Source organism: Gilliamella sp. Pra-s52 (assembly GCF_009795805.1).
In the GTDB taxonomy this organism is placed as follows: domain Bacteria; phylum Pseudomonadota; class Gammaproteobacteria; order Enterobacterales; family Orbaceae; genus Gilliamella.
The window spans coordinates 1-115,343 of the sequence record NZ_WTEY01000003.1 but is presented as its reverse complement, the minus strand read 5'-3'; the positions used below and the strand labels follow the sequence as shown (position 1 = coordinate 115,343).

Sequence of the window (115,343 nt, the reverse complement as noted above, 5' to 3'; positions counted from 1 at the left end):
TGATCCTAGTTTGAATGTGACTTATTGATGGGTGGCATGACGTGAATCAATCGAAACAAAAAAGAGGTTAGTGGGTGCAAAATAATGATCATCGTTCCAATCGCCATCGTTCGTTGTTATGGGGATTAATCGGTCTACTTTTGGTACTTGTTTTGTTTTCTGCCAATTTAGGTGCTTTGAAGTTGTCTATCACACATTTAATAAGTAAGCCATTTGATGATCCTTTGTGGAATATTTGGCTTAATGTTCGTATGCCACGCATTATGTTAGCAGTTATTGTTGGTATGGCGTTAGCCAGCTCTGGGGCGGTGATGCAAGGTTTGTTTAGAAACCCATTGGCCGATTCAGGTTTATTGGGTATTAGTAGTGGTGCATCTTTAATGGTTGGATTATCGATTTTGTTTCCTACGGTCTTTCCTCCTATTATGATGCTTTACGGTAAGATGGTTGCTGCGTTTACTGGTAGTTTGTTTATTTGTCTGTTGATTTATGTTTATAGCTTAAATGCGCAATGTAATTTGGCCAAAATGGTTTTGTTAGGCGTGGCGATTAATGCCATTATTGGTGCGATTATGGGATGCTTAAGTTATATTGGTGATGAAATCCAATTACGGCAAATTTCGTTGTGGTCGATGGGTAACTTGGGTAAAGGGTCGTGGGATCTGGTTTTAGTTGCAGTATCATTGATTATTCCTGCTCTGTTTTGTGTTTTTAAATTGTCTCATGAGCTTAATATTCTTCAACTTGGTGATGAAGATGCGCATTATTTAGGTATTAATGTACAGCGAATAAAACGTTATCTGTTATTACTGTGTGCAGTGTTAATAGGAACTTCGGTCGCAGTTAGTGGTATTATTGCTTTTGTTGGTTTAGTTGTTCCGCATATGATTCGCTTGCAAGTAGGGGCAAATCATCGTTGGTTATTACCTGCCTCTACACTGGGTGGTGCTTGTTTGTTGCTACTTGCAGATACTTTTGCACGAACGTTAGTCGCTCCTACCGAAATCCCTGTTGGGCTTTTTACAAGTTTGATTGGTGGTCCTTATTTTCTATGGTTAATCTTAAAACATAAATAATAGATGGAATCTGATTATGTTAACTGCTGAACATTTGACTTTTAGTTATGCAAATCGCACTTTAATTAATGATGTGTCTTTAACGATAAAAGCTGGTGAAATTATAATTATAATTGGACCAAATGGTGCAGGTAAATCAACACTGTTGCGTTTGTTAACTGGGTACCAAAAACCATCATCGGGAGAGTGCTATTTATTTGATAAGCCGTTATCACAATGGTCAGAAAAGCAGTTATCTAAGGTCAGAACGGTGATGTTACAACAAAGCCACTTGACCTTTCCTTTCAAAGTGAAGGAAGTGGTTGCAATGGGGCGTTCTCCTTATGGCAAGGCCGATTTTAATCAAGCTGTTCAGGAAACAATGTCACAAACTGATTGCCTAAAGCTAGCTGAGCGTGATTACCGTAGTTTGTCAGGGGGGGAACAGCAACGTGTACAGTTAGCTAGAGTTTTGGCACAATTGTGGCAACCGAAGCCAACCGAAAAATTGCTGTTTTTAGATGAACCGACCTCTGCACTTGATTTATATCACCAGCAACAGACTTTAAGATTATTAAAACAACTTGCGTGCAAACAAAAATTAGCAGTGTGTTGTGTTTTGCATGATCTTAATTTAGCAGCATTATATGCCGACAAAATCCTATTAATTAATCAAGGAAAAATTGTTGAGGAAGGCTCTCCTAAAGACGTTTTAACCGCTGATAATGTTGAGCGTTGGTATGGTGTGGAATTGGGTATTTATCATCATCCTGACAATTCTTGTATTCCACAAATTTATTTAATGCCTTAGGGTAGAATATAAACACTAATTAGTAGCTCCATTTTAATCTAAATTCAGTATATAATTTAAAAAAACCATAACAAATGGGGTTATAATGACGAATCAAAATAGTGAAAGTGTTATTTCTGTTTCTCATCTTTTAGAGGCTAATCCAGCATTTTGTTGTCAATTAGATGGTAAAGGCAAAGCTATACCGCTTAATGAACATAGCATTCCTTCTGTTTCACAACCCTTTTGGATTCATTTAGACTTTGCTAAACAAGAAACGGTCAATTGGATAAACACCACTCCCCTAATTCCTGATTTAATTAAAATTGAGTTAGTAAAGCCAAATCAAATATCCAAAGAAATCCGTTTTGATTCGGGGGTTTTAGTAGTATTAAAAGGCGTTAATTTTATTCCCAATGAGCTTCCTGATCCTATTGTTACCTTCCGTTTTTTTATTACCGATAACATGATCATTTCAACTCGACATCAACAAATTTCTGCTATTGCTGAATTAAAAGATCATCTAGAAAAGGGTATTGGTCCTGTGGATGTGGCGGATTGGTTGATTCAAATGTCTGATTTAATAAGTGATCAAGTTAACTTATCTTTTGATAGTGTCCACAATAAAATTATTAAGCTAGAGGATTCTGTATTAAATCAACGTATCTTTTCTTATAAAGAGATCGGTCGAGTTCGTAAACAATTGATCGTTTTACGCCGATTATTGTCGCCACAACGTGATATTTTTGTAAAAATTTCGACTGAAAGAATATCATGGATTGACGATAATGATCGTCAAAGGTTGCATGATATTTCTTATCAACAAAATCATTATGTATCAGATATTGATAGCTGTTTGTTGCGGTTAGCTTCAATTATGGAGCAGATTAATAGCTTTTTGGCCGAATCAACCAATAAACGAATTTACTTAATGTCACTATTTACCATTATTTTCACACCAATTACGTTTTTAACCAGTTTACTTGGGGTCAATTTAGCAGGTATTCCTTTTAGTGGTGAAGGTTGGTCTTTTGTTGGATTAATATTGTTACTTGTTATTATTTGTATTATTTCGGTTATTTGGCTTAAATATAAAAAATGGTGGTAATTAGGCTAATCTTTTTTGTAAAAAACGAATAAGCGTTTATAATTTTTAGTATTTTTAATGAATAATTGTTGTTATGCAGTCTAATCAGCCCTATCGTTTATTTATTGCTGAAAAACCCAGTTTAGCTCGGGCCATTGCTGATGTGTTACCAAAACCTCATCAAAAAGGTAATGGTTTTATTAAAGCAAGTAATGGTGATGTCGTTAGCTGGTGTATTGGGCACTTGCTTGAACAAGCCACCCCAGAAGTTTATGATCAGCGATATAAAAAGTGGGTAATTAACGATTTACCCATTGTGCCTGAAAAGTGGATATTGACGCCAAAAAATACGACAGAAAAACAATTTAATATTTTGGTGGATCTCATTAAATCGGCCGATCAAATTGTGCATGCTGGTGATCCGGATAGGGAAGGGCAGTTGTTGGTTGATGAAGTTTTAAATTATTGCCAATTACCACTAGATAAACGCAAATCAATAAAGCGCTGTTTGATTAGTGATTTAAATGCTAGCGCTGTTGAAAAGTCATTACAGCAATTACGCAGTAACCAAGATTTTATCCCTTTGTCTACATCAGCCTTGGCAAGAGCACGAGCCGATTGGCTTTATGGTATCAATATGAGCCGACTTTGTACTATTGTTGGGCAAAAAAACGGTTATCGGGGTGTATTGTCAATAGGGCGAGTACAAACGCCTATTTTAGGGCTAGTTGTTAGGCGTGATTTGGAAATAGCACAATTTGTACCAAAGCCATTTTATGATGTGTTCGCTGTTCTGCAAACCAAAGATAATGAAATTTTCAAAGCCAAATGGCAACCAAGCGAAGCTTGTGCCCCTTATCAAGATGAAGAAGGGCGAGTATTAGTCAAAAAATTAGCCGAAAACGTTTGTCAGCGTATTAACCACCAACCTGGAACTATTGATAAAGTCAGCAATAAAAAGAAAGAGCTTGCCCCGCCAATGCCATTTAATTTATCGGCACTGCAAATTGAGATGGCTAAAAAAAATGGACTGAGTGCTCAAGATGTGCTTGATGTTTGTCAATCGTTATATGAAAAACACAAATTAATTACTTATCCAAGATCAGATTGTCGATTTTTGCCTGAAGAGCATTTAAAGCAGATTGCTGGTATAAGATCTTCCATTGAAAATAATTGTCCAGAACTGCAAACCGCAATTAGTAATGCCGATTATACTTTACGCACTAAAGCGTGGAATGACAAAAAAGTAGAGGTGCACCACGCTATTATTCCAACTTTACGTAAAGCAAAAATGGATAACCTAACTGTTAACGAAAAAGCTGTTTATCAAGCCATTGCAACGCAATATTTAGCGCAATTTTACCCCGCTTACAAGTACGCTGAATTACAAATTGATGTTGATATCAAAGGTGGTAAATTTGTTTCTAAAGCTAACCAAATGCTTGATGAAGGTTGGAAAGTTTTGTTTCGAAGTAAAAACAACCAAATAGAAGCTAATAACGAGGATAATGAAAGTAATGGTTTATTAACTAAATTAGTTAAAAAAGGCGAAACAGTGCAATGTATTGATACTGAACTGGTTAGCAAAGAAACGCAACCACCAAGGCCGTTTACCGATGCAACACTATTGTCGGCAATGACGGGAATTGCTCGATTTGTTAAAGATCCCGAAATAAAAAAAATACTGCGTGAAACTGATGGACTAGGCACAGAAGCAACTAGGGCAGGGATTATTGAATTGTTATTCAAACGACAGTTTTTAACCCGTCAAGGTAAAACAATACGCTCAACCGAGGTAGGTAAAAACCTAATTTTATCGCTACCCGATATAATGTCCATGCCCGATATGACAGCCCATTGGGAATTACAATTGGATGAAATTAGTAAAAAAGCATTTTCGTATCAGCAATTCATGCATCAACTCAATTCATCACTATTAGATCTTGTTAATCAGTTAAAAAACACAAGATTAAACATTCGTGCTTAGTTGTTATCTATTAGTTGTTATCTAAAAAACAGGATGAAAAGTCATGACTATAATTCACCCTGTCGATTGAATTGTTATGGATTGGTTATTTTTCTGATTCTGTTGTTTCTTCTAACATTGAGGTGTTATTTTTATCTTTTATTACTTTAGCCAATTCATTATTTGCTCTTTGTAAAAAGCTGTTATCTTTTAAAATTAAAAGATAAATTTTGAATCGTTTTATTGGTGCTAATGCAAAGCGAAACAATGCTATGATGATGATAAAAATAGTTAAAATAGCAACCATAACATTGATTATCCAAGAAGAACTAAAGATCGTAATTATATTAGATAACAACACAATAAAGGCAAATGTAAATGCTGCACCGCTAAGTATAACTTCTTTAATTAAATAAGGTTTTATTGGTATTATGCTATTATTTTTAATACTAAAATATTGTGTTAATAAATCCAATTGAGTTAGTTCTATAAGGTTATGAACGTCAGCATTAATTAACGAAATAGCAATATTTTCTTTATCAACATTACCCGCTTTATAAAAGCAAACCTTGTTCCAAATAAGTTTCTTTTTGATATTATTTAAATAATCTGTTTGATATTGGGGATGGGGTGTTTTTGCTAAAATATCAGCATATTTAATAATATTGTCAAAAACATCATTTTGTGGACGTTTTTTATAAATAAACGTGACTAAAGAAAGCACAAAAATAGTGATTAAATTGAACCAATTTTCATGGAGTAATTCAGAAATATCCATTTTAAATATTCTCATTAATTAATTGTGTTACGATTTTATCTTATATTGGATAAAATCGGTATTAATTGCGCATCAAAATGAGTATGAAAAAGACGAAAAGTGCTGTTTTCCAACAATCACTACTTTCTTTTTTCTTTATGAGTTGACTTTTTTCTCTTAAAAGCGTATAAATTGCCCGCCTTTTGAGCTTTTCTTCCTTTTTTAGCTATTATGGAAGTTAAAAACGAGGGTGAAGGGAAGTTGAAATATAAAGTGAAGAGTTCAATTTACAGGAGAAATATGGACACTCAATCGGGTCACCCCAAATGTGGGGGAGATAAATTTAAACACATCATTATCGGTTAATGAACCTGTCTAAATCATCATTTTTTCAGTTCACAAACCGAAATTGATAAAACGGTAATGGTGAACGATATGCATTTTTTTACACGCTATCACACAAATTCAAAACATCAATGCGCACACAGCTTTATGCAGTGTATTTTGCACCTTTCAGAAAAACATTTAGAACCACCGAGTTGTATCTAAATTCTTAATTAACACTTTTGCTAATTAAATTTAATGCTTAGGGCTAGCTATACAAAGTAGCTTTATAGGCTAGTTTTGCTATGCAATAAAATTTTAGCTTATCACAAAATTTAATCACTTATCGTTATTTGATAACAATGAGTTGGCATGCTTTTGCCGAAATTATGAATATAGGTACTAAAGATGACAAAAAATGTATCAAAAAATAAAGCACAAAATAGTGCAGATATCAAAGCTATCAACGAAGCGCAAAGCAGCCTTGATAGTATTTTATCTAAATTTCAATCTAGCCTTTCTGGTTTAACGCAAGAGAGTGCAAAATCACGAATTGAACAATATGGTAAAAATGAAGTTGCTCGCGAAAAGGCGCCGTCAATTTTAGTGCAATTATTAATGGCATTTAATAATCCATTTATATTTGTATTATTAGCGTTAGCTATTGTTAGTTTTGTGACTGACTATTGGTTACCTTTGCAAAATGGTGAAGAGACCGATTTAACGGGGATTATTATTATTCTAACGATGGTCTCACTCAGTGGGTTATTGCGTTTTTGGCAAGAGTTTCGCTCGAACAAAGCGGCTGAAGCCTTAAAATCAATGATTCGCACAACAGCAACCGTATTGCGTCGTGCGCATAAAGATATGACCCCAGAGCGCATTGAAATTCCATTAAGTGAAATTGTTCCGGGGGATATTGTTTATTTATCAGCGGGGGACATGATTCCAGCAGATATCCGATTGATTGAATCTAGGGATTTATTTGTTAGCCAAGCGGTGTTAACAGGGGAATCAATTCCTGTTGAAAAGTATGACACTTTAGGTGCTGTAACGCAAAAAACGACAGATAACATTGAACAATCAAACATCGACAAAGATAATGCTCTTGATGTCAATAATATCTGTTTTATGGGCACCAATGTGGTTAGTGGTACTGCTACTGCCATTGTAGTTGCCACAGGTGCTGATACGCATTTTGGTTCGTTGGCAAAGTCAATTGTTGGTTCCCGTGCTGAAACTTCGTTTGATCGTGGTGTTAACAGTGTGAGTTGGTTGCTTATTCGCTTTATGTTAATTATGGTACCAATTGTCTTTTTTATTAACGGTTTTTCAAAAAATGATTGGGGTGATGCGGCACTGTTTGCACTAGCGGTTGCTGTTGGTTTAACACCAGAAATGTTACCAATGATTGTAAGTGCCAACCTAGCCAAAGGCGCGGTTGGTATGGCAAAACGTAAAGTGGTTGTTAAACGCCTTAACGCTATCCAAAATTTTGGCGCAATGGATATTTTATGTACCGACAAAACAGGCACTTTAACGCAAGATAAAATTATTTTAGAGCATCATCTTGATATTAATGGACAAGTTGATTCATCCGTTTTAGAGCTAGCTTGGCTTAACAGCTATTATCAAAGCGGTATGAAAAACTTAATGGATAAAGCCATAATCCGTTTTACCGAAGAAAAGACCCGTATGAAAAAGGTAGGTACCGGCCTATACAAAAAAATTGACGAATTACCGTTTGATTTTGTACGTCGTCGTTTATCAGTAGTAGTACAAAATGGAAGTGATAATCATTTGATGATTTGCAAAGGTGCCGTTGAGGAAATGTTATCTATTGCAAGTCATGTTTATGAAAATGGCGAATATTTACCATTAGATGATAAACGTAAACAAGCATTAATTGCTTTAGCGCATGACTATAACAAAGATGGTTTTAGGGTATTAGCCGTTGGTATAAAAGACATTCCCGCTAGCGAAACAAAAGCACAATACACTGTACAAGACGAAACAGCCCTTGCGATTCGTGGTTTTTTGACCTTTCTAGATCCACCAAAAGAAAGCGCATTTGAAGCTATTTCGGCATTGAGTGAACATGGTGTTGGCGTTAAAGTGTTAACAGGTGATAACGAAATCATCACTATCAAAGTGTGCCGAGAAGTCGGTTTAGAACCAGGTACACCATTACTCGGTACTGAAATTGAAAAGATGGATGATGCTGAACTTAAAATACAAATCGAACAACGTACTATTTTTGCTAAGTTAACGCCATTGCAAAAATCACGAATTATTCGATTATTGCAAGATAATGGTCATACCGTTGGATTTTTAGGGGATGGTATTAATGATGCGCCAGCCCTTCGTGATGCCGATGTTGGAATATCAGTTGATACCGCAACTGACATCGCTAAAGAGTCGGCCGATATTATTTTGCTTGAAAAGAGCTTAATGGTGTTAGAAGAAGGTGTAATATGTGGACGTGAAACCTTTGGTAATATCATGAAATACTTAAACATGACAGCAAGCTCAAATTTTGGCAATATTTTTTCAGTATTGGTGGCTAGTGCGTTTCTACCATTTTTACCTATGCTAGCGATACATTTACTCATTCAAAATTTGCTGTATGATATTTCACAACTATCATTACCATGGGACAAAATGGATGATGAGTTTTTACAAAAACCACGTAAATGGGATGCGTTAAATATTAAACGATTTATGATCTGGATTGGACCTACGTCGTCTATTTTCGACATCTCAACGTATGCTTTAATGTGGTTTGTTTTCAGTGCTAATAGTATTGAAATGCAATCATTATTCCATTCGGGGTGGTTTATTGAAGGGTTACTATCACAAACGTTAGTGGTACACATGCTTAGAACACAAAAAATTCCATTTGTGCAAAGCACTGCGGCATTCCCCGTAATTGTGATGACATTGCTAATTATGGCTGTGGGTATTTATATTCCGTTTTCTCCACTTGGTGGGGTAATTGGATTAGAACCATTACCTTGGTCATACTTTCCATGGCTTTTAGCAACCCTATTTAGTTATTGCTGTGTTGCACAATTGATGAAACGGATTTATATTAAACGCTTCGGACAATGGTTTTAATGCACCAATGACAACTGATTAACAATAACGGCTAAGCGATATCAATATCGCTTAGCGATTCTAAAATTTATATAGTAAAAATTATTAAAAAATCAATTTATTAACCATATAATTATAACAAAAGGAAATAATCTATGAAAAAACCACATAAAAATTTAATTATGTTGCTTAAAAGCCGAAAACAAAAAAAAGCACAAGCGCAGCTAAACAATTAAAACCAAAAGGTTAGTATAAACAATTAGGTTTAAAGATAATAAAAAACCCCAGCTATTGGGGTTTTTATTTGCTCTTTTTATAATAAATTAATTAAAATATTGGATTATATGGCTCAATCCGTATTAGACACCTTTTTCAAAATTTCATAAATTTCATCTTTAATTTTTAGTTTTTGTTTTTTTAATGCTTCTATCGTTTCAGTTGTATTGATAATAATGCCAGATTCAATATTTTTGATTTTTTGATCAAGCTCATTATGTTGATCAAACAATTTTTGAAAACGTAAATCGGTATTTTTTAATTTAGAAATGATTTCTCGATATTCTGGAAACATAACGCCTCCTTATATAGGCAAGATGGAATAATAACAATAGCGACTGTCGCTAATTCAGAATACAATATTATTAGCTGTTTTCATAGAGAAATTGTTTTTGTGACAGATTTAACAGTATAACGATATCTTTTAAACACAAATTAATAAGGGGTAAACCCATGAGTGAATCGATTGTAATTGCCAAAAGCCAAGGCAAAAATTTATCTATTATAGCGGCGTTAGCTAATCGTCATGGATTAATTACTGGCGCAACAGGTACGGGTAAAACAGTAACATTGCAAAAAATGGCTGAAGGTTTTTCGAAAATTGGTGTACCCGTCTTTCTTGCCGATGTAAAAGGTGATCTGACCGGCATTGGTGAACAGGGCATATTATCTGAAAAGTTAAGAGCTCGCTTAGCTAGCATTGAAGTAAATGATTGGCAACCCGATTCATCACCGATTGAATTATGGGATGTGTTTGCTGAAAAGGGAATCCCCGTTCACAGTACAGTGTCAGATATAGGACCTATTTTACTTAGTCGATTACTCGATTTAAATAATGTTCAATCAGGTGTATTACAGCTGATATTTAAAATTGCTGATGACAACAACTTATTATTAATTGATTTTAAAGATCTTCGTACATTAATTCAATTTGTGGGAGATAACGCAAAAACTTTCACAAACCAATACGGCAATATTTCGTCATCATCAATTGGTGCAATCCAACGAGGATTATTAACATTTGAACAACAAGGTGCTGAATTTTTTCTTGGGGAACCGATGTTAGATATTCAAGACCTAATACAAGTCAATGATCAAGGTCGTGGTGTCGTTAACATACTATCGGCAGAAAAATTATATAATTCACCAAAATTATATTCTATCTTTTTATTATGGCTATTGTCCGAAATTTTTGAACACTTGCCTGAAGTAGGCGATCTTGATAAGCCTAAACTTGTTTTCTTCTTTGACGAAGCTCATCTTCTTTTTAACGATATTTCCCCTGCATTATTACAAAAAATAGAACAAGTTGTACGCTTAATTCGTTCTAAAGGTGTTGGTGTTTATTTTGCCTCTCAAAATCCGACCGATATCCCTGATACAATCTTAGGACAATTAGGCAATCGTGTGCAACATGCCTTACGAGCATTTACCCCTAAAGATCAAAAAGCAGTCAAAACAGCCGCTCAAACTATGCGAGCTAACCCAAATTTTGACACCGAAAAAGCAATTATGGAACTTGGTGTTGGTGAAGCGCTTATTTCATTTCTAGACGAAAAAGGCCGCCCAAACATGGTTGAGCGTGGTTATATTATTGCACCCAGTTCCAAAATGGGGGCAATGTCACCAGATAACCAATCATTGATTATGCACCAATCTTATTTTTATAAGAAATATGAACAAACTTTAGACAGGAAATCGGCCTATGAAGTATTAAAAGCGGGATTTTCGTTAAATAATATGTCTAATCAAAATACTGATAAGAGTGATAAAAAAGACGATGAAGATACCAACAATAAACAAAATAATGGCGGGTTGCTTAACTTTTTAAGCACGCTTCTTTTTGGCTCAAAAGGACCAAAAGGTGAACAACATGATGGCATAACCCAACAAATTGCCAAAAGCGCAACAAGACAAGTCGTTAATCAAATTGGCAAGCAGATTACTCGTGGTATATTAGGCAGTTTTAAAAAATAATTGTGCTGAATTTATAACCTTTAAAAGTTAGCAAAATAGGAGTGTTTTAATGTTAAAAATGTTTATTGAATGGTATAAAAAGCGCTTTAGCGATCCGCATGTCGTATCACTAATGGCGGTTATTATTGGTTTATTTATTATCATCTATTTTTTCAATAAAATTCTTTTGCCTGTTTTTATTGCTATTGTGCTTTCCTATTTGCTTGATAGTCCTGTTAACTTTCTACACAAAAAAAATATCCCAAGAACGCTGGCTGTTGTAATTGTATTGTTGCTTTTTATTCTTGTAGTATTGGTAGGATTTATGATCTTATTACCACTAATTTGGCAACAAAGTATTAGTTTGATCACCAATATTCCAAACATGCTAAATTTTGCTAACAATTTTTTAACTACTTTGCCTGAACATTATCCAGAGTTGATTGATGTAGGCTTGTTTGATTCTATTATTCAAGGTATTACCAGTAAAGTAGTACAAACAGGTAATTCATTGTTGCAGTTTTCAATTGTCTCTTTATTAGGATTAGTTTCGATTGCGATTAATGCGGTATTGGTACCAATTATGATGTTCTTTTTATTAAAAGACAAAGCCCAAATATGGGGGTATTGCTCAAAAATCCTACCTAAAAACCGCTCAATTTTAGACAAAGTTGCCACTGAAATGGATATGCAAATAGCCAATTATATTGTTGGTAATGTGCTGCATATTATTATTTTAACCATTTGCGTTTACATTCCTTTTTGGTATTTTGGTTTAGATTATGGGCTTTTATTAGCGGTGATTGTTGGCCTGTCAGTATTGGTACCTTATGTTGGCATTATTATTTCAAGTATCCCTGTTGTGCTTATTGCACTCTTTCAATGGGGATTAACCGCTCAATTTGGCTATTTATTATTTTTCTATATTTTAATACAGTCATTAGATGGTAACTTATTGGTACCGTGCTTGTTTTCTGAAAAGCTCAACTTACATCCACTTGTTATTATTTTAGCTGTGATTGTTTTTGGCGGGTTATGGGGATTTTGGGGGATATTTTTTGCAATACCATTAGCCACATTAGTCAAAGCTATTATCAATGCTTGGCCAAAACTCGACGAATTGAATAACGCAAATAGTGAAGTAAAAGCAGATTAATGGCTAATCTGCTTTTATTCAACAGGGTTATTTAGTGTGGTTTTTCAGATACTCTAAAACCACTTCATGATGGTTAGCAGTTTTAAAATCATTAAACACTTTTTCGATTTTACCGTCTTTACCAATTAAAAAGCTAATACGGTGAATACCATCATAGGTTTTACCCATAAATTCTTTTTCACCCCAAGTACCAAATGCTTGGGCGACTTCGTGATTTTCGTCAGAAAGCAATGTAAAATTTAATAACTCTTTTTCAACAAAACGAGATAATTTTTCTGGTTTATCAGTACTAATACCAAGAATTGCTACATTGTACTTTTTAAACTCATCAGCACAATCTCGTAAATTACAAGCTTGCACAGTACAACCTGGCGTCATGGCTTTTGGGTAAAAATAAATTAAAACACGGTGACCTTTAAAGTCTTTTAAACCCATTAGCTCTCCGTCTTGGTCTGGTAACGAAAATTGAGGCGCTTGTGCACCTTCTTTAAGTGGATTAACCATATAATTATTACCTATTTAAGTTAAGTCGTTTAATTTGTTATTTCTTTGGGTATACTAAAAACAGCATCATCTTTTTAAATTACTAAAAAAACGGTTTGCAGCATCAATTGTGTGATTGATCTCTTTATCTGTATGTTTAAGTGACATGAAGCCTGCTTCAAATGCAGACGGTGCAAAATAGACACCTTCTGTAAGCATATGATGATAGAATTTTTTGAATAATTCAACATCACACTGCATCACATCTTGATAACTGGTTACTTCAGTAGCAGTTGTAAAAAACAACCCAAACATCGCACCCACATAATTCACCACTAATGGCACATTATGCTGTTTAGCTACTGCCAATAAACCATTGGCAAGCGATGCGCTTTTATTTTCTAACTCCTGATATATACCAACTTCCATCAACTTTGTTAACGTCGCATATCCTGCTGCCATTGCAACAGGATTACCTGAAAGCGTACCTGCTTGATAGATTGGTCCAGTTGGTGCTAATTGTTTCATAATATCTGCACGACCACCAAATGCACCAACAGGCATACCACCACCAATAATCTTACCTAAACAAGTCAAATCGGGTACAACATCATAATAATCTTGGGCACCACCTAGCGCGACTCTAAAGCCTGTCATCACTTCATCAATAATCAACAACGCACCATATTCATCACAAAGCGCACGCAAGCCTTGTAAGAACGCTTTCTTGGTTGGCACACAATTCATATTGCCAGCAACTGGCTCAATAATAATGGCAGCGATATCGTTAGGATATTGTGCAAATTGTTTTTTGACTGATTCTAAATTGTTATAGTCACAAACTAAGGTATGTTTAACAAAATCACTAGGTACTCCGGGCGATGTTGGGTGACCAAACGTAAGGGCGCCAGAACCGGCTTTAACTAATAAATAATCGGCATGCCCATGGTAACAACCTTCGAATTTAATAATCTTATCTCGCCCTGTAAAGCCACGCGCAACACGAATAGCACTCATGGTTGCTTCGGTTCCTGAATTTACCATTCGCACCATTTCAATGGACGGCATTAATTGTGAAACCAAATTAGCCACTTTTATTTCAATCTCGGTTGGTGCGCCATAACTCAGCCCATTATGCACTGCATTAATGACCGCATTGGCAACATCGGGATCGTTATGTCCAAGAATCATTGGTCCCCAAGAACCGACATAATCAATATAGGCTTTATTATCTACATCATAAAGATATGCACCGTTTGCACGCTCAATAAACAAAGGTGTACCGCCTACACCATTAAAAGCACGAACAGGTGAATTAACACCACCGGGCATAACGGATAAGGCTTGATGGTAAAGCGCTTCTGATTTAAAAGTATTTAGCATAGTTGAGATAATCTCTCTAAAAAAATTTGTTGTATTTATTCATAAAATCAAAACAAATTCAAGCTAGCTAACAAAAATTTATTTAATAGAAGTTTTCTATTTTGTATTTTCATTTAGCAAAGGTATATAATACGAAGATCACTATATTAGGAGAAGAACATGAGCGATGCCTTACCAATCAACTTTACTGATGCAGCCGCCAATAAAGTTAAGTCACTTGTCACCGAAGAAGAAAACCCGAACCTTAAATTAAGAGTTTACATTACAGGTGGGGGATGTAGTGGATTTCAGTATGGATTTACGTTTGATGAAAAAGTAAACGAAGATGACTTGGCAATCGAAAAAAACGGCGTATCACTCGTTATCGACCCAATGAGTTTGCAATATCTTGTTGGTGGTACAATCGATTATATTGAAGGTTTACAAGGCTCTCGCTTTGTGGTTGACAACCCTAACGCAACAACCACTTGTGGTTGCGGTTCATCATTTAGTGTTTAATTTATAAAATTAGACTTTAGCCTTTTATTAAAGGCTAACCATTTTTATAGTTAACAATAAATTCTATTTTTTTAACTTTTAAAGCAAAAGGTTAACAAACCACACAAAATGTGACAAACATTGAGCAGTTAAACAATAATTTGAATTTTTTTGTTGACGATAAATTTAAGATGAGTAAAATGCACAGCATTCAAAACGCAATTACTTCTTTGTAATTAGTTTTGGGCCCGGGTGGTGAAATCGGTAGACACAAGGGATTTAAAATCCCTCGGCCTTTTTGGCCGTGCGAGTTCAAGTCTCGCCCCGGGCACCACTTCTTACCTATGCGGGAATAGCTCAGTTGGTAGAGCACGACCTTGCCAAGGTCGGGGTCGCGAGTTCGAACCTCGTTTCCCGCTCCAGATATTTATCTACAGACGTCCAGTAACGTTTGTAAGTTACATGGAATCAAGGCATTTGAATGTACTAAAATGTCAGATTAAATAAAGACTATTACAACTCATTGAAATTAATTCAATATTATTATGATAATTTTTATGCTGATAAAAAGGAAAAATAATGTTGAAGTGGCCTAAAAAATATGCACGTAAAGGTGATTATATTAGGGAACAAGCAATAAAAGAATATAAAATAACACCTGTATTTCATGGTGTTCTTCTGCCGAATCAACAAAAAACAGGCTACTTTAATCAAAAAATAACAACAAATTATTATTGCTTTGAATTTAGACTTGTTAACTCTAAAGACAAGATTGGATTCTTTTATTGTGGTGATGATGCTGCTAAAAAATGGCTTACTCTTATAAATGAAGCTCCTTTACCTTTATTTAATCCATTAAGTACCAATTATGATAGTACGACACAGAGTAATAGAGAAAATAGAACAAATAATAACGAAGGCAAAAAAATACTCCATCCTATTAGAAAAGATCTATTAGTGATTTTAAATACTTTAATGGCATTATTTGATATCACTGATTATTCATCTGCAATTCCCGCTATATTACAAAGAATATCAAAAGATAAGAATCTAGATCTATTACCTAAAGATAGAGATATTAAGGCCGTTAATACAAATGTATACAAAAGAATTAGAATTAAATTGTTCTTTTAAGAAAATTAATTACGAGAGATTGAATGAATTGATCAATTCATTTGAAAGTAATAGTCCTGCGAGTTTTTAAGTTTTATATTTAATTATTTGATTTATATTGTTTTTAATGTCAAATTGGTTTCTACATCTCAGATGATTAAATTTACTTAATATATAATTCCGCCTCAAAAATAACAAAAGATCCTCATTATTTTCTTTCATTTTTGTTATTGCAGAGTTTTTTATATAAGCGCTATTATTTTCTATAACTAGATCATTCTTATAATGTTCAGATAACATTAAATCTGTTAAATTCAAGCTAAAACCATTTTTTTAAAAGTAATTTTTACTGAATTATCTGTACCATATTTTATTTTTAAAAAAAAGACTCATCTAACAATTCATATTTCATATAAAATATCAACAAATTTAAACAGATTATTTTCTAAAAAATTATCTTCTTCTTTTATTCTTAATATAGCTAAATTGATTTTTTCTTTCTCTGTTTTACCAATTAAATTAGTATAATTCTTTATATGTAGGTAGGTTTCATTTAATGATAAATCTCCCCACTTTTTACCGACGTAAACAATAGTTTGATCTTCTGGTAAATTCTTCCAATAGAAAAATATTCTTTGTATTATTTTTTTCATTGATAACCGTTCTATTTTCCATGATCCTCGCCAAAATCACGGTCTATGTAGCGACTCGTTTGCCTAGCAATCACTTTTCGTCCATATAAATCGATAATCACCGACAAATATAACCACTTTCACCCGTTTTAATATAAGTAATCTCGGTTATCCATGTCGTATTAAGCTTATCAGGATTAAATTGCCTATCTAACGGGTTGGGTTCAATGTTACGATGAGTCGTGTCTATTTTATACTTGAATTTACGAGCTGATTTACTCCGTAATCCCAATTGTTGCAAAACACGGCTAATTGTCCTTTCTGACACTTGATAGCCCGTTTTCCTTACATCATGAAGCAGGTTTGGTGTATGGGTCTTATATTGCCAATACTGCTTTTGGATATACTCGCTAAGTTTGGCCGATTTGTTTGCTCTTTTTAACCAGGCATAATAACCCGATCAACTGACACCAAGTAATGAGCATATCCTAGTAACGGGATAGCAGATTAAATGGTTTTTCATATAAGCGTACTTCACCGATTTGGATTGTTGATGAAGTACACATGCACCTTTTTAATATGTCATTGGCCATTTTCAGTTCTTTAATCTCTTTTTCTAACGCCATAATCCGTTGTTGCTCAGCCGTTAACTCTTGACGGCTGGTTTTATTGGGGGGGAACGTTGCCTAATCCATTTATCTAGGCTTGATTTACCCGCACCGAGATAGTCGGCAAGTTCGCTGATAGAAAGGTGTGCATTAGATAACGCATAATTTACTGATTGTTGTTTGAATTCGATACTAAATTTTTTGACCATGATATTTGCCACCTATGATTTTTATTTATATCATAGAGGCGACTTTTGTCCATTTTTTTGGCGAGGATTATCTATTGAATATGAGAAACCAGAGGAAGAAGATGACGAATGGGAATTTTCCTTGTATTCACTTTATATAGATCAACTTATAAGACCAGTAATAGATGAAGAAGAGGAGTTTTTTCTATATAAGCTCCGTACATATTATGCATATCCTACATTAACTGATAATGATAGTGGATTCAATCAATAACTTCATTTGAACAATATGTTTTTTCTAATTTCGATGAGTTATTAGAATATGTTGAACAACGGTGGAGAATAAAATTAAGTGATTTTGTTACAATTAATTAAACACATATACCTTATTGAAAAATAAATTGAAAATACTTATAAGTAATACAAACTAATTATAAATAACAATATTATCAAAACTACAAAATAATAGCGGCAGGCATTTAATTGACGAAAATAAATCTTGTTGAATTGTTTTAGCTATTTCTATTACCTTATCAATATAAAATATTTGAGATAACTTTTAATTTATTATATATTTACTAAAATTTTAATACATAGGGAGTATTAAGTGTTAAGTAAAGCAATTAATTCATGGTTTGATGGCTATAGAAAAATGTTTTGTTATAAAGGACGTTCGACTCGTAGCGAGTTTGGATTTTTTATTCTTATTCAAATTATAATACTATGGCTCTCTTTTGCACTGCTATTCAGTATGGACAAAATATTACCAGATGCTATATTAGGAATCTGCGTAATGTTAATTTTTATCGTTACTTTTCTTACAATGTTGTCTTACAATATTAGACGATTACATGATATAGGTACAAGCGGTCTGTGGTGTTTTGTTTATCTTCTCTGTCCAGGAGCTATAATAGGTGCATCTTTAATAATAAAACCAACTTCAGGAGACAACCAATACGGGTCTAACCCAAGAATATTGTCAAAATAGTAAAATACGTCTTCACTCCGCATGGTGAAGGGCGTCTAGTTTCCTCTATATTCAGCTCCTTGTTCTTAACTATTTTATCTAACCCTCTATTCTCAGTTTTAAAATAACTTTCAACTAACATTTTAATGATTATAAATATCCTATTTTTAGTACAAAACTAACGTAGATAATGATATTGTTTATTTTCGTGTTTTATATTCAATATGTAACTATCCCCTAAAATTGCACAGCAAAAAAGTAGAAAATTCTCTATGATAAAAGTAAAGGGGATTTAATTATGAAAAAAATGACTGAACATCAAATCGTAGCTATTTTAAAAGAAGCTGAAGCTGGTATTTACACGACAACAACCAAGAACAATATATCCGCTACTACCACACCGACCTGAACGGCTGTCCGGAAGAACTGACCGATGAAAACGGCGAAATACTGTGGGAATGCAGCTACCAGCTATGGGGTAAACACATTCATGAAATCGAGCACCAACCCATAGAACAAAACCTCAGGTAGCAGGGACAGTATCTAGACAGAGAAACCGGCTTGCATTACAACACCTTCAGGTACTATGATCCAGATATTGGTAGATTTACCCAGCCAGATCCAATAGGCTTAGCTGGTGGTTTTAATCTGTATCAGTATGCACCTGATGGGTTGACTTGGATTGATCCGTGGGAGCTATCTGACAATCCACTCGTTGGATTGGATCTTGCAAATATGACAAGAGAATAGATTAGCGATATTTTATCAAAATCTGAAAACATTTCATGGAAAGGAGGATCTCCTGATGGGGCGTTTGCACAGTGGAAATATACAGATACTGGAACAACAGCCGTTAGATTAGATCCGCCTGATAAAGTGACTTTATACCATCATGCTCATCTGTATGATAAGGCAGGAAACTCTTTAAATATTAACGGTAACATTGTTGATTGAAAGTCACTGGCTGCTCATAACAAAATAGGTTGTTAAAAATGAATATACAACATATAGAAACAGCAGATTGTAATATTTTGGATACTAAAATATTTTCTAATGAAATTAAGATATATTTTGATTCAGTTTACGATCTAGAGAAAAAACAGTACATCAGTAATATTAGTTTGACAGTTTTTAATTGGTCATTTTTTGAAGCGAAAGTTTTTATTGTCAATGATTTAAATAATAGTTTTGTACAAAAAAAGTTATTCGGACATGAATTAGAGTTTTTTGAATATATTCAGAAAATATCTATTGAAAGTAATAATCTTATATTACAGGGATACAGTAAAGAATCTGGATATTGGCTAGAGTATTGTTTCATAGATAGTGACTTTTACTTAGAACCATTTTAACATAAATACAGCAACAGATGTATTAGAAATAAAGCCGGAAGAACTGACCGATGAAAATGGCGAAATACTGTGGGAATGCAGCTACCAACTATGGGGTAAACACATTCATGGAATCGAACACCAACCCATAGAGCAGAACCTCAGATATCAGGGACAATACTTCGACAGAGAAACTGGCTTGCATTACAACACCTTTAGGTATTATGATTCAGATATAGGACGCTTTACCCAGCCTGACCTGATTGGTTTAGCTGGCGGGTTTAATTTGTATCAGTATGCGCCTAATGGGTTGATTTGGGTCGATCCACTTGGGTTGCATGTATCACACGGAATTGATGTTCTCGCTGATGACTGGGCAACTAAAGGTGCATATGCTCATATTGACAAAATGGAGATTGCAATAAAACCTCGAAAAAATGGCGACATAATTTACAAACCTGTATTTAGCAATACGAATGAAGAATCAATTGCTTGGAAAAAAGCTACTAATAAATTAGATGATTATTTATCCAACCCTAGAAATAAAGCAAAAGTTGTCGACTATTTGGAAAATGCCAAGATCAGGTGGTCACGTAAGGGGGCTGAATGGAACCATTTACAAAAAGCATTGAAAAAACATGACATAGTAAAGGGAAAACTTGGCAAAATGAAAAAGATAGGGTGTTAAATATGGAAATATTAAATATAGATATTATTGATATTATTAACAATGGCGGGTTTTTAAAGTGTCTACCGTCTTTAAAGAGAGACTATTTTTTTCATTGTTGTCAAATAGAACCGATGAAATCAGCAACTTTGTATACTGTTAAAATAGGATCCTTTGATATAGAAATAGGTATTTATAAAAAGGAGTATAATAACTACGAAATAATTAATTTATCTGACAATAGAAAGGATTATAATAATATAGCTATTAATGATATGTATGGAATAATGACAATGAATTTTAATAATATATTACAGTCCAATATCATCCAATTATTACCAGAGTATAAAATAAATCATATAAATAATATAGAACAAATAGAAATATGTTTCTGTAGTGGAAGTACTATAATTTATCAGGATACCGATTTACCACCAGCAATTATATTAAATAAGTTAAAGACTCCAACTTTATAAATTTTAATTAGATTTAAACATTCAGTTTATTCTAGAAATAAAATTACACTTATTTAATTGCCTAAATCAAGTAAATATTTTCGTTTTGACTGTTTATGCCATTAATATATTTAAAGAATATTTAGTAGGGAAAAATGATATTGCCCTACGAATACGACAACCTCGACCGCCTAGTCAGCAAATATCACAGCAGACACGAACAAAGCCACAACCACAACCTTATCCGCTTTAACCAACTGCTCAACTTCAGAAACCACCACTACCACTACGATCAGCATGGCAGAGTCCAGAACAAACAAACCACAGGCGGTACCCAGTACTACCACTACGATGCCGAACACCGCCTGAGCGAAGTACACATCGAACGATTCAACACAACCGAACGATACCGCTACCTCTACGACGCCCTCGGTCGACGTATCGAAAAACATCAACTCGACCGCGACGGTAACCCCTGCAACCGCACCCGCTTCCTGTGGGACGGACTCAGACTATTGCAGGAAATCCACTACGATAAACAGCAAAGTGTCTATATCTACACCGACCTGAACGGCTGTCCAGAAGAGCTGACTGATGAAAACGGTAAAATACTGTGGGAATGCAGCTATCAGCTATGGGGAAAACGGATTCATGAAATCGAACACCAACCCATAGAGCAGAACCTCAGATATCAGGGACAATATTTAGACAGGGAAACCGGCTTGCATTACAACATCTTTAGGTATTATGATTCAGATATAGGACGCTTTACCCAGCCGGATCCGATTGGGCTGCTAGGTGGTTTGAATCTGTATCAGTATGCGCCTGATGGGTTCACTTGGGTGGATCCGTGGGGATTGAGTTGTTTCAAAATTCATTCGCGAATAAAAGAAAGTAATAAACTTGTTAAAGAAGCCGAGATTACAGGAAAATCGCATCAATCAAGTATCGATCATTTAACAAAACAACTTTCTTTGAATAATAAAAATTCGGGTATTGGAACCAAACCCATAGGTCATGGAATTTCTGAAGTTAGAGCTCGAGATGGGGCACGTGTTCATTTCAGGGAAATAAATGATAGTATAATTGTAATATTAGGTAAATCTGATAAGGCTAACCAGCAAACAGTTATCAATGAAGTTTTAAAAGTATTTGGTAGAGGTGCTTAAATATTATGAATATTAAAATTTTAAAATATGATCAAGATCTTAATCAGGTAACTGACAATGTTGATGTTGAAGTTTTTTTAGACAATGGAAAGCGGTATGCTGCAACATTTTTCACTATCGAAAATATAATTTCTATTTTAAATAAGTATAAAGAGACAAAAGAGTGTTGTAATGGCTTATATTTTGGGGCATCAGATATGATTATTGTTGAAAATTTAAATGACAAAGTGATAAACAAAACGATACAGGATTTGATAAAAAACGAAGAATTTCATCATGCTTTCTCATTATTAGAGTAATTAATAAATGTAAAAAAGATCGTATATCTAAATCTTCATAGCTTTTATTTCTTTGCTAACTATATTAAGGTAAATAAACTAATTAGGTGACATATTATGAAAGATAGCAGTTGGGTATGGGTTTTTAAGAAAGATGGTATTCCAATGGTTTCTGCTGTATTTTCTTCTCTTGAAAATGCGGACAATTAGTTGAAACTTAATAAATTAACTGGGGTATTAACAAAAATGCCCATAGATATTGGCGGTTATGAGTGGTGCATTCAAAATAAAGAACAAATGCTTGAACACTATCATTACGAAAATGGCGTCAGATAATGTTACAGTCAAATTTTGTCATAGAGATAGCAATTCTAAGAGCAATACATTGACTGTAACCTAGTTTACATTACAACACATTTAGGCTTATTGACGCTAAATTTGGGCGCAGATGTTAATGCTTTTGGTAAACAAGCAAAAAATGGAGCTTTATATGTTGAATTTGATATTTCTAAAAAATCTATAATTCCCACAAATGAAGGATGGGCAAAAATAGTAGGACAAAATTCTTTAGAAGGTCGCTTAGCGCAACGTAAAGGACTCTCCGTGCCTGAGATGCCTAAAGCAAGCAACATTCGTGTTAAGGCAGAAAAAATTAATGAGGAAATACAATCAAAATGTTAAATAAATTTAAATTTTGGATATCCAAAAATACTAACTACTCTTATATTTATAATAAAAATGATTCATCAGAAAGTATCGTTATCGATTTTGAAAATGATATTTATATTGGCCGATTTACTGTTTGGGATGATCTAAGTTGCATGTCTGAAATAATAGATTTAAATACTAATCAATATAAAATTAATAAAAGGGAAGAATTTACTTCGTTTAATGAATTACTATCTATATTTAGAATTTTTTTAGATTATTTAAATATAAAAAATTAAAATAAAAAATATATTTTTACATATTTATATTATTTACGACGCCCTCGGCCGACGTATCGAAAAACACCAACTCGACCGCAATGGTAACCCCTGCAACCGCACCCGCTTCCTGTGGGACGGACTCAGACTATTGCAGGAAACCCACTACGACAAACAGCAAAGTGTCTATCTCTACACCGACCAGAAGAGCTAAGAACCGCTGGCGCGCATAGACACCGACAACAACCAAGAACAACATATCCGCTACTACCACACCGACCTGAACGGCTGTCCGGAAGAACTGACCAACGAAAACGGTGACATACTGTGGGAATGCAGCTACCAGCTATGGGGTAAACATATTCATGAAATTGAGCACCAACCCATAGAATAGAACCTCAGATATCAGGGATAATACTTAGACAGAGAAACTGGCTTGCATTACAATACCTTTAGGTATTATGATCCGGATATAGGACGCTTTATCCAGCCTGACCCAATTGGGTTGCTGGGTGGGTTTAATCTGTATCAGTATGCGTCTGATGCGATGACACATATAGACCCATTTGGTTTATGGACTGTTAAAATTGGTGGCTATATCATTCGTGTTCATGCTAATGATGTAGATCCTTGGCAAAGTACACCACATGGTCATATTTATGATAAAAATCTTATCCTTGATAAGGATGGTAATATTTTTAAAGCTCATAATGGTTCTCAAGTTGATTCCTTATCTAAAAAGATACCAAATTATGGAAAAAGGAGTTAAAGAAACGTGGTTGCTAAAATAATACTTAGAGAAAACATGGATGAACAAGATTTTGTTATATTTTCAAAGAGATGGGAAGAAAATTCATCTATTATAATAGAGTCAAAATTGAAACATTTAAAAGTAAAAAGTAATATATTTAATATGGCATTGAGTAGAATTCCAAATTCATTTGCTGAAGCGGTTGTTGATATTTTCCTTGAAGATAATGATTTTCCGATTGATGATAGCGATTTAATTATATGCATTAAGAATGGATCTTTAGGATTAAAAAAAAGCGTTTTCTATAGAAAAAACATTTCTAAAAAAATTATTAACTTATGCAAAATTAGTTTAAAAAATTCTTAGGACAATATCTTTACTGTAACGGTCAACAAAACTTGGAGACAATCTTAGGCCGTTTTTAGTAATTTGTATTCAAATTCTGCAGGTGAAATAAATTCCCGTTTATAATGTCTTCTTTTTTGATTATAAATAGGTTCGATATAATCAATAATATCAGCTATTGCTTGCTCTCTGGTTACATAATCTCGATAGTTGCTCCTTTCTGATTTTAATGATCTAAAAAATCGCTCAGTCACGGCATTGTCTAAGCAATTTCCTGCTCGGCTCATGCTAAAGGTAATTTGATAAGATGCTAATATCCGTTGGGACTGTTCACTGCGATATTGAATTCCCTGATCGCAATGAAATAAAGTTGGGCTTTCTCCTTTACGCCGCTGTATTGCCATATTTAATGCTTTAACCGTAAGGTTACTATTAGGCTTGTCAGAAAAGGCCCATCCAATAATACGCCGAGAGCATAAATCCATGACAACAGCCAGATAGAGCTAGCCTTGCCTTGTTCGAATATAGGTAATATCACCAGTCCAATATCGATTAATTGTCGCAGGATTAAATTGTCGATTTAAATGGTTTGGTGCAAGTATCGATGATTTATCACCGCTAGGATAGACATGTTGTTTCGGTCTTTTTGCAACGAGACCTAATGTCTTCATTAAGCGTCTGACCTTATCTAAACCAAGCTTAACCCCTTTTTTAATCAGTTCAACGAGCATTCTTCTTTTTCCATATATGCCATCCATTTCGTTATGAATTGATTTCATGGCTATTTCAAGCCTAGTATTAATCAATTTAAATGCACGATGTTTAGTTCAATAATAAAAAGTACTGGGCGACACTAATAAACATCGGCAGATTTGAGATGGTTTATTTCCTGCCTTCTTCAACATTAACGCTATTTGTTGCCGCTTGTCATTTCCATTGCGAAGAAGGCTGAAGCTTTTTTTAATAATTGATTATCACTTTGCAGCTGTTTAACTTGTTTCTCTAAAGCTTGTATTCGTTTTTGCTCAGGTGTCAGCGCACTACTTTTAGGCGTAATACCTTGTCGTTCTTTTCTATATTGCGTTACCCAACGCTGGATTGATGAAATACTAACATTCATTGTTTTTGCGGCATCTTTATGTGCATAACCATAATTCAGAACTAATTCTGCACACTCTCGTTTAAATTCACTACTTAGTTGTCTTGTCATCAGATAATCTCCTTTGTTGAGGATTTATCATACCGCTAAGAATGTCTACAAGAAAAGTATACCGTTACAGTGTTTTTTAGCCAATTATTCTAATTATGAAGTGTAAACAATTCGACGTTTTCCTACATGTTATTATTTGCGCTTTGCAGCATTGTGCCTATCGTGTAATATAGATGGCATTCTAAAAAATAAAAAAATTGTGAATATTTTATGAAATTAATTATAAAATTACTCTTTGTCTTTTTTGTCATATTGGCATTAGAGGGATGTGGATTAAAAGGTCCACTTTATCGTCCAGATGAAAAAGCGGCAACTCAACAAAACAAGCTAACAATAACTGCCTCAATTCAATCTGATTTATTTATTAAAATTGCATAATGGAATAAAACGATGGATTTTTTAGATTATCAACATGATCGCTTATTTGCTAACCAAATAGCGATTGCTGATCTTGCTAAGCAGTATGGTACCCCTTTATATGTCTATTCAGCCGAGCATATTCGTGAGCAGTTTTTAGCCTATGAACAGGCTTTGGTTAATACAAATCACTTAATCTGTTATGCCGTTAAAGCGAATAGTAATTTGGCTGTTTTAAGTTTGCTTGCAAAACTCGGCGCAGGTTTTGATATTGTTTCACAAGGTGAATTAGAACGAGTATTAAAAGCCGGTGCGGATCCTAAAAAAATAGTCTTTTCTGGTGTTGCTAAATCAATCATTGAAATTGAGCGGGCACTTGAAGTGGGTATTAAATGCTTTAATGTTGAATCTGAGGCTGAATTGTATCGAATTGATGAAGTTGCTAAAAGATTAGGTAAAATTGCACCGATTTCATTAAGAATTAACCCTGATGTCGATGCTAAAACACACCCATATATCTCAACTGGTCTACGCGAAAACAAATTTGGGATTAGCTATCCGTTAGCATTATCAGTTTATCAAAAGGCGCGCGCATTAATAAATATAAATATTGTTGGTATTGATTGTCATATTGGTTCGCAGTTAACACAGTTATCGCCGTTTATTGATGCTACTGATCGTATACTTACTTTAGTGGACCAACTGCAAGCTGATAATATTGCAATTGAACATATTGATCTTGGGGGCGGTTTAGGTGTTTGTTATGATAACGAACAACCACCAACGCCATCGCAACTTGTGACAGAATTGAAAAACAAATTGGCCAACTACCCTGATATTGAAATTTTGTTTGAACCAGGGCGATCTATTGTAGCTAATTCTGGTGTGTTAATTACTAAAGTTGAGTATACCAAACATCAAGAGGGTAACCATTTTGCGATCGTTGATGCTGGTATGAACGACTTAATTCGACCTGCACTTTACGATGCTTGGATGAATGTTTTACCTGAAAGACAACCAAAATCTGACGATGAACTTTTTGTATATAACGTCGTTGGTCCGATTTGTGAATCGAGCGATGTTTTGGCTTATCAGCGAGAACTTTCAGTTAAGCAAGATGATTTACTTGTTATCTGTAGCGCAGGCGCTTATGGTTTTAGTATGGCATCAAATTACAATAGTCACCCAAGACCAGCGGAAGTGATGCTTGTAGGCGAACAACAACATAAATTAATTCGTCAGCGAGAATCCTTTGATGATTTATGGCGTGGTGAGGCTGTTTTATAATATTGGTAAATTGTATCGGGAATGCTTAATGATAATAGTATTTCCGATTTAAGTGGATGCTGGTTGACAGTCAAAACTAAAAGTAACGAAATAAAAATGTTCGACAATAGAAGGTAAATTAACGATGAACTTTTCAAAAATGCATGGGCTCGGGAATGATTTTATGGTTATTGATGCCGTAACGCAAAATGTTCATCTTTCTACTGAAATGATTAAACGTATGGCGGACAGATATACGGGTATTGGCTTTGATCAACTGCTTATTGTTGAGCCACCTTATGTGCCAGATAGCGATTTTCATTATCGTATTTTTAATTCTGATGGTTCTGAAGTTGAGCAATGCGGTAATGGTGCTCGTTGTTTTGCACGCTTTGTCCGTTTAAAAGGATTGACCCGAAAACGGGTATTAAAAGTTAGCACAATGAAAGGTAATATTGTTTTAACAGTAAATGATGACGAAACCGTACGTGTTAATATGGGTGAACCTATTTTTGAACCCAGTAAAATCCCCTTCAAAGCTATTAAAGAAGAAAAGACCTATATCATCCGTGCACAAGAACAGACAGTCTTATGTGGTGTAGCCTCAATGGGGAATCCGCATTGTGTAATTCAAGTTGATAATATTGTAACAGCAGAAGTTGCAACACTAGGACCACTATTAGAGCAGCATGAACGCTTTCCTGAACGAGCTAATATCGGGTTTATGCATATTATTGATCGCGATAATATTAACTTACGGGTATTTGAACGAGGCGTTGGCGAAACACAAGCTTGTGGTACAGGAGCCTGTGCAGCAGTTGCCGTTGGCATCAAACAAGGATTATTAAATGAAGGCGTTAATGTTAATTTACCAGGTGGTAAATTATTGATTGAATGGAAAGGCAACAATCAGCCACTTTATATGACAGGACCTGCAACACATGTTTATGATGGTTTTATTGCAATTTAAATTCCATATTCATTGATAAGCACTTGCATTTGTTGGTTAAATTGGTAGAAATAACAACGCAAAAATCGTTCAGGAAAGATATTGATTTTATTGAAGTTTTTATTTGTGTTTTTAGCGTTTTAATTAAAGCAAAAAAGCAGTAGAAACATAACGTAATGTGATAATACGATAATATAATAGACGTTAATTATGGTTGGTAAAAATACACGAAGTTTAAGCGCTAAAAAAGCTCGGAAAAAGCCTTCATCAGCAAAATTAAATGACGAAATTGTGGCGCAATATCTTATTGATAACCCAGATTTTTTTATACGAAATGCTAGACATGTTGAATACATGCGAGTCCCTCATCCAGTGCGGGGGATTATTTCGTTACCTGAATGGAATATGGCTCGTCAGCGTAACAAAATTAATCAGTTAGAGTGTGAAATCTCATTATTAATGGAACATGCCAGCGCCAACGAATTGCTGTTTAACCAACTAATGGATCTACAAATTGAGTTGATTAAATCTCAGGATCTAAATCAATTGATAGCGTTATTAAACACATGGGCAAAATCGTTAGGTCTTAGCGGTGCTTATCTGTATCTTTTTGACGATAAATGGTTGCTTAGTGCGCCATCAAATTATCATCACTTAGCGTTAAATTCATCACAGTTTGATTTTATTCGTGTTAGGCATTTGCAGTATAACCAACAATATTTAGGATCATTAAATTCAACTGAACTCGATTTTTTATTACCTCAACACGGTTATGTTGGTTCGGTCGCTTTATCTTTATTGGGGCAATTTGGTGATTTAGGATTGCTAATGTTTACTAGCACTAATCCACAACATTACCAAGCTGGGCAAGGTACATTATTACTTGAAAAAATGAGTGAAATTTTGCCTATTTTAATTAGCAGATGGATTATGCGGAAAAAATAAGGAAACGCGATGGAACAGCCTAATCAAACTGACAATACTGCATTAACATTACCCGTTGATCAGTTTTTAAATTATTTAAAGTCAGAACGACAGCTCAGCTTAAATACTCAAATTAATTATCAAAGACAACTGTATGCGCTCATTTCGTTAGCGAAAGAAATAGAACTTTCAACATGGCAAGATTTAGACTCATCAGCGGTAAGATTATTGATTAGTCGCAGTAAACGCACCGGTTTACAGGCAAGAAGTTTATCATTAAGACTATCGGCATTGCGGAGCTTTTGCGATTGGATGGTTAAAAATGATCTTATTAATGCAAACCCAGCGCGTGGGGTTTTGAATCCTAAATTGGGGCAACATCTTCCTAAAAATATTGATATTGATGAAATCAACCAGCTTCTTGATATTGAATATAATGATCCGCTTTCTGTTCGTGACAGAACGATGCTTGAAGTGATGTATGGTTCAGGATTGCGTCTTTCCGAATTAGTGGGATTGAATTGTCGTGAATTAAACCTTACCGATGGCGAAATTCGCGTAATGGGTAAGGGTAATAAAGAACGAAAATTACCATTAGGTCGAGAGTCAATTAAATGGATTAAGCATTGGCTGTCAATGCGAAATTTGTTTGTTCCTCAAGATGATGCGCTGTTTATTTCAAAATTGGGTAAACGAATTTCACCGCGTAATGTCGAAAAACGATTTGCACAATGGGGTATTAAACAAGGGTTAAGCAGTCATGTTCATCCCCATAAATTACGCCATTCATTTGCAACTCATATGCTTGAATCAAGCGGAGATTTGCGAGCAGTACAAGAGCTGCTTGGTCATGCTGATTTATCAACGACGCAAGTTTATACGCACTTGGATTTTTCACATCTATCTGAAGTTTACGATTCAGCTCATCCACGAGCTAAAAGGAGAAAATAACGATGCACTTTTATCGAACGATGAATACGATTAAAGCATTGACTTTCGATCTTGATGACACGTTATACGATAACAGCATGATCGTTGAAAAAGCAGAAGAAGAAATGCTCAAAACACTTCAAAGTTATGAACAATTGCACACACTTACAATATCCGAGTATTTGTCCGAAAAGCACACTGTACTTGTATCGGAGCCAGAAATTTATCACGATGTTAATGTCTGGCGATCTCAAACTATCAAATCGCTGTTAAATAAAACTGATATTCCAGTACAAAAATTTGCAGATGTTATTGATGAATCAATGACATGTTTTAATTTTTGGCGGCACAAAATGCAAGTCCTAGAGTCAACACATATGTTATTGACAAAACTAGCCACTAAATACCCTTTAGCTGTAATTACTAATGGTAATGTAGATGTTCATCAAATAGGTTTAGGGGATTATTTTCAATTTTCACTACGAGGTGGTGAAGACGGGCGCTCAAAACCCTTTCCTGAGATTTTTGAGTTGGCTTCTGACAAGTTGTCTATCTCACCGCATCATATTTTACATGTAGGTGATAATTTATTGACTGATGTTAATGGTGCTATCAATAATGGCTTCTTGGCTTGTTTTATTAATATCTATAAACATGATATTTTTCAACTTGATGATACAAGATGTTTACCTCACATTGAAATAACGCAATTGCTAGAATTGGATAATCTGCTATAATCTTACTTTTACCTGTATAGATGGACAGTAAACCTGTATAACAATAAATTGTGCTAAGTGTAATGCTGTATTGCGCTTAATAGCTTTGTTTTTATATTCCTGTTTGATTACAGTCAACAAAATATCTTTAAATATGATAAAAATCTTAACATTTTCAACATTAATGCTGGTTAGTGTTTTTGGTTATCAAAATAGGTTTGGATATAATGGAAATTAATCAATCATTATTAGAAGATCTAAACACCGAACAACGAAATGCTACTACCACTGATAATCAATATACTATTGTTCTTGCTGGTGCAGGGAGTGGTAAAACTCGGGTTTTAGTTCATCGTATTGCTTGGCTTTGTATTGAAAAGCAATATTCCCCGGGTTCTATTTTTGCGGTTACTTTTACCAATAAAGCCGCTGCCGAAATGCAAGAACGTATTCAAGCATTAGTTGGTGAAGGGTATTTTAATGGTATGTGGGTGGGCACTTTTCATGGTTTGGCTCATCGCTTATTGCGTATGTTTTCAGAGCAGGCTAAATTGCCACCTAATTTTCAACTGATTGATACAGAAGACCAAGTTCGCCTCATTAAAAGAATTTTTCGTGAGCTGAAAATCGATGAAAAACAGTGGTCAGCTAAGCAGTGTGCCGCTTTTATTTCTGCTCAGAAAGAAAAGGGATTTCGTGCCGATGATATTGTTCCTGAAGATCCTAAACAAGTTATGTGGCAAAGAATTTATCACGACTATCAAGTTATTTGTGATAAGCTTGGTTATCTCGATTTTTCGGAGTTAATTCTAAGAACCTATGAACTCCTTTGTCAAAATGAAGAAGTTTTAAATTACTGTCACCGCCGTTTTTGTAATATTTTAATTGATGAATTTCAAGATACTAACAAAATCCAGTACCGATTGGTAAAAAAATTGGCAGGTAATACCGCTAATGTGATGATTGTGGGGGATGATGACCAATCTATCTATAGTTGGCGTGGAGCGAATGCAGATAATCTTCAATTGTTTATCAATGATTACCCTGAAACTGAAATTATTCGATTAGAACAAAATTACCGTTCAACCAATAATATTTTAGATGCTGCAAATAAGTTGATAGCACAAAATACCAAACGGTTGGGTAAAAATTTATGGACAGATAGAGGCGATGGCGAACAGATTTTGCTTTATATTGGTTATAATGATATTGATGAAGCAAGGTTTGTTACAGGTCAAATTAAAAAGCGTCATCAAGAAGGTGATAATTACTCAAGCTGTGCTATTTTGTACCGAAGTAATGCACAATCACGTATATTTGAAGATACATTATTACAAGCTGGATTACCTTACCAAATTTATGGCTCAATTCGCTTTTATGAACGTCAAGAAGTTAAATTAGCGCTTGCTTATTTACGATTATTGTATGATCACAATAATGATATGGCATTTGAAGCGACGGTTAATACTCCAACGCGTGGAATTGGTAGTATTACGCTAGATAGAGTTAGAACTGTCGCTAAGCAACATGGTATTTCATTGTGGGATGCTTGTTTAATGTTGATCCAAACCAATGCATTGAGCGAAAGGCAATGCTCTGGTTTAAGTCGTTTTTTGGATTTGATGGAATTTATCTTTGATAAAGTGGAATCGCAACCAATTTATAAGCAACTTGATATGATTATTAAATTATCGGGTATATTGCAAATGTATGAACAAGAACCCGGTATAAAAGGACAATCAAGGCTAGAAAATCTTGAAGAATTAGTATCAGCGGCTGAGCAATTTTATCATTCTAATGAAAATACGGTTATTCAAGATAGTGAAACAGGTAAGCCATTGACTATTCTAGAATCATTTTTGGCATACACTTCGCTAGAAAGCGGAGATGTAATTAATGAACAAGATTCAATTCAATTAATGACATTACATTCAGCGAAAGGTCTTGAGTTTGATAATGTGTTTATTGTTGGACTAGAAGAGGGGTTATTCCCAGACCAACGCTCAGCACAAGATACTGAAAAAATGGAAGAAGAACGGCGTCTTGCTTATGTCGGCATTACTCGAGCACGTCAACGCCTAACACTATCATTAGCTCAGATAAGGCGTCTATATGGACGTGAAGAACGCAATTTACCTTCACGTTTTTTAAATGAATTACCGGTTGATGTATTAAACGAAATCAGTCATCAAAACTTTATCAGAGCATCCGATCGAAAAGAATATAATGACAGTAAAAAGGTTTACTCTAAAAAATCAAATCAAAATGATGATGGTTATAGATTAGGTCGTAAAGTATTACATAGCCGTTTTGGTGAAGGAGCTATTGTTAATATTGATGGTGAAGGTGATCATAAGCGAGCACAAATTGCTTTCGTTAATGAAGGAATTAAATGGTTAGTTATTAAATTAGCAAATTTAACTTTATTGTAGACGCTATTAAGCTATTGTACTATTAAGTGATTAAACGGGAATTGGTAGTTAAATTCCCATTTTTATCTGTTTTATTGATCTGCTTGATCTTTTACTGATTCAGAAAAAATCAGGTCGAATGATTGATCGGTTCGGTTACAAAGCCAATTATCATTTATATAATCAAAATGATAACCTTGCTTTCGTGTAGCTAACCAAATTTGGAATAGGGGTTCTTGAGTGTTAACAATGATTTTGCTGCCATTAGGAAAACTAACAGTAATGACATTACCATTGGTTTCATAGTCCAAATCAATATCATGTTCATCTGCATAATTATCTAAAAATAGCTCAATTTTATTAAATAATTGGTCGGTCAGGGTATGGAATTGTGTAATGTTCATAAAAGTATAATCATTCTAATAAATAATGGTGTGATGTTAGTATAAATGGATATACTCTGCCACAGCAAGGTGGCTAGAGTAAAATAAGTGTAGATTTAATTGTTATTAATTAGCAAGAGGTAAAGAACAGGCAATAACAAGCAACTTACGTTGTTCATTATCTTGTGTTATTGATCTCCAGCGATTTGGTATTTCAATTGTATTAACTAATTCGCCGTCACCAAAGTTATTTTTGATAGTACTTAATTTACCTTTTGCCAACTCCATTTTGTCGCAGTTAGCATAATAATCAATTTTGATAGAATTATAGAGTGTTTCAGTACCATCATCATTTTTTTGTCTGAGTTCAGGGCTGTAATTGGTCACTTCACTAAATACACGAATTCGGTTATTAAAAGGATGAAATTTAATTGATTGTCTATCTAAAAACGAATAACCAATAATGTTATCTTCTTTCGATTTGGAGGTAGGAATAAATTGTTTACCTACTCTAGGATCTTTTAAACTTTCAACTGCTGTATTTGTTTGGGTATCCGTACTGTTTTTTTCTTCAACTGCATGACTGAATGTTGCAAAAGAAAAGAGAATTAAAAATAAACTGATCTTTTTCATTTAAATATTATCTCCATCTTTTGAAGTCGTTTCTGTCGTATTAGTTTGTGGTTGAGATTGTTGATTTTCTTTTTCTTTTTGCATTTTTTCTTTATATGTTTTAATACGTTCTTGTTGTTCAGCTTCTTGTTTTTCTATGATTATTTTTAAATCTGGGCGATCCTCAAGAAGGATTTCTTTTTTTAAATCGCCTTGAATAGAACAAAAAACACTACTTTGATTAGTAGCAAACTTTTCTAGATAAAGTGCTTTATTAATTGTTCCAAATCTTGGTGCAACTCCATCAATAGCATAAGGATCGTCTTTCCATTCTGATGATTTTGCATTTAAGTCATAAATTTTAGCGTTTGCTATATAAGTATTAGTATTGTAGGCTAACCAGTTAATATTATTTAAAGTGTTTTTAACTTCATCTTCTTGATTATCAAAAATAAAACCCCAGTAAAGGTAATGACCAGATAATGCAGTTGGAACATAGATGTTTTGATAACCAATAATTTTCAAACCTTGATACTCTAATGGCTTTTTAAACATAATTTTGTTCTTATCGGCCTGATGAATCGATTCGACGGGGATATAAGTGACATTATCAGTTGTGGTTGCTAAATCGACATATTGTTTTATCGACTTTTGATGTTTATCAAGTTGCGTGTAAAACTGATTATCACATTGTAGAAAGGTGTCTATTACCTGATCTGTTTCAATATACTCATTATTAGTTTGTGCAAAAGATACACAAGAAAAAAGTGAAGCACAAACAAGCACAGAAATTTTTTTTAAAAACATGGTTAGTCCTTTTGACCATAATTAAACTAATTATTTAGACGGCTATTGTAAAGTAATGTAAATATTAATGTCAACGTAGGTCATAATTGCGTAAATTTTCAATGAAAACCATGAGATAACCTTCTTCAAAAGATATTTTAACCGAGTCATTAATTGCCTTATTTCGTAAACTAACTATTCCTCCTAATGATAGTGTTTGATTAATTAAAGGATATTGAAAACCAGTGATGGTTAATTGAGTTACTTTAGAAAATGGTATTAATGAAATAGTATGATCTTTTACGTTATCAATTTTTTGCTCATGTTTGGCAAGAAAAAAACGGCAATAATTATCATAAAAAGTGATTTGATTCTGACAGTAATATTTAATTGCGACAGAAATATTTCCCAAAAAATGATCGCTAGCATGACCACTCGCACCATAAATATCAAATTTTGTTATTTCTTTACTAGCTAAAAATAAAATAGCTTTTTCAAAATCAGTCTTACTTTGATCGGGGGTATGGATGATTTTGGTTTTAGAGGGAATTGTGCTATTAGGGTTATAACTGTCCAAATCACCAATAATAAAATCAGGTTCGATTGACGATGTTGATAAATAGTTATGGTAAGCACCATCGGTTGCGGCAATATAGGTATAGTCATCTATATCTGTTGGATAAAACTTGGGTGGTTCACCATTGACAAATAACAGTGCGGTATTGCTTTTCATGACTATTTCCTTTTATCTGTTTATGAAGCGAGTGTATAAGCCATGATGATAGCATCTTCTTGATGGCCATCGATTGTTGGGTAATAGTTTTTTCGAACCGTTATTTGGTTAAAACCTAGTGTATGATACAGTTCAATTGCAGGGCTATTTGATTGCCTAACTTCAAGCCAAAGCGTTGAAATCGGGCAGGGTGATTTTATAGTGAGTAACGCTTCAATTAAATGATTGAGCAAAGCCTTTGCCAATCCCTGCTTTCTAAAATCGGGGTGGATGGCAATATTAAATAGATTAGCTTCATCAAAAGCCTGTTGGCAGATACAAAATCCAACAATTTGCTTATTAACCGTTATTTTAAAATTTAAATAACGATCACCTTGGTTTGAAAAGAATGTCTGTTTTGACCAAGGAATAGCATGACAAATTTGCTCTAATTCAAAAGCTTTTGTTAAATCATGCTCAGTTAGGGTGGAAATAGTTTTCATATTGACATAATTGTTGCCAAAGTTGGCGTTTTTGTTGTGGTGTTTTAGCAAGCTGATCTAAGCTAGCGGTTTGAATGGTTAATGGATTTTGCCAAGACTCTTCTGGTTTTATATCAATAAACCAAACTACGGTTTTAATATCACTTGCTGGTACAATAAGCTGAGATGGTGTTAATACTAACACCTGATCTTGAGTAAGACGAATCGCATTTAATATATCCAAATAGATTTTTTGAGTTGGCTGCGCTTTGGCAACAACAATCAAACGGATTTTATTGCTAATCTGGGTGGCAATTTCGCCTTTAAAGGCATTTGTATTACGCAAAACATATTGTGTAATATTACACTGCTTTAGATACCAATCTTGTTGCGTCATTATCGACTTACTGTTTTTTATTAGAGATTAAAGATAGTTAATTGTATAATCAACGCATCAATTTATAAAGGTTTTTCATTGAGGAAATATGTCCACATCCGCTTTTACTCCAGCAAGTCAAGTACTTGAGCGTCATCAAGAATTTTTTTACGATAAAAATGTGATCATCGCTGGTGACATTCAAGACAGTTATCCGGCTATGATGTCGGCAAATCAAGTTAAGATTCATTGCACACAATTTCATACTTATTTACGTTTAAAAAATAGTGCTCGTGGCAAGTATACCTATTTTTCATTGTTGCCAGAAGCTGAACTATATGCCGGCATGGATACACTGATTTACTATTGGCCAAAAACAAAAAGTGAAGCACAGTTTCAACTCTCTTATTTATTAAACAATATGCCAAAAGGCAGTGATATTTTTATTATTGGTGAAAATAGAACGGGCGTAAAAAGTGTTGAAGCGTTATTAAATGAATTTGGCACAATCCAAAAAATAGATAGTGCAAGGCGTTGTGGTTTATACCATTTTCAAGCTGAAGATCGTTTGGCATTTGATCTTAATGAATGGTGGTTAAGCTATCATTTAACGATCGAAAATCAAGATATCGAAATTAAAAGTTTACCAGGCGTGTTTAGTCAAAAAAGCTTGGATACTGGTAGTGAACTGCTTTTAAATGCATTAATCGAACATTCAGACATTATAAAAGGTAATGTATTAGATGTGGGATGTGGTTCTGGTATACTATCAACGGTTATTGGTAAATTATATCCCGAAATTACATTAACTTTATCAGATGTTAGCAGTGCAGCAATTGCTTCAAGTCAAGCGACACTAAATAATAACAACGTAAAAGCAACCGTTGTGGCGAGTGATGTTTTTTCTAACTTAAATGATAAATATCATTTAATTGTTTCTAATCCACCTTTTCATGATGGAAAACAGACCGATTACACGGCAGTCAATACGTTAATCAAAGAAGCAAAAAAACATCTAAAATTAAATGGCTATTTGTGCATTGTGGCAAATTCATTTTTACCGTATCAAACCATTTTAGATGAAACATTCAAAAGCGTTGAAGTGATTGCACAAACGACTAAATTTAAGGTTTATTTAGCAAGCCATTAATTAAGTGCAGTTTGTTTATTTTGTTTAAAAAAATAGGGCGATGGTATCGCCCTATTTATAAAATGTAAATATTTAGACTTAAACTGATTTCACTACTATTGATATAGTATCTGGATTAAGAAAGCGCCTCTTTTAATGCCTGTATTTCATAATCGGTAAAATCACAGCGTGTAAAGTTTTGATTAAGAATAATAGGAACGGGATTATTTTCTCCTATTACGGCCAAAGCATTACATTTATTTTTAATCACATCACCTATAATGATTGGTCCATCATTTGAGTTTTTATCAAAATTGGCTACATATTTAACATTGACGCCTTGCAAATTTTTCACATTATATAAAGCTGCTACTATTTTACCGTAAGATTTTAATTTAATTGGAACAACGACAGGTGTTAATTTTTGCCCATTAATTTCATCGATAACTTTTAACATTTTATATATTCTTAAAATACTTACTAACCCCATCCATATAAGTGATGTAAAAAAAAGAATAATAATAGTCGTAATCACAAATTGAGTCCGCATATTCTCAATGGCTAAATTGATGGTTACTAGTGATGGGTTATTAGCTGAAGCCACAGTTACAACTCGGTAATTTGCTTTTTTTCCGCCAATGAGAATGTAATCACGCTTAATAACTTTTCCTGTTTTAGTGGTAATTTTTACTGAACAATTATCAATCATACTCTTTACACGACATTTCCCTTCTACATGGTAGTTAACCACAACGGGGTTACGTGATATTCTATAAGTATCAATTAATCCAGGATAATATGTCAGGGCTGTAAACATAGCTAATACAAAGAACAACATTGCCGCAAACATTAATTTTAATTGCTGCAATTTTCCTTCTTGCTTTAGTTTCATAACCTTTAAAGGGCGAGTAGGAAATACTTCTACTAATTTATTTCTCAATTCCATTTTATATTCCTTATTTATTATAATTGAAACTTAATGATTAAATACTAAGTTGCTAACTTAAAAGTTAATCTTTAATAGTAATAAATTATTAATTTTATTGTATTTATCTAGAATAAATTATTGTAATGTTTAATGATAATCAAATAACTCTAGAAAACTGCTGTTGCCGTGCCATTTTCCGCATATAAATATCAAAGCACATGCAAATGTTACGTATTAGCAAATGTCCTTTAGGTTGGACTGCAATCACTTGCTTATTCATTGCGACTAAGCCATCTTTTTGCAATGGCGCTAGTAATTTTAAATCTTCAGCAAAATAATCATCAAATTGAATTTGGTATTGCTGTTCAATAACATTTTTATCTAAATGAAAATGGCAGATAAGTTGTTTAATTACATCACGACGGATCTTATCGTCTAAACTTAAATTAAACCCTTTCCATAGTGCATTACCCAAATTTTCTACTTGGTTTTGATACTGTTTTAGATCCTTTTGATTCTGTGCATAACTATCACCAAGCATACTAATGGAAGAAACCCCAAGCCCAAGTAAATCGGCATCTCCTTGCGTGGTATATCCCTGAAAATTACGATGTAATTTATTTTCTTGTTGGGCAACAGCCAATTCGTCAGTAGGTTTAGCAAAATGATCCATACCGATAAATTGGTAACCAGCATTAGTGAGTTTTTCAATACTGGTTTGTAAAATTTGCAATTTTTGATGGGCATTAGGCAAATCATCATCTTTAATTTTACGTTGTGCTGCAAAACGGCTAGGCAAGTGGGCGTAATTAAAGACACTTAACCGATCGGGCGAAATAGCAATGACTTTATTTAATGTTTCAGTAAAACTTGCAACGGTTTGTTTGGGTAAACCATAAATAAGATCTAAACTAATTGAATGAAAATGATTTTTACGCGCTTGCTCAATTAGTGCACGGATTAAGTTTTCATCCTGCTTTCGATTAATTAGGTTTTGTATTTCATCATTAAAATCTTGAATTCCCATACTTAATCGATTAAAGCCAACATGGGCTAAATGATCAATCGTTTCGGGGGTAATTTCACGAGGGTCGATTTCGATTGATAGCTCAGCGTCATGAGCAAAATGAAAGTGCTTTCTTAATGATGCTATTAAACGAGATATTTCATCATTTGTTAAAAATGTTGGCGTACCCCCACCCCAATGCATCTGTGTGACTGTGCGATTATTAAATAATTTTGCACGTTCGGCAATTTCAATCTCTAAAATATCAAGGTATTTGGTAACTTTTTGCGTTTGACGAGTGATGAGCTTATTACAACCACAAAAATAACAAAGTTTATGGCAAAACGGAATATGCACATAAAGCGATAATGGCTTTGTAGGATAAGCTGTTGCTGCTGATAAAAAATCCTGCTCATTGAAATTTTCATTAAATTCAAGTGCTGTCGGGTAAGAAGTATATCTTGGACCAGAATAGTTATATTTTTCAATTAATGCTTGATCCCATAATTGCGTATTGCTCATCTAATTACTTCCGTTTAAGTCTATAGTTGTTGTTATTTTTATGTCGTTTTAATAGTGGTTTTTGCTGAGTTCTAATCTTAGTTTTAATTTTAATGCGATTTGTTTTATTTAAATATAACAATGTACAAATTAATAACCCAAAATATAAACTTAACATAATTAACATTAGCATTATGGTTGGCTCGCTTTTAGGTTATTAATTTACAGGTTTGAATTGCGGGAAAATATTTAACCGTTGTTAAAGTTAGCATCTTGCCCATATTGAAAAACACTATTACAGATGGTTTTATATTTTATCATTAGTTACGTTTTAACAAACTGACAATATCTTCTTTCTTTTCGTCTTGATCTTCAAGCTCATCAAAATCGTCATCGGTATAACCAAGTTCTTGCATTAACTCATCAATTCGATTTAATTTGCTGTCAAGATAAGCTTGTTGCTCTTTAGTTAGTTTGCTATTTTGCTCGACTAAATCAAGTAACATATCTAATTTTGGATCGTTTTCTAATTGTTCTAATTCTTGTTGTGGCGATAAAACCATTTTAATGGGTTTAGATTGCTTAACTGGTTTTACTCTATTACTAGAATCTTCAGCAATTAAAGAAATCGGTTTTTTACTACCAATACGCGGATCCTTTACCACTTTTGACGTGTTTTTATTCTTGTTGGATTCGCCATTATTAAAACGTGATCCGCTTGGCAATCCCTTATGCTTACGTTTACGTTTCAGTTCACGAGACTCTTCATTGATCTCTTGACGGCTTTTTTTGGTTTTTTGTTTTGATTTATTTTTTAACATACAATCTCGGTCTAATATTAGGGTTACTTATCAATAAGCATATTTTATCAGTAAGTCTAAAATATAGCTATGATAGACACACTATGCATAATTTATGATTGTAAAAAAAGAGATTCATGTATAATCTGAGCGCAATAAATTAGTTAGATTTAATTAGAGAACACAATAAAATGAAAAATCATTTAAGCCCTTATATGCAGTTTAATCGCCAAGAATGGGCAGGTTTGCGTAATGCGGTACCTATGACGCTAACATCGGAAGAGATCACCTCTTTACAAGGTATTAATGAAGACTTATCAATCGATGAGGTCAGTGAAATTTATTTACCTCTATCAAGATTATTAAATTATTATATCAGTAACAGTTTTAGTCGGCAGGCGGTATTATCTAAATTTTTAGGTAAAAGCCAAAAAATTCCTTACATCATCGGTATAGCTGGTAGTGTTGCGGTGGGTAAAAGTACGACTGCTCGTGTATTGCAAGCATTATTAACTCGCTGGCCAGAACACCGCAAAGTCGCATTGGTGACAACTGATGGCTTTTTATACCCCAATAAATACCTTGAAGAACGTGGTATTATGAATAAAAAAGGGTTTCCACAATCTTATGATATTAAAAAACTCATTAATTTTGTTGCTGATGTCAAATCAGGACAAGATAAAGTCAAAGCGCCAGTTTATTCTCATCTAGTTTATGACATTGTTGAAGGGGAAGAAATTGTTATTGATAGCCCTGATATTTTGATTCTTGAAGGATTAAATGTCTTACAAGGCACCATAAATTATACCCAAGCTAATAACCGTGTTTTTGTGTCTGACTATGTTGATTTTTCAATTTATGTTGATGCTGAATTACCATTGTTACATGATTGGTATGTGAACCGGTTTTTAAAATTTAGAGCAGGCGCTTTTAGTGACCCTAACTCTTATTTCAACCATTATTCACAGCTACCAGAACAAGAAGCGATCGATATTGCTAATCGCCTTTGGCGTGAAATTAATGAATTAAATCTAATTGAAAACATCCTACCAACCAAAGAAAGGGCAAGCTTAATTTTAACTAAAGGTAAAGATCATAAAGTTGATTTGATTCAGTTAAGAAAATAAATTAATAGGAGTCTATATGAAATCAGTAATTCGATTAGCGACTAAATTAAGCATAACCACTTTGGCTATTTTATTTTCAATTGGTGCTAATGCCTATGACCATGTAGAAGGGCTAACCTGTGAAGGCAAAAAACAGGCTATTGAAGTCGAAATTGAACAAGCCAAAAATCACTCCAACACTCACAAAGTTGAAGGTCTTCAAAAGGCATTAGAAGATATTAATAATCATTGTTCAAATAATGATTTAGAAGAAAAATACAAAAAAAGAGTCCAAGAAAAAACAGATAAAGTTACCCAAATAACCCACGAATTGGGGCAGGCAAAAACAAAAGGTAATAAACAAAAAATTACCAAACAACAAACAAAATTAATCGATGCCAAGCAAGAACTTAATGAAGTCAAAGCTGAATTAGCTAAATTTTATAAAGAACTCGAAAAAAATAAGTCAACTAACAGCGTGTCGCACTGATTTTGCAATAATGTTTTTATCATAAACCCCATCACTAGCGACTAGTGTTGGGGGATATTTAGGCTTCTGCATAATATCTTAGCCTTACTAGACTTTTTTATTTAAAAAGAGTATGGTGTGCGGCTTGTTACGTGGTTCGTAAACCTCCCACGCTAAAAAACTAAGGAAACAGCATGAGTAAAATTACACTATTAGGCGATCAGTCCGTTCGCTATCCAACGACCTATTGTCCTGAAATACTAGAAACATTCGACAATAAACACCCAAATAACGACTATTTTGTTAAATTCAACTGTCCTGAATTTACCAGTCTTTGCCCAATAACAGGACAACCTGATTTTGCAACGATTTATATTTCGTATGTACCTAATATCAAAATGGTCGAAAGCAAATCGCTAAAACTCTACTTATTTAGCTTCCGCAATCATGGTGATTACCACGAAGATTGCATTAATATCATTATGAAAGATTTGATTAAACTAATGGATCCTAAATATATTGAAGTTTGGGGCAAATTCACACCACGCGGTGGGATCTCAATCGATCCATATGCTAACTATGGTAAAGCTGACACTAATTGGGAACAAATTGCACTAAATCGTTTAGCTAATCACGATCTTTATCCTGAAAAAGTCGATAATCGCTAATCTATAATTTATCTAAACAGGAACCGTTAATGCAAACTCGCAAAGCACTCGTTATATTTTCGGGCGGGCAAGACTCAACCACTTGCTTGCTACAAGCCATTGCTGATTATGGGCGTGAAAACGTCCAAGCAATCAGCTTTCACTATGGTCAACGCCACGCCATTGAGCTTGAAAAAGCCGAATGGATTGCCAAAGATTTAGGCATAAAGCAAACCGTCATTGATACATCAGTAATTAAACAAACCACTAACAATGCACTTATTGATAACACTCAAGAGATCAAAGCTGCTCAAAATAGCGACTACCCCAACACCTTTGTTGACGGGCGCAATATGCTCTTTTTACTTTTAGCTGGCTGTTATGCTAAGCAACAAGGCATTTGTGACATTATTATTGGCGTTTGCGAAACCGATTTTAGTGGGTACCCAGATTGTCGCGATATCTTTATAAAATCAATGAATGTATCGATGAATTTAGCTATGGATTATACCTTTAATCTTATTACGCCACTGATGTATTTAACCAAAGCCCAAACGTGGGAAATGGCCGATAAACTAGGTTATCTTGATTATGTTCAAAAACATACTCACACCTGTTATTACGGTGTAGAAGGGGGATGTGGTAAATGCCCTAGTTGCCTACTACGTGATAAGGGCTTACAGGAATATATGGCTAAGACTAGATAAATTAATGAACAACTGGGTTCTCTCACCCCATTAAAAAGGAAAAAAGATGTATTTGAACACTCATTCAGAATCGATAGAAACAAACTTTACTCGTAAACAACAACAAAAAGCCCTTTACTGGTTGGCCTTTTTTCATATTTTAGTTATTGCTTCAAGCAATTATTTAGTCCAAATCCCGTTTGATATTTTTGGTTTTCACACCACATGGGGAGCTTTTACATTTCCGTTTATCTTTTTAACTACCGATTTAACCATTCGAATTTATGGTGCAAGTTTAGCAAGAAAGATTATCTTTGTAGTAATGATTCCAGCCTTGCTATTTTCATACTCTATTTCGGTATTATTTTTTGAAACCCATTGGGTTGGGTTATCGGCATTAGCGGAATTTAATAGCTTTGTCTTTCGTATTGCATTAGCTAGCTTTGCAGCTTATTTAGTTGGACAATTGATGGATATTACTGTCTTTAACTATTTAAGAAAAAACAAATCATGGTGGGTTGCCCCAACAGCATCGGCAATTTTTGGAAATGCTATTGATACCGTTGTCTTTTTTGCTATTGCATTTTATCAAAGTAGTGACGAATTTATGGCAAACCACTGGGCCGAAATTTCGTTAATGGACTATAGTTTTAAAATTCTAATTTGTGGATTATTCTTCTTACCACTTTATGGGGTGATTTTGAATTTTATTTTAAAAAGATTAGTGGCAGATTATAAAGCTAACTGATTATTATCATCTGCTTTTTATTATTAAGGGGGATTGAACCCTCTTATATTAGTTAAAACAGGTGCTTTCGAACCCCAAAAAACTTCAATAAAATCAATACCTTCCCTGACCTATTTTTGAGTGGTAATTGCGTTGTTTTTTAATAAAAAAGTAAAAAGCAAAAGCAATTTACAAAAAAACTTAAAGCGTGAATTGCTAAAAGCATTCGCTGTAATTTCCTCACTCAAACGTAGTCACTGTAATTATTCTATTCACCCAAAGCCTAAGATTCACCAGAACAGATTTTCAAAAATCCAAAAAATGAACGAATACAGTTATTCTTAAGTAAAGTACTATAACTATTTTGTGCTTGATTATTAAAAATAAAAAAACCGTTCAATCTAGAACGGTTTTTTTATTGTTTGATATCAATTAAATTTGCTTACTAAGCTTTGTATTTTTTCATGACAATTGAGGCATTTGTACCACCAAAACCGAAGCTATTTGACATGACAGTTGTTAATTCACGCTCAGTTGGTTCAGTAATAATGTTCATGCCAATTGCAGCATCATCTAATTCATCAATATTAATACTTGGGGTAATAAAGCCATGCTCTAACATTAACAATGAATAGATAAGTTCTTGCGCACCAGTTGCACTTAGTGAGTGACCGGTCATTGATTTAGTTGATGAAATAGCTGGAATGTTATCGCCAAATACTTGTTTAATTGCCCATAATTCTTTAACATCACCCACTGGGGTTGATGTGCCGTGAGTATTGATATAATCAACAGGAACATCTAAATCTTGAATCGCAAGTTGCATACAACGCATTGCGCCTTCACCCGATGGGGCAACCATGTCATGACCATCTGATGTTGCGCCATAGCCAACAAGTTCGCCATAAATATGAGCACCACGAGCAAGCGCGTGCTCTAATTCTTCAACTACAACCATGCCTGCACCACCCGCAATAACAAAACCATCACGGTTTTTGTCATAAGCGCGTGATGCCTTTTCTGGGTTGTCGTTATATTTGGTTGATAAAGCACCCATGGCATCAAATTCGCATGACATTTCCCAACAAAGTTCTTCACCACCACCTGCAAATACAATATCTTGTTTGCCAAGTTGAATAAGCTCTGCTGCATGTCCAATACAGTGAACTGATGTTGCACAAGCTGATGTCATTGAATAGCTAATGCCTTTGATTTTAAATGGTGTTGCTAAACAAGCTGAAATGGCTGATGACATTGATTTGGTTACCGCATAAGGTCCTACGCCACGTAATCCCTTTTCTTTCATACCTGCAACAACATTGTATTGCGTTTTGGTTGAGCCACCATAACCGGCAATTAACCCAGTACGAGGATTAGATACTTGCTCTGGTGTTAATTTGGCATCTTCAATAGCTTGTTGTAGAGCTAAATAACCATAAATAGAAGCATCATTCATGAAGCGAACAATTTTACGATCAATCAGTCCGGTTGTTTCGAGTTTAACATTTCCGCATACATGGCTACGCATTCCGCTGTCTTTCATTTCTTGGGAAAAAGTAATACCGCTACGACCTATTTTTAGTGATTCTAAAACTTCTTTAGTATTATTCCCAATACTAGAAAGAATTCCTAACCCTGTAATTACAACACGTTTCATTTACTATTTAGCTCCTAAGTTATTTGGCTTCATACAGAAAGTGTGCTAATTATAGCGTACGCTTGTAAGCTGAACAATACCTTGGTTCTTTTTTTATTTCTAATAATGTTTTATCCAATTGGTTTTTTTATATAAAAATAGTTAATTTGGTTATTTGTCAAATAAAGACTATTTGGTTTAAGACTACTATCAGGTTGCATAGAATAGTAATATTGCTATAATACTGTATTTATAAACAGTATTGTTGGTGGTTTTTATATGAATGAAAAAATGGTAGCGAAGCTTGAAATATTAGCCGAATCGGCAAAATATGATATTTCCTGTTCGTCAAGTGGTGCGTCAAGAAGCAACAAAGGTAAAGGTATTGGTAATGCGCATAAATCTGGTATCTGTCATACATTTACTGCTGATGGTCGATGTGTTTCGTTACTTAAAATTATGCTGACCAATTATTGTATGTTTGATTGCGCTTATTGTATTAATCGACAAAGTAACGATATACCAAGAGCAGGCTTTACACCAAGAGAACTGGCCGATTTGACCATTGAATTTTATCGCCGTAATTATATTGAAGGTTTGTTTATTAGTTCTGGCATTGTAAGAAGCCCTGATCATACGATGGAAAAGATGATTAGAGTGGTAAAAATTTTGCGTAATGAGCATGGCTTCAATGGTTATATTCATATGAAAGCGATCCCTGGTGCAAGTAATGAACTTATTGATCAAGCAGGTTTGTTGGTTGATAGAATGAGTGTTAATTTAGAAATTCCAACCGAAGAAAATCTTAAATTATTAGCGCCCGATAAAGATCATCAAAGCATTTATCAACCAATGCGCCAAATTCATCAAAATTTGTTAGAAAATATCGAAGATCGCAAAAAATTTCGATCCACCCCTAAATTTGTACCCGCAGGGCAAAGTACACAAGTGATTATAGGTGCGACAGATGAATCAGATAAGCAAATTTTGCAATTAACTTCTAAACTCTATAAAAGACCAAGCATGAAGCGAGTTTATTATTCGGGTTTTATTCCTGTAAATGGTTACGATAAACGTTTGCCCGTTGTCCAAGACGTACCCAGAGTGCGTGAAAACCGTTTATACCAAGCGGATTGGTTATTACGTTTTTATGATTTTAATGTCGATGAAATTGTGAACGATCAGTATCCTGATCTTGATTTAGCGGTTGATCCTAAACTGGCTTGGGCAATTCGTAATCCACAGTATTTTCCTGTTGATGTTAATCGTGATAGTTATCAAAAAATCTTGCGTGTTCCGGGTATTGGGGTTAAATCAGCAAAGTTAATTGTGATGGCAAGACGTCATCGTAAACTGACTTTTGAGGCACTTAAGCGTATTGGGGTGGTTTTAAAGCGTGCCAAGTTTTTTGTTGTGTGTCACGAAATGAAACAGTTTAAATTACTTGATTCTTCGGCCGATTATATCCGACTTACTTTGCAAGAGCAGCCTTTGCAAGAACGATCTTTATTAGAAGATAAGCAAAATAATGTTCCTCAGCAATTGGTGATGGGGTGGTAGGGTGTTAGCGTTTTACTACGATAAAAGTTTTGAAGGACTGTTATGTGCGGTGTTTGATGCGTTTAAACTGAAAAAAATGCCCGAATGCTTGTTAACGGTAGAGCAGATTGAGCCGTTGTTAGTATCTGACAGGCATCATGTCGAATTTAGCGAGTCTAAATATCAGCGAGTGCGTGTAGCATTAATTAAAAAGGTCAGTAAAATTGCACTTCGCCATTTAATGTATGTGTGGCTATCAGAATTACCCGAAAGCGATTTGACTGTTTTTCGTTATATTTGTAAGGTATTTAAATCATCTCAATCAATCGAAACCGATTTTGCTGATCATGATGTGTTAACCGTGCATGATATTGCAAAAAAAGTAAGTCGAGAACGGCATCGTGTGATGCAATTTGTACGCTTTAATGCTATTAGTAATCCACTTAATAGTGAGTTTGAGCATCATGATAACAATGATAATAATGATAAAGTGTATTTTTCGGTTATCGCTCCTATTTATAATGTATTGCCATTAGTACTTAGCTTTTTTAAAGCGCGCTTTGCCGATCAAAAATGGGCGATATATGACGAAAAGCGTGAATATGGTTATTTTTATAATTTACACACTGTTGAGCCTGTTTCGCTTATTAATAAGGATGATTTGATTATTCACAACCAAGTTAATCAGCAGTATCTAACTAAAGAAGAAGCATTATTTCAAACCATGTGGCAACGCTATTGCAATGCGTTAACTATCAAAGAACGTATCAATCCTAAATTACAACGACAACAGATGCCAAGTCGATTTTGGCATTATCTGCCAGAAATGAGACCAGTATTAAAATAAAACATTTAACTAAAATGGTTTATAGATATGACTTACAGTAACTTGAAAAATAAATATACAAAAAATAAAATTAACGCTGTTCACAAGTAAGTGATATGTTTTCTATTGATGAATCAAATAGCATCAGCACTAATAAAAAAACCGCCTATTATTAGCGCGGTTTTTATTTAATTTAATAAAAGTTATTGTGAATCGATATCATTAATAAAATCATTAATGGTTTCTTCACGTTGTTGTTGCTTACTTTCATCGACTTTACCGCCTGATGCTACAAAGTCGTTACGTTGGAAGTAGGCATTGCGCATAAAGTTGTAAGGGTCATCGCTGTTTTTAATTAAATCTTCATATTCGATTGCAACAGCACGCGCTTCAACTCCATCAAACACACCTCGCACTAATGCCCATTGCCAGTCTAACCAAACAAGCGGTGGGTAAAGGGTGTCAACTACGTGACCACCTTCGTTTCTTAACGTTGCTGATCCATAAAATGGTAGCACAACATAAGGGCCATAAGGGACATCGTAATGACCTAAAACATCACCAAAACTTCGTTTTCCACCTTTTTGTAATTGTGGATCAGACATGCTAGCAACATCCATTAAACCAGCAAAACCGAAAACAGTATTTAAAAAGAATCGTGCTAAATGTGTGCCTGCTTTATGAACATCACCTTGTAATAGATTATTCACCATCGAAGCGGGTTCAGAAAGGTTAGATGAAAAGTTAACCACACCAGTACGCATAGGAGTAGGGACATAATCTTTCCAAGCTACTGCAGCAGGGCGTAAGACATAAGGATCAAGCGCATAGTAGTTAACATCAAACATGGTTTTGTTAAAGCCAGATAACGGATCACTATAGGAATTAGTTTCGGCCTGATAAGTGGCACAACTCGTTAGTGCCATCACAGAAAACATCATACTAACTATTCGTTTTTTCATAATATCTTCGTTTAAAAGTGATAAGATTAAATATGGTGTAATTGTATCATGATTACTCAAAATAAAAAATTTTTCGTTATTTAAATAGCATTATCTTTATAAATTTATTAAAATGAGCGCCCCTATGACCTCATAGTTAAATGGATATAACAAGCCCCTCCTAAGGGCTAGTTGCAGGTTCGATTCCTGCTGGGGTCAGAATTATACCATTCAATAAAATTCAAAAACGTTCAAAAAAAGCAATAGAAACAAGCTTTATAATGATTTGAAGGTTCATCTAAATTCAATAAGATTTAGCAAAATTCAAGTTTCTATATTATACGCTCATATATAACATATAACATGGCAGAGATAATAAAACCTTTAAATGATACTCAAATTAAAACGCCCAAACTAAAGGATAAGCATTACACTTTGTCCGATGGCAATGGACTGTATACTCATCAAAGTGAATAGCTCAAAGATATGGTGATTTAATTTATTAATCTAGTCTCTAATAATAGGATTTTGGTTAGTTTTGGTAGTTATCCTAAAGTTACATTACAGCAGGCTAGGCAAAAACGAGAGGAATATAGAACATTAGTAAGCCAAGGTACAGATCCTCAAGAACGAAAAAATCATTAATATGTAGGAAAACACCTTATGATTTTTTAGAGGATTATTTTAACCCTGAAGCGTAAACAGCTCGACGTTTTCCTACAAATAATTTATTAATTTGGCTAGCACTTAATTAAAAGATCAGCGATAATACAGACCATCAAATTTTAGAGAATGGATTAAGTGTAGATGCAGTTTCGTAAATTTTCCGTACTTGCAATTGTAACTAGTATTTTATTAACGGGTTGTTCTGTTGTTGAACGTTGGGTCTATAGACCAGATATCAATCAAGGTAATTATGTGACACCAGATGCTATTGGGCTATTACAAGTAGGACAAAGTAAAGAACAAGTTGTGTTTATTATGGGTTCACCAATGTTAACCTCTGTTTTTGGTGATAATGTTTGGTATTATATTTTCCGCCAACAACCTCAACATGATGAAGTTAGCCAAAAAAGTTATGCTGTCTATTTCAATGAAATGGGTGTTGTAAAGGATATTAAAGCCTCAGAATTAGCTGGATCAAAATCTCTAGAAGAAATGAATGAATACAAATTAAAACCTCGTTAAGGAACGAGGTTTTAATTTGTCTAATTTATATGTAAAAAAGAGATTGGCTATAATAATTATTTGTAGGTAAACGTCGGGTTGTTTACACTTTGTGATTAAAATAATCCTCTAAAAACTCATAAGGTGTTTTTCTCAAAATCCTTTTATGGAGTTAAACGATATTATAAAAATTAATAAAGCATCTAAGCTTTGTTTTCTCTCTTTTACATCGCTAAATATTTGTTGATTGTGCCATATTTTCATTAAATTTCATATCACTTTTTCAGCTTTTCCATTGGTTTGTAGACAGGTTGGATTGGGTAAGTTTTTGATTGATGATACAATGGTTACCACATATTTTAAAAATTAGTGTTCACTTATGCTTTGAAATTCACGTCCGTTATCGGAGTAAACACATTCAATAGTATAAGCACATCGGGCTAACACACCACGGTTAAAACTATGGAAATGACATTTTAATTAAATGAAATGCATCTAGTTGTATACATAGGACAAACTATTAATGCTATTATTCCAGAAAAGCAAAAAACTATATTATAATATTGGTTAAATTAATATTTTTAAGTCAATTAAAAGACAAAAACGAGCTATTTCAGTTGTTATAATGACAGATATAAAAAAATAGAATTATTAAATTTTGAGATAGCGTCGATAAGTTGACTATGAAGGTAGTTGATCCTCGCCAAAAAAGTGGACAAAAGTCGCCTCTATGATATAAACAAAAATCATAGGAGACAAATATCATGGTCAAAAAATTTAGTATCGAATTCAAACAACAATCAGTGGATTATGCGTTATCTAATGCAGACCTTTCTATCAACGAACTTGCCAACCATCTAGGTGTGGGTAAATCAACCCTAGATAAATGGATTAGGCAACTTTCCCCGAATAAAACCAGCCGTCGAGAGTTAACGGCTGAGCAACAACGGATTATGGCGTTAGAAAAAGAGATTAAAGAACTGAAAATGGCCAATGATATACTAAAAAAGGCGCATGTGTACTTCATCAACAATCCAAGTCGGTGAAGTACGTTTATATGAAAAACCATTTAATCTGCTATCCCGTTACTAGGATATGCTCATTACTTGGTGTCAGTTCATCGGGTTATTATGCTTGGTTAAAAAGAGCAAACAAATCAACCAAACTCAGCGAGTATATCCAAAAGCAGTATTGGCAACATAAAGCCCGTTTGGGTGCGCCAAGCCTGCTTCATGATGCAAGAGAAGCGGGCTATCAAGTTTCAGAAAGGACAATTAGCCGTGTTTTGCAATAATTGGGATTACGGAGTAAAGCAGCACGTAAATTCAAGTATAAAACAGATACGGTTCATCACAATATTGCGCCCAACACGTTAGATAGGCAATTTAACCCTGATAAGCCGAATACGACATGGGTAACCGATATTACTTATATTAAAACGGGTGAAGGTGGGTTATATTTGTCGGTGATTATCGATTTATATGGACGAAAAGTGATTGCTAGGCAAACGAGTCGCTACATAGACCGCCATTTAGTGTGTAATACATTAAAACAAGCCTTATTTCGGCGTCAATTTCCTAAAAATGTACTCATCCATAGTGACCAAGGCAGCCAATATTGCAGCGCTGATTTCAAGCAATTATTGTTACAATACGAGCTAAGGCAAAGCATGAGTCGAAGAGGGAACTGCTTTGATAATGCGGTTGTTGAAAGTTTTTTCATACACTCAAAACACATATTATTCATGACTGTTACTACAAAACGAGAAAACTGGCTAATAAAGCACTATTTGAATATATTGAAATCTATTATAATCGGATACGCCGTCATTCAGCCAATGGCTGGGTATCACCTGAACAATATGAACAACAATATTACCAAAATGAAAAAATGATAGAGGTGGGCACTGTCTAATATTTTGGCGAGGGTCAAGCTTTATTAATCAATGTCCAGATACTTTCGAAAATAAATTAATAATCACAACACCAAACATAATAAACCCCATACCTACTAAAGCTGCAAGATCCAAAGTTTGTTTTAAGAAGATCCATGCAATTAAACTTATTAACACTATTCCAATTCCAGACCAGATAGCATAAGCGATACCAACAGGAATGTTTTTTAATGCTAATGAGAGTAAATAAAACGAAGTACTATAACCCACAATGGTAATGATGGAATAAGTAAGGTTAGTAAATCCATTTGATAGTTTCAATGAAGAAGTTGCAATAACTTCACAAATAATTGCAAAAAAAAGTAATAAATATGAGTTCATTCTAATGCCTATAATCGTTAAATAAAAAACCAACTATCCAAAATTAGGTTGAAATTTTAAAACAATCAATCACTAATTTACTGTTAAACATTAATAGATAAAAATAACATTTTGTTACTTTATTTTGACATGAAAATTATGACAGAAAAATAAAATGGATACTATTAACGCTAGCAAAGGAAGATTTTTAAAGTTAGTTACAAGGGGACTCACTTACAACAAATTGATTAATACAACATGTCTTTATTAAAAATCAACAACCGAAGTTGACATCCTTTAGCTATTCTAGTCTAGCATTTTCATGACTTATTTTTCCAAAAAATTTTTGCACAGACTGTTTAAATTTGACTTATCATCACTTAACTTTTGCACCTTTATTGGTGTGGAAATAGCCTAACACAAATTATTAATCATCAAAAATGAATTACCGTTTTAGAAACAATCAATACACACAATAAATAATTAACTGCAAAGACGAGGTAACAACCTATTGGTACTATTACTAATATGTAGCCAATTGATTTAAGAAGTTTATTTTTACATATATATAATATAATTATACCAATTATAAAAATAGTAAAATATATCCACCAAAAAAATAATATTGAAAAAAAAAATATTCCTACAATACTTAGTTGTTGAGACATAACCACCTCTATTTTAATCAAAAATTTCGATTTATTTATTTCTGGTTAACGATCAGATAAAAGTTTGAACTATCGAAATGATGAGTTTGTGAGGGCGTCAATTAAAAAATAACCAATTGATTATAAAAATTTATTTTAACAACCCACCAAGCCGTATACAAAAACTTGTTAGTGCACTATCAACAAGGCTCACCATTTTCAGCAGGGTATTGAAAGGCATCGCTGTTGCAACAAAACTATTTACATTTGCACAAATAGCATTATCAATTGTGTTTAAAATTGTGAGAGTAGCATCAATAGCTTTAAACACTGTGATGGCTATGCCCCCAAATTGGTTTATTATGACAAGCATTGCTATAGCTACTACATTAATCATCACACACTGGGATGATATAATTAAATTCTTTCAACGACTATGGCGTGTTATTATGCCTTACGTTATGCCGATTATCAACTTTTTATTGAAGTGTTCAAAGTTGGAGCTTCTTTCATTGTTAAAGCTTGGGGGCTTTTAGTAAGTTCTTTAGTGGGCTATGGGAATTTATCAAACCTTTTGTTATGCCTACTATTAATTTCTTTATAGTAGGTTTCAAAGCTGGTGGTGAAGGGATTGTAAAATCATGGGAAGCTGTGGGTAAATTCTTTAATGGTATCTGGGAGTTTATCAAGTCTTATGTAATGCAGATTTGGAGTAGTCTTTACTTTGATCTGACATTTAAGTTATTTTATAACGCAAAAGGCGAGTCAGAAATGAATCAAAACACCAAAATCATTAAACCTAAATTAGGACTCAGAATGTTATGATATTTTATTTCGACGTAAGATTTACACGCAATTGAGTGAAATACAAAGCGATATTGAACAATGGCTTGAGATTTACAATCGAGAAAAAGCAATTGGAGAAGTTATTTTGCTCATCGGACACGCATTTTGTTAAAATGAAAGCCGATGAGTAATAGGTGTTTGTCAGATTAAGTTTGCTATATGGTTTAAAGTTCTAGTATTTTTCTTTTTAGCTTGTCTCCAATTGGTTTTATTAAATAAGCTAAAAAATAACAAAGTAAAACTATAACTACATAAAAATAAAAAAACTGAAATCTATTGAATTCCTGAGACTGTATCTTTGATACCAGATAATATATTATTTGGTGGTGTAGCAAAAATGCCACGAATGAATATTCTGATAAAAATAATATGATTTTTTTAACTGCTTTAGGGATTATTATATTTTCATACAAACAGCAAATTATGACAAATGTCATTGCCCACATGCTAATTCCCCACATATTATATGTCCTGTAGTGTTCTTCTATAAATGTAAGAACAATTATGATATACAGTAACGCTATAAATGCTGTAAAGAAATTTGCTTTCTTGTTTTTCAATAATAATAGATCAATAATAAGTACACCTAGTAAAATTTCTGGTAGTCTAGATATAGGGTTCCAAAAAGGATCATCATTCCACAAAAGAAAATGCTCAACTACATAAGGCGTATTTTGAATGGCAACCAAAGATGAAATAACAATGATAGCAATATAAATATTTTTATTTTTTAACCAAAAAATGAACGGGAATAATATATATACAAGAAGTATAAAACCGGTGAACCATTCTCCAATTAAATAATAAGTATTTGGAACAGTTGAACCTAAGTATCCATCTAATGCTAAAAATGTTATTAAAAGTCTACCAGGGTCATTTCCTAGACAAACGGTTGAGAATGACAAAAACAAAAAAGCAGCAACAAAAACATAACAAATCCAAAAATAAGGATAAATATTTGCGATTCGCTTTTTTATATAAACTTTTAAATCAAATTTGTTTTTTGTTGAAATATACAGTGAAGCACCTGAAGTAATAATAAAAAAAGAAACTCCAACTCCACCCAAATAATATTTATGGAAGTAATGACGATCAACTCCGTGTTGTGACAATGCGCCAACAAAATGCCCCGCAACAATCATCAAAAAACTTATTGCACGTATAAAATCAATTGAGTCAATTCTGGTGCTAGAGGGAATTAATTTTTTATTAATAGCTAAATTTGACATAATAAAAACTACTTATTTAAATTAAAAGTTTAACACATCTAATGCATTAGTAAAACACTATCAATCTTCAACCTACAATACTCAACAGCGTCTGCTAGCATCACAAAATCGGCGATATCATATTGTGATTTCAGTGTTTGATAGAGTACATAATTGTGATCGTCGTCGCTGTTGATAATGTAGCATTCGCCAGTGATTTCATCATTAGAGCTAAACAAAGCTAGCTTTCTTCTTTTTTGTAATTTGTTAAATTTAGCATGTAATGAATTTGGGAATAAACTAATATAAATATTCCAGAGCGTTTGTAAATTTCTATGTCTTGTCACTTGAGCCACTTCTTCTATTGCAAAACCCCATTCTAATAATCGGCTAGCGCCTTCTCGCCTCATGTCATGGTACCTTGAATCAAATACCTAGTTTATTTCTAATTCGCGGAAAATATACAGTTACAGATCTTGAATTATAAGGGAATATTAATTCATTGTTTTTAGGTTGTGATTGTAAAATAGTCCATGCTTCGCCTAGCAAGGGTACAAGCATATGATTTCCTATTTTTTTTCTGGGATCTTTTCTGTTTCTAACTAGTACTGCTTTTTATTTATAATCTACATCATCCCATTTTAGAGAACATATTTTCACCTATTTGCGTACATGGCAATATTAAAAAATTCAAAATATCAACAAAAGGAATTTTTGAATATTTATGTGACTGCCGTTCTTGTAGTTTTTCAACAATACGATTTAATTCATCACTTATTGGTCGTCTTGCTCTGCGTTGGCTTTTTCCGATTAAATTCATCTGTATTAATAAAGGTCTCGCATCATCTACAATTGTTTTATCAATATTTATTCCATAAATAGGTCGCGCAACTTCAAGAATAGAACCAATATAGCTTATATCATGGTTGATAGTAGCTGGTTTGGTTCCTGATGCTGCTCGAGCCCTGCAGTGTTCAATTATGTGATGAGTTTTTTAGAACAGATAATTTTACATTTGCAATATTATTCTTTTTAACATGTTGAATAACAAATAATTTTTTTGTTGGATTTCGAGTTGATCTATTTTCGATACCCGATTTGTTCCTCATATTTTTGCTATTTGTTGTTTGCTAAACGTCTCTGACTTACGATAAATAATCTTGGCTTTTTTTCATTATAATAGTACAACGATATCGAGGTGTTCCGTCTGCACGGATACGTCTCTTTATGATATAATGGACCATAAATTGTTTACCCTAAATTATTTTGTCCTATCAGCGTGGGAGTCTGTGTGGAACCCCGATGATGAAAAATATATCAAAATAGGTAAAAATAATATTTTAAAATAATCAGTAAAAATAGCTATAAACATTGGTGTATCAATGAATTCAACAAAAAACAAATTTTCCGTCGCTCCTATGCTTGATTGGACAGATAAACATTGCCGTTATTTTCACCGAATTCTAACAAAACAAACATTGCTATATACAGAAATGGTGACAACTGGCGCCATTTTATTTGGGAAAGGAGATTATTTAGATTTCAATCATGAAGAACATCCTGTTAGTTTACAACTTGGCGGTAGTGATCCTAAAGCATTGGCACAATGTGCAAAATTAGCTCAAGTACGAGGTTATGACCAAGTCAACTTAAATGTAGGTTGTCCATCAGGTCGGGTGCAAAATGGTATGTTTGGTGCTTGTTTAATGGGTAATGCAAATTTAGTAGCTAACTGTGTTGAACAGATGCAAGCTCAGGTTGATATTCCTATAACGGTAAAAACAAGAATTGGTATTGATGATTTTGATAGTTATGATTTTTTATGTCACTTCATTGAAACTGTAATGCCTTATACTAGTACGTTTATTGTGCATGCACGTAAAGCTTGGTTATCAGGGTTAAGTCCAAAAGAAAATCGAGAAGTGCCGCCACTTGACTATGACCGTGTTTATAAACTCAAACAAGATTATCCCCATTTGATGATAGCGATTAATGGTGGTATTAAAACTATTGATGAAATCAAATATCATTTACAGCATGTTGATGGTGTGATGGTAGGTCGTGAAGCTTATCAAAATCCGCTTTTACTAACCCAAATTGATTCACAAATTTTTGGGCTAAATACCCCAATAGTTGAACCAAAATCAGCAATTCGAGCGCTTTATCCCTATATTGAGCAACAATTAACGCAAGGGGCACAACTAAATCACATTATGCGTCACACTTTAGGGTTATTTAATGGATGCAAAGGCGCAAGACAATGGCGACGTTATTTGAGTGAGAATGCTCATAAAAAAGGTGTGGGAATAGAAGTGGTTGAGCAGGCTTTAACGTTCATCCGATAATGATTCATATGTAGGAATTCCTCGCGTTGTTTACAGTAATTTGAGAAACGACTGTAATGAATATACATAAAAAAACAAAATTAACGCCTTATCGCAGACAAGAGATCGGGTGCTTATATCAGAAAAAATAGCTGTTACTGATTTGGCTAAATGTTTTATGGTTAGTCGTCCGACCATTTATAACGTGCTTTAAATATCAATATCTGATATTAATCTACTATTCTATACTGGCAAATTTATGACTTTGTACACTAAGTAGCCATTTATTATCTAAGCGATCTTTGTTGATTTTCCCCAATAGCTCAATGGTTTCAAACATATTAAACGCGCCATCTTTTTCGCACGGCGACAGGTAATAGCGTTTGGCATGGATTTGGGTTTCGATATATTGGCAAAAATCGATAAAATCGGGGTGATTTTCAGCAACAATACGCACCTCGTTAGCGGTGGATTGAACTATTTTTTGGTAACGTGCTTGGTAGCAAAACTTAGGGCTAAGTGCAATGTAATCAACGAGTGGATCGACCTTACCAAGCCCATTGCTTTCAATAGCAATAAAATAGCCGGCCTCTTTTAATGGCAGTAACAGTTCTGGTAGTGCCTTGATCATTGTCGGCTCCCCGCCGGTAATGATAACGTTTTTGCTGTTGTATTCGCTCACTTTGGCAAGCAGTGCGTCTAATGTAAAACGGGTAAACTGACGAAAATTAGTATCGCACCAAGTACAATTTAAATTGCACCCAGCAAAACGGATAAAAACCGCAGGCATGCCAGTATTATAACCCTCGCCCTGTAAAGATTCGAAGATTTCAACAATACGAAACTCAATCATATTAACTCCGACGGTATTCGCAATACGAAGTGGGTGTTTCCCATAATTTGATCATCGAAACAGGCAAATATTGCGACAGATGATCAAAAATAAACTGACTCATTCCCTCGGCCGTTGTTCGGCAAGGAAAGGCAAATATTTTACGATCCATCTCTTGCAGTAAGGATGCAATACGGCACTCATTAGGATTATTTTGATTGTAAAGGTAAGCGTGATCGAGTGGATCAACAATATGCTGTTTAACGATTTGCTTTAAATCGGCATAATCCATGACCATATCTTGGCTTGAACCGCTATCAATAAGATCACCGCTGACTTCGACTAATAAACGGTAAGTATGACCGTGCAGATTATGACATTTCTTATTATGCCCATCTAACATATGACAGGCATCAAATTGAAATTCTTTGGCTATTTTGAACATGTTGTATTCCTAGTTTTTTTGCGTGGGATGGGTTACGAACCACGGTTAGATAAGCTAACAAAATAAAAGGCGACTACTATAATCGATAAACAGCAATTTGTCATCTTTGATATGTTATTGAGTGTGATATTTATTGGCAATTATTGGGTATTGAGGCTCTTTATTTTGGCTTTTTTTAGGCATAATCTAGCAAAGATCGTGTTGTACAAAATGTGTAAAAAATATTCTTAATTTGCTCTTGAAAATTATTCTTCCACACTCATTTAGTGATCAATGCAAATGGTATAAATGTGTTAAGCATTTTAACCAAATCTATTGCTCAGGAGATAAACTATGAGGTTAGATAAACTTACCAACAAATTTCAACAAGCTTTAGCTGATGCGCAATCGCTAGCATTAGGTAAAGACAATCAATACATTGAACCTGTACATGTCCTATCAGCCATGCTCAACCAAGATGGCAGTAGCGTTGCGCCATTATTGAATGCAGCAGGTGCTAATGTAGCTATTTTACAGCAAGAATTAACGCAAGCGATTGACCGACTCCCACAAGTACAAGGTGTTGGGGGCGAAGTGTTGCCATCACAAGAATTTATTCGAGTCTTGAATTTGTGCGACAAATTATCCCAAAAAAATGGCGATAGCTATATCTCGTCAGAACTCTTTATACTCGCCGCTTTAGAAAACAAAGGCAGCTTAGGGGATATCCTAAAAAAATCGGGCGTCAATAAAGACAAATTTAGCCAAGCAGTCAACCAAGTAAGGGGAAGCGATAACGTGAACGCTCCTAATGCCGAAGATCAACGAGGAGCACTTAAAAAATACACCATCGATTTAACGCAGCGTGCAGAGCAAGGCAAGTTAGATCCTGTAATTGGTCGTGATGAAGAAATTCGCCGTACCATTCAAGTATTACAACGCCGCACCAAAAATAACCCAGTACTTATTGGTGAACCGGGTGTAGGTAAAACCGCCATTGTTGAGGGGCTTGCACAACGTATAGTTAACCGCGAAGTGCCTGAGGGGTTGCGTAACAAACGTGTCTTATCATTAGATATGGGCGCATTAATTGCGGGAGCAAAATACCGTGGTGAATTTGAAGAACGCTTAAAAGCGGTACTTAAAGACTTAGCCAAAGAAGAAGGGCGCATCATATTATTTATTGACGAAATTCACACCATGGTCGGTGCAGGTAAAAGCGACGGTGCAATGGATGCAGGTAACATGTTAAAACCAGCGTTAGCGCGTGGTGAATTACATTGCGTTGGGGCAACTACACTTGACGAATATCGCCAATATATTGAAAAAGATCCTGCTTTAGAGCGTCGCTTCCAAAAAGTCTACGTTGCTGAACCAACAGTAGAAGATACGATTGCTATTTTGCGCGGATTAAAAGAACGCTACGAATTGCATCATCATGTGCAAATTACCGATCCTGCGATCGTGGCGGCGGCAACTTTGTCGCATCGTTATATCTCAGATCGTATGCTACCAGACAAAGCGATAGACCTTATTGACGAAGCCGCATCAAGCATTCGTATGCAAATGGACTCTAAACCGGAGTCTTTAGATCGCCTTGAAAGACGTATCATCCAACTTAAATTGGAACAACAAGCGCTTAAAAAAGAGTCTGACGATGCCAGTAAAAAACGTCTTGAAATGCTAAATGAAGAACTGACTGAAAAAGAAAAGGAATACGCATCGTTAGAAGAAGAATGGAAATCTGAAAAGGCCGCTGTTTCGGGCACGCAAAATATTAAAGCCGAGTTAGAAAAGGCACGCACCGAAATAGAACAAGCACGCCGAGCAGGCGATCTCAGTAAAATGTCCGAATTACAATACGGCAAAATACCAGAGCTTGAAAAGAAACTCGCCTCGGCAACGCAGTTAGAAGGCAAAACCATGAAGTTATTGCGTAACAAAGTCACCGATAACGAAATTGCCGAAGTGCTATCAAAAGCAACAGGCATTCCTGTTTCAAGAATGCTCGAAAGCGAAAAAGACAAGCTATTACATATGGAAGATGCGCTACACAAACGTGTTATTGGGCAACAAGAAGCCGTTGTTGCTGTTGCTAACGCAATTCGACGTAGTCGTGCTGGGTTATCAGACCCGAACAAACCAATTGGATCATTCCTATTTTTAGGACCAACGGGTGTCGGTAAAACCGAACTATGCAAATCGCTTGCTAACTTTATGTTTGACAGCGAAGATGCTATGGTGCGAATTGATATGTCCGAATTTATGGAAAAGCACTCAGTCGCACGTTTAATTGGTGCACCTCCGGGTTATGTGGGTTATGAAGAAGGGGGGTATTTAACTGAGGCGGTAAGACGTCGCCCTTATTCGGTCGTTTTACTTGACGAAGTTGAAAAAGCGCACCCAGATGTGTTTAATATCTTACTACAGGTGTTAGACGATGGACGCTTAACCGATGGGCAAGGCCGTACCGTTGATTTCCGTAACACGGTTATCATCATGACATCAAACTTAGGTTCTGATTTAATTCAAGGTCAAGCAGAACTAAGTTATGACGAAATGAAAGCGTTGGTTATGACTGTTGTCACTAAACACTTTAGGCCTGAATTTATCAATCGAATTGATGAAACCGTCGTGTTCCATCCTCTTGGACAAGAAAACATCAAAGCGATTGCCAAAATTCAATTAGCACATGTTGAAAAACGTTTAGATGAACGTGGTTACCAAATGGATATTTCTGACGCGGCATTAGAACATCTTGCCAAAGTGGGCTTTGACCCAATTTATGGTGCAAGACCACTAAAACGCGCAATACAACAAGAGATCGAAAATCCATTAGCGCAACAAATATTGTCAGGCAAATTAGTTCCGGGTAAAACCATCCATCTGGATTTAGTTGGCGACAATATCGAAGCGAAACAGCAATAACACATCAAACAACAAACCGACCTAAGCGGTCGGTTTTTTATGCCATCAAACTAATGGCGAACAATACTAAATAAAACCACAGACCAAAAAAGTTGGTCAGGAAAGGCATTGATTTTATTGAAGTTTTTTGCTAACTGCTTTTAACCAAAAACCGCCCGCAACCACCACTACACTTTTACCCACTACCTTTATAATAACCGCTTAATAATCCTATCTACCTTGATGCGACTTAGTCGCTTTATCAACTTATGAACCTGACTTGGATAAAACTGGCTCGCTTGGATTTGTTGAAAATGCGTTATCAACGTAGTTTTTTGACGGATGGTGTTCAGTTCTTGGTTGAACTTGTCACTTAATTCTTGTTTTGGATCATGCACTAATATGCCGTTTTCAAGGTCAAGACGCCATGCTCGTGGATTTAGGTTGTTGCCCGTTATGAGTACCCATTTGTCATCCACCCAGATACCTTTTAGGTGATAGGTTTGCGCTTCGTCTTTCCATAATCTTATGGTCAGTTGTTCTTTATCGATAAAATTTTGTAGGCGTTCAATAAAGTGTCTTAAGTTGATTTCGTATAAATAAGGGAGTCCACCCGATATGTTAAAGGGTTGGTCAGGTGGGATGTAGAAGTCGTTGGCTTCTTTATCGCCAATAATTAATTCAACTTGACGCCCTTTGCGTAGCAGACGAATAATGTCGCGTACTAGGATATTAGGTAAATTAAAATACGGCGTGCAAAAAGTAATTTTTTGTTCGGTTATGTTGATTAAGTGATGAATGATTTTGTTGAGCGAGTTATTGCGCCCAAGCCCCATTATTGGTGCAACCGATAAGGTGTCGTTGTCGGCATTACCGTTATATTGGTAGTTGGCATCCATTAAGTGTTGGCGCAAGGTTTTGATTTCGGATTTGATTTGTTTGCGTGTTTTGTGTGTGCCAGTGTTAAGTAACTGTATAGCTTGATACGGCATAAAGTGGTCGTTGATAAATTGCACCATGCTATCGGCTAATAGCGGATTCGTGATAAAGTGATAGCGGTCGTAACGGTATTTTTCACGCTTGTGTAAGTAGACGTTATTGATGCTTGCGCCACTGTAGATGACCGTATCATCAATAATAAAGCCTTTTAAATGCAATACACCAAGCACTTCGCGACGGTTTACAGGAACACCATAAATCGGAATGTCGATCTCTGGGTGCTGTTGCTTTAGTTGGTAGTAATAGTTGGCGTTGGTGTGGGCTTTGTCTTCGCCAATTCGTCCACGTTGTGCACGGTGCCAGTCAACAAATATTTTGATATCTAAGTTTGGGCGTTGTTGTTTGATTTGGTATAGTTCGTTAAGAATTTCTTTGCCAGCTTCGTCTTGTTCTAGATAGAGTGCAACTATGTAAATACGATGTTGAGCTTGTTTTATGTTTTCCAGTAAAGCCAGTCGATAGGCTTTAGGATTATATATAATTTGGTATTGATCTGCATTTTGTTGAATTTTGGCTAATTCATCAAGATGTTTTTGGTGATTGTATTTTATAAATGGTATTCGCATAATTTGTTTATCATTATAACTGACTAGTTATGTTAGGATTTTATCTAACAAAATCTGAATAAGTCAGTAAAAATAACGCTCCTTTTTATTTATATGCATTTTTACTTAGTCACTTTTGGGTAAGTGACTATTTGTTGTTTGTGTCACTTTACGCCTTTAGCTATTGTTTATGCTTTATTGTGAGTGATAATAAATGGTTTAAGATTGTTCATCAACCCATGTTTGAATTATTTTATAAGTTAGTGCTAGTACCACAGGACCAATAAATAATCCCATTATGCCAAAGCCAAGTAATCCACCAATGACGCCAAATAATATAAGTAAAAACGGTAAGTCAGCGCCTTTTTTGATTAAGTAGGCTCGCATTACACTATCTAAAGTGGTCAATATGATTGCAACAACAATTAAGATAATACCCGAGGTGGTGTTGCCCATCCAAAATTGCCAACAGATGCATCCTAGCATAACAACCACTGGGCCAATTTGTGCTACGCAACAAATAAATAAGACGAGTGTTAGTACGCCGGGTAGTGGCATTTTAGTAAATACAAAACTTAATCCGCCAATTAGGGCTAAGGTGATAGCTGTAACCACAACCCCTAGTGCTACTGCGCGGATAGATTGTCCTGCTAATGTGACGGTGGTTGCGCCATATTGTTTTGATAATCGATTAGCAAGTAAGTAGACATATTTGGTGATACTTTCGCCTTTTAAATAGAGTAATAGGCTAAAAATGATCATCACACCTGCATGAAAGATGAATATGCCAATGTTGGTGACTTGTTCAAGTAGCCAGCTTATCATGATGCCAATATAAGGTTGTATGTTTGATACTAAGTCAGAACCATCTGTTTGAATTAATGTTAACCATTTTTGGTGTAGTTCAGGACCAAAAGCAGGTACGCTTTCTAGCCAGTCAAGTGTTGGTAGTTTTTGATGAGATAGTGTTTTTGCCCATTCAATAAGGTGGTGACCATTTTGTGCTACCGAGCTAATAATTAATATGAACGGTATAATGCAAACAAAGGCTAATATTAGTGCCATTACCAGTAGTGATAGCCAGCGTTTGTTAAATAATTTTTTTTGAATTTTTATCATTAATGGCCAAGTGGCAATAACTACCATCACCGCCCAGAAGAATCCAAATAAGAAAACTTCAATAACACGATAGGTAATAATGATTAGTAATCCGATGATCAACAGGTTTAGAATTAGCTTAAGTAAATCAGTTGTGTTTTTTTCTGCTGGCATTTTTTTACCATATTTATTAATTTTGATGGCGTTATTATACGCATTATCAATTTAAATTAATATGATGGTGTTTATAATTAATTTTATTAATGGAGATTTTAAAAATGAAAAAATTAGTGTTATTAACATTATTAGGTGTGGCATTAACTGCATGTGCAAATTCGCCTAAAATAAAACCGACAACACAAAATGCCAATGATACGGCACCATTTCCTGCAGCTCAAGTTGGTTTTACACGTTATGCTATCCATTTACCAGCGATGGCTAATGAGAGCAACACTAAAGTTGAGGTGATTATTGGTAAAGAGATGAATGTTGATTGCAATTTTCATAATTTAGGTGGCGTGGTTAAGCAAGAAGAGCTTAAAGGCTGGGGTTACTCTTATTATGTTGTTGAAAAGGCCGTTGGTAATTTGTCAACATTAATGGCTTGTCCTGAAGGTAGCAGTAAAAGCGAGTTTGTGACAATGAATCATAATTTAGGTTTGTTTAATTATAACAGTAGCTTACCGTTAGTTTTTTATGTGCCTAATGATTTACAAGTAAAATACCGCGTTTGGCAACCTAATGGTAAAATTATGCAAGCTATAGCCGAATAATAGCGGTTAATTAATTGCTAAATAACTGTTTATTCCCTTGTGAGTGGTTAAAACGTAACCACTCAGTTAAGAAAGCTTTAATATTTGATTTTTTAAGTAGACATCTCGAAAAAAAAAGGTATTTTATCCCTCGTAATGCAAGGTTAGCTCTACTTGTTCATTTATTTTATTAATGACTTGTGATTGCCTGATTACCTCGGTTTCGCTGGGCGTTTATTATGTTGGTGATTTATCCATTAGTGATGACGTCGATAGCAAAATTTGGGGGTCCATTGTGTCTTTGCAATGGGCTTGTGTCTAACATGTAATATCCCTACAAGAGGAGAAGTGGTGAGCATGTTTACTCAACGTAAAACAATTCTTTCAATCGTGGCTGGTGTTTCACTGGCGTTATCTCAATCTGCTATTGCTAAAGATCGTGTTGTACATTTTTACAATTGGGCAGGTCAAATCGGTTCTAATACTATTTCTGATTTTGAAAAATCAACAGGCATCAAACTTGTTTATGATGTGTATGATTCAAACGAAATCCTTGAAGGTAAATTGATGGCAGGCCATTCTGGGTTTGATGTTGTTTCTCCTTCTGATAGCTTTTTAGCTAAACAAATTAAATCAGGTGTTTATTTACCGTTAGATAAAAGCAAGTTACCAAATTGGAAAAATCTTGATCCAAATTTAATGAAATTGATGGCAACGCATGATCCTGATAATAAGTATGCTATCCCTTATGTATGGATGACAACAGGTATCGGTTATAACATTGATAAAGTTAAAGAACGTTTGGGTGAAGATGCTCCAGTCGATAGTTGGGATTTAGTCTTCAAGCCTGAAAATATGGAGAAACTAAAAGATTGTGGTGTGGCATTTTTAGATGCACCAACCGAGATCTTTGCAAGTGCACTTCAATATTTAGGTAAAAATCCAAACAGTACCGATGTTAAAGATTATACTGGTGCTGCTTATGAATTGTTAGAAAAAGTGAGACCAAATATTCGTTATTTCCATTCTTCACAATATATTACTGATTTGGCAAATGGTGATATTTGTGTCATTTTAGGTTGGTCTGGCGATATTTTACAGTCACGCGATAGAGCTAACGAAGCAAAAAATGGTGTGCATATTGGTTATCAAATTCCAAAAGAGGGCGCATTAGTCTTTTTTGATACCTTCGCTATTCCAAAAGATTCAGAAAATCCTGACGAAGCACATGAGTTTTTAAATTTTGTTATGAAACCTGAAATTGCCGCGCAAGTCACTAACGATGTGAATTTTGCTAGCGCTAATAAAGAAGCAAATGACAAATTTGTAAACCCAGATGTGAAAAACGATCCAGCGGTTTATCCAAAACCAGAAGTGATGGAAAAACTATTCACTTTACAAGTTAAAGATCCTAAACTTGAGCGCGTAATTACTCGTACATGGACTAAACTTAAAACTGGTAAATAGTCGATATTGGGTATATCGAATTTAAGTGTTAATTCTAGACGGATGGGTTATTTAGCCTTTCCGTCTCGTTTTTTTTGGCTTGTTGTTATGAGGAAAATAGAGTGAATAATAAAACAACAAATCAGGTACAGCCTAAAAAAAAGATGGTAACTCCACTTTTGGAGATCAAAAATTTAACTAAAGTTTTTAACGATGATTATTATGCCGTTGATGATGTCAACTTGACTATCTATACTGGTGAAATTTTTGCTTTATTAGGTGCGTCAGGTAGCGGTAAATCTACATTGTTACGAATGCTTGCAGGCTTTGAACAGCCTACGTCGGGGCAGATTATTCTTGATGGTAAGGATTTATCTCAAGTTCCGCCTTATGATCGTCCAATTAATATGATGTTTCAATCGTATGCTTTATTTCCTCACATGACGGTTGAGCAGAATATTGCCTTTGGTTTAAAACAAGATAAATTAAATTCATTTGAAATAAAACAGCGCGTTGAAGAGATGTTAGCCCTTGTACATATGGAGCAATTTGGTAAACGTAAACCACATCAATTGTCTGGTGGTCAACGACAACGTGTTGCATTAGCGCGTAGTTTAGCTAAACGTCCAAAATTATTATTGCTTGATGAACCAATGGGTGCGCTAGATAAACAACTTCGTGATCGTATGCAACTTGAAGTGGTAAGTATTTTAGAACAAGTGGGCGCAACATGTGTAATGGTGACACATGATCAAGAAGAAGCCATGACTATGGCTGGCCGTATTGCTATTATGAATAAAGGTCAATTTGTACAAATCGGTGAACCAGAAGAGATTTATGAACATCCAAATTGCCGTTATAGTGCCGAATTTATTGGCTCGGTAAATGTCTTTGACGGTATTTTGCAAGAAACGCAAGAAGATGGTTTGATCATTAGCTGTCCTATGATTAAGCGTCCATTAAAAGTCGATTATGATTCACCTGCGGTTGAAGGCGTGCCAACACAAGTCGCGTTACGTCCAGAAAAAATTAAACTTTGCGATGAAGTCCCAGAAGATGGCTATAATGTGGCAACAGGTGAAGTGGTCGAAATCGCTTACCTTGGGGATCTGTCGATTTATCACGTTAAATTACCAAGTGGGCAAATTATTATTGCGCAACTTCAAAATGAACATCGTTATCGTAAAGGTATGCCAACTTGGGGTGATATAGTTAACTTAAGTTGGGAAGTTGATAGCTGTGTTGTGCTTACTGAATAAACAAAAGAGGATATCATAATGCGATCCATTGTATTAGGATTGTTGTTAAATGCATTTGTGTTGCTCAATGTTTATTGGCGTTTTGTGACAACAGGAGCATTTGATAACTTATTTTTAGATGCGCTATTTACCGCGATGACATTAAGTTTTTTGTTGTCATGTGTGGGATTATGTTTAGCAAATTATAAGCCATCTAAATTTGCTTATCGGCTGATTATTGCTGGCAGTATATTGTTTGTTCCTGCTGGGCTTGTGGTAATTTATTTTGCTTATAAAAAGATGAAGCAACAAAGCCCAGATACTGATCTGATGACTCTTTATGGGCGTTTAATTGTTATTGCCATCCCTTATTTATGGATGCTATTGCTATTTTTATTACCATTCTTAATTGTCTTTAGGATTAGTTTTTCTGAGAAGATCTTTGCAATTCCACCTTATACTGATTTGTTTAGTTATGATGATGGATTACTAAATATTGCTTTGAATTTTAGTTATTATATTGACTTAGTTAATGACAGTATTTATTTTGCGTCTTATTTAGAATCATTAAAAATTGCGGCTATTTCAACCATATTATGTATTTTAATTGGTTATCCATTAGCATGGGCAATTTCAAAATGTAAGCAATCTACGCGTAACATTTTATTATTGTTAATTATTTTACCGTCTTGGACATCATTTTTAATTCGAGTTTATGCGTGGATTGGTATTTTAAATCAAGAAGGTTTGTTAAATCACTTTTTAATGTGGTTAGGGGTTATTGATCAGCCACTCGTGATTATAAAAACTTATTTGGCGGTTTATATCGGTATTGTGTATTCTTATTTACCGTTTGTGGTGTTACCAATTTATACTTCGTTAAGTAAAGTGGATTCGACGTTAATTGAAGCCGCATTGGACTTAGGTTGTAAGCCAATTAAAACCTTTTTCAGAATTATTGTGCCACTCACCAAAAATGGCATTATTGCGGGGGGGATGCTAGTGTTTATTCCTGCCGTTGGTGAATATGTGATACCTGAATTATTAGGACCCTCTAAAAGTATTATGATTGGTACGCAAATTTGGACTATATTCTCTCGAGATACTGATTGGCCAGCAGCATCTGCGGTTGCGACAGTTATGTTGTTAATTTTGATTGTGCCAATTTACTATTTCAATAAGTTTCAAAGCCGACAAATGGAGGGTAAATAGATGAATGATTTACCTGTTATTTTGCGATCTTCTTTGATTGTATTTATCTCATTACTATTGGGGTCGTTACTGCTATCGGTACTAATTAGTTCGGCTGGCTTAGGTTTACTTACCGATATAAGCTTATATGTTAACTGTTTAATATTTAGCTTGATTGTGACTGTGATTGTGACATTAGCACTCATTTTTCGATGTCTTAAAGGACTTATTTTATTGGTGGTATTTTCGTTTTTATATATCCCAATGATTATTTTAGTTGTTTATTCGTTTAATAGTTCTCGTTTAGTTACGGTATGGGCTGAATTTTCAACTAAATGGTACTTTGAGCTAATGCATAATGAGGAACTATTTAAAGCTGTCGGTCTAAGCTTAGCCATTGCCGCATGTGCAGCGACTTTTGCAACCGTATTAGGTACACTTGCTTCTTATGCAATTGTTCGCTTTAAACGATTTAAAGGTGCAAATCTGTTTTCATTTATGACAACAGCACCACTTGTTATGCCTGATATTATTACAGGCTTGGCATTGTTGCTTTTGTTTGTTGGTATGGGGCAGATTCTTGGATGGCCAAAAGATCGTGGTGCAATTACTATTTGGATGGCGCATACTACATTCTGTATGGCTTATGTGACCGTGGTCATTAGTGCAAGGCTCCGTGAGCTTGATAAATCAATTGAGGAAGCCGCTTTAGATTTAGGTGCTAATCCATTAAAAGTGTTTTTTATTATTACATTACCAATGATTGCACCTGCATTAATTTCTGGTTGGTTATTAGCCTTTACTTTATCTCTTGATGATGTGGTGATTGCTAATTTCGTAACAGGACCTGGCGCAATGACATTACCAAAATTGATCTTCTCTAAAGTAAAATTAGGGGTCGATCCGCAAGTTAATGCGCTTGCAACTATTATTTTATTGATCGTTGGAATCATTGGGTTTATTTCATGGTTATGGATGCGTAAAACTGAACGACGTAAAATAAGTGAAACCCGTATGCATTAATATTCTTCACTTTCTATTATTGCCGCACTGTGCGGCAATATTTCGTTTTAAAATCTCCGTGTTTTTTTTATCATTTTGTATTATAGTGTGATTTGCCAATTTTTTTGGCAAAATTCTCAGGGCGGGGTGTAAGTCCCCACCGGTGGTATAGCCCACGAGCGCTTAATTTGTCTTGTTAACTGGGCAGTTGTTTTATTGCGCAGTCAAGTGTTGATAGGTTAAGGTCAAGCAGATTTGGTGAAATTCCAAAGCCGACAGTTAAAGTCTGGATAAAAGAGAGTTGCTTATCTTTCCAATATTTGCTGAAAGGCAAAACCATGCTAGTCAAGCACAGCCCTGATTCTGGTATTTTATTTATTTATACTTAATTAAGTTGATGACTAAATAGCATCATTGTTAATGGTTATTTAAAGTTGATTAAGTAAATAATGAAATGAGCAAGTTAAAAAATATAGGTATTTACCATGAATCAGTTTAATTTAAATGAGTTTGGAACGCCCATCGAGCGTGTCAAAAAAGCGATTGCTTCTATTCAAGCCGGTCAAGGTGTACTAGTTTTAGATGACGAAGATCGTGAAAATGAAGGCGATATTATTTGGGCCGCCGAATCCATTACAAATCAGCAAATGGCGCTGACGATCCGTTACGGTAGTGGCATTGTTTGTTTATGTTTGCCACAAAAACGTTGTGATGAGTTACATTTGCCTATGATGGTGGCAAATAATACCAGTAAAAATAATACGGCATTTACTATTTCGATTGAAGCTGCCAATGGGGTAACAACAGGGGTATCTGCTGCTGATCGTGTTACAACTATTAAGGCTGCGGTGAATGATAACGCTAAACCGTGTGATCTTAATCATCCGGGACATGTGTTTCCTTTAGTTGCTAAAGACGGCGGTGTTTTAGTTCGTCGTGGTCATACTGAAGCGTCGATTGATTTAGTAACATTAGCGGGTTTAAAACCAGCGGCAGTGTTGTGTGAGCTAACTAATGACGATGGCACTATGGCAAGAGCTCCTGAAGTGGTTGAATTTGCTAAAAAATATCATATGCCAGTTGTAACAATTGAAGATATTGTTGAGTATCGTAACTCAATGTAATACAGCTACATAATAATATCATTTAACTTAATCATATTCTGCTTAATATTTAATGGAATATGATTAAGTTATTTAGTATCAAAAAACGCTAGTTAATATAACAACCATATAAACTACGATTAATTACATTGTTAGTGTATAATTGTTAATAATTATCATTATTATTTTATGGCGGCTATGCTACGTTTGGTTTTTATCAATTTATTTGTTGTTTTATTGCTTACTGCGTGTCAAAAAAACACATCAAAATCAAACCCTTTAATGATACAAAATGTAAGTGTAGAGTTGTTTCATTCCAAATATATTGGTGATTATAAAATTACTATCTATTCGCCAAATAAACCAATACCTAAAGGAGGGTGGCCTATTATCTATTTGTTAGATGGTGATAGTTACTTTTTAACGGCACATAATATTTTGGCAATTCAAACATGCGAACGTTGTATTATCCAAGATGGTATCATTGTTGCCATTGATTATTTTGGTGAAAGCAGAAGAGCGCTTGATGATTTACCAAAACCAGAGGAATATACTTTAGAAGTGCTACCGAATAATGAAATCAACTTTCCTAAACAGTATGGTGGTGCTGATGCTTTTTTTGATTTCATTTCGCAAGAGCTAAAACCTTCTATGGAAAAAAGATTTGTGATTAATCACCACAAACAATCTATTTTTGGACATTCGTACGGTGGGTTATTTGCATTGTATTGTTTTTTAACTAAACCACCAATTTTTAATACTTATATTGTATCAAGTCCATCATTGTGGTTTAGTGGTGGATATCTTTTTGGTACACTTGAGCAGTTTATTAAGAATACAAACAACCATGTTTTAAAACAACCTGTTAATTTATTAATATCTGTAGGTGGTAGTGAACAATCTCTAAGTTTAGTAGAAAAAACTTTACCAAAAATCAAACAAGAAGAATTATTAAAGCATCGACAAAACCGTAAAATGGTTGATTACATAACAACTTTATTTGAAAAGCTAAAACAGGCTAATATTTCACATTTACAACTCAATTATGTCATTTATCCAAATCAAACACACAAGAGTTCAGCAATAATTGCTTTACAAGATGGTATCCAAATTGGATTTCAACGTTAATCAGATCTTAATATTTTTTTAATATTAAAGGATTAATAATAAAAAAGGACTATTAGATTTTTAAATAATAGATTAACCATTTGTTTTTATGAAAATAATATTTTATTTGCAAAAATAATAATGATAATTATTATTATTTAAAAATGGTGTTAAATTTTATTATAGGAATGGTGTAATGTTGAAATATAAACAGACTTCTCTTTTATTTTTTTTAATTAGTTTTTTATGTCATTGTGCTTATGCTGACGAACAAAAATCTTTAGCCAGTAAAATAGTTGAGACTGAAGATATTATGGTTATTACCGCGGCAGCACAAATAAGACAAGCACTTGGAACTTCGATTATTACTCAGCAAGATATTAAAAAAATGCCTCCTAAAAATGATCTTTCAGAAATTATCCGCACCATGCCAGGCGTTAATTTAACTGGTAATTCAACGAGTGGTCAACGAGGGAATAATCGTCAAATTGATATTCGTGGTATGGGACCTGAAAATACACTTATTTTAATTGATGGTAAACCAGTAAAAAGCCGTATGTCTGTTCGATATGGGTGGCGAGGAGAACGAGATACCCGAGGCGATAGTAATTGGGTTCCGGCTGATATTATCGATCGTATTGATGTTATTCGTGGTCCTGCTGCTGCTCGTTATGGTGATGGCGCCGCAGGTGGAGTAATTAATATTATTACTAAACAACCGACAAATACATGGTATGGTTCATTAAACAGCTATATTAGTTTTCCAGTTTACAGTAAAGAAGGAAATTCTAAGAGAACCGATTTTCTATTAACTGGTGGATTGACTGATAATTTAACTATGCGTTTATATGGTAATATCAATAAAACAGATGCAGATGATTGGGATATAAATCAAAAATATCAAGTTAATCCAAAATCAGTAAGCGCAGGTAGGGAAGGCGTTCGTAATAAAGATCTTAACGGACTACTTCGTTGGAATATTACCGATAAACAATCATTAGATGTTGAGGTAGGTATTAGTCGGCAAGGTAATATTTATGCAGGTGATACACAAAATAATAATCCCGATCAGTTAGTTAGTCGTTTATACAATCATGAAACCAATAGAATGTATCGTCAAAATTATGCACTTACTCATCGAGGTTATTGGGATGGAGGCATTAGTATGCTGTCTTATATTCAAAGCGAAAAAACGCGAAACAGCCGTTTAAATGAAGGATTAGCCGGTGGAACAGAAGGTCGATTTAGTGATAATAAATTTTCAACAATTAAATACAGTAATATCACGTTACATCATGAAACCAATGTACCACTAACCATTATTGTACCTCAAATGATGACAGTTGGCGCTGAATATAACTACCAAAAGATGGAAGACCCAACATCAAATACACAAGATATTAATGAAGGTGGTCATATTCCTTGGATTAAAGAAGTAGAACGTAGTGAGTATTCTTCTGCAAATTTGTGGGGAGTCTTTATTGAAAATAATATTGAATTAACACCATCGACAGTATTAACTCCTGCATTAAGATTTAATCATCATAGTGAATCGGGTATTAACTGGAGTCCTGCTTTAAATCTAATACAAGAATTAAGTGATTCTTTGACATTAAAGTTAGGGATTGCTAGAGCTTATAAAGCACCTAATTTATATCAGTCTAACCCTAATTATTTACTTTATAGTCGTGGACAAGGCTGTTATGGTGCTAATGGTAGCTGTTATTTAATAGGTAATGACCATTTAACAGCTGAAACAAGTGTTAATAAAGAAATCGGTTTAGAATTCCATAATAAGGGAGTAATTACTGGTGTGACTTACTTCCATAATGACTATCGGGATAAAATCGAATCAGGAATAACCCCAATAGGACATGCATTAGGAGGCGACAAAAAATTTAAAGAATCAAATATATTTCAATGGCAAAATATCCCTAAAGCTGTTGTTGAAGGAATTGAAGGAAGTTTAACTGTGCCAGTTTCGAACAAGATTAATTGGCGAAATAATTTAACTTGGATGTTAAAGTCAAAAAATAAACAAACAGGTGATTATCTATCAATTATTCCCAAATACACCTTAAATTCATCATTTGATTGGCAAGTGATAGATAAACTATCATTTTTAACTTCTATTACCTGGTATGGCAAACAAACCCCAAAAAAATATGATTATTTAGGTGAAAGAGCAACCAATAGATCAACACATCAACTTAGCCCATATTCTATTTTAAATCTTAGTAGCCAATACCAATTTAATCAAAATACGTCGCTAACATTAGGCGTAGATAATTTATTGAATAAACGTTTATTCCGAGCGGGAAATGCTTCATCGCTTAAACATCCAAAAACGGGAAACATTACGGTATTAGGTGCTGGCGCAGCAACTTATAATGAACCAGGTCGCACATTTTTTGTTAGCACCAATATTTCATTTTAAGGTTATAGAAAAAAGGGATGTTTACACCTCATAATTAACATAATCCTTTAAAAACTCATAAGGCGTTTTTCTAAAAATCGCTTTATGAGTTTTAACAATATTATAAGAGCGAATGAATCAATTAACATTTTGTTTATTTTTTAATTTTTAAATATTTACCGCTCATATTTTATTTCCATTAAAAATGTGTACTATTTTTTAGACTTTTTAATCTTCAAACGGTATAGAATCCTGAATATTTTTTACAAAAATATAACTTATAAAGCGAATAGTGTATAATTTATTCTATAATAAACAAATCGCTTATCTAGAAATTTATCTATTTTTATATCTTATAAAAATATTGATTAATGGGATATTGGTAGATTAGGTTATGTAAGATATAAAATTTTGTTCTTGCCATTTATAACCCTTCATTATAGAATTGTTTACTTATTTGAAAAATAAGAATAAAAGTTGTAATGATGTTCGTGGTTGTTAGGCATTGTGGTTTAATGGTTAGGAATATATAACAATTAACATCTTTTGGTGGCAAATGTTTCGTTTGCGAACCATCTATCGTTTTGCCGTTGCTTACGGGCAATAGAGCATAATCAGACATATATTTAAAAAGCAAAAAAGTTGATTACTACGGTAAAACCAAAATAGCAAAGCGAGGTAGCTATGTTTAGCGTAAATAAAGAGTGGGGATTTGTGGTGCTGACCTGCTTTTTTGAATTATGTTGGATTTTAGGATTTAGCACCGCAACAGAACTTTGGCAGTGGGTTATTATTGTATCGCTCATTATTGTCGATTTTACCTTTTTGACAAATGCTTGTAAGACGATCCCCACAGGTACAGTTTATGCTATTTTTTCTGGTGTTGGGGCGATTGGTGCAACAGTAATTGATATGTGGCTTTTTGATAAAGAAGTTAAGTTAATTCAACTCTTTTTTGTTGCGCTAATTGTTGTTGGTGTTGTTCAACTAAAACGAGCCGATAGTTAATATTATAATAAAGGACAATTTTAATCATGGGATGGCTGCTTATATTGATAGCGTCAGTTTTTGAAGTGCTTGGTGCAATTGGTCTTAAGCTATACGCTGAGAAAAAAAATCCATCGAGGCTTGTTTTATATTGGGGGGGATTTTTTGTTTCTTTTGTGCTTTTTTACTTTTCGCTCCATTATCTTGAATTAAGTATTGTCTATCCTGTTTGGGTTGGTCTTGGTACATCGGGCGCTGTACTTGCAAATATGCTGTTATTTCATGAACCTAAAAACTTTCCACGTTTGTTTGGGCTTACCGTTATTATTATTGGCGTTGTGGGGTTACACGCAACTTTATGACCCATTTTGATTGGTTTGTTTGTAGATAAAAAAACCGGAGATAAACTCCGGCAGTGATCTTTTTGGATGAAAAAATAAATTAAATTTCTTTACCATGCTGTTTTAAGAAACTAGCAACACCGTCTGGGTTTGCTTGCATGCCTTTTTTGCCTTTTGTCCATTGTGCTGGGCACACTTCGCCGTGTTCTTCATGGAATTGGAATGCATCAACAATACGGATCATTTCGTCAATGTTACGACCGATTGGTAAATCGTTAATGGTTTCGTGACGTACAATACCTGATTTATCAATAAAGAATGATGCACGTAATGCAACACCTGCTTCAGGATGTTCAATTCCATACGCCTGCATAATTTCATGTTTAATATCTGCAACAATTGGGAATTTCACTTCGCCAATTCCGCCTTTATCTTGTGGTGTATTTCGCCATGCATTGTGTACGTATTCAGAGTCCATTGAAACACCAATTACTTCAACACCACGTTTTTTGAATTCTTCTAAACGGTGATCAAATGCGATGATTTCAGAAGGACAAACAAAAGTAAAGTCCATTGGCCAGAAAAATACAACAGCATATTTACCACTAATATATTGTGATAAATTGAAATTGTTAACAATTTCTCCAGAACCTAAAACTGCTGCTGATGTAAAGTCTGGGGCTTTGCGAGTGACTAATGTCATGCGTTTTCTCCTATATAGTATTGCAAATCATGTTGCTAGGTATTATAGCGATTTAAACTTGTTATCCAAGTCATTATAAACAATTGATATCATAAGTTTAATCTATTAACTAGCTAATTATTGTTCGGTATTATTTATTGATTTTTTAGGTTTACCTTTATTTTTTGTGTCTCTATGACGTTGTTTTACTTTCTTTTTTTTGTTTTCTTCTTTTTTGTTAGCACTTTTTAGCTTTGCTTTTTGCGATGGTTTTTTCTTTGTTGCGGGTTTTGGTGCTTTTGTTTTTGGACGCAATTGATCAATTGTTCTTAATTTGATTGGTTCTTGAATATAGCGCTCAATTTTTTGTAGTAATTCATTATCGTGAGCTTCTACCAACATTATTGCCGTACCTTTTTTACCTGCACGGGCAGTGCGGCCTATTCGATGTAGGTAAACATCGGATGTTTTTGGGGCATCAAAATTAATAACATGAGTAATATCGTCTATGTCGATTCCACGAGCAGCTACATCGGTAGCCACTAGTACATTAACCGTGTTATTGCTGATTCTTTTTATTGCTTCATTACGTTTTGCCTGTACCATTTCACCCTCTAAATAGCAGCTATGGATGCCGGCTTGATGTAGTAAGCTAACTAATTCGTGTACACGTTCACGTTTACGGACAAATACGATCGTTTTTTTAAATTCTTCTTGTTTTAATAAGTAAGTGAGCAGGGCTACTTTATGAGCTAAATCGTCAGCACGGTAATAAAATTGTAAGATTTTTTTACGTTCTTTACGCGATGGATCTGCATTAATTTCGACGGGATCGTTTAGAATACGATTAGCAAAATTGTGCAGCCCTTCACCTTCAAGTGTTGCTGAAAATAGTAAGGTTTGTTTACGCCAACGTGTTTCGGCTGATATGGTTTCGACATCTTGGGAAAATCCCATGTCTAGCATGCGATCTGCTTCGTCCAAGATAAGCATTTCAACTGCTCGGCAGTCAAAGTTCTCTTCTTTTATATATTGTAATAATCGCCCCGTTGTTGCAATAACAATATCTTGATTTTTGCTAAATATTTCGGCGTGATTCATATAAGCAACACCACCAGTAATGGTTGCAATACTTAAATGTGTTGATTCGGTTAATAATTTAGCTTGCTCGGCAATCTGCATGGCGAGTTCACGTGTTGGTGTTAAAATCAAAATACGCGGTGGACCGGGTTTTCTACGTGGAAAATCCAGTAGATGTTGTACGGCAGGAATTAAAAAAGCTAATGTTTTACCTGTGCCAGTAGGTGCGGAACCTAAAACATCTTTGCCATCTAAGGCAACGGGAATTGTTTGCAATTGGATTACTGTTGGTGTATTTATATTTTGTGCTTGAAGATTGTGAATTAAAATATCGTCTAATTCTAAATCAGAAAAAGTCTGCGCTGTCATAGTATTCTTTTTATCTAAAATGATGAGACACATTATAGCGTCAATCGTTATAACTACAATCGTTATAACTGCAATCTTTATAATTACAACTAAAAGTGTTTTGTTTTTATCTGCTGTTTTTGGTATATCAGCCCAAAAACAAGACGCTTTGTTTAAGCAAAACTTATCATCATTAGCTATTTGTGATAATATATAGGTCTATACAAAATGATTATTTGTAATGTTGTTGATGTTAAATTACTTAATGAGTTTAATCTTTAACCATTTCTTTATTTAACGCCGATTAACTAAGAACTTCATATTAAATAATACTTCTATAATCATCATCAGATAATAACTATGACTGAATGTTTTTCAAATGATAGCTATAACCAACAGTTAGAAAAGAAAATCGATAATTTAAAAACATTATTATCGGATTTTTCTCTTCCCGAATTAGCGGTATATTCGTCGCCAATTAGCCATTATCGTATGCGTGCTGAGTTTAGAATCTGGCATCAGGATGAAGATCTTTATCATATTATGTATGATAAAAAAACAAAAAAACGAGTGAGAATTGATGAGTTTCCTGTTGCTACGAAGCTAATTAATCAAGCTATGCAGGCTATTTTACCTTTGTTAAAGTATAATCAAGAACTTCGTCATTTATTATTTCAAATTGATTACTTTTCGACTTTAAGTGGTCAACTGTTAATTACGCTTTTGTATCATAAAAAATTAAATGAAAAATGGATTTTTGAAGCAAGAAAGTTAAAAACACAATTAGCTAAACAAGGTCTAGATGTTAATATTGTAGGGCGAGCAAGTAATCAGAAAATAACAATAGATGTCGATTATGTTGATGAAGTTTTGCCTGTAATGGATAGAAAATTTATTTACCGCCAAGTAGAAAACAGCTTTACTCAACCTAATGCTGCGGTGAATATTAAAATGTTGCAATGGGCTATTTCTGTCACTAAAAATTCATCAGGTGATTTGCTTGAATTTTATTGTGGTAATGGTAATTTTTCGATCGCATTGGCACAGAACTTTAGAAAAGTATTGGCAACGGAAATAGCCAAAGCTTCTGTTTATTCTGCTCAGCATAATATTGCGGTCAACCATATCGATAACCTTGTTATCGCACGGTTATCTGCTGAAGAGTTTACTTGTGCTATAAAAAAAGAACGCGAGTTTAATCGTTTAAAAGGAATCAATTTGGATGATTATCAGTGCGAAACTGTGCTTGTTGATCCACCTCGTGCAGGGGTTGATTTAAATACGATTAATATACTTAAATCCTATAAAAAAATTATTTATATTTCGTGTAATCCTAATACGTTGCATAACAATTTACAACTATTAACCCAAACGCATTCAATTCAACATTTTGCTATGTTTGATCAGTTCCCTTATACCGATCATATTGAAACTGGCGTTGTATTGTGTAAAAAGTAAAAAAATGTAAAATAGAGTATTATTTGTTAATAATACGGTCAGTATTTATACCTAACTACTTACAGCTCCAAGTATGTATCAACTTACATCTATTTAGAATAAAAAAAAACCCTAGATAAACTAGGGCTGCATTAAATTGCAAGGAATGGATGAAAGGAAATAAAACAATAAAACAATGAAACAGTAATGTCTAGCCTCATGAATCATTGTGTGGATACTATAGCAGAAACAATCGGACTAATTGATGACTTATTGATTACAATACGGTAATTTAATTGTCATGATGTGCTTTGTTTTTTTATATATTCTATTATTGCATTATGTAATTTTTGATAACCGCCTAAAATAATGAAGGAAATATTCAAAATGAAATTATTAGTTGTTGAAGATGAACATAAAACAGGTGAGTATCTTCGTCAAGGGTTAGTTGAGTCAGGTTTTATTGTTGATTTGACGGATAATGGTTTAGATGGTTACCATCGAGCAATGACTGAAGATTATGATTTAATTATCTTGGACGTGATGTTACCCGATATTGTGGGTTGGAAATTCATTCAATCTTTGCGCGAAGCAGGAAAGGATACTCAAATTATATTACTCACTGCTATGGGAAGTGTTGATGATAAAGTTAGGGGATTTAGCTTAGGCGCAGATGATTATTTAGTTAAACCATTTTCATTTGCTGAGTTGTTAGCAAGAATAAAATCATTATTAAGACGTAATGCACCACAAGTAAATAATTATCAATTGAGTATTGCCGATTTAGTAATGGATCTGCCTAAACGAACAGTAACCAGATCAGGAAAACGAATTGATTTAACTAATAAAGAATTTTTGTTGTTAGAATATTTTTTACGTTATCCAGGTGAGGTGTTACCTAGATCACTTATTGCCTCTCAAGTATGGGATATGAATTTTGATAGTGATACTAACGTGATTGATGTGGCTATTAGGCGATTACGTAATAAAATTGATGCAGATTTTGAACCTAAATTGATTCATACTGTACGTGGAATGGGATATAAATTGGATGCATTGGATGAAGTTGAGTAAAATTGTATCATTTCGATTGCCATTAATTGTTTGCTTACTTACTTGTGGGTTACTTTACTGTTTTAGCTATCTTATTGAGCGCTGGTTTGAAAAACTTTCTATTCATCAAAATGTATCTGAATTAAATTCTGTTGTATTTTCTATAGAGCGGGAGCTTACTTATTATTCGCAGGATGATAATCGTGATGAGTTTTTTCAAAGCTTATTGTTAATTTTAACCGGTCATCATCGGTTGTTTGTCTATATTATTGATGATTCAGGAAAAATATTATATCGCACACGAGGCCCTAATCTTGCTATTGCCTTAAAGCCTACTGATTTTGAGGAAATTATTGCTAGACATACCACTACAGTATCAAACGTGGATAACTCATCTTATCGTATTGCTGCATCAAGGATAATGACTGACCAAAACAAACAATATACTACTATTGTAGCTGTTGGTCGTGATTTGCAGATTGAATTTATCAGAAGATTAAGAAAAGGTTTAAAAATACTTATTGGTATTTCTTGTGTTTTGGCGTTAATTGGATCATTTATTTCTATCTATTTTACTCAAAAACCCATTAATCGATTAATTAAGAAGATTGAACGTATTAACTTAAAAAATCTTAACCATCGTATTTCTACTTTATCAGTTCCAGTAAAATATGTTAGTTTAGTTAGAGCGTTTAATAAGATGCTTAATCGTATGGAAGATGTTTTTCAAAGACAACGTAATTTTACGGCAGATATTGCTCATGAAATGCGTACGCCTATTACCAATTTAACAACTCAAACTCAAATTGTATTGAGCAATGCAAGAACGACTGAAGAATATAGAGAAATTTTATACTCAAATTTAGAAGAGTATGAAAGAATGTCACAGATGATATCTGATATGCTTTTTTTAGCACAAGCAGATAACCGTCAATTGATACCTAATTTAATTGATATTGATTTGCATAACATGCTGATTATGATCTGTGATTATTTTGAACCACTCGTTGATGAAAAAAATATCAAGTTTGAGCTAGAAGGTAATTGTTCTCATATTCAGGGCGATAAAATGATGTTGGGGCGGGCAATTAATAACATTTTATCCAATGCGATTCGTTATACGCCTGAAAATAAAATCATCACCATAAGTTTAAATCAAGAGTCTGAAAAGTACGTTAAAATTATTATTTCAAATCCCGGTAAAAAGATTGATAGCCACCATTTACCTCATCTTTTTGATCGCTTTTATCGCGTGGATGAATCTCGTCATCGTAATGGTAGTAATACTTCGGGTACAGGTATTGGGCTTGCAATTGTTAAGTCGATAATTGATACACACAAAGGTAATATTACAGTTGAATCAGACGAAAAATCCACTCGATTTATTATTAAATTACCAACAGCTATTTAATATCGAAGTCACTTATCAATAAATTAGCCGCTGCGTAAGCGGCTTTATGCCGTAATGCTTCGGGAACTTGTTCATTACATACTACTTCGTCAAGCACTCGCATTACTGTACCTAATGCATCATCAATATAACCTAGCTCATTACTACCAATTTGGGCATATTTTTCACGAATTAATTCACAATAGTTATTCATTTTACTTATTCCTTTTGATTAAATTGCAAGTAGAAATTCACCTACAAAAAAGCGTCCAATTTTTGATAAACCTGATTAGCATTGATGGTTCTCATGATTTTCTCTGGCGAGATAATACTGTATTGGTTTTTTCCATATCCTCCTATCAACATGGGATCGGTTTTACCAAATAGTGTAATATTAGGTCTATCTAATGCAGCGGTTAAATGACTTAGTCCAGTATCAACCGATACGACTGCTTTAGCTCCCGCAATGACCGTTGCGATGTCATTAAGTGAAAGTTTGGGTAATACTTCGACATGATCAAATCCTTGAGCAAGTCGTATTGCTCGTTGTTGTTCATGTGGAGCTCCCCAAGGTAGCTTAACTTTTAAGCCTGTCGGTTCAATAAGTTTGATTAATTGTCGCCAAGCATCCTCAGTCCAATGTTTTTCATCTCGAGTTGTGGCATGCAAAAAAACAAGATACTGTTGATTATCGCTAGGCAACGAAGACAAAAAGTGGCGGGCAATGGCATAATCGCCCGTTGAATTAGGTAAATCGTATTGTAGACTTTGCGCAAATAACAGCCTAATGCGCTCAATAGCATGTATTTGTTTGGGAATATTGTGCTTTATATCATAAAACCAACTGGCAATGGGTTCTTTGATGCTTTTGCGATCTAAACCGTGTTTAATACCTCTAGCTTTACGAGTAATAAAAAATGCACTTTTAATAAGCCCTTGGGCATCAATAATTACATCATATTGTTGTTGTTGTAAGTTATTAATAAAGTCGTGTCGCTCTTGGCGAATCGTTTTGGAAAACCAATTTTTTCGCCAACGCCTTATTGCTACAGGGATAACTTTATCAACAGCAAAATGCCAGCTTGGAATTTGGGTAAAGTTTTCCTCAACTACCCAATCAAAGGTAATGTTAGGTACGCAATTTGCTGCATCAGTTAATGCGGGTAAAGTATGTAGAACATCACCCATTGAGGAGGTTTTAACAACTAATACACGCATTATTCATTACTCTTTTCACAACGCATTATAAGTTTCATCAATGTTTCAAATACGTTCTCAGGTTTAATATCGATTAAGCTTTGATGATAGCCTTGCTCTGCATCCCCTTGACGAATACGCTGATACCCAGTAATTAAACGAATAACTTCCGCTTTATTTGATAATGGTGGTGTAAAATCAGGGCTACTTGGTCCATAAAGTGCGACAAGTGGTTTATTTAATGCAGCGGCAACATGCATCAATCCTGAGTCATTAGTCACAATTGCTTTACAAGCTGCAATTAAACTTACCGCTTGTTCTAATTGAGTTTGACCAGCTAAATTTATACATTGATCGCTATGTGTCATTTTGGCAATAATCTGCTCGCCAACATGATGATCGTTTTTTGAGCCAAAAATAATGATTTTGGCATGCTGCTGAACTAGCATATCGGCAAGCGCAGCATAATGGTAATCAGGCCAACGTTTTGCAGGGCCAAACTCAGCACCTGGGCAAAAGCCAATTAATGGTTCATCTTGTGTTATTGTAAAGGTTGACAGTGCTTGAGCTATTTCGTCTTGGTTAACATTGAGTTTAGGCCATAGCAAAGGCTGTACTAAATCAGACGCTGAATGTATTTGCTCTTTAGGATAAGCTAGCGCAACATAACGCTCAACCATCAATGGAAAAGCTTGTTTATCCAGTTTACGTATATCATTTAATAATCCATAGCGCATTTCGCCTTTCCAACCTGTACGTTTAGGAATCTTTGCAAAAAATGGAATTAATGCCGATTTAAATGAGTTAGGTAACACAATGGCTTGATCATAATGGCTATCACGAAGTGATTTTCCTATTTTACGGCGTTTTGATAATGCAAATTCACCATGACCTATAGGCATATCGATAGCTTGATTTACTTCAGGCATTTTATTTAATAGCGCTCGGCACCATGCTGGTGCTATAACATCAATTTCGTTGTTAGGATCAAGTTGTTTTAATGTGCGATACAAGCTTTGCGACATCATCATATCGCCAACCCAAGATGGACCAATAATGAGTGTTTTCATTAAATTACCTTTCTTGCTTATTAAGCCATTTCATGTATTCGGTTGTACCTTCTGCAACTGTTTTAAATTCAATTGGACAACCTGTTTTTCTAAACTTAGACAGATCTGCCTGTGTAAAGCTTTGATAACGACCTTTTAAATGATCAGGGAAAGGGATGTAATCAATTTCGTCTTTTTTATGATATTTTAATGTAGCATCAGCGACAGATTGAAAGGATTCCGCACGACCAGTTCCGCAGTTATAAATGCCTGAAATATTGTTTTTCCAGAACCATAAATTGACGTCAACCACATCACCGACATAAATAAAATCACGTTTAAAGTTATCACTACCTGCAAATAACTTTGGTTTTTCGCCTTTATTAATTTGTTCATTTAAATGAAACGCAACACTGGCCATGCTACCTTTATGATTTTCTCGAGGACCATAAACATTAAAGTAACGGAATCCGCAAACTTGTGAGTTTGCCTCGGGTAAAATTCCTCTGACATATTGATCAAATAAAAACTTAGAATATCCATAAACATTTAGTGGTTTTTCATATTGTCGATCTTCGATAAAATTATCACTGCGTCCACCATAGGTAGCTGCTGATGATGCGTATAAGAATGGAATATTAAAATCTAAACAATAATGCAGTAAATCTTTAGAATAGTCATAATTATTTTCCATCATAAACTTACCATTCCATTCGGTGGTTGATGAGCAAGCGCCTTGATGGAAAATAACGTCAATATTAAGGTCTTCGTTCGAAATAATAGCAGCGATAAATTCGTCTTTATCCATATAATCGGCAATATCTAAATCAGCTAAATTAGCAAATTTAGTGCCATCAGTTAAATCATCAACGACTAAAATGTCTTTACGACCTTGATCATTTAAGCCTTTAACAATATTGCTACCAATAAATCCAGCACCACCGGTTACCACGATCATACAATTTTCCTTAACCAATAAATTTATCTGCTTATAATACCGATTTATGGCAAAGTTTTCGAGTGATCATTTAAAAAAGCATGAATGAAAGTGGGGTATTTATGAATTTATTTTATTTTCGCTGTTACTAAAATATACCTTGCTAAATGGAGATAAGGTTCTGTTTGGCAGTATTTTTGCTCCAGTTCTAATAATTGTTCAAAGTGGGTGTCTGCTTTGGATTTGTTGGTAAGATAATCGTGAAAAATGCGAATCCCTGTTTTTTGTAAAATAGTAAAATTAGCTTGAATAAGCCATTGATATACATCGTTTGGAATTCTGGGATAATCGGGCGAAAGTGTCTTTTTTTTGCGTTTAGCTAATCCAGCTTGTGTATAGCCAAAATTGCCTAATGTTACTGTTTTAAACAAAAGAGCATGATAGTTATAAAACATTAATGACAAATGCCCATCAGGCTTAAGATGTTTTTTTAATGACGTTATTAATTCAATTGGTTCAGCTACCCATTCTAATACCGCATGGCAAATAACTAAATCAAATTGTTGGTTAATTAAACTATCAAGTTGCTGAATAGAGCAACAAAGGCAATTGATAGTTAGATTTTCTGTTAGCGCTTTTTGTTTAGCTCGTTCCAGCATTTGTTCCGAAATATCACAAAGCGTTACTTGATGCCCAAGTTTAGCTAATCTACAGGCGATTTGTCCTTGTCCTCCACCTGCATCAAGTATTGTTATTGGTTTATTAGGAGGATAGATCGCTAAGATCTTTTCTAGTTCTTGCCACACTATCGCTTCACGAATTTTACCTTTAGTCGTGCCATAAATGTTTTGAGCAAATTTGTTGCTGATATCATCAAAATTACGATCTTGTTTATTCATAGTTATTTTCGATTATTTAACTGCTTTGCTTCTGCATTTATTTGTTCTATTTTATTTGTCATTTTGTTATGGCATTGTTCCATTAAAGCTCTGGCATCTTCTTTGTTTAAGGTTTTGGTTTCGATAGGCTCTAGCATCTCAACAATAAAATGACCGTTATTTAAACGATTTAATTTGATATCATTAGTTTGAGATACACAAATTGGCACAATAGGTACGCCTGCAGCAATTGCTGCTTTAAACGCGCCAGTTTTAAAAGGTAATAATCCACGACCACGGCTACGAGTACCTTCTGGGAACATCCAAATAGAAATGTTGCGTTTTTGGATTTCATCAACCACTTGCCCAATTGTATCGTGAGCTTTTGATTTATTATTACGATCAATAAGAATATTACCTGTAAGATAGTAAAGCTGTCCAAAAAAAGGGATCCAAGCCAAACTTTTTTTACCTACAGTTACTGTTTTAGGTTGTACAACATCGGCTGCTACAACGATGTCATAATTATTCTGATGATTGGCAATATACACACAGCTACCTATTTTGCTTATATTAGGGTGAATGCGAGTATCTACTTTTACGCCAAATATCGGTTTAAAGAAAAATCCAAATAAGTGAGCGAATCTTGCTACGTTTTTTGGATTTCTTGGATTAAATAAGCAAAAAATGGTGCCCAATACACAAATAATAACACCAATTATCACAACACTAATTAGACGAAAAAGAAATACCATAATTTACCTCATAAGTTAACTTGGCGTATTATATACATAATCAGCATTAATATACAGTTGTTAAATATTACTGTTTAAAAGGGTACTCATGCATAAATCGACTATTACTTGGAATGAAAATCAGATGCCTGTTTCTGTTTATTTTGATGATGTATATTTTAATACGGAAGGGGCAATTGCTGAAACTACTTACGTATTTATTGATGGTAATGATTTATTTCAGCGTTTTGCTCAGCATCAAAAAGATACATTTTTTGTTGCTGAGACAGGTTTTGGATCGGGATTGAGTTTTTTGATTTTATGGGAAACGTTTTTAAATTTTAGGCGTCAGTATCCAAATCATAAACTTAAACATCTTACTTTTTTTAGTGTTGAAAAATATCCATTATCATTAGACGAATTAATCAAGATTCATGATAAGGTTATTTCTAAAAACTCGCCTTTATTTTTGTTAGCTAAGCGTCTTCAAACATATTTAATTGATACAACTTGTCAACTCGACAATGTTAGTTTGGTGATATGTTATGATGATATTAGCAACTACTCGAATTTTTTAGCAAAGCAAAATGTATTGATTGATACTTGGTTTTTTGATGGATTTTCGCCAGCAAAAAATCCTGATATGTGGTCAGAATGTTTATTTAAACATTGTTTTGAACTGACCGCTCCTAATGGTCGTTTTGCTACTTTTACTGCAGCAAGCTTTGTTCGTCGTCATTTAATTAATGCAGGATTTACTGTTCAAAAACGAAAAGGATTTGGTTCAAAACGTGAAATGTTAGTGGGGTATAAGTGATTTTGTTTTTTATCTATATTCATTACAGACATTTATCAAATTACGGTAAACAACACGAGCAATTCCCAGAATTAAGTAATTTTCTAGAAGTGATAAGTTAATTAATGTAACATATTAAACAATAATAACAATTTATTATTTATATTTTTATGAAAATAAAAGTAAGGTAAATAGGAGAACAAATGAAAGCTTTAAAAAACGTTTTACTTATATTAACCACGGCTATGGTTTTAACGGGGTGTGATGAAAAAAATGAGGAATATTATTTAAACAATATAGAGTCAGCCAATAAAAAAGTAGAGCAATGTAATAAGGATTTAAAAAAGGCATTTATAGCAAAGGATAAAAGTGGTATCGAAAAGGTAGAAAAAGATCCCGAATGTCGTGCTGCGATGTCTGCAATTAAAAAAGACAAAAAAATAAAGTATGAATTAGAAAAAAAACGTAAAGAGGACGAAAGGAAACAAGCAGTAGAGTCTGAAATGAGCGCTATCAGACAACAAGTTTCTGGTATGTCATGGGGTGAATCAGTTAATGAATATTTAAAGGTAGATGACTGTAAAAGTAGTTTCTCGTTTAATAAAAGCCCGAAATGTGAAGCTTGGGAAACGGTTTATAACGAAAAAGTTGATGAAGGTAAAAACGAGTTAAAACAGCTATCTTTTAATGAAATTAAAGCAAAAATGCAGTCTTTATGTAAATTAGATAAAAGAACAGGTTCTAATTGTAGTATTGCCCAAAAAGCCTTAGAAGAAAAGGCGGCTGATGAATTAGCTAATGCTGATATTCAAACCATTGAATCCAAAAAATCACTATATTGCGCAGAGGATCTCGTTTTTCTATCCGCTTGTAGCGTTAGTTGGGAAAAGGCATGGAAAAAAGAAAGTGATAAGCATGTCAAATTTTATACAGAAAATAATGCAGAATTTGTGGCTACATATAACTCATGCATAGATAGATTAGAAGCCGTTAAAGCCCAAAAATTAAACTGGAATGAGGAAAATAAATTACAAAAAGTAATAAAAGAAGGATATCCTTGTAGTCAGGTGAAGGATGCTTATTCAAAAAGAGGAATGGGATATTCTTGGTTTGATAAAAAAATTGAAGAATAATCCAATTAGTCGCGTCCTATTAGAATGGTATTGATTGTTAACAAAGAACTCGCTTTTAGCGAGTTCTTTGCGTTAATAGGTTTATAAACCTAGTCAAATCCTAAAAAACATGTCACTAGGCTAGCTTATTTTGGGATTTTAAATGGACGACAATTAAATTGTACTCAGAAGCTCAAGAGCTCTGAAATGAATCGAATCAATTTAATTGTTTTTATGACTAACAAAAAAGAACTTATTTTTGTAAAAAAACCGTCAGGAAAGGTATTGATTTTATTGAAGTTTTTATTTTATTTTTTATGATAAAAATCAATCAATTATATACTATTGAGTAAAAGTAAATACTAATAACCTAATTTTATCGATGAGATACCTTTCTAGTCAAAATATTCGTAAAGATACGTTAATTTCCTGTTGTATTAAACGTTTATCCTATTTAGATTCCACATAATAAGAAAATGGTTGCAGAATATTTTAGTTCTAATATTAAAATTCAAATTGATAAATCAGATCCAATGTTTGCGCTAAGCTTGATGTCGCATCCAAGTAAAGGTTTGGCATCAGTCTATAACGTAAAGTAAACGTTGCCAATGAATCAAAAATGCCAACACCATATTTTAGTTGTAAGTGAGGTAAGATATACCCACTAACCACGACCTTAGAGTTGTTCCCAGCGCCTTGCGTGTCAAGAGTTAGGTTTTTGATGCCAAATGCATTGCCGATATCACCAATATATTTGCCGGTTTTTGCTGTGCCAATACCAATCAGTAGTGCAGTCATCATGTCGCTATCACTTTGTTCAGCACTATCAAGCCCTTGACCTCGAATTAAGTACGATAAGGCTTCTTGTTGTGACATGGCCGGATCTGAAAACACTTCAACTTTAGGGGATTCCGACGATCCTGTAACACGAATTCCTGCCGTGATATTATTGTTTTCCATTGCTTCTGGATTGCGAATGGCTTCGATATCAAGTATTGCTTGATCTGTTGAACCTGAAAAGGTAATGACGCCTTTATGAATAATTAAGTCTTGTCCATAGGCATGGAATCGTCCTGTTGGTATTAATACTTCTCCATGCAGATCAAGTCCTTTATTAGTTTGTGTTGCAATCAAATTACCTTTAAGCGAGGCTTTTAAACCAAATGCATCGACACTTACTTTATCACCGATATCAATTTCAATATGGCTATAGATTTTCATGCCAAACTCTTGGGGTTTTATTTCTTTTCGATTGCTGTCGAGCATCACTTCGTCAGGTGATACATCAACACTTGATGCAGGCAGTGATTCAACCGTTATTTTCCCTTTAGGGATACTCACCTTTCCTAATAAGGTTATTTCATCTTGTGTGGCATTGATTTTTATATCAGGAACAATAGTCATAACAATCATTGGTGGTACTGAAACCTCCATTGCAGCACCATTAACAGTTAACGATGCTTGCCATTTATCAAAATTGTTCCAGCTAGCATTACCGTTAATATTAACGTTACCTGCACGCGTGGTTAAAACACCTTTTAATGTGGATGATTTACCATTGAAGTTAATATCAACCTTAGCGGATTTAATATCAATCGGTAATTGGTTTGATTGTATTTCGCTATGTTTCAGGTTTATATTACCTGTTAATAACGGATCATTTAATGATCCTGAAAATTTAACCATTCCATTAATGTCGCCTTTAGCATAATCTTTGCTGTCTAATAATGGATTAATAATTGCTAATGCTAAGTGATCTATCTTTAACTGACCACTTAATTTTTTTTGTTCATTTGGATCTATAATAGCAATATTACCGTTAATTTTGCCTAGTTGGTTTAAGTCAAAGTTCCAATCTAATTTAGCTTGTTGCTGATTAAACTCTGCATCAATTTTGAATAGTTTGAACGGTAGTGATAGTGCTTGCGAGGTGACCATTTGTTGAATATAAACGTCATTACTTGTTACATTCGCTTTTATTGATGGTATTGTATTGTCGCTATTAAATTGGATGTTTATTTTACCATTAACGTTACCAGCAAGTGTTGTTTCACCCTCATTTAGTATTGGTAATTTAGATAGATTGATTTTTTTCAATGTGATACTGGTATCAGTATTTTTAGCTATCAATAATTGTTTATCAAGGCATATACTTGAATTTTCATTCACCCAACAGTGAGCATTAATGGCAGGTATTTGATTGTTGATATCATAAGATAAATCCAATGATTTAGTGAGCTGCCAGTTATTATTCTTGCCTAAATTGAGTCGTGCATGTGGAATTGTTCCGATCCATTTTGTGCGAGTTTTATCTAGTTGTCCTATTAATGAAGTTGTTAATGATGCTGGATTGCCATCGATTTTCATCGTTAGGGTGTGGTGGTTTTCGTTACCAGATAGTTCAATATTGGCATTTTTGATGGTTTGACTTGGCAGTTCTATTGATTGTCCAGTAAGCTTGATATCGCCACTAACTTGTTCTTTATATTCAATTTTACTAGTAAGATTAGCTTTAGCTACTTTGATTGAACCCAAAGAAAGTGAGTTAACCGATACATTGGTATTGATAATAGTATTGTTAGTTGAACCATTGAGTTTAATATCACCTACAATAGCGCCTTGCATACCATCAACTAATAACGATAATGATTCAAGATTTAGCTTAGCTAGTAAGTTGCCTTTTTCAATTGAGCCATTTAAATTGATTTGATTTTTTCCCCACCTGATTACAAAATCATCGGCAGTGGCTTTGTTTTCAGAATTAACAAATACGTTACCAGAGGCTAATAAATCAGCATGATTGACATTACCTTTTAATTGCAAATCGGATAATTTAAATTCCCATTTATCACCTTCTAATGAACCGGTTGTTTTTAGTTGACCGTTTAATCGAATTGGATAATTTGGCACTTCTTTGGTGATATCAACCTTATTGAGTTTTATGTTCGTATCCCATTGTAGTGCTTGTTGCCAATTGGCTGTTCCTGCTATGTTAATTTCACCTTGAGGTAATTTTATGATGCCATGATCAATGGTTGCATCTTGATTGGTGCCTGTACCTGCAATATCAAAGATTGTGTTGGCGAATTCTTTTCCTTTTAGATCGCCTTTTGCTGACATTTGATATTGTTGCACATTACCATTTATTGATGCCACAAAATCATTTAATTGATACTGTGCTTCTCCTTCAATTGGCCATTGGATGTGTTTACCTTCAATTTGGGTCATGATAGGTAAGTATTTTTCTATAAAATTGATGTGACCATTCATTTTGATTTGATTTAAGCCATCAAGGGTTGCGTTGGTTAACAGCTCTCCAAGCAATTTTCCTGAAAATTGTGCATTGAATTGGTTATGTTCGGTATTTGCTTTTACTAATGCCAATAGTGGCCAGTCATCACGTAATGTAATTTCACCCGACACAGAAGCATGCCCACTTGCATAAGGTGTTGTTGCATCGGTGTCTATTTTTTTTACAATAATACGACTATCAATAATATTTGTTTGAATTGCAACATTGTTAAATCGATAATCTTGTCCACCAATATGTAATAGCCAATTATTACCTGTTAAGCTAGTTACATTAATATCTAATGGAATGTTAACTTGAGGTAGTGATTCAATTAGAGGTTGATTAAATAGTTGTGTGATTTTTTCATTAAGTGCAATATTGTTGTCATCTGTTTTTTTTACGGACACATCGATTGCTTTATTATCTGCAAAAATAGCACTTAGATCCGTTGCAACAGCAGGATAAACATAAATCTGTTTACTTGCCCATGTAGCTTTACCAGTAAAATCTGACATGCCAAATTGCATATCATCCACGGTGACGTTGACATCAGTTAGGTGAACCATTTTAAGGTCTATTGGTAACGGTGTTTTAAGCGTAAAAGGGGCTTCTGACGTAGGACTAGAATCAGGGCTGTCTGGCGTGCTTTCTATTTGTTTAGTATTAATATCAACCTTTACGCCGTTAGCATCAAATTGGCTTATGCATACTTCAGTTTTTAATAAACAAAGTCCTGCTAGCGAAAGTGAAGCATCATTAACTTGAACATTGACACCCGGTAATTCAAGCGAGAGCTCTTGTATATGCAGATCATGAAATGTGCCTTCAATTTTAGCTATCTTTAATTCAGGTAGAAATTTATTTAAAGCATAGGTGGTTAGTTTTACACCAAGGCTGGTATATATAAACAAGATAACAAAAACAATGAGAAAGACAATAACAGATAAAATGGCTATGCTTCGTTTTTTCCATTTTCGTATTCGTTTTAGTCTTTTTACTTTTTTAATTCTAACTAAATTTTTAGCCATATTATAATTCGCTTCCTAGACCAATATATAGGTGGATAGAACCCGTGTTTTTGTTTAGTGGTGTAGCTAAATCCATTTTTATGGGGCCAACAGGCGAAGCCCAACGAATGCCAACGCCTGTTCCTGTGTAAAATTTTGTCCTATCAACTTTGTCTATTGCTTCGCCAGTATCGACAAATGCGGCTCCCCACCATGAACCAGATAAATTATATTGATATTCAATTGAGCCTGTAATGAGTTTTGATGCACCTTTTAATTTGCCTTTTTTGTCTTTAGGCGAAATAGATTGATAGCTATAGCCTCGAATACTACGTTCACCACCAGCAAAAAATCGGAATGATGGTGGAACTCGGTCAAAATTACTTGCTTGTATAATGCCAAAATTACCACGAGCAATAAATCGATGTGATTTTTGGATAGAACGAATCCAAGATTGTTGTGCTTGAAAGCGAATTAAATTGATATCTGATCCTAATGAATCTCCTGCGGCTTCAATAGAGTAACGTTGTGAATCTCCCCACATTGCTAATAAATCACCATCTGAACGGATTCTAGATAAGCTAAGTGAAGGATAATACAAAAATGTTTTGAAGCTTGCATCACCTTGGGTAAAGTCATCGCGTAACATATTGAAACCTAAAGCAGTTTGCCATCCATAAAAATTATCCCAGTTGCGTAGCACTCCAAAGGTATGAGAACGTGAGTAAGTATCATTATTATCAATTTTTTTATAACCACCTTGAATCGTATAATACTGCTCAATAGGTGATTTTTTTAATGGTATTTTGTAACTCATGGTAATGATTTGTTCTGGTGAGGATAGTGATAAGTTACTTTGAAAGCTTTGTCCTCGGCTATTGAACCACGGTTTATTCCAGCCAATTTTACCATGTACACCGTTATCGGTTGAAAATCCTAAACCTAAGTCCATGTTGTTTTTTTTACGTGGCGAGGTTTCAACATCAATTGGAAGTACTTTATCTTCTGTTAAATGAGGAAAATCAGGCACGACAACTACAGAATTAAACCAGTTTGTTGAGGTAAGGCGTCTATTTAATAATGATAACTTTTCAGCGGTATACTCTTCACCGTCTTTAAATGGCACAATATTAGCTAAATAATCGTCACGAATTTTGGCGTTATGAAAAGTCACTTTTCCAAGACGATAACGTTTGCCTGTAGTGTAATCAATATTCCAAAAGGCTTTATTTTCAGACGTGGAAACTGCTAATTGATGTTTAGGCATATCGGCATCAAAGTAACCTTTTTCTAGTGATAAACTTTGCAGGCTTTTTTTAAATGACTCATAAATACCATGATTTAATACATCGCCTATTTTAGGTAAGTTGTTTTTTAGTAAATAGTTAAAATCAGGATCTTGTTGTCCATCACCTGTTATATTCACATTAAGTTGCTCAACTAATGTAGGTGTACCTGGTGATATGTTAACGGTAAGAACTTTGGTATCTTGCACGTTATATTCGAAAGTGGGCGAATAATAACCTAAAGCACGTAATGCCTTTTTCACTTCACTTTCAAAATACCGCTTAAAATTAGGTGTATTTTCAACTTTATTGGGGGTAATTAATGAAATGCGTGCATCAACGTTGTCGGCTAATTCTCCTGATAATCCTTTTATGGATAATTTCATGTCAGCATAACTTGATGTTGCTGTCATTATCAAAAGTAAACCTAATGAGCAGGAAAATCGTGACACATATACCTCGTATAATATTAAGATTCGAGTAAACTTACATGACCAATATAAGGTAAATGACGATAGTGCTGTGCATAGTCAATACCATAACCTACTACAAATTCGTCGGGAATTGAAAATCCGATATATTTAACAGGCACGTCAACTTCACGCCGTGACGGTTTATCTAATAGCGTGCAAATTTCAATACTGCGTGGGTGTCGCAACTTTAAAATAGCCATGACTTTACTTAGTGTATTACCTGTATCAATAATATCCTCAATGATTAATACATCTTTATCACGGATATCTTCATCTAAATCTTTTAATATTTTAACGTCACGATTACTAATTGTAGCATTGCCGTAACTTGAAGCCGTCATAAAATCAACTTCATGACCAATTGTAATGGCTCGGCTCAAATCGGCCATAAAAATAAAAGAACCACGTAAAAGCCCAACTAAAATAAGTTCGTTTTGACTATTTTGATAATCTTTACTAATTTGTTGTCCAAGCTCAATGACACGGTTTTGGATATCATTAGCAGATATCATCATTTCTAATGTATGTTTTTTCATTAATAATACTCAAATTATTTTTTCAAAAAATTAAATTAGATTCTAGCAATATTCCTTGATAAAAAGAATAAGTGAACCCATTTTTTATTAAATTAAGATAGGGGTAAACTTTCGCCTCTTATACTCAAATACCTAGTTATCTAAGATTTTTTGACAACTATATTTTTCAGTTTTTTTTTGTAAACGCCGTTTTTTAAAAAACTCACTTAAAATAGTGCTACATTCGTTAGCTAGTACTCCGCCAGTCACTTCAGCATAATGGTTGATGCCTTTCTGAGCAAGAATATTGACAAATGAACCTGCTGCGCCAGTTTTATAATCACTAGCACCATAAACAACACGTTTAATTCGACTATGGATAATAGCTCCTGCACACATAATACAAGGCTCAAGTGTGACATAAAGTGTTGTATTAATTATTCGATAGTTATTTAAATAGTTACCTGCCTGTTCAATTGCTATTATTTCGGCATGTGAGGTAGGATTATGTTTGATAATGGATTGATTAAAGCCTTCGCCCACAATTTGATTGTTCTGATCAATAATCACCGCACCGACAGGGATTTCCCCAAGTGATTCGGCGCGTTTAGCAAGCATTAAAGCATGCTTCATCCAAACTTCATCTGACATGTTGGTGTTATAGATTATTTAAATTCAAAACATCACGCATGTCATATAGCCCCGTCGGCTGTTTGGCAAGCCAAAGTGCCGCTTTCACCGCACCATTAGCAAATGTCATGCGGCTAGATGCTTTATGACTAATTTCAACGCGCTCACCAATATCGGCAAAGATAGCAGTATGTTCTCCTACTATGTCACCGGCTCGGATAGTTGCAAAGCCAATAGCGCCATTAGGTCTTTCCCCTGTATGACCTTCACGACAGTAAACTGCACGATCTTTTAAGTTGCAATCAAGTGCATCTGCAATGGCTTCACCCATGGCTAATGCTGTACCAGACGGCGCGTCGACCTTGTGACGGTGATGGGCCTCAATAATTTCGATATCGGTATAATTGCCCATAATTTTGGTGGCTTTTTCCAATAATTTCAGCACTAAGTTAACACCGACACTGAAGTTTGCGGCAAAGACAATGGCAATATTTTTAGCGGCATCAGCAATTGCTTGTTTGCCTGCATCATCAAAACCAGTTGTGCCAATGATTATCATTTTTTTATTTTCAACACAAAAAGCTAAGTGGGAGAGTGTGCCTTCAGGCCGCGTAAAATCGATTAATACGTCAAATTGATCTTTAGCTTGCTCTAGATTATCGGTGACTTTAATGCCACAAATACCGATCCCTGCAAGCTCACCAGCATCACTACCAATTAGTGAGGAACCTGCTCGTTCAAATGCTGCGCCTAAGGTTACCCCCTTAATTTGTGAAACAGCTTGGATGAGTTGTCGTCCCATTTTGCCACCAGCACCAGCAATTGCGATACGAACCATATTTGTTGACATATAACTTTCCTTAATTTTTTATTAATATAAATAAATATTATAGCGGAAAATACATAACTTATACACATCAGCTAAACTTAAATGCTACAATTTTTGAACCGTTTTATATAAAAATATAATTAGGAGTTATTATGCGATCTCCGTGGTATTTTGGGTGGAATATCGTTATTGCGGCTTCTTTTCTCACTTTGCTTTCTAGTGGCTTGAGGATGAGTATGGGAGTTTTTTTCTTCCCATTGTAAATGATCTTAATTTTAGTCGTAGCGTTCTTTCTGGAATTATTGCTATAGGTATGCTTTTCTCTGGAATTGCTATGCCAATAGCGGGATATTTAGTTGGTAAATATGGCACTCGTTTTGTCCTAATATTTGGTTCCATCATTATTATTATTTCTACTGTTTGGGCTGCTAACTCAACTGATTATTGGAACTTTTTTCTATCTTTTGGTGTCGCATTATCTTTTGGTACTTCTTTTGTTGGTTCTGTCAGTTTTACGCCTATTGTGGCACGTTGGTTTATCAAGCGTAGAGGATTGGCTTTATTTATTTTATCAACAGGAAGTATGGCAGGCATTGCAGTGATGTTACCTGTTTTTGCTTTCTTCATTCCTATTTATGGATGGCAAACAACGCTAATTTCGTTTGCTGTGATTTTTATGATTATCGCTTTGCCTATTGCTTTGTTTATTATGAAAGATAATCAATCTGAAATCGAAGTCTTTAGTATAGAGCCTGTTATCAATCAAAAAATAGAGCCTAGTATCAAACTTATAGATGTGTTAAAAACACGTCCATTTTGGCAACTGAGTTTTGGGCTTTTTACCTGTGGCTTCAGTATGAATTTATTAGGAACACATGGAGTCCCAATGCTTATCGATCATGGATTTGATCCTATCACTAGCTCTAATGGTATTGGTTTGATTGGTTTAGTCGCTATTTTTAGTACCTTAGTTTTGGGTTATTTATCTGATATAGTGCAACGAAAAAACATTTTAATGATGGTCTATTTAATACGAGGTTTAGGTTTTATTGCTCTTGTTTTAGCATCAACTAAATGGCAGCTTTTTGCTATTGCAGCAGTGGGTGGTTTGGTTTGGGCTGGTGCTTTGTCGATGTCTGGAGCCATTAACGCTGATATTTATGGTGTAAAAATTGTGGGACTACTTTCAGGATTAACCTATTTGGGACATCAAATTGGTGCGATGATTGGTTCATGGTTAGGTGGATGGGCTTATGATCCTTTACACACTCATTTAGTTGCGTTTGGTACGGCGAGTATTTTATTATTACTGGCGGCATTTAGTGCTTATCATCTTCCTAAACGATAATCGTTCAAAACAAATGGACGCCAAGTAGCGTCCATTCTTGCTTATAAAACTTTTAATAATTCAACATCAAAAATTAATGTGCTGTATGGTGGAATTGATGCGCCAGCACCTTGAGCACCATAAGCTAATTCTTGAGGAATATATAAACGCCATTTTGAACCTTCTGGCATAAGTTGTAACGCTTCAACCCAGCCTTTAATCACACCATTGACTGGAAATTCAGCTGGTTGTCCTCGTTCAACAGAACTATCAAATACTGTACCATCAATCAATTGCCCCGTATAATGAACTTGTACGCTATCGGTTGCTTTAGGTAATGCGCCATCACCTTGTTTGATGATTTCGTATTGTAAACCAGACTCAGTCGATTTAATGCCTTCTTTTTGGATGTTTTCTGCTAGAAAATCTTTACCTGCTTGAGCTATTTTTTCGGCTTGCTTAGCCTTTTCTTTCGTTGCTTGTTCATGAACATGACGTAAGGCATCATGTAATTCTTGTAGCGGTAGGGCAGGTTGATTACCGGATAATACATCTTCCATTGCTAATTTTAACGCATTAAGTTCTAAATTTTTTAATCCAGATTCTTTTAATTGCTGTCCAATTTGTAAGCCGATTGCATAGCTTGCTTTTTGCTCGATAGTTTCTAACTTCATTTTTTACCTTTATATAGTTGATTGGTGAGCTTTATTAATAAGGTGATTAGTTTGGAGATACATAAGTAAAAGTCAAGTAATAATTTGTAGGAAATTCTCGCGTTGTTTCCCAGCTGGGAAGTAAAGGGAATAAATTGGATATATTCCGATGTCGTGAATAAATTGAAAGAAAAATGGTTAAGAAAATTGCTTTTTGATGCAGAAAACCAAATTGAATTGAATCGTCATATAATAGATAACGATAAATTAAAACCATCTGTTGAACTTATTGTTAAAGATATAATGACAAAAATATCATAGTACTCTATTTCATATATTTTATTTGTTTAAAATTTTTTATAAATTAGATTTATCAAAAAAACGGTCAGGAAAGGTATTGATTTTATTTGAGTTTTTATTAGTGTTGCAATTGCTAATTAAATCATAAGAATAGAAACTTAAAAAGTGCCTGAGTTATATAACTTTCATTTAATTTTTATTAATAATTTATTATTTTAGTTTTTTGTTTTTTTTTAATAAAATGCTTAATCTATATAATATTTTGTTTTTTCAAATCTATTGATAAAGTGTTTTCTAAACCATAATACTATCATTCTTTTTTTCTTGTCTTTTTTAAATAGTTTTTTTCTATAATCAGATCGTTGTTTGATAAATTGAGCTCTATCAGTGTGTATTGATGAATTTGAGCGGTTTTTGTCATTTGTTGTAATTAAGCAGGGTAATGTTGCATATAATTTAACCCCTGTGCATAATTTAATTATTCTAAACATATCAGCTTCATAGCGAATAGGATATAAAAATTTAATTAGCTTTTTGGCTGCTTCGTTCGTTATGATGTATCCAGTAGCTCTAATAGCTCTTGTTACCTCAAATATGTCAAAACTATCTAAGTTGAATTTTTTGTTAACAAGGTAATGAAAATCCGCTGTTAATAAAAAAATTCCTTTTTTATCATTTTTGTTTTTAAAACTATTTAAAAAGTCAGGTAGTTTTTCATCTAATACTGCATCATCTTCAAGAACTAAGGCGTAGGGTAAGTTGTTTTGTATTATTTTTTTATATACATTTATGTGACTTAATGCGCAACCTATTTCCCCTTTTGTTAAAAAATTATTTGGATAATCGTAGACTGCATTTTGAATGAATTCTTCAGATAAAGCATTACCATCGACGGCATTATAAATTTCGAAGTCTAGGTTTAGTTTTTCACATTCCTTTTTTATATGTTCTTTTTTAGCTGATTCTCTTTCTAAATTTATTATAAAAATCTTCATGTTATTTACTTCCATTATAACAATATTTAAATTATATCATGCTAATAAAAACATAAAACACTTATTAACAAATGATCTACAAAAATGATTGACTTAAGTATATACTCTTTATCAATTAAATTGGATTATCATGGTGTATGTTAATAGTGAATAATTCAATTGTTGGTATTTATTTTATCAATATTTTAAGGACTTTTTAGTATGATTTTAGGTAATATTAATCATTTAAGGCTAGTTCCTTATTTACCTAGCAAAATAAAACAATCAATTGAATATATTAAAGATAACGTTAATATTAATACCCCTGTGGGGCGGTATGATATTGATGGTGATAATATGTTTTTTATGGTTTCTGATAGTCAATCACGTTATATTGATGAGGCTAATCCTGAATATCATGAAAAATATATCGATGTTCAGATTGTTTTAGACGGGCAAGAGGGGATGGCTGTGTGCACGTTACCACCTTATACCAAAGTGGTAGACGATAAGTTAGCAGAAAACGATATTGCTTTTATCGAAACACCAAAAGAGGAGACTATGCTAATATTACAGCCAAATGATTTTATTGTTTTTTTACCTAACGAGGTACATAAGCCGCTTTGTGCTATTGATAATAAGATTGAAACAGTTCGTAAAGTTGTGGTGAAAATTGCACTGGATTATTTATAATTAAGTCAAGGATATAGGTATAATATGACGACAAATATCGCTGTGATTGGCGAATGCATGATTGAATTGTCGATGAAACAAGATTCGACTACGCGTGGTTTTGGTGGTGATACACTTAATACCTCTGTTTATTTATCGCGTTTATTAAAAGGTAATGATTTTTCAATTCATTATGTAACAGGGCTTGGCACAGATCCTTTTAGTCAAGAGATGTTAGATAGTTGGCAAAAAGAAAATATTCGAACCGATTTAGTTCAAAGAATGTCAGATAAAATGCCCGGTCTTTATTCTATTGTGACCGATGAGCAAGGTGAGCGTTCTTTTTATTATTGGCGTAATGATGCAGCAGCTAAATTTTGGTTAAAAACAACTGACACAGATAAAATAACGCAACAAATTGGACAATGTGATTATGTGTATTTAAGTGGTATTAGTATTGCGATTTTAGATGCTGAAAGTATCCTTAAATTGTTAGATCTTTTAAAACAAGTTAAGGCTAATGGTGGTAAGGTTATTTTTGATAATAACTTCCGTCCACGTCTATGGAGTAGTCTTGATTTGGCTCGTAGTGTTTATGCTGATATTCTTAGTTTGACCGATATTGCATTTTTAACATTAGATGACGAAGATTTGTTATGGGGCAAGCAGCCTTATGAGCAAGTGATTGAACGTACAAAAAACTTTGGTGTGACTGAAATTGTTATTAAGCGTGGTAGCGATAGCTGTATTATTGATTCAGTTGAAGGGCGTTTTGATGTTCCAGCTAATAAGATCGCAAAAGATAAAGTGATTGATACTACCGCCGCAGGGGATTCATTTAGTGCAGGATACCTTGGTGCACGTTTAACTGGACAAAATCCATCTCAATCAGCATTGCAAGGCCATTTGGTTGCCGGTACGGTTATACAATATCGTGGTGCAATTATTCCTGCTGATGCTACTCCTAAATTAATTGGTTAATCTATATTTGTAAAAGACGGTCATTGATGACCGTTTTTTGGTTTCAACTTGTTAGAAATAATTCTTTGAGTTGATGTTCTTATCAAAATTTTTAGAAAAAATTACGTTTTGTTGTAAGTCACCAATTAGCGTATCTATTTATATAGTAGTATATTTAATCGATTCTCACTGGTATAATATACAGTTAATTTTTCATCCATTTTTTAAAAACAAACATAAGAGAGATCTATGTCAATCAAAGATATCGATATCCGTGGTGCCAGAACGCACAATCTAAAAAATATTAATGTCACCATTCCTAGAGATAAGCTCGTTGTGATTACTGGGCTTTCGGGATCAGGTAAATCTTCGTTAGCATTTGATACTCTCTATGCGGAAGGGCAGCGACGTTATGTGGAGTCGTTGTCGGCATATGCTCGTCAGTTTTTGTCATTGATGGAAAAACCCGATGTCGATCATATTGAAGGTTTATCGCCTGCGATTTCAATCGAGCAAAAATCGACTTCACATAATCCTCGCTCAACTGTTGGGACTATTACTGAAATTTATGATTATTTGCGTTTACTTTTTGCTAGAATTGGTGAGCCACGTTGCCCAGAACATCATTTGCCTTTAGCAGCACAAACAGTTTCACAGATGGTTGATAGTATTATGGCGTTACCGACTGAGAATCGTTATATGCTATTAGCCCCTGTGGTTATTGAACGTAAAGGGGAATTTGTTAAACTGTTTGAACAGTTAGCTGCTAGTGGTTATATTCGGGTGAGAGTTGATGGCGATGTATATGATCTTTCGGATCCTCCAGCCCTTGAGTTGCAAAAAAAACATACCATTGAGGTGGTTGTTGACCGTTTTCGCATTCGTGATGATTTAAAATTACGGCTGGCAGAGTCAATTGAAACAGTGCTTTCGATCACGAATGGTATTGTTAAAGTTGCTAACTTGGATGATCCACAAGCTGAAGAATATCTGTTTTCAGCTAATTTTGCTTGCCCTATTTGTGGTTATAGTATTTCGGAGTTAGAGCCTCGGTTGTTTTCATTCAATAATCCTGCTGGTGCTTGTCCTGAGTGTGATGGGTTGGGAGTGCAGCAATATTTTGATCCTAACCGTATTGTTCAAATGCCAGAGGTTTCGTTAGCAGCAGGGGCAATTAAAGGTTGGGATCGTCGTAATTTTTATTATTTTCAGATGTTAAAATCATTAGCGGATCATTATAAATTTGATATCGATAAACCGTATGAAAAATTGCCAGAAAAGATAAAAAATATTTTGTTAAATGGATCTGGTGAAGCTGAAATTCAGTTTGTTTATTCAAATGATCGTGGTGATGTTGTTAAACGTAAACATCCATTTGAAGGTATCCTTAATAATTTAGCCCGCCGCTACAAAGAAACTGAATCACAAACCATTCGTGAAGAATTGGCAAAATATATTAGTCATCGACCTTGTCCTTGTTGTGACGGTTCAAGATTATGTACAACGGCAAGAAATGTATTTATTAATGATACCAATCTACCAACAATTAGTGATCTTAGCACACAACAAGCTAAAGATTTTTTTGATAAGTTGAGATTAACAGGACAGCGAGCGCAAATTGCCGAAAAAATCTTAAAAGAAATTAATGATCGTTTGCAATTTCTAATTAATGTCGGGCTTAATTATTTATCTTTATCACGATCTGCCGAAACCCTATCAGGTGGTGAGGCTCAACGTATTCGATTAGCTAGTCAAATTGGTGCTGGATTAGTGGGGGTTATGTATGTGCTTGATGAACCTTCTATAGGTTTACATCAGCGAGATAACACTCGTTTGATTGACACTTTAACCCATTTACGAGATTTAGGTAATACTGTTATTGTGGTTGAACATGATGAAGAGGCCATTATGGAGGCTGATTATGTGATCGATATTGGTCCTGGTGCTGGTGTTCATGGTGGTCAAGTTGTTGCGCAAGGAACGCCTAAACAGATTATGTCATGTAAGGAATCTTTAACTGGACAGTATTTATCAGGTAAAGAAAAAATTGAAGTTCCAGCCGTTCGTACTAAAGCTGATAAGAAAAAGATATTATCACTTGTCGGCGCAACTGGAAATAATCTTAAAAATGTCACATTAAATATCCCTGTGGGATTGTTTACTTGTATTACTGGTGTTTCAGGCTCGGGTAAGTCAACATTAATTAATGATACTTTGTATCCTCTTGCACAAAATGAACTTAATCGTGCAGAAAAAACCGATATAGCACCTTATAAATCGATTAAAGGACTCAACTTTTTTGATAAAGTTATTGCGATAGATCAAAGTCCAATAGGGCGTACACCACGTTCTAATCCAGCAACGTATACTGGTTTTTTTACTTCTATCCGTGAGCTTTATGCTGGAGTACCTGAATCTCGGGCTAGAGGATATAATCCTGGTCGATTTAGTTTTAATGTGAAAGGTGGTCGTTGTGAAGCTTGTCAAGGTGATGGTTTAATTAAAGTTGAAATGCACTTTTTGCCAGATATTTATGTGCCTTGCGATATGTGTCACGGCGCTCGCTATAATCGTGAAACCTTAGAAATAAAATATAAAGGTAAGTCAATTAACGAGATTTTAAATATGACTGTAGAGGAAGGCCGCGAGTTTTTTGATGCTGTGCCTATGATATCTCGTAAGTTACAAACATTGATTGATGTTGGCTTGTCTTATATTACTATTGGGCAATCAGCAACAACATTATCGGGCGGTGAAGCTCAACGTGTCAAACTTGCAAAAGAGTTATCTAAGAGAGATACTGGTCGCACTTTATATATTTTAGATGAACCAACAACAGGTTTGCATTTTGCTGATGTTAAGCAATTATTAGCGCAATTGCATTCATTGCGAGATAAAGGAAATACTATTGTGGTTATCGAGCATAATCTGGATGTGGTAAAAACAGCAGATTGGATAGTTGATTTAGGACCTGAAGGTGGCAACGGCGGTGGAGAAATTATTGCTGAAGGGACACCGGAAGATGTTGCAGAGTCTAAACATTCTTACACTGGACAATATTTAAAACCGTTGTTGGAAAAACAAAAAAATAAGTAGTCTATTATTATGCTACTTAACATAGATAAGATAGGTAAAGTATAATGTTCTTCTTGTTATATGTTTAAATTCATATTTATTTTAACAAATATCAACAATAAGTAGGATAAGATTTATACGTGTTTGGTTAGTGTTCAACGTTCCATTATTAGCAGGATGTGGCCGATGAAAGGAGTTCTATTTTGACATTACAAATTGTATTCATGATTGTGATTGCCTATTTTTTAGGTTCACTTTCTGGCGCAATGATTATCAGCCGCATCATGCATTTTCCCAATCCTTCTGAACATGGCTCGCACAATCCTGGAGCAACCAATATATTACGGCTTAATGGCAAATTACCTGCTATTTTGGTTTTGATCTTTGATATGTTAAAAGGTGCAATACCGGTTTATATCGCTTATCGACTTGATATTACACCTTTCTTTTTAGGTATTATTGGTATCTCGGCTTGTTTGGGGCATATCTTTCCCTGCTTTTTTCATTTTCGTGGCGGTAAAGGTGTTGCAACTGCGTTAGGTATGATGGCACCGATTGGTATTGATTTTACAGCTTGTTTTATTTTAACTTGGTTACTTACATTACTTATAACAGGCTATTCTTCGGTTGCAGCGATTGTTGGTTTCCTTATGGCGCCATTTTATGTTTGGCTATTTAAGCCTGAGTTAACTTTACCCGTTGCCATGCTTTCATGTTTGATTATCATTCGTCATAGTAGCAATATTATGCGTCTTTTAAAAAGTGAAGAACCTAAAAGTTATTATAGTAGCAAGGATAATAACAAACTAAAGTAGGTAAATGAAAGAACAGTTTTATGACTTTATTCTTTGCAATATAACAGCTAAAAGTTACTTGCAATTTACAAGTTTATCTTTATGTAATCTTTTTAATTTTGGTTAAATTAAAATTAACAAAATTATTCTTGTTTAATAGAAGCTTGAAACAAGGTATTATTAATTTAAAATTTAAATGTGTGGGAATCAAAATAAATTCATGCAAATAAGTCCATTATTAGAATCACTTATGGAAGCATTGCGCTGTTTGCCTGGTGTCGGACCAAAATCGGCACAACGGATGGCTTTCCATTTATTACAACGAAATCGACAAGGTGGCATTAAATTAGCTCACGATCTGCATGATGCAATGATAAATATAGGTCATTGTAAAGAATGTCGAACATTTACTGAACAAGATATTTGCACTATTTGTAAAAATGTTCGTCGGCAAAGCAGTGGTCAACTTTGTGTGGTTGAAACGCCAGCTGATATTGTTGCCATCGAACAAACAGGACAGTATAGTGGTCGTTATTTTGTATTATTAGGCCATTTATCACCATTAGATGGTATTGGTCCTAGCGATATTGGTCTTGATTTATTAAAAAATAAGTTAGCAATGGAATCAATAAACGAAGTTATTTTAGCAACAAATCCAACGATTGAAGGTGATGCAACGGCTAATTATATTGCGCAGATTTGTGCAGAGTTTAACGTGATAGCAACAAGAATAGCTCATGGTGTACCTGTTGGTGGCGAGTTAGAAATGGTAGATGGGACAACGTTATCACATTCATTTGTCGGCCGCCAAAAAATTGAACTTTAATATTTTTGATTTTAACGCTAACTTATTAATTTATAGCTTAATAGTTAACCTAGTTTTAGTCGTTAGTGAATTTTTATAGTAAAAATTAGATATAAAAAGAGGAATGACATGAAATATAAAGCTGTTGCCTTTGATATGGATGGGACATTGCTTAATAGTAATCGTTTAATTTTGCCAGAAACAGTAGATATAATTAAAAAACTCAGTGATAAAGGTGTGAAAGTGATTTTAGTTTCAGGACGTCATCATTCGGTGATTTATCCTTATTACTATCAACTAGGTTTATCAACGCCAACGATTTGCTGTAATGGTTCTTATCTTTATGATTTTGAAAATCACCAAACTTTTGCTGCTAAACCCATGACGAAAGATCAAGCTAAAAGACTATTACAATTAGTTAAAGAGTATAAAATACATACTTTAATTTATACTGATCAAATGATGACTTATGAAGTATTAGATGATCATCTAGAAAGTTTTTTTAAATGGGTGGATGCATTACCCTCTTTTTTACAACCAAAAATCCAAAAAGTCGATAGTTTTGAAAAAATGATTGATGACGCAGGTGCTATTTTTAAATTTGCAACAAGTAGTCATAACATACCAGCGTTACAACAATTTTCAGATGCAGTAGATAAACTTGGTACGTTTTCTTGTGAATGGTCTTGGGCAAATCGTGCAGATGTTGCAGTAAAAGGCAATACTAAAGGTAATGGTTTAATGCATTGGGCGCAGAATGAAAATATTAATTTAAATGAAATTGTTGCATTTGGTGATAGCTATAATGATATCAGTATGTTATCTATTGCGGGGTTAGGTATTGCGATGGGTAATGCTGATGATGAAGTGAAAGCCAAAGCAAGTTATGCTATTGGTGATAATAATAGTCCAAGCATTGCTGCCGAACTTGAAAAACTCTTTTTGTAATCTATTAATCTATTAATATATAAATATTGTGTTTGAAATTCTTTATCAAGATACTAATTTAATTGCGATTAATAAACCGTCAGGTTGGCTTGTGCATCGCAGTTGGCTAGATAAACATGAAACCACTGTTGTAATGCAAACCTTACGGGATCAGATTGGGCAGCATGTTTTCCCTATACATAGGTTAGATAGACCAACATCAGGTGTTTTGTTGTTTGCGCTTTCTAGTGATGTCGCAAGGATGATGTCAGAGCAATTTGCGACAAAAAAAATTGAAAAAACGTATCATGCAATAGTGCGTGGTTATCTTGAAGGGGAATCTGTGATCGATTACCCTTTAGTTGAAGAATTAGACAAAATTGCAGATAAATTTACTAACAAGAATAAACCTGCACAAGAAGCAATTACTTCTTATCGCTCTATTAGTAAAATCGAAGTTCCAATTAAAGTTGGTAAGTTTGAGACAGCAAGATATAGTTTTGTGGAATTGAAACCGCAAACAGGGCGTAAACATCAATTGCGTCGTCATATGAAACATATCTTTCATCCGATATTGGGTGATAGTAAGCATGGTGATTTACATCAAAATCGAGCATTTTCGAGCTATTTTAATCTCAAACGATTAATGCTGCATGCCAGTAAACTGGAAATCACTCATCCCATCCAAAATAAAATAATAACTATTGAAGCTAAATTAGACCAAAATTGGCAAGATATTCTTATCAATTTTAAATAGTAGTATTTGTTTAAAACAATATAACTTTTCAATTATTATATTACATAGTATGATTTTGTCGCTTTCTGTGATTTTTTCTGTGGATTCAATCTAGGAGCATAATTTTAATATATTAAACATAAATAATACTAGGAATGGAAATAAAAATGAAATTAGTAATGAAATTTTTAAGCATTTTCTTATTGGCACTTATGGTAACAGCATGCTCAAATGATGATTCTCCTGAAAAAGTATCAGAAAAATTTATCACAGCAATTTATAAAGGTGATACAGATACAGTTATGAGTCTAATCAATTTCCCTAAAGATGATGATAACAAAAATATGGATATGAGAATGTTTGTTAAGAGCAAAATGCAAGAAGCACTAGCACGTGGAAAACAATTCACTGATGATCATGGTGGACTTGATAAAGTTGAATCTGCACCAGCAGAATATACTAATGATGAAAAAACTATGGCTAAAGTGAAAACTACCGTCTTTTTCAAAGACAATACTAAAAAAGAAGAAAAAAATATATCAGTAATCAAAGCTGATGGTAAATGGTTAATTAATTTTAAATAAAATAGTTATATTATAACTATTTTATTTTCGGAAATAATAAAAAGGGTAAATATTATTTGCCCTTTTTATTAAGAATGAATTTTAATGAACTATTGCAGATTTTTTCTTATTATTTTTATTATGCTGGCAAATTTAGTGTTTGCTAACGAACCTGTCAATTTTTCAAATGCACCAGCTGAATTGCCTTATTTAATCAAAGCAGGGGATTGGATCTTTAGAAAGGGTATTCAAAGCGATAGCTTTATTGTCAATCAATTAGGTGGTGGAGATTTTTCACATATTGGTATGGTTATATCAATTGAACCTGAAATTAAAATTATTCATGCTACTACTAGTGATGATGAAAACCATCTTAATCAAGTTATTGTGTCAAGTTTAGAAGAATTTATTACCCCAGAATTAGCCGAAAAATATGCTATAGCAAGACCCAATTTTTTATCTGAAGTACAAAAGCAAAATATAGTCGATGATCTTTTAACAAAGAAAGGACAAGCTTTTGTATTAGCCCCTCGTGAGCAACCACATCTTTATTGTACAACGTTACTTTTTGACTCTATTATCAAATTCCAACCTGATTTTAATATTGAATGGAAAAACACCTATTTCCCTTCATTAAGTGGTTCTTATTTATTTCCAAGTGCATTTGCAAATTATTCTGATATTACGTGGATCTATAAGTATCCAGAAAAACAATAATGCTTTGTAAAAATAAGTAGATCTTAGCAATTCAAATAAAAACGAAACGATTGCTGTAATTATAAGCTATTTAATCTTGACGATTAGTCAAGCCAATGCTACTATCTGCAACCTATTCAGATAGACCTCTACGGCGCGTTGGCAGAGTGGCCATGCTGCGGATTGCAAATCCGTCTACCTCGGTTCGACTCCGGGACGCGCCTCCATTTATCACCAATAAAATCAATAAGATAAAACATTGTCATTTTAAAGTAATCAATACTTGGAATTAACTTAGAATATACAGTTAGAATAAATCTTCTTTTTTGGGTGGGTTTAACGTCGGTGTTATTTTCACTTTTCGGTCGTATGTATTAACCTGAGCCTCGGTCTTATGACCACTAAATAGCTGTTTATCTTTAGTTGCTCCGTCGTAGTCCGAAATAGCTTTAGCTTTGATATCGTGAAATGTGCAATTGATTTTTCTGCCTAGCCTGTTTTCTGCTTTTCGTTTTGCATCCAGCCAATATGAATTAAACGTCTTTTGTATTAGTTTTCCTCCTGATTTATTTTGTAACACGAGAGAGTCGGGGGAGGATGGGGGGACAGTTTTTTGGCTAAATTAATTGCGTCTGCTAGCCGCTCTGTCCATTGTTTGATTTGCCTTTTCCCTGTTTTACCTTGTTTTATGTAAATACCCTCTTTGAGTATTTGGCTGTGCTTAAGCTTGAATATATCACCCTCCCGAACTGCGCACAGATACGATATTTCCATCGCCACTTTTAGTATATCGATCGCTTCATCATAAATGGTGTAATACTCTATGTCTTCAATATATTTATCTCTCGCTTTAATGCTGAATTTTTTAATGCCAGCACAAGGATTCATTTTACAATACCCACGTTCGTACCCCCAGCCAAACGCTACAGACATATAAGATAACTCGTGATTTGCTTGCACCTTGCTTTGCTCACCCCTGATGTCCATATAGCGTCTTATATGCTCTGGTCTAATATTATTAACGTTTATATGTCCAAAAACGGGCAATATTTTTTTAGCTCCTCGTAATTTATCCTCTTGCGATCGTGATGACAGTTTATGAAAAACGGCACTATTTAAATGCATATTCCACAGCTTACTAAACGTCATTTCCTCTTTTTGTTCAGCAATAACCCCCTCATACTTCGCCCACAGTTCTACCATGCTCATATTTATCGAGCCTAGTGTGACGGTTTTGTTTTCTCTTGTTTTAAGGTAGTATGAATATTTATTTTTTGACACGCGAGGGGGGAGGATGTTATCTTTTTTGTCTTTACGGTTCCTTGCCATTTAAAGCTCCAAAATCTGGCTCTTGCTGTTGTTTTTGTTCAATGCTTACTTTTTGATTCAATGATGAACGCAAAATTATTGGCTTTCCAAGCAAATTGATATGAAAGTAAAATTTGTTTTCTTTTAACCATTGTATTTGTAAATTTTTCTTTTTTTGCCTGTTAGCATATGTAGTTCATCATCTGTTAATATAATTGATTCCGCCATAATTACTCCTATAATTTCTTCTCATCTCTCATCAACAAATAACACTCAGGAATTTGCTGTATTAAAATACTTTGATTTAATTTTTAGTTCGTGTGTTGTCATAATTGTTTCCTCTTAATAAATGACATCCAATGAGTGTTGGACCTTTTACCGCTGATGTGGCCAAAAAGAGGTTCGTATTCTGTCAATGCCAAAATCTCTTTAACTGGTATATCTGTTTCGTTCCATTTAAAGATTAGCGTGCCGTTTGTTTTTAGCACTCGAAATCATTCGCTAAAGCCTTTTCTTAAATCATTTTGCTACGTTGATTTATTAAGTTGTCCATATTTTTTTGCTAGCCAACTGCGGTGGCCAACTTTGATTAGGTGAGGCGGTTCGAAACAAACTTGCACATCTGGATTGATGTTTAATACTCGTCCATCGCACAAAATATGGCTCTCTTTTCGCTTATCACAAAACAAAACTCGCTCATCGAATTTGTTAAAATAGAACATTCTAGAGCCACAGCAAACGTCAAGAACGGGTTTGTTCATAATTGTTTCCTTTAGATATTAGTTATTCACTTAAATCAAAATCTAATTGACACGAGAATATTTCGCATGATTCCGAGCATGATCCTGATTCAAATCCTTTATTGCCTTTGATTGTTGCCGCTATGTCTTCTCTTGAATGATTTTGATACATCGCAATAATTGAAATTAACGAGTTATTACCTCGATACATGATTTTATTTTCCTGTTGTCGTCGTTCTATAACTCTAACGTCTGGGTCATTTATTAGATTAATAAAATTCTCGGCCATCTTCGGCTCATCACGAGTAGCTAAAGCAATTTTGTTAATGCCTTTTTTGATACAGAAAACACAGTTGCCAAGGTGTTCGGGTAGGTTCAAATCGAAAGGTTGGCTTTTCCAAGAGTTGATAACATCTTGTTTATCAAAGTCGCATATATCAGCCAAATAACGATAACCGTCTTTTTGTTTTAAACGTCGTGGTTCATCAGCACGAATACCAAGCCACGTTTGATAATTACCTTTACCGTAGCGTTCGTTACAGTATCGAGTAAATGGCTCGAGTTCCGAATGCACCGTGCACGTAAGGCGTTCCGTATTTGTAACAAACGTCACGAAACGGCTGTAAATCTTGCTTTAATTCATCTAGTGAGATGATTCTGTATGAATTACCGCTTCCAAGCTCGGGATTAACAACCACACGCAAACACGTTAAATTTATATCAAAATGCTTAACGACAATTTTAACAAACTCATATGTTTTCGGGTGTTCTGCACCCGTGTCCATAAAAATGAAATCCGTGTCTGGATATTGATTTTTCATTAAATAGACTAATAAAGCGGACGAGCGTCCGCCGCTAAAACTAACAATATTTTTCATGATTTTCACCAATAGAAATTGCATGCCAAATAATCAGCGTGAGAATTGAATTTGAATTAATATGGTAGGGTGGATAAATAATTTCTATTAAAAGTTATTTTTATATGGTATTTATTAAGTAATAAAATAATTTATAAGGGTAAAATATGACAAAAACTTGTAATAACATTTTTATTAAAAACATGATGATTCTGAAAGATGATGAAAGTTTTCAAAATAAATTAAACATATTATCAGATTTTGAATTTTCACATTTTGAAAAATGGCTTCAAATTGAACTTGCATGCATTCACAATAGTGATAATTTTAAATACCATTATAGGTTTGATTGGTATGCAGAACTAAAAAATAAAAAAGGGAAAGTTATCCCCGATTTTACGTTAGAGTATGCAAAAGGCGATATTTTTTACATTGAAATTAAACATCAAGATAGTTTTATTACTTGTGTTAAATCAATGGTAACCGATTTCTTAAAAATAAAAAAAACTATAAAAATAAATAATGATCGCGTACTTTGTATTGGGCTATTTAAAACAAAAACTCAAAATACCCGTAATGAAAAATCTTTTGATGAGCTAAAAAATAGCTTTAAAAAAAATACATCTAAATATAAAAAACTAGATAAAAAGCAAGTCATAAATATACCTAACACAGAGTATTCTTTTATATATTTTTAGACGCTAATATGAAAATCTGAATTATGTACAACTAAAAAGAAATACCGTCATCTATATGAAATTCTGCTACTGCTGTATTGTTTTGTAGATAACGTAGTTCAGCGTCTTTACCAACGTTACCTGTTGCTGTCATTGTGTTAATTGCCATTTTCTTGCTCCAGTCGTTTTAAATTATCATCAATTTGATGCTGTATTTTTTCAATGTGTACTTTTAATCTAAAATTAACGGTTTGCGTTGCGTTGTTCAAATTCGAATGTAATAAATAACTCTCCTTATCAATCCTTGTCTTGTCACAATAAACAGATTGTTTTGTTATTTTGGTGATTATTAATTTTTCGGGAGTTAATGCATGTTGATCTGCATACCAAATAGCATCCCCAACTTTTATTGTTTCCCACTCTTCATCTGTAATCATAATTACTCCGTTTTGTGAGCCCAATAACAAGCTGGAGAATTTAGTCATTTTTCACCTCTATTAAATATTGATTTAATCTGCATAACTGTATTAATTCATGCGTGTAAACCCAATCCAAACATTGATATAGCCTTGGTTAAACATCGCATTGTCGCTTTATTGATATCTACTGAATTTGGCGACTTAATAGCGTGGTTTTTAAAATCCATAACAGGTAGCCACATAAATCGAGCTGCCTCGTTGCCGTCTTCTTTTATTGTTAACGTTACGCTAACCATCATAGAGCCATCCAGTTCAGTTGTGGGCGGGTTAATTGTGTATGAGGATTGAGGGTAATACTCCATTAAAACACCCCACGCCCAAGACAAGTATGTCAATCCATTCTTTTTTTCTACTTTGTCGTTAACATTAACCTGCGATAGAGTTTCCCAAATTTTCTTTTCAAATGATTCTGCCATTACCTATACACTCCTTTTAATTAGTTGCTACTTCTAACATCCAACGAATCAACCCAAATAATCCACCAAGCGTCAAAATGTAGGTACAAAAAAGGGCGTATATTTGCTCGCCATGATTTAGTTTGTAATTAATATTAAATCGGTCTGTTTGATAAACATTACAGCCGACATGGTCAATCGGTATTGTGTTCATTTAGACGCCCTCGGGTCGTTCTGTGAGTGAGAGACGCCAGTTAATGTCGTCGGTGTTTGTCGCTAAAGCGCTGCCGCAATAATCACCACCGGAATTAGCCCAGCCAATATCTCTTGTATTGATATAAGGTTTATCAGTATAAAAATACACTTCGCCATCTTTGTCCATTGCCGCCCATTTCCATTTTGGAGCAATCATCGCCCATATTTCACGAGAAATTGGTAACGGTGTTAATTGAGGTGCAATGCGGTATTCTAAATATAATCTAACGGCTGTATCATCGTCTGAATTGCGCCAATTGCCATCAATTTTATATTCAACTTGTACCCCCTGCATTTTTGCTAATAAAACCTGTACCATGTGCTCTTGATGTTCATTCTGTGGTGTTAATTTTTCCATTATTCATTCCTCAATTCTTCGAAAAACCAATCTGTTATGTTTTCTAAATTAGAGCCTCCAGCGTCAAAATCCTCTTGAACCTCCCAATAAAGTCTATAAGCATCAAAGAGAGAATATGCACCAATAACTACTGGTAGTTCCTGTTGAATTTGATCCGATATAAACGGCGCCTGTACATTGCCTAACCAGTTAATATTTGCATCTAAACAAGCATTTAACACTAACGCTAATTCATGCTCAGTTTTACATTCAACATACCAATCTAGCTGTTGCAATTGGTCAATAATCTTTTTACTTGTCATTGTTTTATCCCCATGAATTTCTGTCTGCTAATTCTGTAAAAAAGCCCCATTTCTGGGGCAAGCGGATTTGCATGTACTCGTCTTTCCGAGCCGTCAAAATTCGTTAGCTTAATAAAATGATTTTTTATTTTTTTCATTAAAATGAAATTCAGCTTTTTCATAACATATGAGCTTTAATGCTTTTTGAACTGAATCAGTGTCAACATCATCCAAACCAAACGCTTTCATTATTTTTTCTTCAATTTCTAGATAATCACAATTGCTGAGCTTGTCATAAAGTTCGCTTGACTGAGCTTCAATTTCCGCTTCTTTAGCGTCTTGCATTTCGACATCGCTCATCATTTTGCAATATGCTCTTTCGTAACCGTTCTCTACAGCTCTATGTAATTGCATTTTTACATCCTCGCTGGCATTAGGATAGATAATCTATGCGTGCCTGTCCCTCCTTTTCTAATTGGCAGTAGAATTAATATTCAATTAATTGGTGAGCGACGTAAACATTCATTTGTGAGTCAATGTAAAGTTTCTTTTAATTCGTTAACTTTGTTAATGAACAACTCAAACGGATTTCTTGATTAATTAACAAGTTATCAGAACAAACCGCTTAATTGCGGTTTTTTTTATATTTAAAATTTGAGGA

Annotated in this window: 114 protein-coding genes, 4 tRNA genes, 12 pseudogenes and 3 riboswitches (1 of these 133 running past the window's edge); of the genes and pseudogenes, 75 read left to right on the top strand and 55 right to left on the bottom strand. The window is 34.3% G+C overall.

Annotated elements, in window-relative coordinates; all coding sequences use genetic code 11:
• The 5 genes from GQ594_RS04340 to GQ594_RS04320 all read left to right on the top strand — a co-directional run.
• Positions 1 to 28: the end of an NAD(P)H-binding protein gene (locus tag GQ594_RS04340; protein ID WP_160411632.1), read on the top strand. 611 nt of this gene lie to the left of the window's left edge; the window shows 28 of its 639 coding nt (coding positions 612-639); its start codon lies off the left edge, out of view; the stop codon is at positions 26 to 28.
• A 46-nt stretch (positions 29 to 74) separates the two neighbouring features.
• Positions 75 to 1,076: a FecCD family ABC transporter permease gene (locus tag GQ594_RS04335; protein WP_337189479.1), complete on the top strand. Its 1,002-nt coding sequence runs from the start codon at positions 75 to 77 to the stop codon at positions 1,074 to 1,076.
• Positions 1,069 to 1,866, top strand: coding sequence for a heme ABC transporter ATP-binding protein (locus GQ594_RS04330; RefSeq protein WP_442903576.1), 798 nt, complete (start codon positions 1,069 to 1,071; stop codon positions 1,864 to 1,866). Before GQ594_RS04335 ends, GQ594_RS04330 begins: the two co-directional genes overlap by 8 nt.
• Before the next feature lie 85 nt (positions 1,867 to 1,951).
• Positions 1,952 to 2,953: a zinc transporter ZntB gene (gene zntB / locus GQ594_RS04325; protein WP_160399981.1), complete on the top strand. Its 1,002-nt coding sequence runs from the start codon at positions 1,952 to 1,954 to the stop codon at positions 2,951 to 2,953.
• A 73-nt stretch (positions 2,954 to 3,026) separates the two neighbouring features.
• Positions 3,027 to 4,919: a DNA topoisomerase III gene (locus GQ594_RS04320; protein WP_160411633.1), complete on the top strand. Its 1,893-nt coding sequence runs from the start codon at positions 3,027 to 3,029 to the stop codon at positions 4,917 to 4,919.
• Positions 4,920 to 5,004: 85 nt separating this feature from the next.
• On the opposite strand, the gene GQ594_RS04315 is transcribed toward GQ594_RS04320, so the two are convergent.
• A complete protein-coding gene (locus GQ594_RS04315) occupies positions 5,005 to 5,676 on the bottom strand; it encodes a hypothetical protein (protein WP_160411634.1) in 672 nt (223 codons plus the stop codon).
• Positions 5,677 to 6,387: 711 nt separating this feature from the next.
• On the opposite strand from GQ594_RS04315, the gene mgtA reads away from it, so the two are divergent.
• A complete protein-coding gene (gene mgtA / locus GQ594_RS04310) occupies positions 6,388 to 9,096 on the top strand; it encodes a magnesium-translocating P-type ATPase (protein WP_160411635.1) in 2,709 nt (902 codons plus the stop codon).
• Between the two features lie 328 nt (positions 9,097 to 9,424).
• Here mgtA and GQ594_RS04305 read toward each other — a convergent pair whose 3' ends face one another.
• A complete protein-coding gene (locus tag GQ594_RS04305; protein WP_160399977.1) occupies positions 9,425 to 9,646 on the bottom strand; it encodes a YdcH family protein in 222 nt (73 codons plus the stop codon).
• 158 nt (positions 9,647 to 9,804) lie between these two features.
• Here GQ594_RS04305 and GQ594_RS04300 point away from each other — a divergent pair, with 158 nt between their 5' ends.
• Positions 9,805 to 11,328, top strand: coding sequence for a helicase HerA-like C-terminal domain-containing protein (locus tag GQ594_RS04300; protein WP_160411636.1), 1,524 nt, complete (start codon positions 9,805 to 9,807; stop codon positions 11,326 to 11,328).
• Positions 11,329 to 11,377: 49 nt separating this feature from the next.
• The gene (locus GQ594_RS04295) at positions 11,378 to 12,463 is read left to right on the top strand and encodes an AI-2E family transporter (RefSeq protein WP_160411637.1); all 1,086 of its coding nucleotides are present in this window, start codon (positions 11,378 to 11,380) and stop codon (positions 12,461 to 12,463) included.
• Between the two features lie 27 nt (positions 12,464 to 12,490).
• Here GQ594_RS04295 and bcp read toward each other — a convergent pair whose 3' ends face one another.
• Positions 12,491 to 12,967, bottom strand: coding sequence for a thioredoxin-dependent thiol peroxidase (bcp, locus tag GQ594_RS04290; protein ID WP_160411638.1), 477 nt, complete (start codon positions 12,965 to 12,967; stop codon positions 12,491 to 12,493).
• A gap of 66 nt (positions 12,968 to 13,033) precedes the next feature.
• Positions 13,034 to 14,329, bottom strand: a complete 1,296-nt coding sequence (gene hemL, locus GQ594_RS04285; protein ID WP_160411639.1) for a glutamate-1-semialdehyde 2,1-aminomutase — start codon at positions 14,327 to 14,329, stop codon at positions 13,034 to 13,036.
• A gap of 159 nt (positions 14,330 to 14,488) precedes the next feature.
• On the opposite strand from hemL, the gene erpA reads away from it, so the two are divergent.
• The 4 genes from erpA to GQ594_RS04265 all read left to right on the top strand — a co-directional run bounded on the left by erpA (position 14,489) and on the right by GQ594_RS04265 (position 15,940).
• Positions 14,489 to 14,827: an iron-sulfur cluster insertion protein ErpA gene (erpA, locus tag GQ594_RS04280; RefSeq protein WP_160408775.1), complete on the top strand. Its 339-nt coding sequence runs from the start codon at positions 14,489 to 14,491 to the stop codon at positions 14,825 to 14,827.
• 225 nt (positions 14,828 to 15,052) lie between these two features.
• Positions 15,053 to 15,140, top strand: a tRNA-Leu gene (locus tag GQ594_RS04275).
• Between the two features lie 12 nt (positions 15,141 to 15,152).
• Positions 15,153 to 15,228, top strand: a tRNA-Gly gene (locus tag GQ594_RS04270).
• Positions 15,229 to 15,385: 157 nt separating this feature from the next.
• Entirely contained in the window at positions 15,386 to 15,940 is a 555-nt protein-coding gene (locus GQ594_RS04265) for a hypothetical protein (protein WP_160411640.1), read from the top strand.
• A 380-nt stretch (positions 15,941 to 16,320) separates the two neighbouring features.
• On the opposite strand, the gene GQ594_RS04260 is transcribed toward GQ594_RS04265, so the two are convergent.
• From GQ594_RS04260 to GQ594_RS04250, 3 genes are all read right to left on the bottom strand, one after another.
• Complete coding sequence (locus GQ594_RS04260; protein ID WP_160411641.1) at positions 16,321 to 16,572, bottom strand: hypothetical protein; 252 nt, start codon at positions 16,570 to 16,572, stop codon at positions 16,321 to 16,323.
• A gap of 97 nt (positions 16,573 to 16,669) precedes the next feature.
• Positions 16,670 to 16,879, bottom strand: coding sequence for a hypothetical protein (locus tag GQ594_RS04255; protein ID WP_160411642.1), 210 nt, complete (start codon positions 16,877 to 16,879; stop codon positions 16,670 to 16,672).
• 318 nt (positions 16,880 to 17,197) lie between these two features.
• Complete coding sequence (locus GQ594_RS04250; RefSeq protein ID WP_160411643.1) at positions 17,198 to 17,368, bottom strand: hypothetical protein; 171 nt, start codon at positions 17,366 to 17,368, stop codon at positions 17,198 to 17,200.
• Positions 17,369 to 17,954: 586 nt separating this feature from the next.
• Here GQ594_RS04250 and GQ594_RS04245 point away from each other — a divergent pair.
• From GQ594_RS04245 to GQ594_RS04190, 14 genes and pseudogenes are all read left to right on the top strand, one after another.
• Positions 17,955 to 18,335, top strand: a complete 381-nt coding sequence (locus GQ594_RS04245; protein WP_160411644.1) for a DUF805 domain-containing protein — start codon at positions 17,955 to 17,957, stop codon at positions 18,333 to 18,335.
• Between the two features lie 363 nt (positions 18,336 to 18,698).
• A pseudogene (locus GQ594_RS12430) lies at positions 18,699 to 19,016 on the top strand (RHS repeat domain-containing protein); the annotation flags it as partial.
• A gap of 290 nt (positions 19,017 to 19,306) precedes the next feature.
• A complete protein-coding gene (locus GQ594_RS04235) occupies positions 19,307 to 19,666 on the top strand; it encodes a hypothetical protein (protein ID WP_160411645.1) in 360 nt (119 codons plus the stop codon).
• Between the two features lie 34 nt (positions 19,667 to 19,700).
• Positions 19,701 to 19,982: pseudogene (locus GQ594_RS12425) on the top strand (RHS repeat-associated core domain-containing protein); the annotation flags it as partial.
• 353 nt (positions 19,983 to 20,335) lie between these two features.
• The gene (locus GQ594_RS04225) at positions 20,336 to 20,788 is read left to right on the top strand and encodes a hypothetical protein (RefSeq protein ID WP_160411646.1); all 453 of its coding nucleotides are present in this window, start codon (positions 20,336 to 20,338) and stop codon (positions 20,786 to 20,788) included.
• A 308-nt stretch (positions 20,789 to 21,096) separates the two neighbouring features.
• Positions 21,097 to 21,630 (top strand): annotated as a pseudogene (locus tag GQ594_RS12420) (RHS repeat domain-containing protein); the annotation flags it as partial.
• A 311-nt stretch (positions 21,631 to 21,941) separates the two neighbouring features.
• A complete protein-coding gene (locus GQ594_RS04215; protein ID WP_160411648.1) occupies positions 21,942 to 22,235 on the top strand; it encodes a hypothetical protein in 294 nt (97 codons plus the stop codon).
• Positions 22,236 to 22,424: 189 nt separating this feature from the next.
• The gene (locus GQ594_RS12275) at positions 22,425 to 22,550 is read left to right on the top strand and encodes a hypothetical protein (protein ID WP_272914550.1); all 126 of its coding nucleotides are present in this window, start codon (positions 22,425 to 22,427) and stop codon (positions 22,548 to 22,550) included.
• Positions 22,551 to 22,652: 102 nt separating this feature from the next.
• A complete protein-coding gene (locus tag GQ594_RS04210) occupies positions 22,653 to 22,895 on the top strand; it encodes a TreTu family toxin (protein WP_202112474.1) in 243 nt (80 codons plus the stop codon).
• Positions 22,889 to 23,161, top strand: a complete 273-nt coding sequence (locus GQ594_RS04205; protein WP_160411649.1) for an immunity protein TriTu family protein — start codon at positions 22,889 to 22,891, stop codon at positions 23,159 to 23,161. Before GQ594_RS04210 ends, GQ594_RS04205 begins: the two co-directional genes overlap by 7 nt.
• A gap of 111 nt (positions 23,162 to 23,272) precedes the next feature.
• Positions 23,273 to 23,461, top strand: coding sequence for a hypothetical protein (locus tag GQ594_RS12350; RefSeq protein WP_237414289.1), 189 nt, complete (start codon positions 23,273 to 23,275; stop codon positions 23,459 to 23,461).
• A complete protein-coding gene (locus tag GQ594_RS12415) occupies positions 23,400 to 23,534 on the top strand; it encodes an RHS domain-containing protein (protein ID WP_442903575.1) in 135 nt (44 codons plus the stop codon). The genes GQ594_RS12350 and GQ594_RS12415 overlap by 62 nt, the downstream gene beginning before the upstream one ends.
• A 33-nt stretch (positions 23,535 to 23,567) precedes the next feature.
• Positions 23,568 to 23,909 (top strand): annotated as a pseudogene (locus tag GQ594_RS04195) (RHS repeat-associated core domain-containing protein); the annotation flags it as partial.
• Between the two features lie 36 nt (positions 23,910 to 23,945).
• Positions 23,946 to 24,257 (top strand): hypothetical protein, encoded by a 312-nt coding sequence (locus tag GQ594_RS04190; RefSeq protein WP_160411651.1) that lies wholly within the window; start codon positions 23,946 to 23,948, stop codon positions 24,255 to 24,257.
• Positions 24,258 to 24,301: 44 nt separating this feature from the next.
• Here the strand turns inward: GQ594_RS04190 and GQ594_RS04185 are convergent, their stop codons facing one another.
• The 3 genes from GQ594_RS04185 to GQ594_RS04175 form a co-directional block, all read right to left on the bottom strand.
• Complete coding sequence (locus tag GQ594_RS04185) at positions 24,302 to 24,733, bottom strand: IS3 family transposase (protein ID WP_272914554.1); 432 nt, start codon at positions 24,731 to 24,733, stop codon at positions 24,302 to 24,304.
• A 6-nt stretch (positions 24,734 to 24,739) separates the two neighbouring features.
• Positions 24,740 to 25,042 (bottom strand): IS3 family transposase, encoded by a 303-nt coding sequence (locus tag GQ594_RS04180; protein ID WP_272914551.1) that lies wholly within the window; start codon positions 25,040 to 25,042, stop codon positions 24,740 to 24,742.
• Between the two features lie 104 nt (positions 25,043 to 25,146).
• Positions 25,147 to 25,446, bottom strand: a complete 300-nt coding sequence (locus GQ594_RS04175; RefSeq protein WP_160411330.1) for a transposase — start codon at positions 25,444 to 25,446, stop codon at positions 25,147 to 25,149.
• Positions 25,447 to 25,656: 210 nt separating this feature from the next.
• On the opposite strand from GQ594_RS04175, the gene lptM reads away from it, so the two are divergent.
• The 7 genes from lptM to uvrD all read left to right on the top strand — a co-directional run bounded on the left by lptM (position 25,657) and on the right by uvrD (position 33,020).
• Entirely contained in the window at positions 25,657 to 25,824 is a 168-nt protein-coding gene (gene lptM / locus GQ594_RS04170; RefSeq protein ID WP_160411654.1) for an LPS translocon maturation chaperone LptM, read from the top strand.
• A gap of 12 nt (positions 25,825 to 25,836) precedes the next feature.
• Entirely contained in the window at positions 25,837 to 27,090 is a 1,254-nt protein-coding gene (gene lysA, locus GQ594_RS04165; RefSeq protein WP_160411655.1) for a diaminopimelate decarboxylase, read from the top strand.
• Positions 27,091 to 27,214: 124 nt separating this feature from the next.
• Positions 27,215 to 28,039 carry a diaminopimelate epimerase gene (gene dapF, locus GQ594_RS04160; protein WP_160401645.1) on the top strand — a complete coding sequence of 275 codons (825 nt, stop codon included), beginning with the start codon at positions 27,215 to 27,217 and terminating at the stop codon, positions 28,037 to 28,039.
• Between the two features lie 189 nt (positions 28,040 to 28,228).
• Positions 28,229 to 28,963 carry a DUF484 family protein gene (locus tag GQ594_RS04155; protein WP_160411656.1) on the top strand — a complete coding sequence of 245 codons (735 nt, stop codon included), beginning with the start codon at positions 28,229 to 28,231 and terminating at the stop codon, positions 28,961 to 28,963.
• Between the two features lie 9 nt (positions 28,964 to 28,972).
• Complete coding sequence (xerC, locus tag GQ594_RS04150) at positions 28,973 to 29,893, top strand: tyrosine recombinase XerC (RefSeq protein ID WP_160411657.1); 921 nt, start codon at positions 28,973 to 28,975, stop codon at positions 29,891 to 29,893.
• Between the two features lie 2 nt (positions 29,894 to 29,895).
• A complete protein-coding gene (yigB, locus tag GQ594_RS04145; RefSeq protein ID WP_160411658.1) occupies positions 29,896 to 30,609 on the top strand; it encodes a 5-amino-6-(5-phospho-D-ribitylamino)uracil phosphatase YigB in 714 nt (237 codons plus the stop codon).
• A gap of 206 nt (positions 30,610 to 30,815) precedes the next feature.
• Positions 30,816 to 33,020, top strand: a complete 2,205-nt coding sequence (uvrD, locus tag GQ594_RS04140; protein WP_160411659.1) for a DNA helicase II — start codon at positions 30,816 to 30,818, stop codon at positions 33,018 to 33,020.
• A 71-nt stretch (positions 33,021 to 33,091) separates the two neighbouring features.
• Here the strand turns inward: uvrD and cyaY are convergent, their stop codons facing one another.
• The 6 genes from cyaY to GQ594_RS04110 form a co-directional block, all read right to left on the bottom strand.
• The gene (gene cyaY, locus GQ594_RS04135) at positions 33,092 to 33,403 is read right to left on the bottom strand and encodes an iron donor protein CyaY (RefSeq protein WP_160411660.1); all 312 of its coding nucleotides are present in this window, start codon (positions 33,401 to 33,403) and stop codon (positions 33,092 to 33,094) included.
• 105 nt (positions 33,404 to 33,508) lie between these two features.
• Positions 33,509 to 34,015 (bottom strand): surface-adhesin E family protein, encoded by a 507-nt coding sequence (locus GQ594_RS04130; protein WP_160411661.1) that lies wholly within the window; start codon positions 34,013 to 34,015, stop codon positions 33,509 to 33,511.
• Positions 34,016 to 34,801, bottom strand: a complete 786-nt coding sequence (locus tag GQ594_RS04125; RefSeq protein WP_160411662.1) for a hypothetical protein — start codon at positions 34,799 to 34,801, stop codon at positions 34,016 to 34,018. It abuts the gene before it with no gap.
• A 70-nt stretch (positions 34,802 to 34,871) separates the two neighbouring features.
• Positions 34,872 to 35,513 (bottom strand): thiamine diphosphokinase, encoded by a 642-nt coding sequence (locus GQ594_RS04120; protein WP_160411663.1) that lies wholly within the window; start codon positions 35,511 to 35,513, stop codon positions 34,872 to 34,874.
• 20 nt (positions 35,514 to 35,533) lie between these two features.
• Positions 35,534 to 35,995 carry a ribosomal protein S18-alanine N-acetyltransferase gene (gene rimI / locus GQ594_RS04115; protein WP_160411664.1) on the bottom strand — a complete coding sequence of 154 codons (462 nt, stop codon included), beginning with the start codon at positions 35,993 to 35,995 and terminating at the stop codon, positions 35,534 to 35,536.
• Entirely contained in the window at positions 35,970 to 36,371 is a 402-nt protein-coding gene (locus GQ594_RS04110; RefSeq protein ID WP_160401655.1) for a DNA polymerase III subunit psi, read from the bottom strand. Before GQ594_RS04110 ends, rimI begins: the two co-directional genes overlap by 26 nt.
• Positions 36,372 to 36,459: 88 nt before the next feature.
• Here GQ594_RS04110 and rsmC point away from each other — a divergent pair, with 88 nt between their 5' ends.
• Entirely contained in the window at positions 36,460 to 37,500 is a 1,041-nt protein-coding gene (gene rsmC, locus GQ594_RS04105) for a 16S rRNA (guanine(1207)-N(2))-methyltransferase RsmC (protein WP_160411665.1), read from the top strand.
• 115 nt (positions 37,501 to 37,615) lie between these two features.
• On the opposite strand, the gene GQ594_RS04100 is transcribed toward rsmC, so the two are convergent.
• The 3 genes from GQ594_RS04100 to yihI form a co-directional block, all read right to left on the bottom strand.
• Positions 37,616 to 38,425, bottom strand: coding sequence for a hypothetical protein (locus GQ594_RS04100; protein ID WP_160401657.1), 810 nt, complete (start codon positions 38,423 to 38,425; stop codon positions 37,616 to 37,618).
• A 139-nt stretch (positions 38,426 to 38,564) separates the two neighbouring features.
• Positions 38,565 to 39,935, bottom strand: coding sequence for an oxygen-independent coproporphyrinogen III oxidase (hemN, locus tag GQ594_RS04095; RefSeq protein ID WP_160411666.1), 1,371 nt, complete (start codon positions 39,933 to 39,935; stop codon positions 38,565 to 38,567).
• Between the two features lie 299 nt (positions 39,936 to 40,234).
• Positions 40,235 to 40,735, bottom strand: a complete 501-nt coding sequence (gene yihI, locus GQ594_RS04090) for a Der GTPase-activating protein YihI (RefSeq protein WP_160411667.1) — start codon at positions 40,733 to 40,735, stop codon at positions 40,235 to 40,237.
• Between the two features lie 170 nt (positions 40,736 to 40,905).
• Between yihI and coaA the strand changes: the two genes are divergently transcribed.
• From coaA to GQ594_RS04065, 5 genes are all read left to right on the top strand, one after another.
• The gene (gene coaA / locus GQ594_RS04085; RefSeq protein ID WP_160401660.1) at positions 40,906 to 41,841 is read left to right on the top strand and encodes a type I pantothenate kinase; all 936 of its coding nucleotides are present in this window, start codon (positions 40,906 to 40,908) and stop codon (positions 41,839 to 41,841) included.
• A gap of 16 nt (positions 41,842 to 41,857) precedes the next feature.
• On the top strand, positions 41,858 to 42,310 hold the full coding sequence (locus tag GQ594_RS04080; protein WP_160411668.1) for a DUF1090 domain-containing protein: 453 nt from the start codon (positions 41,858 to 41,860) through the stop codon (positions 42,308 to 42,310).
• 125 nt (positions 42,311 to 42,435) lie between these two features.
• A riboswitch (PreQ1 riboswitch) is annotated at positions 42,436 to 42,480 on the top strand.
• Positions 42,481 to 42,483: 3 nt separating this feature from the next.
• Entirely contained in the window at positions 42,484 to 42,957 is a 474-nt protein-coding gene (gene queF, locus GQ594_RS04075; protein ID WP_160411669.1) for a preQ(1) synthase, read from the top strand.
• A 29-nt stretch (positions 42,958 to 42,986) separates the two neighbouring features.
• Positions 42,987 to 43,643 carry a 7-cyano-7-deazaguanine synthase QueC gene (gene queC, locus GQ594_RS04070; protein ID WP_160411670.1) on the top strand — a complete coding sequence of 219 codons (657 nt, stop codon included), beginning with the start codon at positions 42,987 to 42,989 and terminating at the stop codon, positions 43,641 to 43,643.
• Positions 43,644 to 43,689: 46 nt separating this feature from the next.
• The gene (locus GQ594_RS04065) at positions 43,690 to 44,370 is read left to right on the top strand and encodes a 7-cyano-7-deazaguanine/7-aminomethyl-7-deazaguanine transporter (RefSeq protein ID WP_160401663.1); all 681 of its coding nucleotides are present in this window, start codon (positions 43,690 to 43,692) and stop codon (positions 44,368 to 44,370) included.
• A 424-nt stretch (positions 44,371 to 44,794) separates the two neighbouring features.
• Here GQ594_RS04065 and fabB read toward each other — a convergent pair whose 3' ends face one another.
• A complete protein-coding gene (gene fabB / locus GQ594_RS04060; protein ID WP_160411671.1) occupies positions 44,795 to 46,006 on the bottom strand; it encodes a beta-ketoacyl-ACP synthase I in 1,212 nt (403 codons plus the stop codon).
• A gap of 258 nt (positions 46,007 to 46,264) precedes the next feature.
• Between fabB and GQ594_RS04055 the strand changes: the two genes are divergently transcribed.
• A complete protein-coding gene (locus GQ594_RS04055) occupies positions 46,265 to 47,545 on the top strand; it encodes a putative DNA modification/repair radical SAM protein (RefSeq protein WP_160411672.1) in 1,281 nt (426 codons plus the stop codon).
• A gap of 1 nt (position 47,546) precedes the next feature.
• Positions 47,547 to 48,371, top strand: coding sequence for a TIGR03915 family putative DNA repair protein (locus tag GQ594_RS04050; RefSeq protein ID WP_160399657.1), 825 nt, complete (start codon positions 47,547 to 47,549; stop codon positions 48,369 to 48,371).
• A 182-nt stretch (positions 48,372 to 48,553) separates the two neighbouring features.
• Here GQ594_RS04050 and GQ594_RS04045 read toward each other — a convergent pair whose 3' ends face one another.
• Positions 48,554 to 49,312: an MlaA family lipoprotein gene (locus GQ594_RS04045; protein WP_160411673.1), complete on the bottom strand. Its 759-nt coding sequence runs from the start codon at positions 49,310 to 49,312 to the stop codon at positions 48,554 to 48,556.
• 126 nt (positions 49,313 to 49,438) lie between these two features.
• Between GQ594_RS04045 and GQ594_RS04040 the strand changes: the two genes are divergently transcribed.
• From GQ594_RS04040 to GQ594_RS04025, 4 genes and pseudogenes are all read left to right on the top strand, one after another.
• A tRNA-Arg gene (locus tag GQ594_RS04040) sits at positions 49,439 to 49,510 on the top strand.
• Between the two features lie 144 nt (positions 49,511 to 49,654).
• Positions 49,655 to 49,927: pseudogene (locus GQ594_RS12005) on the top strand (integrase arm-type DNA-binding domain-containing protein); the annotation flags it as partial.
• Between the two features lie 171 nt (positions 49,928 to 50,098).
• Complete coding sequence (gene bamE / locus GQ594_RS04030) at positions 50,099 to 50,479, top strand: outer membrane protein assembly factor BamE (RefSeq protein ID WP_160411675.1); 381 nt, start codon at positions 50,099 to 50,101, stop codon at positions 50,477 to 50,479.
• A gap of 743 nt (positions 50,480 to 51,222) precedes the next feature.
• Positions 51,223 to 52,372, top strand: a pseudogene (locus GQ594_RS04025) (IS3 family transposase).
• A gap of 28 nt (positions 52,373 to 52,400) precedes the next feature.
• Here the strand turns inward: GQ594_RS04025 and GQ594_RS04020 are convergent.
• Both GQ594_RS04020 and GQ594_RS04015 read right to left on the bottom strand, forming a co-directional pair.
• Positions 52,401 to 52,733: a DMT family transporter gene (locus GQ594_RS04020; protein WP_160411676.1), complete on the bottom strand. Its 333-nt coding sequence runs from the start codon at positions 52,731 to 52,733 to the stop codon at positions 52,401 to 52,403.
• Positions 52,734 to 53,510: 777 nt separating this feature from the next.
• Positions 53,511 to 53,756, bottom strand: coding sequence for a hypothetical protein (locus GQ594_RS04015; protein WP_160411677.1), 246 nt, complete (start codon positions 53,754 to 53,756; stop codon positions 53,511 to 53,513).
• A gap of 125 nt (positions 53,757 to 53,881) precedes the next feature.
• Here GQ594_RS04015 and GQ594_RS04010 point away from each other — a divergent pair, with 125 nt between their 5' ends.
• On the top strand, positions 53,882 to 54,184 hold the full coding sequence (locus GQ594_RS04010) for a hypothetical protein (protein ID WP_160411678.1): 303 nt from the start codon (positions 53,882 to 53,884) through the stop codon (positions 54,182 to 54,184).
• A gap of 185 nt (positions 54,185 to 54,369) precedes the next feature.
• Here GQ594_RS04010 and GQ594_RS04005 read toward each other — a convergent pair whose 3' ends face one another.
• On the bottom strand, positions 54,370 to 55,434 hold the full coding sequence (locus GQ594_RS04005; RefSeq protein ID WP_160411679.1) for an acyltransferase family protein: 1,065 nt from the start codon (positions 55,432 to 55,434) through the stop codon (positions 54,370 to 54,372).
• A 215-nt stretch (positions 55,435 to 55,649) separates the two neighbouring features.
• A pseudogene (locus tag GQ594_RS12410) lies at positions 55,650 to 56,657 on the bottom strand (tyrosine-type recombinase/integrase); the annotation flags it as partial.
• Between the two features lie 138 nt (positions 56,658 to 56,795).
• Between GQ594_RS12410 and dusA the strand changes: the two are divergent.
• Complete coding sequence (gene dusA / locus GQ594_RS03995; protein WP_160411680.1) at positions 56,796 to 57,758, top strand: tRNA dihydrouridine(20/20a) synthase DusA; 963 nt, start codon at positions 56,796 to 56,798, stop codon at positions 57,756 to 57,758.
• Between the two features lie 217 nt (positions 57,759 to 57,975).
• On the opposite strand, the gene GQ594_RS03990 is transcribed toward dusA, so the two are convergent.
• Complete coding sequence (locus GQ594_RS03990) at positions 57,976 to 58,590, bottom strand: 7-carboxy-7-deazaguanine synthase QueE (RefSeq protein WP_160411681.1); 615 nt, start codon at positions 58,588 to 58,590, stop codon at positions 57,976 to 57,978.
• A 1-nt stretch (position 58,591) separates the two neighbouring features.
• Complete coding sequence (gene queD / locus GQ594_RS03985; protein ID WP_160400002.1) at positions 58,592 to 59,014, bottom strand: 6-carboxytetrahydropterin synthase QueD; 423 nt, start codon at positions 59,012 to 59,014, stop codon at positions 58,592 to 58,594.
• Between the two features lie 3 nt (positions 59,015 to 59,017).
• Positions 59,018 to 59,063, bottom strand: a riboswitch (PreQ1 riboswitch).
• A gap of 284 nt (positions 59,064 to 59,347) precedes the next feature.
• On the opposite strand from queD, the gene clpB reads away from it, so the two are divergent.
• Entirely contained in the window at positions 59,348 to 61,921 is a 2,574-nt protein-coding gene (gene clpB / locus GQ594_RS03980) for an ATP-dependent chaperone ClpB (protein ID WP_160411682.1), read from the top strand.
• A gap of 188 nt (positions 61,922 to 62,109) precedes the next feature.
• Here clpB and pssA read toward each other — a convergent pair whose 3' ends face one another.
• Positions 62,110 to 63,465, bottom strand: a complete 1,356-nt coding sequence (pssA, locus tag GQ594_RS03975; RefSeq protein ID WP_160411683.1) for a CDP-diacylglycerol--serine O-phosphatidyltransferase — start codon at positions 63,463 to 63,465, stop codon at positions 62,110 to 62,112.
• Positions 63,466 to 63,663: 198 nt separating this feature from the next.
• Entirely contained in the window at positions 63,664 to 64,716 is a 1,053-nt protein-coding gene (gene ydiK, locus GQ594_RS03970) for an AI-2E family transporter YdiK (protein WP_160411684.1), read from the bottom strand.
• 104 nt (positions 64,717 to 64,820) lie between these two features.
• Between ydiK and eco the strand changes: the two genes are divergently transcribed.
• The 10 genes and pseudogenes from eco to GQ594_RS03920 all read left to right on the top strand — a co-directional run bounded on the left by eco (position 64,821) and on the right by GQ594_RS03920 (position 76,146).
• A complete protein-coding gene (eco, locus tag GQ594_RS03965) occupies positions 64,821 to 65,315 on the top strand; it encodes a serine protease inhibitor ecotin (protein ID WP_160400931.1) in 495 nt (164 codons plus the stop codon).
• Positions 65,316 to 65,651: 336 nt separating this feature from the next.
• A complete protein-coding gene (locus GQ594_RS03960) occupies positions 65,652 to 66,761 on the top strand; it encodes an extracellular solute-binding protein (RefSeq protein WP_160400943.1) in 1,110 nt (369 codons plus the stop codon).
• Positions 66,762 to 66,862: 101 nt separating this feature from the next.
• Positions 66,863 to 67,999 carry a putrescine ABC transporter ATP-binding subunit PotG gene (potG, locus tag GQ594_RS03955; RefSeq protein ID WP_337189480.1) on the top strand — a complete coding sequence of 379 codons (1,137 nt, stop codon included), beginning with the start codon at positions 66,863 to 66,865 and terminating at the stop codon, positions 67,997 to 67,999.
• A gap of 306 nt (positions 68,000 to 68,305) precedes the next feature.
• Positions 68,306 to 69,190, top strand: a pseudogene (locus tag GQ594_RS03950) (ABC transporter permease subunit); the annotation flags it as partial.
• Positions 69,191 to 70,192, top strand: a complete 1,002-nt coding sequence (locus GQ594_RS03945) for an ABC transporter permease subunit (RefSeq protein ID WP_202112476.1) — start codon at positions 69,191 to 69,193, stop codon at positions 70,190 to 70,192.
• Between the two features lie 108 nt (positions 70,193 to 70,300).
• A riboswitch (FMN riboswitch) is annotated at positions 70,301 to 70,477 on the top strand.
• A 179-nt stretch (positions 70,478 to 70,656) separates the two neighbouring features.
• Positions 70,657 to 71,295, top strand: a complete 639-nt coding sequence (ribB, locus tag GQ594_RS03940; protein ID WP_160411685.1) for a 3,4-dihydroxy-2-butanone-4-phosphate synthase — start codon at positions 70,657 to 70,659, stop codon at positions 71,293 to 71,295.
• 261 nt (positions 71,296 to 71,556) lie between these two features.
• Positions 71,557 to 72,402 (top strand): alpha/beta hydrolase, encoded by an 846-nt coding sequence (locus tag GQ594_RS03935; RefSeq protein WP_160411686.1) that lies wholly within the window; start codon positions 71,557 to 71,559, stop codon positions 72,400 to 72,402.
• Between the two features lie 175 nt (positions 72,403 to 72,577).
• Entirely contained in the window at positions 72,578 to 74,818 is a 2,241-nt protein-coding gene (locus GQ594_RS03930) for a TonB-dependent siderophore receptor (RefSeq protein WP_160411687.1), read from the top strand.
• Between the two features lie 663 nt (positions 74,819 to 75,481).
• Positions 75,482 to 75,805, top strand: coding sequence for a DMT family transporter (locus tag GQ594_RS03925; protein WP_160411688.1), 324 nt, complete (start codon positions 75,482 to 75,484; stop codon positions 75,803 to 75,805).
• A gap of 26 nt (positions 75,806 to 75,831) precedes the next feature.
• Positions 75,832 to 76,146 carry a DMT family transporter gene (locus tag GQ594_RS03920; protein ID WP_160400925.1) on the top strand — a complete coding sequence of 105 codons (315 nt, stop codon included), beginning with the start codon at positions 75,832 to 75,834 and terminating at the stop codon, positions 76,144 to 76,146.
• Between the two features lie 79 nt (positions 76,147 to 76,225).
• Here GQ594_RS03920 and GQ594_RS03915 read toward each other — a convergent pair whose 3' ends face one another.
• Together GQ594_RS03915 and srmB are read right to left on the bottom strand one after the other, a co-directional pair.
• Positions 76,226 to 76,828: a peroxiredoxin C gene (locus GQ594_RS03915; protein WP_160400924.1), complete on the bottom strand. Its 603-nt coding sequence runs from the start codon at positions 76,826 to 76,828 to the stop codon at positions 76,226 to 76,228.
• A 117-nt stretch (positions 76,829 to 76,945) separates the two neighbouring features.
• Positions 76,946 to 78,256: an ATP-dependent RNA helicase SrmB gene (gene srmB / locus GQ594_RS03910; RefSeq protein ID WP_160411689.1), complete on the bottom strand. Its 1,311-nt coding sequence runs from the start codon at positions 78,254 to 78,256 to the stop codon at positions 76,946 to 76,948.
• A gap of 339 nt (positions 78,257 to 78,595) precedes the next feature.
• Between srmB and trmA the strand changes: the two genes are divergently transcribed.
• From trmA to GQ594_RS03895, 3 genes are all read left to right on the top strand, one after another.
• Positions 78,596 to 79,693 carry a tRNA (uridine(54)-C5)-methyltransferase TrmA gene (gene trmA, locus GQ594_RS03905; RefSeq protein ID WP_160411690.1) on the top strand — a complete coding sequence of 366 codons (1,098 nt, stop codon included), beginning with the start codon at positions 78,596 to 78,598 and terminating at the stop codon, positions 79,691 to 79,693.
• A gap of 366 nt (positions 79,694 to 80,059) precedes the next feature.
• Positions 80,060 to 80,746 carry a heavy metal response regulator transcription factor gene (locus GQ594_RS03900; protein WP_160400921.1) on the top strand — a complete coding sequence of 229 codons (687 nt, stop codon included), beginning with the start codon at positions 80,060 to 80,062 and terminating at the stop codon, positions 80,744 to 80,746.
• A complete protein-coding gene (locus GQ594_RS03895) occupies positions 80,733 to 82,136 on the top strand; it encodes a heavy metal sensor histidine kinase (RefSeq protein ID WP_160400920.1) in 1,404 nt (467 codons plus the stop codon). The genes GQ594_RS03900 and GQ594_RS03895 overlap by 14 nt, the downstream gene beginning before the upstream one ends.
• Here the strand turns inward: GQ594_RS03895 and GQ594_RS03890 are convergent.
• The 6 genes from GQ594_RS03890 to GQ594_RS03865 all read right to left on the bottom strand — a co-directional run bounded on the left by GQ594_RS03890 (position 82,129) and on the right by GQ594_RS03865 (position 86,931).
• Positions 82,129 to 82,329 carry a YaeP family protein gene (locus GQ594_RS03890; protein ID WP_160400919.1) on the bottom strand — a complete coding sequence of 67 codons (201 nt, stop codon included), beginning with the start codon at positions 82,327 to 82,329 and terminating at the stop codon, positions 82,129 to 82,131. The two genes, GQ594_RS03895 and GQ594_RS03890, sit on opposite strands and share 8 nt — an antisense overlap.
• 41 nt (positions 82,330 to 82,370) lie before the next feature.
• Positions 82,371 to 83,333: a lipopolysaccharide heptosyltransferase RfaC gene (rfaC, locus tag GQ594_RS03885; RefSeq protein WP_160411691.1), complete on the bottom strand. Its 963-nt coding sequence runs from the start codon at positions 83,331 to 83,333 to the stop codon at positions 82,371 to 82,373.
• Complete coding sequence (gene rfaF, locus GQ594_RS03880; protein ID WP_160400917.1) at positions 83,333 to 84,382, bottom strand: ADP-heptose--LPS heptosyltransferase RfaF; 1,050 nt, start codon at positions 84,380 to 84,382, stop codon at positions 83,333 to 83,335. Before rfaF ends, rfaC begins: the two co-directional genes overlap by 1 nt.
• A gap of 4 nt (positions 84,383 to 84,386) precedes the next feature.
• Positions 84,387 to 85,319, bottom strand: a complete 933-nt coding sequence (rfaD, locus tag GQ594_RS03875; protein ID WP_160400916.1) for an ADP-glyceromanno-heptose 6-epimerase — start codon at positions 85,317 to 85,319, stop codon at positions 84,387 to 84,389.
• A gap of 107 nt (positions 85,320 to 85,426) precedes the next feature.
• Positions 85,427 to 86,197, bottom strand: a complete 771-nt coding sequence (locus GQ594_RS03870) for a methyltransferase domain-containing protein (protein ID WP_160411692.1) — start codon at positions 86,195 to 86,197, stop codon at positions 85,427 to 85,429.
• Positions 86,198 to 86,199: 2 nt separating this feature from the next.
• A complete protein-coding gene (locus GQ594_RS03865; protein ID WP_160411693.1) occupies positions 86,200 to 86,931 on the bottom strand; it encodes a 1-acylglycerol-3-phosphate O-acyltransferase in 732 nt (243 codons plus the stop codon).
• An 88-nt stretch (positions 86,932 to 87,019) separates the two neighbouring features.
• Between GQ594_RS03865 and mnmD the strand changes: the two genes are divergently transcribed.
• Together mnmD and GQ594_RS03855 are read left to right on the top strand one after the other, a co-directional pair.
• Complete coding sequence (mnmD, locus tag GQ594_RS03860; protein WP_160411694.1) at positions 87,020 to 87,727, top strand: tRNA (5-methylaminomethyl-2-thiouridine)(34)-methyltransferase MnmD; 708 nt, start codon at positions 87,020 to 87,022, stop codon at positions 87,725 to 87,727.
• A gap of 182 nt (positions 87,728 to 87,909) precedes the next feature.
• Entirely contained in the window at positions 87,910 to 88,839 is a 930-nt protein-coding gene (locus GQ594_RS03855) for a hypothetical protein (protein WP_160411695.1), read from the top strand.
• 483 nt (positions 88,840 to 89,322) lie between these two features.
• Here the strand turns inward: GQ594_RS03855 and tamB are convergent, their stop codons facing one another.
• The 5 genes from tamB to dapB form a co-directional block, all read right to left on the bottom strand.
• Positions 89,323 to 93,138, bottom strand: a complete 3,816-nt coding sequence (gene tamB / locus GQ594_RS03850; protein ID WP_160411696.1) for an autotransporter assembly complex protein TamB — start codon at positions 93,136 to 93,138, stop codon at positions 89,323 to 89,325.
• A gap of 1 nt (position 93,139) precedes the next feature.
• Entirely contained in the window at positions 93,140 to 94,816 is a 1,677-nt protein-coding gene (gene tamA, locus GQ594_RS03845; RefSeq protein ID WP_160400910.1) for an autotransporter assembly complex protein TamA, read from the bottom strand.
• Positions 94,817 to 94,872: 56 nt separating this feature from the next.
• The gene (gene hpt / locus GQ594_RS03840) at positions 94,873 to 95,412 is read right to left on the bottom strand and encodes a hypoxanthine phosphoribosyltransferase (RefSeq protein WP_160411697.1); all 540 of its coding nucleotides are present in this window, start codon (positions 95,410 to 95,412) and stop codon (positions 94,873 to 94,875) included.
• Positions 95,413 to 95,544: 132 nt separating this feature from the next.
• Positions 95,545 to 96,042, bottom strand: a complete 498-nt coding sequence (gene tadA / locus GQ594_RS03835; protein ID WP_160411698.1) for a tRNA adenosine(34) deaminase TadA — start codon at positions 96,040 to 96,042, stop codon at positions 95,545 to 95,547.
• A 7-nt stretch (positions 96,043 to 96,049) separates the two neighbouring features.
• Positions 96,050 to 96,871 carry a 4-hydroxy-tetrahydrodipicolinate reductase gene (dapB, locus tag GQ594_RS03830; protein WP_160411699.1) on the bottom strand — a complete coding sequence of 274 codons (822 nt, stop codon included), beginning with the start codon at positions 96,869 to 96,871 and terminating at the stop codon, positions 96,050 to 96,052.
• Between the two features lie 235 nt (positions 96,872 to 97,106).
• Here dapB and GQ594_RS03825 point away from each other — a divergent pair, with 235 nt between their 5' ends.
• A complete protein-coding gene (locus tag GQ594_RS03825) occupies positions 97,107 to 98,198 on the top strand; it encodes an MFS transporter (RefSeq protein WP_337189482.1) in 1,092 nt (363 codons plus the stop codon).
• Between the two features lie 41 nt (positions 98,199 to 98,239).
• On the opposite strand, the gene GQ594_RS03820 is transcribed toward GQ594_RS03825, so the two are convergent.
• Together GQ594_RS03820 and GQ594_RS03815 are read right to left on the bottom strand one after the other, a co-directional pair.
• Positions 98,240 to 98,851: an FKBP-type peptidyl-prolyl cis-trans isomerase gene (locus GQ594_RS03820; protein ID WP_160411700.1), complete on the bottom strand. Its 612-nt coding sequence runs from the start codon at positions 98,849 to 98,851 to the stop codon at positions 98,240 to 98,242.
• A gap of 524 nt (positions 98,852 to 99,375) precedes the next feature.
• Positions 99,376 to 100,125 carry a glycosyltransferase family 25 protein gene (locus GQ594_RS03815; RefSeq protein ID WP_160411701.1) on the bottom strand — a complete coding sequence of 250 codons (750 nt, stop codon included), beginning with the start codon at positions 100,123 to 100,125 and terminating at the stop codon, positions 99,376 to 99,378.
• Positions 100,126 to 100,326: 201 nt separating this feature from the next.
• Between GQ594_RS03815 and GQ594_RS03810 the strand changes: the two genes are divergently transcribed.
• From GQ594_RS03810 to GQ594_RS03765, 10 genes are all read left to right on the top strand, one after another.
• Positions 100,327 to 100,797, top strand: coding sequence for a YhcH/YjgK/YiaL family protein (locus tag GQ594_RS03810; RefSeq protein ID WP_160399689.1), 471 nt, complete (start codon positions 100,327 to 100,329; stop codon positions 100,795 to 100,797).
• Between the two features lie 24 nt (positions 100,798 to 100,821).
• Positions 100,822 to 101,757: a sugar kinase gene (locus GQ594_RS03805; protein WP_160411702.1), complete on the top strand. Its 936-nt coding sequence runs from the start codon at positions 100,822 to 100,824 to the stop codon at positions 101,755 to 101,757.
• A 234-nt stretch (positions 101,758 to 101,991) separates the two neighbouring features.
• The gene (gene uvrA, locus GQ594_RS03800) at positions 101,992 to 104,832 is read left to right on the top strand and encodes an excinuclease ABC subunit UvrA (protein ID WP_160411714.1); all 2,841 of its coding nucleotides are present in this window, start codon (positions 101,992 to 101,994) and stop codon (positions 104,830 to 104,832) included.
• 182 nt (positions 104,833 to 105,014) lie between these two features.
• Positions 105,015 to 105,626, top strand: coding sequence for a glycerol-3-phosphate 1-O-acyltransferase PlsY (gene plsY, locus GQ594_RS03795; RefSeq protein ID WP_160399691.1), 612 nt, complete (start codon positions 105,015 to 105,017; stop codon positions 105,624 to 105,626).
• A gap of 199 nt (positions 105,627 to 105,825) precedes the next feature.
• Positions 105,826 to 106,431 carry a recombination mediator RecR gene (recR, locus tag GQ594_RS03790; protein ID WP_160411703.1) on the top strand — a complete coding sequence of 202 codons (606 nt, stop codon included), beginning with the start codon at positions 105,826 to 105,828 and terminating at the stop codon, positions 106,429 to 106,431.
• 108 nt (positions 106,432 to 106,539) lie between these two features.
• Entirely contained in the window at positions 106,540 to 107,358 is an 819-nt protein-coding gene (locus GQ594_RS03785; RefSeq protein WP_160399693.1) for a pyridoxal phosphatase, read from the top strand.
• A 28-nt stretch (positions 107,359 to 107,386) separates the two neighbouring features.
• Positions 107,387 to 108,094 (top strand): tRNA pseudouridine(65) synthase TruC, encoded by a 708-nt coding sequence (gene truC / locus GQ594_RS03780; RefSeq protein ID WP_160399694.1) that lies wholly within the window; start codon positions 107,387 to 107,389, stop codon positions 108,092 to 108,094.
• A gap of 146 nt (positions 108,095 to 108,240) precedes the next feature.
• Positions 108,241 to 108,657, top strand: a complete 417-nt coding sequence (locus GQ594_RS03775; protein ID WP_160411704.1) for a DUF4878 domain-containing protein — start codon at positions 108,241 to 108,243, stop codon at positions 108,655 to 108,657.
• A gap of 84 nt (positions 108,658 to 108,741) precedes the next feature.
• Positions 108,742 to 109,353: a hypothetical protein gene (locus GQ594_RS03770; RefSeq protein ID WP_160411705.1), complete on the top strand. Its 612-nt coding sequence runs from the start codon at positions 108,742 to 108,744 to the stop codon at positions 109,351 to 109,353.
• 132 nt (positions 109,354 to 109,485) lie between these two features.
• Positions 109,486 to 109,559, top strand: a tRNA-Cys gene (locus GQ594_RS03765).
• Between the two features lie 80 nt (positions 109,560 to 109,639).
• On the opposite strand, the pseudogene GQ594_RS03760 reads toward GQ594_RS03765, so the two are convergent.
• The 4 pseudogenes from GQ594_RS03760 to GQ594_RS12395 form a co-directional block, all read right to left on the bottom strand.
• Positions 109,640 to 110,661: pseudogene (locus GQ594_RS03760) on the bottom strand (tyrosine-type recombinase/integrase).
• Positions 110,645 to 110,809, bottom strand: a pseudogene (locus tag GQ594_RS12405) (hypothetical protein); the annotation flags it as partial. The pseudogenes GQ594_RS03760 and GQ594_RS12405, both read right to left, overlap by 17 nt.
• 157 nt (positions 110,810 to 110,966) lie before the next feature.
• Positions 110,967 to 111,401 (bottom strand): annotated as a pseudogene (locus tag GQ594_RS12400) (SAM-dependent methyltransferase).
• Between the two features lie 22 nt (positions 111,402 to 111,423).
• A pseudogene (locus tag GQ594_RS12395) lies at positions 111,424 to 112,258 on the bottom strand (phosphoadenosine phosphosulfate reductase domain-containing protein).
• A 146-nt stretch (positions 112,259 to 112,404) separates the two neighbouring features.
• Between GQ594_RS12395 and GQ594_RS03740 the strand changes: the two are divergent.
• On the top strand, positions 112,405 to 112,935 hold the full coding sequence (locus GQ594_RS03740; RefSeq protein WP_160411250.1) for a hypothetical protein: 531 nt from the start codon (positions 112,405 to 112,407) through the stop codon (positions 112,933 to 112,935).
• Positions 112,936 to 112,966: 31 nt separating this feature from the next.
• Here the strand turns inward: GQ594_RS03740 and GQ594_RS03735 are convergent, their stop codons facing one another.
• From GQ594_RS03735 to GQ594_RS03705, 7 genes are all read right to left on the bottom strand, one after another.
• Positions 112,967 to 113,083: a single-stranded DNA-binding protein gene (locus GQ594_RS03735; protein ID WP_160411251.1), complete on the bottom strand. Its 117-nt coding sequence runs from the start codon at positions 113,081 to 113,083 to the stop codon at positions 112,967 to 112,969.
• Positions 113,073 to 113,351, bottom strand: a complete 279-nt coding sequence (locus tag GQ594_RS03730; RefSeq protein WP_160411252.1) for a hypothetical protein — start codon at positions 113,349 to 113,351, stop codon at positions 113,073 to 113,075. Before GQ594_RS03730 ends, GQ594_RS03735 begins: the two co-directional genes overlap by 11 nt.
• Before the next feature lie 95 nt (positions 113,352 to 113,446).
• On the bottom strand, positions 113,447 to 113,809 hold the full coding sequence (locus tag GQ594_RS03725; RefSeq protein ID WP_160411253.1) for a Sak single strand annealing protein: 363 nt from the start codon (positions 113,807 to 113,809) through the stop codon (positions 113,447 to 113,449).
• Between the two features lie 16 nt (positions 113,810 to 113,825).
• Positions 113,826 to 114,002, bottom strand: a complete 177-nt coding sequence (locus GQ594_RS03720) for a hypothetical protein (RefSeq protein WP_160411254.1) — start codon at positions 114,000 to 114,002, stop codon at positions 113,826 to 113,828.
• Positions 114,003 to 114,362: a hypothetical protein gene (locus GQ594_RS03715; RefSeq protein ID WP_160411255.1), complete on the bottom strand. Its 360-nt coding sequence runs from the start codon at positions 114,360 to 114,362 to the stop codon at positions 114,003 to 114,005.
• 38 nt (positions 114,363 to 114,400) lie between these two features.
• Complete coding sequence (locus GQ594_RS03710) at positions 114,401 to 114,703, bottom strand: hypothetical protein (RefSeq protein ID WP_160411256.1); 303 nt, start codon at positions 114,701 to 114,703, stop codon at positions 114,401 to 114,403.
• Positions 114,704 to 114,811: 108 nt separating this feature from the next.
• The gene (locus GQ594_RS03705) at positions 114,812 to 115,096 is read right to left on the bottom strand and encodes a hypothetical protein (protein ID WP_160411257.1); all 285 of its coding nucleotides are present in this window, start codon (positions 115,094 to 115,096) and stop codon (positions 114,812 to 114,814) included.
• Between the last annotated feature and the right edge of the window lie 247 nt (positions 115,097 to 115,343).

Bases quoted from the DNA above. Each gene is read 5' to 3' on its own strand.
- zntB (WP_160399981.1), top strand. From the start codon at position 1,952: ATGACGAATCAAAATAGTGAAAGTGTTATTTCTGTTTCTCATCTTTTA.
- GQ594_RS04320 (WP_160411633.1), top strand. From the start codon at position 3,027: ATGCAGTCTAATCAGCCCTATCGTTTATTTATTGCTGAAAAACCCAGT.
- GQ594_RS04315 (WP_160411634.1), bottom strand. From the start codon at position 5,676: ATGGATATTTCTGAATTACTCCATGAAAATTGGTTCAATTTAATCACT.
- mgtA (WP_160411635.1), top strand. From the start codon at position 6,388: ATGACAAAAAATGTATCAAAAAATAAAGCACAAAATAGTGCAGATATC.
- GQ594_RS04305 (WP_160399977.1), bottom strand. From the start codon at position 9,646: ATGTTTCCAGAATATCGAGAAATCATTTCTAAATTAAAAAATACCGAT.
- GQ594_RS04300 (WP_160411636.1), top strand. From the start codon at position 9,805: ATGAGTGAATCGATTGTAATTGCCAAAAGCCAAGGCAAAAATTTATCT.
- GQ594_RS04295 (WP_160411637.1), top strand. From the start codon at position 11,378: ATGTTAAAAATGTTTATTGAATGGTATAAAAAGCGCTTTAGCGATCCG.
- bcp (WP_160411638.1), bottom strand. From the start codon at position 12,967: ATGGTTAATCCACTTAAAGAAGGTGCACAAGCGCCTCAATTTTCGTTA.
- hemL (WP_160411639.1), bottom strand. From the start codon at position 14,329: ATGCTAAATACTTTTAAATCAGAAGCGCTTTACCATCAAGCCTTATCC.
- erpA (WP_160408775.1), top strand. From the start codon at position 14,489: ATGAGCGATGCCTTACCAATCAACTTTACTGATGCAGCCGCCAATAAA.
- GQ594_RS04265 (WP_160411640.1), top strand. From the start codon at position 15,386: ATGTTGAAGTGGCCTAAAAAATATGCACGTAAAGGTGATTATATTAGG.
- GQ594_RS04260 (WP_160411641.1), bottom strand. From the start codon at position 16,572: ATGAAAAAAATAATACAAAGAATATTTTTCTATTGGAAGAATTTACCA.
- GQ594_RS04250 (WP_160411643.1), bottom strand. From the start codon at position 17,368: ATGGTCAAAAAATTTAGTATCGAATTCAAACAACAATCAGTAAATTAT.
- GQ594_RS04235 (WP_160411645.1), top strand. From the start codon at position 19,307: ATGAATATACAACATATAGAAACAGCAGATTGTAATATTTTGGATACT.
- GQ594_RS04225 (WP_160411646.1), top strand. From the start codon at position 20,336: ATGGAAATATTAAATATAGATATTATTGATATTATTAACAATGGCGGG.
- GQ594_RS04215 (WP_160411648.1), top strand. From the start codon at position 21,942: ATGAATATTAAAATTTTAAAATATGATCAAGATCTTAATCAGGTAACT.
- GQ594_RS04205 (WP_160411649.1), top strand. From the start codon at position 22,889: ATGTTAAATAAATTTAAATTTTGGATATCCAAAAATACTAACTACTCT.
- GQ594_RS04190 (WP_160411651.1), top strand. From the start codon at position 23,946: ATGGATGAACAAGATTTTGTTATATTTTCAAAGAGATGGGAAGAAAAT.
- GQ594_RS04175 (WP_160411330.1), bottom strand. From the start codon at position 25,446: ATGACAAGACAACTAAGTAGTGAATTTAAACGAGAGTGTGCAGAATTA.
- lptM (WP_160411654.1), top strand. From the start codon at position 25,657: ATGAAATTAATTATAAAATTACTCTTTGTCTTTTTTGTCATATTGGCA.
- lysA (WP_160411655.1), top strand. From the start codon at position 25,837: ATGGATTTTTTAGATTATCAACATGATCGCTTATTTGCTAACCAAATA.
- dapF (WP_160401645.1), top strand. From the start codon at position 27,215: ATGAACTTTTCAAAAATGCATGGGCTCGGGAATGATTTTATGGTTATT.
- GQ594_RS04155 (WP_160411656.1), top strand. From the start codon at position 28,229: ATGGTTGGTAAAAATACACGAAGTTTAAGCGCTAAAAAAGCTCGGAAA.
- xerC (WP_160411657.1), top strand. From the start codon at position 28,973: ATGGAACAGCCTAATCAAACTGACAATACTGCATTAACATTACCCGTT.
- yigB (WP_160411658.1), top strand. From the start codon at position 29,896: ATGCACTTTTATCGAACGATGAATACGATTAAAGCATTGACTTTCGAT.
- uvrD (WP_160411659.1), top strand. From the start codon at position 30,816: ATGGAAATTAATCAATCATTATTAGAAGATCTAAACACCGAACAACGA.
- cyaY (WP_160411660.1), bottom strand. From the start codon at position 33,403: ATGAACATTACACAATTCCATACCCTGACCGACCAATTATTTAATAAA.
- GQ594_RS04130 (WP_160411661.1), bottom strand. From the start codon at position 34,015: ATGAAAAAGATCAGTTTATTTTTAATTCTCTTTTCTTTTGCAACATTC.
- GQ594_RS04125 (WP_160411662.1), bottom strand. From the start codon at position 34,801: ATGTTTTTAAAAAAAATTTCTGTGCTTGTTTGTGCTTCACTTTTTTCT.
- GQ594_RS04120 (WP_160411663.1), bottom strand. From the start codon at position 35,513: ATGAAAAGCAATACCGCACTGTTATTTGTCAATGGTGAACCACCCAAG.
- rimI (WP_160411664.1), bottom strand. From the start codon at position 35,995: ATGAAAACTATTTCCACCCTAACTGAGCATGATTTAACAAAAGCTTTT.
- GQ594_RS04110 (WP_160401655.1), bottom strand. From the start codon at position 36,371: ATGACGCAACAAGATTGGTATCTAAAGCAGTGTAATATTACACAATAT.
- rsmC (WP_160411665.1), top strand. From the start codon at position 36,460: ATGTCCACATCCGCTTTTACTCCAGCAAGTCAAGTACTTGAGCGTCAT.
- GQ594_RS04100 (WP_160401657.1), bottom strand. From the start codon at position 38,425: ATGGAATTGAGAAATAAATTAGTAGAAGTATTTCCTACTCGCCCTTTA.
- hemN (WP_160411666.1), bottom strand. From the start codon at position 39,935: ATGAGCAATACGCAATTATGGGATCAAGCATTAATTGAAAAATATAAC.
- yihI (WP_160411667.1), bottom strand. From the start codon at position 40,735: ATGTTAAAAAATAAATCAAAACAAAAAACCAAAAAAAGCCGTCAAGAG.
- coaA (WP_160401660.1), top strand. From the start codon at position 40,906: ATGAAAAATCATTTAAGCCCTTATATGCAGTTTAATCGCCAAGAATGG.
- GQ594_RS04080 (WP_160411668.1), top strand. From the start codon at position 41,858: ATGAAATCAGTAATTCGATTAGCGACTAAATTAAGCATAACCACTTTG.
- queF (WP_160411669.1), top strand. From the start codon at position 42,484: ATGAGTAAAATTACACTATTAGGCGATCAGTCCGTTCGCTATCCAACG.
- queC (WP_160411670.1), top strand. From the start codon at position 42,987: ATGCAAACTCGCAAAGCACTCGTTATATTTTCGGGCGGGCAAGACTCA.
- GQ594_RS04065 (WP_160401663.1), top strand. From the start codon at position 43,690: ATGTATTTGAACACTCATTCAGAATCGATAGAAACAAACTTTACTCGT.
- fabB (WP_160411671.1), bottom strand. From the start codon at position 46,006: ATGAAACGTGTTGTAATTACAGGGTTAGGAATTCTTTCTAGTATTGGG.
- GQ594_RS04055 (WP_160411672.1), top strand. From the start codon at position 46,265: ATGAATGAAAAAATGGTAGCGAAGCTTGAAATATTAGCCGAATCGGCA.
- GQ594_RS04045 (WP_160411673.1), bottom strand. From the start codon at position 49,312: ATGAAAAAACGAATAGTTAGTATGATGTTTTCTGTGATGGCACTAACG.
- bamE (WP_160411675.1), top strand. From the start codon at position 50,099: ATGCAGTTTCGTAAATTTTCCGTACTTGCAATTGTAACTAGTATTTTA.
- GQ594_RS04020 (WP_160411676.1), bottom strand. From the start codon at position 52,733: ATGAACTCATATTTATTACTTTTTTTTGCAATTATTTGTGAAGTTATT.
- GQ594_RS04015 (WP_160411677.1), bottom strand. From the start codon at position 53,756: ATGATTAATGTAGTAGCTATAGCAATGCTTGTCATAATAAACCAATTT.
- GQ594_RS04005 (WP_160411679.1), bottom strand. From the start codon at position 55,434: ATGTCAAATTTAGCTATTAATAAAAAATTAATTCCCTCTAGCACCAGA.
- dusA (WP_160411680.1), top strand. From the start codon at position 56,796: ATGAATTCAACAAAAAACAAATTTTCCGTCGCTCCTATGCTTGATTGG.
- GQ594_RS03990 (WP_160411681.1), bottom strand. From the start codon at position 58,590: ATGATTGAGTTTCGTATTGTTGAAATCTTCGAATCTTTACAGGGCGAG.
- queD (WP_160400002.1), bottom strand. From the start codon at position 59,014: ATGTTCAAAATAGCCAAAGAATTTCAATTTGATGCCTGTCATATGTTA.
- clpB (WP_160411682.1), top strand. From the start codon at position 59,348: ATGAGGTTAGATAAACTTACCAACAAATTTCAACAAGCTTTAGCTGAT.
- pssA (WP_160411683.1), bottom strand. From the start codon at position 63,465: ATGCGAATACCATTTATAAAATACAATCACCAAAAACATCTTGATGAA.
- ydiK (WP_160411684.1), bottom strand. From the start codon at position 64,716: ATGCCAGCAGAAAAAAACACAACTGATTTACTTAAGCTAATTCTAAAC.
- eco (WP_160400931.1), top strand. From the start codon at position 64,821: ATGAAAAAATTAGTGTTATTAACATTATTAGGTGTGGCATTAACTGCA.
- GQ594_RS03960 (WP_160400943.1), top strand. From the start codon at position 65,652: ATGTTTACTCAACGTAAAACAATTCTTTCAATCGTGGCTGGTGTTTCA.
- GQ594_RS03945 (WP_202112476.1), top strand. From the start codon at position 69,191: ATGAATGATTTACCTGTTATTTTGCGATCTTCTTTGATTGTATTTATC.
- ribB (WP_160411685.1), top strand. From the start codon at position 70,657: ATGAATCAGTTTAATTTAAATGAGTTTGGAACGCCCATCGAGCGTGTC.
- GQ594_RS03935 (WP_160411686.1), top strand. From the start codon at position 71,557: ATGATACAAAATGTAAGTGTAGAGTTGTTTCATTCCAAATATATTGGT.
- GQ594_RS03930 (WP_160411687.1), top strand. From the start codon at position 72,578: ATGTTGAAATATAAACAGACTTCTCTTTTATTTTTTTTAATTAGTTTT.
- GQ594_RS03925 (WP_160411688.1), top strand. From the start codon at position 75,482: ATGTTTAGCGTAAATAAAGAGTGGGGATTTGTGGTGCTGACCTGCTTT.
- GQ594_RS03920 (WP_160400925.1), top strand. From the start codon at position 75,832: ATGGGATGGCTGCTTATATTGATAGCGTCAGTTTTTGAAGTGCTTGGT.
- GQ594_RS03915 (WP_160400924.1), bottom strand. From the start codon at position 76,828: ATGACATTAGTCACTCGCAAAGCCCCAGACTTTACATCAGCAGCAGTT.
- srmB (WP_160411689.1), bottom strand. From the start codon at position 78,256: ATGACAGCGCAGACTTTTTCTGATTTAGAATTAGACGATATTTTAATT.
- trmA (WP_160411690.1), top strand. From the start codon at position 78,596: ATGACTGAATGTTTTTCAAATGATAGCTATAACCAACAGTTAGAAAAG.
- GQ594_RS03900 (WP_160400921.1), top strand. From the start codon at position 80,060: ATGAAATTATTAGTTGTTGAAGATGAACATAAAACAGGTGAGTATCTT.
- GQ594_RS03895 (WP_160400920.1), top strand. From the start codon at position 80,733: ATGAAGTTGAGTAAAATTGTATCATTTCGATTGCCATTAATTGTTTGC.
- GQ594_RS03890 (WP_160400919.1), bottom strand. From the start codon at position 82,329: ATGAATAACTATTGTGAATTAATTCGTGAAAAATATGCCCAAATTGGT.
- rfaC (WP_160411691.1), bottom strand. From the start codon at position 83,333: ATGCGTGTATTAGTTGTTAAAACCTCCTCAATGGGTGATGTTCTACAT.
- rfaF (WP_160400917.1), bottom strand. From the start codon at position 84,382: ATGAAAACACTCATTATTGGTCCATCTTGGGTTGGCGATATGATGATG.
- rfaD (WP_160400916.1), bottom strand. From the start codon at position 85,319: ATGATCGTGGTAACCGGTGGTGCTGGATTTATTGGTAGCAATATTGTT.
- GQ594_RS03870 (WP_160411692.1), bottom strand. From the start codon at position 86,197: ATGAATAAACAAGATCGTAATTTTGATGATATCAGCAACAAATTTGCT.
- GQ594_RS03865 (WP_160411693.1), bottom strand. From the start codon at position 86,931: ATGGTATTTCTTTTTCGTCTAATTAGTGTTGTGATAATTGGTGTTATT.
- mnmD (WP_160411694.1), top strand. From the start codon at position 87,020: ATGCATAAATCGACTATTACTTGGAATGAAAATCAGATGCCTGTTTCT.
- GQ594_RS03855 (WP_160411695.1), top strand. From the start codon at position 87,910: ATGAAAGCTTTAAAAAACGTTTTACTTATATTAACCACGGCTATGGTT.
- tamB (WP_160411696.1), bottom strand. From the start codon at position 93,138: ATGGCTAAAAATTTAGTTAGAATTAAAAAAGTAAAAAGACTAAAACGA.
- tamA (WP_160400910.1), bottom strand. From the start codon at position 94,816: ATGACAGCAACATCAAGTTATGCTGACATGAAATTATCCATAAAAGGA.
- hpt (WP_160411697.1), bottom strand. From the start codon at position 95,412: ATGAAAAAACATACATTAGAAATGATGATATCTGCTAATGATATCCAA.
- tadA (WP_160411698.1), bottom strand. From the start codon at position 96,042: ATGTCAGATGAAGTTTGGATGAAGCATGCTTTAATGCTTGCTAAACGC.
- dapB (WP_160411699.1), bottom strand. From the start codon at position 96,871: ATGTCAACAAATATGGTTCGTATCGCAATTGCTGGTGCTGGTGGCAAA.
- GQ594_RS03820 (WP_160411700.1), bottom strand. From the start codon at position 98,851: ATGAAGTTAGAAACTATCGAGCAAAAAGCAAGCTATGCAATCGGCTTA.
- GQ594_RS03815 (WP_160411701.1), bottom strand. From the start codon at position 100,125: ATGAAGATTTTTATAATAAATTTAGAAAGAGAATCAGCTAAAAAAGAA.
- GQ594_RS03810 (WP_160399689.1), top strand. From the start codon at position 100,327: ATGATTTTAGGTAATATTAATCATTTAAGGCTAGTTCCTTATTTACCT.
- GQ594_RS03805 (WP_160411702.1), top strand. From the start codon at position 100,822: ATGACGACAAATATCGCTGTGATTGGCGAATGCATGATTGAATTGTCG.
- recR (WP_160411703.1), top strand. From the start codon at position 105,826: ATGCAAATAAGTCCATTATTAGAATCACTTATGGAAGCATTGCGCTGT.
- GQ594_RS03785 (WP_160399693.1), top strand. From the start codon at position 106,540: ATGAAATATAAAGCTGTTGCCTTTGATATGGATGGGACATTGCTTAAT.
- GQ594_RS03775 (WP_160411704.1), top strand. From the start codon at position 108,241: ATGAAATTAGTAATGAAATTTTTAAGCATTTTCTTATTGGCACTTATG.
- GQ594_RS03770 (WP_160411705.1), top strand. From the start codon at position 108,742: ATGAACTATTGCAGATTTTTTCTTATTATTTTTATTATGCTGGCAAAT.
- GQ594_RS03740 (WP_160411250.1), top strand. From the start codon at position 112,405: ATGACAAAAACTTGTAATAACATTTTTATTAAAAACATGATGATTCTG.
- GQ594_RS03735 (WP_160411251.1), bottom strand. From the start codon at position 113,083: ATGGCAATTAACACAATGACAGCAACAGGTAACGTTGGTAAAGACGCT.
- GQ594_RS03730 (WP_160411252.1), bottom strand. From the start codon at position 113,351: ATGATTACAGATGAAGAGTGGGAAACAATAAAAGTTGGGGATGCTATT.
- GQ594_RS03725 (WP_160411253.1), bottom strand. From the start codon at position 113,809: ATGGCAGAATCATTTGAAAAGAAAATTTGGGAAACTCTATCGCAGGTT.
- GQ594_RS03720 (WP_160411254.1), bottom strand. From the start codon at position 114,002: ATGAACACAATACCGATTGACCATGTCGGCTGTAATGTTTATCAAACA.
- GQ594_RS03715 (WP_160411255.1), bottom strand. From the start codon at position 114,362: ATGGTACAGGTTTTATTAGCAAAAATGCAGGGGGTACAAGTTGAATAT.
- GQ594_RS03710 (WP_160411256.1), bottom strand. From the start codon at position 114,703: ATGACAAGTAAAAAGATTATTGACCAATTGCAACAGCTAGATTGGTAT.
- GQ594_RS03705 (WP_160411257.1), bottom strand. From the start codon at position 115,096: ATGCAATTACATAGAGCTGTAGAGAACGGTTACGAAAGAGCATATTGC.